The sequence below is a fragment of the Streptomyces xiaopingdaonensis genome, from assembly GCF_000262345.1.
In the GTDB taxonomy this organism is placed as follows: domain Bacteria; phylum Actinomycetota; class Actinomycetes; order Streptomycetales; family Streptomycetaceae; genus Streptomyces; species Streptomyces xiaopingdaonensis.
On record NZ_AJTQ01000063.1, the window covers coordinates 1 to 112,843 of the forward strand.

Genomic DNA, 112,843 nt, shown 5'->3' on the forward strand with positions numbered 1-112,843 from the left:
TGCGCCCGGCACCGGCGAATGCGGCCCCGCCCCGGAGGCGTACGCACCGGGCGCCTGCCCCTCCGGGACACCAGACGCCCCCGGCACGGACTGCCCCCCGACCGCACCCGGCGCAGGCCGCACACCGGGCGACTCGGGAGCTACCGGCGCAGGGCCGTCGGGCGCCGCGGAACGGGCGCCGGGCAACGGCTGCTGAGCATCAGGGACGGAACCCGGCGCGGCAGGGAACTGCTGCTCGCCGGAAGGGAGTTGCTGCCCGGGGGAGAGCGCGTTCTGTGCGGGCTCACCCGCGGAGGGGGCGTGTGGCTGTCGGCCGGTCACCTCCGGCTCCCCGTGCGCCGGCGCGGGCTGCCCGGATTGCGCGCCGGGCGCGGACTGCGCGTCGTCGGGCGCGTAGGGCCGCGCCGGTACGAGACCGGGCGAGGACTCCGTCTGCTGCGCGAGCGAGGGCTCCCCGGACACGGGGTAGCCGGTCGGCGCGAACGGCCCCGGCTCGGACGGCATGTCCGGCGCGGGCAGGGCCGGAGCTGCCGGGTCGGGAGCGGCGTGGCTCGGCGCCGGGCTCTCGCCGACGTGCGGGTCGGGGCCGTCTCCCGTACGGGCGGACGGCGAGGCGCCGCCCTGCGATGCGGGCGCCTCCGGCTGAGCCTGCTCGGAGGGCGCAGGGGGGAGCGCGAACGGGGCGTGCTGCGGGCCCTGTTCGGTCTGCGCCGCCTCGGCCCGTGCGCGGGCGGCCGCGAGCCTGCGGGCACGCCTACCGCCGCCCGTCGAGCCGGCGTCCGCCGCGTCGACGTCCGGAACCTGCCCGGACTCCCCCGGCCCGAGTGCCGGCAGCGCCCCCTGGGCCGGAGGCTGCGATTCCGCACCGGGACCGTGAGGTTCGGCGAGTGCACGCCGCGCCCGGCGCCCCGTGCCCTGCGGGGGCGTCCGGTCTTCGCCGGCGCGGGCTCCGGTGTCCGCGGGGCCCGCCTGCTCGTGCTGCTCCTCGGCCGGGCTCGGCCTCCCGCGCCTGCGCCCCGTCGGCCGCGGCGCAACCGCCGCGCCCGTACCGCCCGGCAGCTCGACGGCGTCCGCCCCGGCATGCGCCTCGCCCTGCCCGACGTACGCGCCGCCGGGCACGTCCACCTGGGCAGCTCCGGGCTCCGACGCCCCGCCGGCCGCCACGACCCCCTCGGCGGAACCGCCCGAAGCCGCCCCCGACCACGCCCCGGCCCCCGGCGCGGACTCGCCCCCCGCGGAGCCGCGCACCGGCCTGGCAGGCGCCGGCATCACGGTCGTCTCGTTCTCCTTCTCCTTGCCCACCCGCGCGCCCGCGGCCGGACGCGACGCCTCCGCAGCCCCGACCGTCGGCAGCTCCACGACGAAGGCGGACCCGCCGGCGCCCGGCACCTCGTGCGTCTGCAGGACACCGCCGTGCTTGCCGACGATCCCGCGCACCAGCGGCTGGTGCACCCGGTCGCCGCCGCTGTACGGACCCCGCACCTCGATCCGCACGGCCTCACCGCGCTGCGCCACCGCCACGACGATCGTGGGGTCGACGCCCGGCGGCAGCGGCGCCGCGTTCCCCGTCGAGTCGACGCCCGCGACGTCGGCGACGAGGTGCGCCAGCGCCGTCGCGAGCTGCTCGGCGTCGAGTTCGGCGTCGATCGGCGGCGTGTGGACGGCGAACTGCGCGCGGCCCGGACCGATCAGCTCGTCGGCGCCCTCGATGGCGGACTGCACCACCTCGTCGAGGCGCACGGTGCGCACCTTGAGGCGCTCGGCGCCCGAGTCGAGCCGCTGGTAGCGCAGCACGTTGTCGACGAGCGTGGTCATCCGCCCGTACCCGGCGGCGAGATGGCGCAGTATCTGGTTGGCCTCGGGCCACAGTTGACCGGCCGGATCGTCGGCGAGCCCGCTGAGCTCGGTACGCATCCGCTCCAGCGGCCCGCGCAGCCCCTCGCCGACGACCGCCTCCAACTGCTGGTGTCGTGCCGCGAGTTCGTCGTACGGCCGGCGATCGGTGAACGTGAGGACGGCGCCGACGAGTTGCTCGCCGTCGCGCACCGGCGCCGAGGTCATGTCGACGGGCACCGGCCGCCCGTCCTTCGCCCAGAGCACCTGGCCGACGCGCACGCGGTGCTTGCGCCCCGAACGCAGGGTGTCGGCGAGCGGCGTCTCCTCGAAGGGCAACGGCGTGCCGTCGGCCCTGGAATGGTGGACGAGCGGGTGCAGCTCCTGCCCGCCGAGGTCGCCGGCACGGTGACCGAGTATCTGCGCCGCCGCCGGGTTGACGAGGACGATCCGCCCCTGCGCGTCGACGCCCATCACGCCCTCGGAGGCGGCCCGGAGGATCATCTCCGTCTGCCGCTGCTGGCGCGAGAGTTCGGCCTCGGTGTCGAGCGTGCCCGTCAGGTCGCGGACGACGAGCATCAGCAGCTCGTCCCCCGTGTACCCGCCGCTGCCCGACGTCCCGTAGTCGGCGAACGCGGCCTCGACGGCCGACGCGTAGGGGGTGTGCGGGTCCTCCAGGTTGGCGCTGGTCACCTCGACGGCGAACGTGCTCCCGTCGGTACGCCGCGCCGTCATCCGCTGCGGCTTGGTGCGCCCCGCCGCCTCGTCGATCTCCTCGGGCCTGCGCATCGAGCCCGGGATGCGCTTGGAGTCGAACTCGGGGAGGAGGTCGAGGAGTCCGCGCCCGACGAGCGCCGTACCGGGGGACTCGAAGACCTCCAGCGCAATGGAGTTGGCGTTGACGACCGTGCCGTTGCAGTTGACGAGGATGAGGGCATCGGGCAGCGCGTCGAGTATGGCGGCGAGGCGAGCAGCGCCCCGGGACGGCCTGCTGCTCACAGCGGTCTTCCTCCCTGCTGACCACGTGCGGTGACCCGCGGCGCCGGCTTCCTGCTGACGTCCCCGCCGATCCTCCGCTTCTGCCGGACCGCCCGGCTGCCGGTCGGTCGCCCGGGCGCGTCACTAGGGGGAAGTGTACGGGCAGCCGGGAGGGAAGCGGCGAGGGATGCGGCAGCCACTGCGGAGAACCGGTGGAGAAGAAGCGGAAGTCGGGGAGACCGGGAGACGGGGCGGTGACGCGGGTACGCCGGCGCCGCCCGTCAGCTGCGCGGCAGTACGGGGACCAGCGCCGACCAGCGGTCGATCTCGCATCCGTCGGTGCGGTCGAAGCGCGCGTCGACGCGCGCGCCCCGCCAGGTCCCCCGGACCTTCGCCGTCGCGTCGCCACCGTGGACGAGCGTGCACAACTCCCCTTTGCCCACGGGCGCGAACGGGTCCCCACCGTCCGCGGTCGCCTCGCGGAGCTTGGCGCAGGCGGCGCGCGGGTGCGGGTGATCGCCGCCCGTCGGTCGGCAGCGGAGGGTGCGAGAACCGTTGTACGCCCCCGACTCGCTCCCGGAGACGGTGAGATGGAGGACGTCCGGCCTGCCCTCCGCCTTGGGGGCGTCGACCCCGGCGGGCGCGGCGCCGAGGGCGGCGCCCGCGAGGAGGAGCGCTGCGGTGGGCAGGACGAAGCGGCGCGGCATGAGTCTCTCCCTGGTTCGACGGGGAGCGGACGTCCCCGCTCCTGTTCCGTCAACGCCCAGGGCGACGCGGCGTTGCGCACTCCCGTCGGCCCGCGGACGGGACACGGGCGCGCCCCCACCTGCCGCGGACGGGATGCGCTTTGCCTGAGCCTTACCGGACCGAGTACGGTAGGGCCCGATTGGAGACAGCCCACGCGGCTGTGCCATCATCGTCCGCACACACCGCGCTTCCGAGTTCCCGGTGTGCCTGGAGGCTTCGCCTAGTCTGGTCTATGGCGCCGCACTGCTAATGCGGTTTGGGGTGATCCCCCATCCCGGGTTCAAATCCCGGAGCCTCCGCTCGATCTCCACGATCACGAAGCCCCGACCACTCCGGCCGGGGCTTCTTCGTGCGCGCGGCCGCTCTCGCCACACAGGGCGTTTACGCAGGTCAGAAGGGATAGACGGTAAGGATTTCGCCTCCGGCCGCAGGTCATGTAATGTTGTTCCCGCAACGCCGAGGGGGCGACCGACCCGAGGCACAAGCGCTCGTAGCTTAACGGATAGAGCATCTGACTACGGATCAGAAGGTTGCAGGTTCGAATCCTGCCGAGCGCGCAGCACGTGGAGTCCTGTTCCGATCACTCGGAACAGGACTCTTTTGGTTGTGCAAGCAACTCACATTCCTGGCGCCGAGCACAGGCCCACTCGCCCGCGGTACCGCGGCCTTGATCTTCCGTCCCTGCTCGTGACTGCCGTCAGTCCGTAGCCGTAGGCACTGTGTGCGGCGCACCAGCACGGCGACGTGTTCGTCGTCGTACTCGGTCGCCGTGGTTGGCAACCCGACGGGCAGCCGGGGAACTCGGAGGAGCAGCCGAGTTTCTGCGTCACCTGGAATCGCCCTTCGAGCGGGTGCGCCTCGCGGGCCGGTGCTTGGAAGGCCAGACGGGTCGAGGAGCTGCACACCGGTCAACGCGCCGCACTTCGGGAAGCCCGCGGGACTCGCAGCGCCGGTCGTGTTCGCCGTCGTGTCGGCCGCGGAGCCACGGCTGCTCCGGGACATCTCCTCGGCTCACGTCCGGGGCGGGACCCGTCCGGGATCTCCCAGCGACCGGAAGAGGGGGCTCTCACCCCGGGCTCACGGCAACGCGGTTCACCGCGCCCCCACCCCCCTCCTCGCAGCCGCCGCCTCGACGAGTGCCCGCATGACGCGGACGTCGTCGCCCTCCTCCGGGTGCCATTGGACGCCGAGTACGAACGCGGGGCCGGCCGGGGCCTCGATGGCCTCGACGGTGCCGTCGGCTGCGTGGGCCGAGGGGACGAGGCCGGTGCCGAGGGCTGCGAGGCACTGGTGGTGGTAGGTCGGTACGGAGAGGGGGTCGGGGAGTACCGAGGCGAGGCGGGTGCCGGGGACGGGGGTCACGGTGTGGCGGGCGAAGACGCCGGTGTCGCCGCGGTGTCCCTCCAGGTGCTGGACGAGGGTGCCGCCCGCGTGGACGTTGAGGAGTTGCATGCCTCGGCAGATGCCGAGTACCGGGAGGCCGCGGGCGAACGCGGCGTCGAGGAGGGCGAGTTCCCACTGGTCGCGCTCAGGGTCGGCCGGGCCGGCTTCGGGGGCGCGCTCGGCCCCGTAGCGGGCCGGGTCCACGTCGGGACCGCCCGAGACGACGAGGCCGTCGAGGCGGGCGACGACTGCGTGGGCGGCCTGGGTGGCGTCGGGCGGGAGGAGCGCTGCGAGTCCGCCGGCGCGCTGGACGAGGAGGTGGTAGCCGGCGGGGAGGAGCGCCGCCGACTGCTGCCACACGCCCCAGCGGACGCAGTTCTCCAGGTAGGTGCTGACGCCGATGAGCGGGGCCTCATCCATCGCCGCCTCCATCACGCTGCGGAACGTCGGCGCTGTCCGGCTCGCGGGCGGTGCCTGCGCCGGGGGCGTCGTCGGGGCCGTCTGCCGCGCTCGGCCCTGCGGGGTGCTCGTCGGAGGTGTCACGGGCCAACTCTGCCTCCGCGGCGGCGAGCGCGGCGAACTCCTCCTCCGGCGCGGCGGCCACGAGGCGGTGCCGGCTGTAGAGGGCGAAGTAGAGGACGGCCGCGGCGTAGAGGACGAGCGCGAGCCCTGCGGCCTTCGGGTCGACGAGGAACGTCGCGACGACCGCGGCGCAGGCGAGGACGAGCGCGACGGACGAGGTGACGAGCCCTCCCGGTGTCCGGTACGGGCGCGGGAGTTCGGGCTCGCGGACGCGGAGGACCACGTGCGAGAGGGACATCAACACGTAGCTGAGCGAGGCGCCGAAGACGGCGATGTTGAGCATCCGCGCGCCGTCCCCCGTGGCTGCCGCGAGCGTGAAGCTGAAGGCGCCGGCGACGAGGAGTCCGAGGTACGGGGCCTTCCTGCGGCTCGTCAACGAGAGGAAGCGGGGCAGGTAGCCGGCGCGGGAGAGGGCGAAGAGCTGTCGGGAGCCGGCGTATATGAGGGAGAAGAAGGAGGCGATCAGGCCGGCCAGGCCCGCGTAGTTGACGATCCGGCTGAGCGTCGTCGGATCGCCTCCGTTCGCCGCCTGGAGCGCCGCGACGAGGGGGTTGTCCGCGTCCTTGATCGCGGTCGAGCCGGCGGCGCCCGCGGCGGGGAGCAGCGTCAGGAGGGCGAGGACGACGAGGATGCCGATCGCGGTGGCCATGGCGCGCGGCATGCTGCGCACCGGGTCGCGCGCCTCCTCCGCGGCGAGCGGTACGCCCTCGACGCCGAGGAAGAACCACATGCCGAAGGGGAAGGCAGCCCAGATGCCCAACAGCCCCAGCGGCAGCCAGGAGTTGGAGCCGAGCGCGCCGGTGTCGACGGCGACGTCGTCGAGGGAGGCGGCGTCGAAGTGGGTGAGCGCGCCGAAGGCGAAGACGAGCAGCGCGGCGACGGCGATCCCGGTGACGACGAAGCTGAAGCGGAGCGCCTCGCCGACACCGAGGAGGTGGATGCCGATGAAGACGGCGAAGCACGCGAGGAAGACGGACCAGCCCGACTCGAGCCCGAAGAGCCCCAGCGACTCGACGTAGCCGCCGATGAAGACGGAGATCGCCGCGGGCGCGAGGACGTACTCGATGAGGATCGCCGTACCGGTGAGGAAGCCGCCCCAGGTGCCGAGTGCGCGGCGCGCGAAGCCGTAGCCGCCGCCCGCGGTCGGCAGGACGGAGGAGAGTTCGGCGAGGGAGAAGACGAGGCAGGTGTACATGGTGCCCATGAGCACGGTGGCGACGGCGAGGCCGCCGAAGCCGCCCTCGGCGAGGCCGAAGTTCCAGCCCGCGTAGTCGCCGGAGACGACGTACGCGACGCCGAGGCCGCTGAGGAGGAGCCATCCGGCGCTGCCGCGGCGGAGCGAGCGGTTGCTCAGGTAGGCCTCGTCGGCGCCCGGTGGTGCCGAACCCTGTTGCCGCGGTACGCCGCGCGAGCCGGTTGCATCGGTCATGGCCACTCCCGCCTGAGGCAATGGTGCGGGGGGATACCTTTGTGCCGCGGACAGGGGCTGCGCAACCCCCCGTGCCGGACGGCCCGCGGCGTAACCGCCGTACAACACCTTCTACTTGACGGCGCATCGGCACCAGCACGCCTGCACCCAGGGCGGCTTGTGCGCAGCTCAGGCGAGGAAACCGCGCAGGAGTGCGGCCGTCCCCTGGCAGTGCTCGCGCGCCGCACGCCGTGCGCGTTCGGGTTCGCCCGCGAGGACGGCATCCGTCAACTCCGCGTGCTGCGCCTGGGAATGCTCCAGGTTGCGTACGAGGAGCGGTATACGGCCCAGGAGTTCGTTGACGCGTGCGCGAACTGCTGTGTACTGCACGATGAGTGACGAGGAGCCGGCGAGCTCGACGAGGGTGAGATGGAAGAGCGTGTCCTGGCGTCTGTAGTCGGCGGGCTCGGCGTCGCCCGCGGCCTCCATCGCCGTCCGCAGGCGCTGCGCCAGGGCGTCCGACAAGCCCTGTACGGCGCAGAGTTCGGCTGCGCCCGACTCCAGGACTTCGCGGAACCTGAGCGCGTCCTCGACCTCGGCGGCCTCCGCCTCCAGGCGCGCGCCCTCCGCCGGCGGCTCCGGCGCGTGCACGAACGTTCCGCCGTACCGACCGCGGCGGCTGACCACGAGCCCCTGCTCGGCGAGGACCTTCAGCGCCTCGCGGAGCGTCACCCGGCTCACGCCCATCCTTCCGGCCAACTCCCGCTCGGAAGGCAGGCGTTCACCGTGCCTGACGAGTCCGAGCCGGATGGTCTGGAGGATCTGCTCCAGCGCCTCCTCGAAGCCGTTTCCCGCACGTACGGGGCGCAGCACCCTCGCCAACCGGTCCCGTCCTGCCCCGTTCTCCACCATCGCTCCCAGCCCGTCCCGCACACCGCTCGGCCGCTCCGTCCGGCGCGACACCGGCCGGCCGAAGCCCCTTCCTTAAAAAGGTCTCGACGAATACCTTATGGCCTCTGCCCACCGACAGGAGGACTCCCCGTGGCAGACCGTGCAGCGTCCGCGCCCCCACTCGCCGTCGAAGAGCTGCGCGCGCTGGTGGCGTCGGGCGAGATCGACACCGTGGTGCTCGCCTTCACCGACATGCAGGGGCGGCTCCAGGGCAAGCGGTTCGCCGCGCCCTTCTTCCTCGACCACGTGCTGGACGAGGGCACCGAGGGATGCAACTACCTGCTCGCGGTGGACGTCGAGCTCAACACCGTCGACGGCTACGAGATGGCCTCCTGGGAGCGCGGCTACGGCGACTTCGCGATGCACGGCGACCCGGGAACGCTGCGCCGCGTCCCGTGGAACCCTGGCACCGCGCTCCTCCTCGCCGACCTCGCCCACCACGACGGGACCCCCGTCCCCGCCTCGCCGCGGCAGGTGCTCAAGCGGCAGATCGAGCGGCTCGCCGCGCACGGCTGGAGCGCCCTGGCCGGCACCGAGCTGGAGTTCATCCTCTTCGACGACTCCTACGAGGACGCCTGGCGCAGCGGCTACCGGGAACTCACCCCCGCCAACCAGTACAACGTCGACTACTCGATCCTCGGCACCGGCCGCGTCGAGCCGCTCCTGCGGCGTATCCGCAACGAGATGGCGGCGGCCGGCATGGCCGTCGAGTCGGCGAAGGGCGAGTGCAACCTCGGCCAGCACGAGATCGTCTTCCGCTACGCCGACGCGCTCACCACCTGCGACCAGCACTCCGTCTACAAGACGGGCGCCAAGGAGATCGCGGCGCAGGAGGGCAGGGCGCTCACCTTCATGGCCAAGTACGACGAGCGCGAGGGCAGCTCCTGCCACATCCACCTCTCGCTCCGCGACGCATCGGGCGCCGCCGTCCTCGCCGACGGTTCCGCGCCGGACGGCATGTCCCCCACGATGCGGCACTTCCTCGCCGGACAGCTCGCCGTGCTGCGCGAGTTCACCCTGCTCTACGCGCCGAACATCAACTCCTACAAGCGCTTCAGGCCCGGCAGCTTCGCACCGACCACCGTCGCCTGGGGCCCGGACAACCGCACCTGCGCCGTACGCGTCGTGGGCCACGGCGCCGGCCACCGCCTGGAGAACCGCGTGCCGGGCGGCGACGTCAACCCGTACCTCGCCGTCGCCGGCATGATCGCGGCCGGACTCCACGGCGTCGAGCGCGGCCTGGAGCCGCCGGAACCGTGCACCGGCAGCGCGTACGCGGCCGACGCCGCGCAGGTGCCGGCGACGCTGCGGGAGGCGGCGCGGCTCTGGGAGGCGAGCGCGGCGGCGCGCGAAGCCTTCGGTGAGGACGTCGTCGCCCACTACGCCAACATGGCGCGGATCGAACAGGAGGCGTACGACGCCGCCGTCACCGACTGGGAGCGGTACCGCTCCTTCGAGCGGATGTGAGCCGGCGCGCAGCCGCCGGGACGCGCGCACCGCCACCCTGTGCCGGGGAACGCCCCGCCAACGCCCGTACGCAGCCGAGGGATCGAGGACCGTTGACGCAACCGCCCCACGAAGCACACCAGGAACGCGAGCTGCGCGTCGTCAACCCGGCGACGGAGGAGCTGGTCGACACGGTGCTCGCCGCAGGGCCCGAGCAGGTCGACGCGGCCGTCGCCGGCGGCGCCGCGGCGCAGCGCCGTTGGGCCGCGCTCGCGCCCGCCGACCGCGCGAGGACGCTGCGGAGGTTCGCCTCCCTCGTCGACGCGCACCGGGAGGACCTCGCCGAGCTGGAGGTCCGCGAGGCCGGGCACCCGATCACGGCGGCGCGCGGCGAGGCCGCCAACGTGCGCGACGTGCTGGAGTACGCGGCCGGTGGCGTCGAGCGGCTCACCGGGCGGCAGATCCCGGTCGCCGGCGGCCTCGACGTCACGTTCGCCGAGCCGCTCGGCGTCGTCGCGGTGATCGCCCCGTGGAACTTCCCCATGCCCGTGGCCGGTTGGGGCACGGCTCCGGCGCTCGCGGCCGGCAACGCGGTGCTCCTCAAGCCCGCCGAGACGACGCCGCTCACGGCGCTGCGCCTCGCCGAGCTCGGTCTCGACGCGGGGCTCCCCGAGGGGCTCTTCCAGGTGCTGCCGGGCGAGGGGCATCTCGTCGGGCGCGCGCTCGTCGAGCATCCGGGGACGGCGAAGGTCGTCTTCACGGGCTCGACGGAGGCCGGCAAGGACGTGATGGCGCGGGCCGCCGCGCAGGTGAAGCCGGTGACGCTGGAGCTCGGCGGCAAGAGTCCGAACATCGTCTTCGCCGACGCCGACCTCGCGGCTGCCGCCGCCGCGGCACCCGCCTCCTTCCTCGACAACACAGGGCAGGACTGCTGCGCCCGCAGCCGCCTCCTCGTCCAACGCTCCGTGCTCGACCGCTTCCTCGCGCTGCTGGAGCCCGCGGTGACGGCGTTCCGCGCCGGGGACCCGAGGGACGAGGCCACCGAGATGGGGCCGCTCGTCTCCGAGCGGCAGCGCTCCCGGGTGCGCGGGTTCGTCGAGGAGAGCGCGCCCGCGCTGATCCGCGGCAGCGTGCCCGAGGGCCCCGGCTACTGGTATCCGGCGACGGTCCTCGAGGGGCGTCCCGACGACCCCGCGGCGACGGAGGAGATCTTCGGACCCGTCGCCGTGGTCCTGCCGTTCGAGGACGAAGCGGAGGCGGTACGGCTCGCCAACGCGACCGAGTACGGCCTCGCGGGGTCGTTGTGGACCCGCGACGTCGGGCGCGCGCTGCGCGTCTCGCGGGCCGTGGCGGCGGGGAACCTCTCGGTCAACTCGCACAGCGCCGTGCGGTACGCGACGCCGTTCGGCGGCTTCCGGCAGTCGGGCGTGGGGCGGGAGTTGGGGCCCGACGCGCTCGCGGCCTTCACCGAGACCAAGAACGTCTTCATCAGCACCGAGAGCACCGAGGAGCCCGCGTGACCGCACCAGCCGAAGGCAACGCCCCCGTCTGCCGACGCCTCCCCGGCCGCACCGCGGTGATCACCGGGGCCGGCAGCGGCATCGGCCTCGCCGCCGCGCGCCGGCTCTCCTCGGAGGGCGCCCGCGTCGTCTGCGCCGACATCGACGCGGACGCCGGGCGCCGCGCCGCCGAGGAGGTCGGTGGGCTCTTCGTGGAGACGGACGTCACGGACCCCGAGCAGGTGGGCGCCGTCTTCGCGGCGGCGGACGAGGCGTACGGCAGCGTCGACATCGCCTTCAACAACGCCGGGATCTCGCCGTCCGACGACTCCTCGATCCTGGAGACGGGACTCGACGCGTGGCAGCGCGTGCAGCAGGTGAACCTCACTTCCGTGTACCTCTGCTGCCAGGCTGCGCTGCCGTACATGCGGCGTCAGAGTAAGGGGTCGATCATCAACACGGCCTCTTTTGTGGCGGTGTTGGGCGCCGCCACCTCGCAGATCAGCTACACGGCCTCGAAGGGCGGCGTGCTCGCGCTCTCCAGGGAGCTCGGTGTGGAGTTCGCGCGCGAGGGCATCCGCGTCAACGCGCTCTGCCCCGGGCCCGTCAACACGCCGCTGCTGAAGGAGCTCTTCGCGAAGGATCCGGAGCGCGCCCAGCGCCGTCTCGTCCATGTGCCGGTGGGGCGCTTCGCCGAGGCGGAGGAGATCGCGGCGGCCGTCGCCTTTCTCGCGAGCGACGACTCGACCTTCGTCAACGCGGCCGAGTTCCTCGTGGACGGCGGGATCGCCGGGGCGTACGTGACGCCGCTGTAGCCGCCCCGCGGCGTGCGGGCGCGGCGGAGCAGGCGGTTCGAGGCTCCCCCCTCGTGCCTCGAACCGCCCTCGTGCGGCGCGTGAAACAGCGCGCACACAAGGCTAGTTGACTCAGCGTCAGTGTCCAATCACGGTATCGACACAGACCTATCGGGATACTTATCGTTGCGGACACCGTCGGCGGCATAGGCGGCAACCCCGTCGAAACGCGCATCGGAGACGTGATGGACCTGGCCCTGCTGCGCACCTTCCTCGCTGTGCACCGGGCAGGCTCCTTCACGCGCGCCGCCGCGCTGCTCGGGCTCTCGCAGCCGGCCGTCACCCACCAGATCCGCGCCCTGGAGCGGCAGTTGGGACGCCCGCTCTTCGTACGCCAGTCCCGCGGGGTCACGGCGACGGGCGTCGGGGAAGAGCTCGCGCACCGGGTCGCACCGCACGTCGACGCGCTGGCGGAGATCACCGAGATCGACCCGGAGGAGCCGGCGGGGCGCGCCCTGCACCTGGCGGGGCCTCCCGAGCTGATGTCGCTGCGCGTGCTCCCCGCGCTCGCACCGCTGGTGGAGCGGGGATTGACGCTCCGCGCCGCGTTCGTCACCGGGCGGGCGGGGCTGGAGGGGCTCGCCGCGGGGCACTACGACCTCACCGTCGGCACCGCCCGCGCACACGGCGAACTCCTCTCGACGACGCCGCTCTGGGACGAGGAGCACGTCCTGGTGGCGGCCCCCGCCTGGGCGTCCCGGCTCGGCGGGCCCGGCGCCGTCCGCGCAGAGGGGGCACGGCTCCTCAAGGACGTCCCCGTGGTGGCGGTCCACGAATCGCTGCCGCTGCTCACCGGGTACTGGGAGTCGGTCTTCGCGGCCTCGCCGACGCACGTGGGCGCCGTCATAGTGCCCGATCTGCGCGCCGTGCTGGAGTGCGTGCGCACGGGGGCCGGCGTCTCGGTGCTGCCGCGGTACCTCTGCGCCGGAGCGCTCGCCGCCGGCGAGGTCGCCACCCTCCTCGACCCGGACGTACCCCCGCTGCGCACCTACTTCCTCACGGCACGCGCCGGCACCGCCGCGCTGCCGCACCTCGCGCGCGCTCAGGACCGGCTGCTGCGCACCGCCGCACACTGGTGAACGTCACGGCCGGGACCGGTTTCGGTGGGTTTGGACACAGTGCCGACCGGTGAAACACCGGAGATGGGCGACGAAACCCCCGTCGTGAAGCGCACCGCACGCGCCATCCTCCTCGACGGCGAAATCGCCTCGGGCGCGGTGGAGATGGTGCTGATCAAGCGGACGAAGCCGGGAGCGGAGCCGTACTGGATCACTCCGGGCGGCGGCGTGGAGCCGGGCATCGACGGCAGCGTCGTGGAGGCGCTCCACCGCGAGGTGGACGAGGAACTGGGCGCCAAGGTGACGGACGTGGTGCCGGCCTTCGTCGACACGGTCCTGCACCGCGCGCACCCGCCGGGCCTCAAGGTGCAGCACTTCTTCGTCTGCCGGCTCGCGTCGATGGATCTCTCGCAGCGGCACGGGCCCGAGGTCGAGGCGCCCCGCGGGAGCTACGAGGTGGTCCGCATCCCCTTCGGCCGGGCCGGGCTGGACTCGGTCGAGGTGGTGCCCGAGAGCCTCAGCGCCTATCTGCGCGCCAACATCGAGGGCGTACAGGCGCTGCTCGCGCACGACCTCGGCTGAGGGCGCGGCGCTTCCGTCAGCCGAACCACCCGTGGAACGAGTCGGGTTCGCGCGCGGAGCGCTCCCCTCGGCGGCGGGCCTCGGCGAGCGCCTGCTGGGCCTGGCGGAGGAGCAGGTCGGCCTCGGCGCTCGGGGACGGCTGCGGGGGTCCGGAGGGCAGCTCGGTCTGCCGGAGCGCCATGGTGGTGTCGGGGGTCGGCTCCTCGGGATGCGGCTCGACGCCGTCCGGGGGCGGCACCGACTGCGCCGATGCGACGGGCTGTGGGACGGAGCCGCCGATCGGAAGGGCGGCGGCCCCTTCGCTCCGCGGTGCGCGGACGACGTCGACGTGCCGTTCGGCCGCCACGGAGCGCTCGTCGGCGGAACGGGCGGCGCCGAAGAAGTCGCCGCCCTTGCGCTTGTAGTCGTCCGTGCCCCACTCGCGGGCCGGGCGTCCGGGGGCCTTCTGGAGGTGCGGTACGTGCTTGGCGCAGTGGATGAACGCCTCTTCCACGGAGACCCGGACCCACAGCTCGGCCTGGCGTCCCGGCACCGGGTCCACGGGAAGGGCGGGAAGTTCGGCGCGCACCTCGGCGTCCGGGACGACCTCGCCCCTGCCGTTGATGTGGAGGCCGATCCTCGCCCGGGTGAAGTCCACGAGGACCAGGCCGAGTTGCGGGTTCTCCAGCAGGTTCCCGAGGCTCGCGTGGACGCCGTTGCCGTGGTACTCCGGGTAGACGAGGGTGTACTCGTCGACGACGTGGACGAAGCCGGGCGGGCCCGCGCGGAAGCTGCAGTCGCAGGCACCGGCGGCGTCCGAGGTGGCGACGAAGAACATCTCCTGGTGCCGGGTGAACTCCTGCATCCGTGCGTTGAGATGGTCGAGCACCTGCTCCTGGTAGAACCGCTCGGCGCGAGCGGACGTGCCCATCCGGCGCTGGAGTTCGTGCTCGCCCTCGCTGCCCGGCAGACCGTCCCGCCGGCGCGGGCCGCCCCCGGTCCGCCGCTCTCCCTCCGCCACGGCTGCCTCCTCCTTCTCGGTATCCGCCGGACGCTCCGGGGTGTCGTGGTCTGCTCCGATGCGTGACGTCTGCTGTCGATCCTCCCTCGGCCGCCGCCGGACGGTGTGTGCAGGGTCAGCCGGCGCCCGTGAGTTCGGCGACGGCGTCGTGGCGTATACGGCCCTGGGGGATGCCGGACCAGAGGAGCGCCTCGGCGCCGCTTCGGATCAGTCCCGGCGGGCCCGCGAGGTAGCCGTCGAAGGCGTGCCAGGGGCCGAAGCGGCGTACGGCGTCGGGGAGGAGGCCCGGGAGCGCGCCGTTGGAGCCGGGGGGCGCCGCGATCACGGGGCGTACGGCGAGCCAGCCGAGGCGCTGCTCCCAGATGCGGAGTTCGGCGAGGTCGTACAGGTCGTCGCGGTTGTGCGCGCCGTAGAAGACCTCGACGGGGCGGCGTCCGCCGTGGACCGCGATTTCCTCTATCAGCGCGCGGATCGGGGCGATGCCCGTGCCGCCGCCGAGGCAGAGGAGGCCGCTTTCGTCCCCGTGGTCCACGGTCATGGTGCCGGAGGGCGCGCCGAGCCGCAGGACGTCGCCGACGTGGGCCCGCCGCACGAGCGAGGTGGAGACCCAGCCGCCGGCGACTGCCTTGACGTGGAAGGTGAGCAGGCCGTCGCCGCGCTGTGCCGAGGCGAAGGAGTAGTGCCGCCAGACTCTCGGCCACCAGGGGGTCTCGACGGGTGCGTACTGGCCCGCCCGGAAGGGGTAGCCGCGGTCGGTGCGCAGCGTGATCTCGGCAACGTCCGGTGTGCGGCGGCGGTGGTCGACGATCTCCGCGTGCCACCAGGCGGGGGCGTGCCTCGCCTCCTCGGCAGCCGCGTCGATCATCGTCTGCGAGATCGCGGTGTAGGCGCTGATCCATGCGGACTGCGTCGCCGCGTCCCAACTGAGCGGCGCCCAGCGGGAGACGGCCGCGAGGAGGCACTCGCCGAAGACGGGGTACTGGTCGGGCGAGGTCCCGTACTTGCGGTGCCCGCGGCCGAGCTGCGAGAGGAACCCGGTGAACCGGGCGGGGTGTTCGGCGAGCCCTGCGGCGGTGAGCAGCGCGTGGAAGAGGCGGTCGCGCTGGACGTCCATGGCGAGCGGGAAGAGGCTGCGCAGCTCCGGGTTGCGGACGAAGAGCAGCGAGTAGAAGTACCCGGTCGCCTCGGACGCGACGGGCGCGAGCTCGTCGAGCGAGCGGCGGAGGAGCGCGGCGTCCTGCGGGTGGAGCGCGGGGCGGTGGTACCGCGCGGGGGACGGCTCGGTCGGCTGCGCGTACGGCGGGCCTCCCCAGGGCGCGGACCGCTGCTCGACGCGCACGTGGGCGCCCTCGGTCGCCGACGGCCGCGCGTGCGCGTCCGGTTGGCGCCCTGCGCCGTTCGCTGAAGCGAACCACAGGTTGCCGTCCGGCGGCATGGTCGTCATCCGGGGCCTCGTCTCGCAGCTTCTGCGGCAGCGCCCCGCAGATCCGCCGACGGCGGCGGGGCAGCGGCCATTCCGGCACCGGGAGCGGAATCCTCCCCGGACCGCTACCGCGCGATGCCGTTCCGACAATACCCATTACGCCACTTCACACAACCCCGTTCACAATTCCCCCTCGAACCCCGTGGATGCGCCGTGGGCCCGATTTCCGCCGCGGCCCGGCGGATTCGGCCCCCGCCGTCCTTCAGCTCCCCGCGCCTGCCACGAGTGCGTACGCCTCGCGCAGGTCGCGGCCCGTGTAGTGGTGCGAGGCGAGGTCCCGCACGTGTGCGTCGGCGTTGACGGCCACCGACACGGGGACAGCCGCGAAGAGTTCGGCGTCGGAACGGGAATCGCCGTACGCGACGCAGTCCCGCGGCGCCACCCCGAAATCCGCGCAGAGTTCGCGCGCCAGCTCCACTTTGGCCGTCGGCGTGAGAATTCCCGACGGGTCGACGGGCTCGCTCGGATACCGCCCGCCGCCCGAGGGCGCGAGCGGCGGGAGCTTCGGCCAGCGGGAGGCGCGCGTCGCGTGCGCGCCCCAGTCGAGGAGGCGGCTGACGAAGAAGTCGGGGGAAAGGGAGATGACGGCGCAGCGGTCGCCGCGTGCGGTGATCTCGGACCAGACCTCGCGGATTCCCGAGAGCCAGGGCGCGCCGTCGAAGGCCGCGGCCACGTGGTGCTCCGTGAGCTCCGCCCACAGTTCGCAGGCGCGTATCGCGAACTCTCCGGGCGCCAACTCCTGCGCGGCGAAGGCCCGTTCGAGAGCGAGCACCTCCTGCTCGACACCCAGCCTCCTGGAGATCTCGACGGGCGCCGCCGTGCCGTGGAGCAGCGTGCCGTCGAGGTCGAAGACGTGCAGTCGGCGCCGGGTGGTCGTCGCGTCCATGACCGCAGGGTAGGCGGAGCGGCCAGGGCCGCGGTACTCCCCCACGAGTAGCCCCGGAGCCTCCCGCCGTGCGACGCGCCGCCAGGCCCCGCCGGGGCACCGTGTCCCCATGCCGCGTCCACCCCAGCTCCCTCGCCCCGCCCGGCGCACCATGACCGTGCTGCACGCCTGCTCCTCCGCCTCCTGGCTCGGGCTGAGCGTCGGGCTGCTCGCGCTCGGCCTCACCGGCGGCGCCACGGAATCGGCCGCGACGAAAGAGGCCGCGTACCGCGCAATGCACCTCTTCGGGGACTGGCTGCTCGTACCGCTCGCCCTGCTGACCCTGCTCACCGGGCTCGCGCTCGGCCTCGGTACCCACTGGGGCCTGCTCCGCCACTACTGGGTCCTCGTGAAGCTGACCCTCACCCTCGCCACCGCCACCGCCACGCTCTTCGCGCTCCGTCCGCGCGTCTCCGCCGCCGCCGAGGCGGCCGCCGCGGGCGAGGAGGTCGAGGCGGGCGACCTCATCGCGGCGCCCGTGGTCTCGCTCTCGCTCTACCTGTTCATGATGGCGCTCTCCCTGCTCAAGCCCTGGGGCCGCACGCGCATCGGCCGCCGCGCCCTCGCCGAGGAGCGCCTCGCCAGGACCCGTACGGCGGCGAGGCCCGCGGCCGACTCCCGTACGGCGGGCGCCGCTTCGGTCGAATAGCACCGCGGCCTCCCGCGGCGCCGCTCGGCGGCCTAGTCTCGGCGGCGTGCCCGAGCAACCACCGGCAGGCTGGACCGTACGCGCCGCGACGGCCGAGGACCTCCCGTCCCTCGTCGCGCTCCTCGCCGACGACGCGCTCGGCTCGTCCCGCGAGCGCCCCGACCGGCCCGCCCCCTACCGCGAGGCGTTCGACCGCATCGCGGCCGACCCCCACCAGCGCCTCGTCGTCGGCTGCCGCGAGCACGACGAGAAGCGCCCTCTCGGCACCCTCCAACTCACCCTCACGCCGGGGCTCGCACGGCAGGGCGCGACGCGCGGCACCATCGAGGCGGTACGCGTCGCACGCGAGGCGCGGGGCGGCGGCCTCGGCCGCGTCCTGGTGCGGTGGGCCGTCGACGAGGCGGCGCGGCAGGGGTGCACGCTCGTCCAACTCACCTCCGACGCCACGCGCGAGGACGCGCACCGCTTCTACGAGCGGCTCGGGTTCCGCGCCACGCACGTCGGCTACAAGCTGCCGCTGGACTGACCACCGAGAGGAGACCCCCGTGCGGACCGAGGAACCGAGGCGAGTGGCGGTAGTGGGACCCGGCGGGGTGGGCGGACTCCTCGCCGCCCTGCTGGCGCGCGCGGGGCACGGCGTCGTCTGCCTCGCCGGCGAACGGACGACCGGGGTCCTGCGGGAGCGCGGGCTCCGCGTATCCAGCGCGGCGCACGGGGAGTTCACGGCGCGCGTCGAGGCGCGGACGGAGCTGCACGAGCCCGTCGACGTCTGCTTCCTCGGCGTCAAGCACACGGCGCTCGCGGCCTCGCTCGCCCGCATACCGCGCGAGGCGCTCGGCGAGGCGCTGCTCGTACCGCTCCTCAACGGCCTGGAGCACCCGGGCCTGTTGCGGGCCCACCACGACGAGCGGCGCGTGGCACCGGGGGCGATCCGCGTGGAGTCGACCCGGGTGGAGCCGGGAGTGATCGCGCACACCAGCCCCTTCGCGGAGGTCACCCTCGCGGGCGACGGAGTACCGCACGAACTCCTCCAGGGCGCCGCGCGGTTGCTCGAAGGGGCCGGGGTGCCCACCTCGCTCGGCGGCAGCGAGGCCGCCGTCCTCTGGCAGAAGCTGTACTTCCTCGCGCCGGCCGCCCTGCTCACCACGCGCTACCGCACGACCCTCGGCGAGGTCCGCACCCGGCACCGCGCCGAGCTCGGCGCCGTCGTCGCCGAGGCCGTCTCGGCCGGCCGGGCCGACGGCGCCCCCGGTGACGCGGAGGCGGTACTCGCCCAGTACGACACCTTCCCCGCCCCGACGAAGTCCTCCATGCTCCGCGACGCCGAGGCCGGCCGCGCCCTCGAACTCGACGCGATCGGCGGCGCGTTGCTGCGCGCCGCCGCACGTGTGGGGGTGCCGGCGCCGACCGCGGAGCGCCTCGTCGCGGAGGTCGCGGAGCGCGAAGGCGCCCCGGTGAGCGGCTGACGCGCGTCACGCCCCGCGGTCGTCGTCCGACAGCAGCGGGAAGAGGCGGGCGACGAGCGCGACGGGCGCGGCCCGCTCCGGACGCAGCTCGGGGCGCGACTCGCGGGCGCGGTACGGGTCGAGGGCGCGGCGCAGCACCGCGGAGACCTCGGCCGTCTCCTCCGGCGTCAGGTAGGCGAGGGCACTGAACGCCTCGTCCTTCCGCCACTCCTCGGGCGCTTCCGCGCGCCGACTCCGCCAGCGGTGGAAGCTCTCGTCCTCCAGGCCGCGCTCGAACCCGTCGAGCGGGTCGGGAGCTCGGCCCGCGGGCGCGGGGGACGCCGCGCTGACGAGGCGCCAGGGGCGGGCGCGCCCGGAGGTGCTCGGTGCCTCCTCGATATGTCCGTACCGGGCGAGTTGCCGCAGGTGGAAGGAGCAGAGGCCGGAGCTGTGGCCGAGGCGGGCGGCCGCCTCCGTGGAGGTGAGGGTGCCCGACTCGACGAGCAGGGCGAGGAGTTCGTCGCGTATCGGGTGGGCGGGGAGGCCGGGTGAGGCGGCGGGTTGCTCGGCTGATTCCTCTTCGGTCACTTTGCAAAGTCTGCTACTTTGCAAAGCAGTTGGCAACAGCGCACCGTGCGCTGCCACCACGAGGCCCGTAAGGAGCACCCACGTTGGCCCTCTCACGCCCCAGGCCCGCAGACGGTCGGACCCGGCTCCAGGGTGAGCCGGTGGACGGCTACCCGCTCTTCCCGCCCGAGGCGGAGCGAGGTGCCCCGCGGCGGATCACCGAGGTCGGCGAGGAGGTGCTGCGGCGGCCGTGCCGCGAGGTGACCGAGTTCGGCACCCCGGAACTCGCCTCGCTCGTCGACGACATGTTCCTCATGCTCTACGTCGCCGACGGTGCCGGGCTCGCCGCCAACCAGGTCGGCCTCGACCTCGCGCTCTTCGTCTACGACTGCCTCGACGAGAACGGCACGCGCCACGTCGGCCACGTCGTCAACCCGGTACTGGAGCCGGTCGCGCCGAAGGACCGGCGCCTGCTGGAGGACGTCGAGGGCTGCCTCTCGGTGCCGGGGGCCGGGGCCGAGCTGCCCCGCGCCGACCGCGCCGTCGTGCACGGGTGCGACCGCGACGGCCGCCCGGTCACCGTCGAGGGCACCGGCTACTTCGCGCGGTGCCTCCAGCACGAGACCGACCACTTGCACGGGCGGCTGTACCTCGACCGCCTCGCCGCCCGCGCACGCAAGCAGGCCCTGCGCGAGATGGCGGAGCGCCGCGAGGAGGTCATGGCGCGTCGCGCCGCCAACGCACAGGAGTTGGGGCACACCGCGCCCTGACCGCCTGGGCGCGCGGAGGTCTGGTTCAGCTCTCTAATGGGTAAAGTTTTCTTACGCCGATTACCGTCCCTGGGGAGCAAGGTATGAAGACGCCCATGTCCGACTACGCGCTCGGCGCCGGACTCGCCACCGACCTGATCAACACCGCTCCCACGGGCAGAAGTTCGGGCGAGGCGCTCACCAGCCCGACGGCCCTCGGGCGCTTCCTCGTCGAGCACGGCGTCGAGCCGTACGCGATGCTCGCCGCACCCCGTCTCACCACGGACGACCTCGACGAGGTGCGCTTCCTCCGCAAGGAGTTGCGCGCCCTCGTCCTCGCCGGCGACGAGACCTCCGTCGTCACCGGCGCCACCGAGCTGCTCACCCGCGCCGGCACCGTCCCCACCCTCCTCCGCGACAGCGCCGGACGGTGGCAGTGGCACCTGTGCACCGCACGGGTCGCCCCGCTCGCCGACGAGTTGGGCGCGCTCGCCGCTGCCGGATTCCTCGGCGTCCTCCGCACCCTCGGCCACGCACGGTTCCGGAACTGCGCCTCGCCCGTGTGCGACGGCGTCTTCGTGGACACGAGCAAGGCCGGCCGCCGCAGATACTGCATGCCTGCGCTCTGCGGCAACCGCCTCAACGTCGCCAACCACCGCGCGCGGAAGGTCACGGGCGAGGAGCGCGCCTGACGGACTCGCCCCGGCGTCACACGCTGAGCGTCCCGAAGGCGAACCCGATGACCATCCCGAGGACGAGCCCCGCGATCGACACCCCGATCGCCGTGCCGGCGAGCCGCTCCCCCTTCGAGTTGCCGACGATGCCGCACACGAGCCCCGCGATGCCGAAGAGCGGCGGACAGAACAGGAACGCCACGCACCCCAGCACGATGCCGACGATGCTGAGCGTGTTGGAGTCACCCTTGGACGGGTACGGCTGCTGCGGATACGACACGACGCCCCCTCACGTATGTGGTCGTCACACGATAGGGCAAGTCTGTTCGATCAGCCCGTCACGGGTAAGTGGCCCTGCGCCTGCGCCGGTTGAGGACTACGCGCACGTCGAGCGGTCGGGCAGCCCCGTGGCCTCCCGCAGGCGTCTGAACTCCTGCGCCAGCGCCTCGGGCGGGTAGTGCGCGTTGAGTCCGCTCGGACTCGGCAGCACCCACACCCTGCTCCGCTCGATCGCCTCCCGCTGCGGGCCGACGCCGGCCCGCGGGGCCCCGAACGCCGCCCGGAACCCCGTCACCCCGAGGAAGGCGACCCAGCCGGGACGCCGCAGCCGCACCGTGCGCCGCAGCCGCCTTCCCCCCTCGACGAACTCCCGCTCCGTCAGCTCCGAGGCCCGGGCCGTGGGCCTGGCCACCAGGCTCGCGATGCCGAGCCCGCAGCCGAGCAACTCGCGCTCCTCGCCCGGTGCGAGGCGCCGCGGCGTGAACCCCGAACGGTGCAGGGCCGGCCACAGCCGCGACCCCGGCGTGGCGAAGTGGCGCCGGGAGGCCGCCGACGCGAGGCCCGGGTTGATCCCGACGAAGAGCACTGCGAGCCCGTCGGCGAGCAGGTCGGGCAGCCGCACGTCCCTCGCCGCCTCCAGCTCCTCCCGCGTGAACCGTCCCATCCGCCACCTCTCCGCGTCCGACCCCGTGCACCGTAGCGAGGCGCCGGGCTCCGGAACGTGCTCGCGCGGGCCGCGATGCGCCGGTCGGCCGTATGGTGGCCGTGTGCAGAGACACGTCACCTTCACGCACGTGCACAACTTCCGTGATCTGGGCGGCTATCGCTCCGTTGACGGGCGCCGGGTACGGTGGGGCCGCCTCTTCCGCTCGGACTCCCTCGGCAAACTCCGGGGCGCCGACTGGGACCTCTTCCTCTCCCTCGGCCCCCGCACCGTCGTGGACCTCCGCTACCCCTGGGAGATCACCCGCAGCGGACGCGTCCCCGAACATCCGAGCCTCGCCTACCACAACCTCAGCATCGAACACCGCCCCTACGACCAGGCCGGCCTCGACCCGGACGTCGACCCCGCGCGGTACCTCGCCGACAGGTACGCCGAGGTGGCCCACGACGGCACCGCCGAGCTCCGTGCGGCGCTGGAAGTCGTCGCCGCCGACACCGCGCCCCTCGTCTTCCACTGCCACTCGGGCAAGGACCGAACCGGCCTCCTCGCCATGCTCGTCCTCTCCCTCCTCGGCGTCGACGAGCAGGACGTGGTCGCCGACTTCGCCCTCACCGAGCAGGCCACGGCCCGCCTGGTCGCCGAATGGCACGCGGAACACCCGGAGTTGACCTTGCGCTGGCCCGCCTACGGCCGCGCCCCCGCCGAGGTCATGCAGCTCTTCCTCACCGACCTCAACCAGCGCTACGGCTCCGTACGCGGTTACGCCTCCCACCGACTCGACGTCGACGACGCGCTCGTGGCGGCCCTGCGCGAGCGGCTGCTGGAGGCCTGACCGCCCCCGCGGTCACGGAGAGCCGCCCGCCCGGCGACGGTCCCCGCCTCCTCGGTCAGGGTCGGCGAGCTGTCGGGAGCCGTACTCGCTCCGGACGTCGTTCACCTGACGTACCTCGCCGACCTCGTGGGACGCCGGACATGGCGAAGCTCCCTGTGGCGTCGGACGGACACGGGCCGGCGTATGTACTTCCACCAGGGCACACCGGCGAGCTGAACCAGGACGGGTCGGCGCCGGCGGGTGAACTCCGGCGCGCGCTGCCGGGCTCGGCGGACGGGGCCGCCCTCTCAGCGCGGACCCACGAGCAGCCGGCTCGCGGCATCGTGGAAGTCGCTGACGAGCGGACTGTGGTCGTCGGCGCGGGAGGCGACGACCACCTGGCAGGGTTCGATCCCGTCGACGGGGACGGTGGCGAGGTCGTCGCGGAGCGCCCAGCGCCGGTCGTACGCGGGGACGACAGCGACGGCTCGCCCGTCGGCGACGACTTCCAGCTTGTCCTCGTAGGTGTCCACCAGCAGCGGGCCGACGGGAGCGGCGTTGCCGTCCGGCCGGGGTTCGAGCTGCCAGAACCCGCTCCAGATCGCGGCCATACCGGCACAGGCCACGAGAGGTTCGGCGGCGATGTCGCGGTGGCTGACCGACTCCGTTCCGGCGAGGCGGTGGGACGCGGGTACGAGGAGCGCCCGGGGCTCGTCGTAGAGGACGGTCATCCTCAGGTCCTCGGTCGGGATCGGAAGCGGCGTGCGTGCGACGAGCGCGTCCACCCGGCGGTCGGGGAGGGCGCCGGTTCCGTCCCAGTCCAGGTGACGGGTGCGGACATGGGCGTCGGGACGGCGGCGCCGCAGTTCCCGCACCGCGGCCGTGACGACGAGGTCCTCGACGTATCCGACGGTGAGCGTGCGGGGCGGCGCCGCAGCGCGTGCGGTGTGCACCGCCTGCCGGGAGGCGTGCAGGAGCTCCCGGGCCCGCGGCAGAAACGCCGCGCCAGCCGCGCTGAGGCCGGTGCCCTGGGTGGTGCGCTCCAGCAGGCGCACGCCGAGAGCGTCCTCCAGCCGCTGGATCTGCCGGCTCAGGGAGGGCTGGGCGATGTGCAGCGCCTCCGCCGCCCTGGCGAAGTGCAGATGTTCGGCGACGACCAGGAAGTACCGCACCAGCCTCAAGTCGAGGTCCGGTTCCGGCCCGAGGGCCGGAGCAAGCAGGGGTTCGTCGGACATGCGGACACCTTACGCGTGATGACGATCCCGCATGACGGCGTACGAAACAGGACTTGGACGCCTCTGTTCGCACGGAGGTTGACTCGAAGTCGCACCCACCGGGCCGATCCGGCGGGTGCGATCTCCGAGACGAAAGGTGTCCGCCATGGGCAGGTACGAGGGCAGGAACGTCGTGATCACGGGAGGCAGCAGCGGGTTCGGCCTGGCCACCGCCCGGCTCCTCGTGGACGAGGGGGCACGGGTGCTGATCACCGGGCGCCACCGGGACACGCTCGACGCCGCCCGCAGCCGACTGGGCGACAACGCGACGGCGGTACGCAGCGACGCGTCGTCGCTCTCCGACATCCGCGCGCTGGCCGACCGCGTACAGGCCGAGTTCGGAACGATCGACGCCCTGTTCGCCAACGCCGGGGTCAACGGCTTCGCCCCGTTCGAGGAGACGAGCGAAGAGCTCTTCGACGAGCTGCAGACGATCAACGCCAAGGGCCCGTACTTCACGGTCCAGAAGCTCGCCCCGCTGCTCGCCGAGGGGAGCGGCGTCGTGCTCAGCACCTCGGTCGCGAACGTGCTGGGCCTTCCCGCGCTCAGCGCCTACGCGGCGAGCAAGGCGGCTCTGCGCTCGATGACCCGCAGCTTCGCCCGCGAACTGCTCCCGCGGAAGGTCCGCGTCAACGCGGTCAGCCCCGGCCCGATCGACTCCGGGATTCTGGAGAAGTCGATGCCCCTGGAGGCGGCGGAGCAGACCAAGAAGCAGATGGCTGCCGACAACCCCATGGTGCGCATGGGCACCCCCGCCGAGGTCGCGAAGGCAGTCGCCTTTCTCGCCTTCGACGCCACCTATACGACCGGCACCGAACTCGCTGTGGACGGCGGTGGCTCCCAACTCTGACCAGCGGCGGCTCACCACCGCGGGGGCGGCCACCTCGGCGCCGCCCCCGCGGCTCCGGGCCCCGCGGAGGCGGCGTCGGTAGCGGTGCGCTGCCTCGCGCCGGTCGGCCGTGCGCGGTCGTCCACCGTCACGAAGGGCTCGCCCGACGGTCGCCGGAATTCCACCGGTGAACGCCCTGATCTCCCGGTGCAGATGGAACTGACCGCAGTGGCCGCCGTCCACCGGCTCGGGCCGCGCCTTCACCCGCGACCACACGGTGCACGGCGCGGTCGGACCGCACCGGCTTCGCGGCGCTTTTCGGCCGGAGGCCGAGGTACGAGCGGACGCTCCCGGATCGGCTGACCGTCCTCGGCAAGCCGCTCCTGGTGGTCTTCGGCGACGAGGACCGCAGATGGCGCCCCTCTTCCGCGGCCGACCACCGCGTAGTTCCAGGCGCGACGGTCGAGTTGCTGCCCGGTGCCGGACACACGCCCGTCCTGGAGGCGCCACCGCAGACGGCCGCCGAGCCGGCGGTGGGTTGCCGACCGACGGATCGCCGGGGTCGTCGGCGACCGTCCGCGGCCGGAGTTCTCCAACGACCCGGCCTCCGCCGCCGGTTCGGGCGTCGCAATGCGGAAGCTGTGGCCGCGGTCGCCGGTCTCCGCTCGCGCTCGCCGTTCTCCCTGGTGCCGTGGAAAGCCCCGAACCCGCCCTCGCCGCCTCGGATCTGCACGTGGTGATGTGCCGTGCGCTGTGCACCTTTACCTGTACGCGGTGCTGAGCTGCGCTGTTGCTGGGGAGTCGAACCCCGGCGTTGCTCTTCACGCGCCAGGAGTGGGCCGGAAAACCGCCGACCCTCGGTGTGTGCACGCCTCCGAAGCTGCTACCTGCTCCACAGCGTCCCGACCGGCCGGACTGCTCAGTCCAGCAGATCGACCTCCCAGTTCGCACGCTGGATGCGCACGTCGACCTCGCGGATCTCCCGAGCGAGCACGTCCGCCTGACCGCGCAGTTCCGCGACCGGAAGCGCGGAAAGCATCTTCAGCTCGGACCGGAGCTGCCGGCCGTGGCCCCGTTCGCCCTTGCCCGCCGCCGCGTCTGCCGCTGCCGTGAGCACGGAATGACGCAGCCGCAGCACGTCCCGGCGGGCGAGGGCATCGGTGAGCGTGCCGTCCGGCCCCAACTCCACGGTGGCGTTGGTCCGGTTGATCCGCCGGATCAGCGACTCCAGGGTGCTCAGCACCTCACCGGCCTCGGCCAACAGCTCAGCGGCGTCCTCGGCGGGCGTCTCCCCTTCCTGGTACCGCGCACTGCCGACGACCCGCGCTCGCAGCTGCTCCACACGACGCGTCGCTGCCGCACGTTCCGCCAGTGCCTCAGCAAGCTTCACTGCCTCCCCCTCCCGAAACTCGCACGAGTATACGAGCGCATACCGGCTCGGCGCCCCGCTTCGCTCCACCGGAGCCCGGACCCGCCGTCTTCGCACCGGCATCCCGCTCCGGCTCCGCCGTTCGCCGTCTCACCAGCCCTCGGACGGCAACGCACGCATCGACGGGGCCTTCGCCGAATCGTGGCGGGCGAGACGTCCCGGACTCCCACGCAGGGTCCCCGTCGGGGAGTTGTTGACGACCCCGGCCGACGCGGCCGGCGCCCCGCTCACCCCAGCGCGGCGATCACGTCCTCGGCCATGCGGGCGCTGGACGCCGGGTTCTGCCCGGTGCACAGGTTGCCGTCGCGCACGTTGAACTGCTGGTAGGCCGGCCCCCCGGAGTGAACGGCGCCCCTCTCCCTCAGCCGGGCGGCGAGCAGCCACGGCGCGCCCTCCGCCGTGCCGAAGAGCCGCTCCTCCTCGTCGGTGAACGCGGCCATCTCACGACCGGCGAAGAGCCACCTCCCCTCCGCGTCAACGGCGCTGAGCAGCGCGGCAGGTCCGTGGCAGACGGCTCCGATGATCTTTCCGGCCGCGTCCGCGGCGGTCAGCAGCCGGCCGAGGTCGGCGTCCTGGCAGAGATCCACGACCGGGCCGTGGCCGCCGGGGAGCACCACCGCGGCGTAGTCGTCGATGTCCACCTCGTTCAACTTCAGCAGGGGGCCGAATGCGCGCAGCGCCTTCTCCGCCTGTGCCACGTGATGGGCGCAGTCGGCGCCGGCGAGCTCCGGGTCGGCGCTGTGCGCGTCGAGCGGCTGCAGTACTCCGCCGGGGGAAGCGAAGTCGACCGTGTAGCCGGCCTCGACGAACTTCTCGTACGGAGCGGCCAGTTCCTCGGCCCAGTAGCCGGTCGGATAGGCCGAGCCGTCGGTGCGCTCCCAGACGCCGGCGGCGGACATGACGATCAGGATCTTGCTCAATGGGTTTCCTCTCGATGAGACGGGCTCGGTCGACGCCGGGCGAGGTGGCCTCGGCCGCGGACCTTCGCGACCGCGCGGGGCGAGCGTCCGAACCGAGCAGACGCTGCGGCCCCCGACCGGGCTCCGCGTGACGACCCGGGACCCGGTTGCCCTCTGTGCGCAGTCGCGCAGGACAAGAGGGGGCTGCCGCGGTGGGCATCCGCTCGGCACGCATCCACTCTGGGCCGCGCCCGGCGCCGGTGGAGCCGCATACCACGCCCTGCACCGCAGCGGACCGGTGAACCTAGGACGCACAGGGCCGGCCGCGAGCCGTCGCGGTTTGGGACACTGGAGCGCGTGGCCAGCAAGAAACGCGAACTCGCCGACTTCCTCAAACGGGCCCGCAGCCAGGGCGACCCGTCCAGGACCGGCCTGCCGTCGGACGGCCGCGTACGCCGTGTCCCGGGCCTGCGCCGAGAAGAGGTGGCACGCCTGGCCGGGGTGTCGACCGACTACTACACCCGCCTCGAACAGGGCAGGAACATCACGCCCTCACCGACCGTGATCGAGACGCTCGGCAGCGCCCTCGCGCTCGACGAGGCAGGAAGGGTCCACCTGCGCGACCTCGTCGGAGCGACCGCTGCCCCGGCCCGCCGGCACCCCGTCAGCGCCCAGCGCGTACGCGCCGGCCTCCACCAGCTCCTCGACGCCCTCGACGGCGAACCCGCCCTCGTCCTCGGCCGCCGTACCGACATCCTCGCCGCCAACCGCATGGCACGCGCCCTGTTCGCCGACTTCGCACGACTCCCGCCCCGCGAGCGCAATTACGCGCGCTGGATGTTCCTCGACGACGACGCCCGTGCGCTCTTCGCGGACTGGGAGGTCCAAGCACGCGCAGCGGTCGAGAGTCTGCGTCTCGACGCCGGCCGCGACCCCGACGACCAGGCCACCGCCGCCCTCGTCGCCGAGCTGCGAGAACGCAGTCGCGCGTTCGACGAGTGGTGGGAGCAGCATCGCGTCCATCAACGCACGCACGGCTCCAAGCGCCTCCGCCATCCGATCGTCGGCGAACTCACCGTCGCATACGAGACGTTGACGCTTCCCGGAGACCCCGACACCGTCCTGTACGTCTACACCGCCGAGCCCGACTCCCCTTCGCAACGCGCCCTCGACCTCCTCGCGAGCTGGACTTGCACCACCGACCACCGGCCTTGAGCAGCCGGTGCACGACCGCGCGCCCGGCCCCGGACCCACCCACCGCTGCGTGAGCCGCGGTCGAGGCCGAAGACGTCCGAGCGACCGGAGCCCCGGCAACGGGTGCTCGTCCGGCCGCAGTGCGGCAGAGCCCGGCGGTGCACAGACAGGAGTCGGAGCGTCGACCTTTCCTCACGTCGTTGCGGCGGCCGCTTCTTGCAGGGCAGCCGACGCGCCGTCGGCGAGGGGATCGGCGTGCCCGAAGACCGCCGTGTCGACCTCCAGCGCGGCCAGCCGACGCAGCGACTCGACGGCTCGGGCGCGGTCGGTGTTGAAGACGCCCAGCATGGTCCGGCCGACGTTGGCGACCGCGTCACCGGTGAACAGCACGCCCGGCCCGGGCAGGTGGAGTGCGATCGACCCGTCGGTGTGCCCGGGCACCGCGACCACCACCGCGCCGCCGCCGAAATCCAGCACATCGCCGTCCTCCACCCGTCGGTCCACCAGGCACGGCGGTGCCGTCGGCAGCGGCGGTAGCGCCGCCCGGATCGGCAGCTCGAACTCCTCCAGCACCGGCGGCGCCCCGCCCGCCTCCCCCTGGATCACCGGCGCCTCCAACCGGTGCGCCAGCACCTCCGCCCCGTGCCGGGCGGCCAGTTCGGCTGCCGAGCCCGCATGGTCCTCGTTCCAGTGCGTCAGCACGATCCGCCGCAGCTCGCCGTCGAGGGCTTTCTCGATCTCCGCCGCGCACTCCGCCGTCCCGGTGTCGATCAGCGTCAGCTCGTCGCCGTCCCGCCACAGATAGGCAGCCCCCACCGGGAAGCGGAGCATACGCAGCTTCGGCAGTACCTCGATCGCATCCATTGCCCCAGACTGCGCGGCCGCCCCCGCAGCTGCGCGACAGTTCGCTGACGGCTCATCAGCGTCCGCGATGCGAGGGAAAATGCTCGGTCCGGTGTCGGTTCTGCTCCGGCTGGGACAACAACTCCGGGTTCCGACGGGCTGTGACGTGAGCTTTCCCCTCGGCCCAGGCCCATGCTGCTCGGCTGTCGTCTCAACCTCGGCGGGACGTGTGCCCCCGGCTAGCCGGCCCGACCGACGAGCACGGAGACGTCGACGTGCTCGGGGAAGAACTCCGCGTCCGGAAGTGCCTTCCGGATGCCGTCCTCGAACGCCGGTCGTCGGTCGGCTGACGGTAGTTGCTCTGCGGGGATGGCGGAGTAGAGGCCGCCGACGACTTGCTGGAAACTGAGCTGTTCCGTGTAGGAGACGGTCGTACTCCGCAGGTCCGAGAAGCCGGCGTCTTCGAGTGCCTGTGCGTACCGGCTCCGGTCCTGATCCGCCGTCCCGCAGGAGGCGGTCAGTTCGGTCTCGAAGTGCCGCTCCAGGCAGTGGCGCAGAGCACGGGACCAGGCGGTGTCCTGCAGCCACAACGGCGCCCCGTTCGCGACCACAGCGATGCCTCCACTGGCACGGAAAAGCGGGAGCAGTCCCCGGAACAGCTCCTCGTACCGCATCCAGTGAAGGGCCTGTCCGACGACGGCCATCGCGAGGGAAGGCGCCCGGCCCAAGAGTCCCGCGAGGGCGGGGACGTCGGTGTCGGCGCCGAGCACCCAGGTGATGTTGCGGGCTCCTCGCCCACTCGCCGCTTCCCGGGCGAGACGAAGCATGTCCGGCTCGGGGTCCGTCCCGATCACCGACCGGACGCGGTCGGCCAGCGGAAGGGCGAGCTGTCCCGTGCCGCATCCGAGGTCCAGGACGCTGTCCTCCCGTGTCAGGGAAAAGTAGTCCTGAAGGCGGTCGAGCACCCGCTCGGGATAGCCCCGCCGGAACTTCGCGTAGTACTCGGCCACTTCGCCACTGAACCCAACGGTCATGGGGACACTGTGGCGGCCGCCGGTGCGCCTGGACAGCCTCACGGTCGGACGATCGCTGCGAGCGGAAGCCGTCGTGGAGCGAGCCTTGGGAATCGGCTCGGTCAGGAAGTCGGGGCCCCGAACGAGCGCCCTCAGGTCTGCGCCATGTCCACGAAGCGCGAGTAGTGGCCCTGGAAGGCGACGGTGATCGTCGCGGTCGGTCCGTTGCGGTGCTTGGCGACGATGAGGTCCGCCTCGCCCGCTCGGGGGGACTCCTTCTCGTAGGCGTCCTCACGGTGGAGCAGGATGACCATGTCGGCGTCCTGCTCGATCGATCCCGATTCGCGGAGGTCGGACACCATCGGCTTCTTGTCCGTGCGTTGTTCCGGACCGCGGTTGAGCTGGCTGAGGGCGATCACCGGGACCTCCAGCTCCTTGGCGAGGAGCTTGAGGTTCCGCGACATCTCGGAGACCTCCTGCTGGCGGCTCTCGGGCCGCCGGGAGCCGCCCGTCTGCATGAGCTGGAGGTAGTCGATGACGACGAGTTGGAGGTCGTTCCGCTGCTTCAGGCGGCGGCACTTGGCGCGGATCTCCATCATCGACAGGTTCGGGGAGTCGTCGATGTAGAGCGGCGCCTCGCTGACGCCGGGCATCTGACGGGCGAGCCGCGTCCAGTCCTCGTCGGTCATCGACCCGGAGCGCATGTGGTGGAGCGCCACCCTCGCCTCCGCGGAGAGCAGCCGCATCGCGATCTCGTTGCGTCCCATCTCCAGCGAGAAGATGACGCTCGGCATGTTGTGCTTCACGGAGCAGGCGCGCGCGAAATCCAGGGCGAGGGTGGAGTTGTGGGTGGGGACCATCGAACGGGTCGCCAGATACAGGTGCGCGGGGTTGTCCACCTGGACGCACCGCACCGGAACCGGTGCGACCTGTTCCACCTTCTCGACGAATCGCTGCTTCAACCTCGGCGTCGCCCGGCGACGCCGGGCCAGGTGCGCCTGCCGCTTCCTCTCCAGCCGGAACACGTCGTCATCGGTGGTGAAAGTGACGACATAGCAGGTCGAGGAAGCCTGAGAGCGACCCTTGACCGGCTTCTTCCACATCCCGCACCGGTAGCCCAGGCCCAGCACCAACTCGCGGAAGCCCTGGGCAAGGGCGCGATTGGTAACAGCAAACTGGACCGAACCCGTGGCATTCACGGTCCCGTCGGTGTCGAGGAGACCGGCGAGCAGGGCCCTGCGCTGGCCGACAGAGGCACGCAGATACTCCTCGGGGATGTGCTTGTTGCCCAGCACTCCCATCCCCCGCAGGAGTACGAGAAGACTGCCGTGCTTCCTGGTGCAGGAGGCGCAACGGGGTTCGGCGAACGCCGAGAAACAACGGGCGCCGCAGTCGACACAGGCGGAGTGCGGAACCGGCGGGGAGAGGAAGCGTGCCCGTCCTCCGCAGGACCTTCCGCATGTACGCACATGCGCAAGCCTGGGGGTGAAGGCCGCACCGCACACCGCGCAGGACCGCTCGACGCGTTCCGGAGCGGCCACCGCCGAAGCCAGGGCGTAGGTCATCTCGGAGTTGCCGACCCGACGTGCTGTGAAACCCTCCTTCCGGAGGTGGTCCAACAACTCCGGGTCCGCGGTGGTGAGCCGCGCCGCGGCCCCCGTGCCGTCTCCGAGCCATGCACCGAGCGTGTACGGCGGCACCGGCAGCTCCCGCTCGGGGAGGTCGAGCGGCTCGGTGGTGCGTACGGAGTGGTTCAGGCGCTGATCGGCTGTGTCGCAGTACACCGTGCGGGCGATCTCCTCCGTGGTCTTCACCGAGGGGAAGCTCCGCCGATTGCGCTGGTGTCCGACGGTGGCCTCCTGCCCCGAACGGCGGGAGGCTCGGGTCTCAGTGAGCCACTGGTGCTGCGCGTCGGCAACGACGCTCGTCCCGTCGTCGAAGGTGATCCTGTAGCAGGGCCGCCCGTTCAGGACGTCCGTCGCGGCGACGACGCGCGTTGGCCTTCCGTCGGCGTCGAGCAGGAAGTCGCCCTGCTGCACGTCGCCCATGGTCGTCCAACCGTCAGGGGTCGGCAGCGGAGTGTCGAGAGCCAGAGCTTTGCCCATGGCAGGACGGGCCGCGATGACGACCATCTGTCCGGGGTGGAGGCCGTTGGTGAGGGAGTCGAGGTCGGTGATGCCGGTGGGGACGCCGGTCATCTGGCCGCTGCGGGAGCCGATCGCCTCGATCTCGTCGAGGGCGCCCTCCATGATGTCGCTGAGCGGGAGGTAGTCCTCCGAGGTGCGCTGCTCGGTGACGGCGTAGATCTCCGCCTGGGCCGTGTTGACGATGTCGTCGACGTCGCCGTCTGCCGCGTATCCCATCTGCGTGATCCGTGTGCCCGCCTCCACGAGCCGGCGCAGCACGGCCTGTTCGCGGACGATCTCCGCGTAGTACTCGGCGTTCGCCGCCGTCGGCACGACCTGGACGAGCGACTGCACATACCCCGGGCCGCCGACCCGTCCGATCTGGCCCCTCCGCGTCAACTCCGCGGTGACGGTGATGGGGTCGGCCGGCTCGCCCTTGGCGTAGAGGTCGAGGATCGCCGCGTAGACGGTCTCGTGCGCGGGGCGGTAGAAGTCCTGGCCCTGGAGGACCTCGACGACGTCCGCGATCGCGTCCTTGGAGAGGAGCATGCCGCCGAGAACCGACTGCTCCGCCTCGAGGTCCTGCGGCGGTACGCGCTCGAAGCCGCTGCGCGGTGCCTCGTCCGAGCGCTCGTGCTGCTCGGCGAGGGCGCCCGAACGCGGCCCGTCCGCGCGGCCGTTGGCGGACGTCCGGGCGACGGGAAGGTTCCGGCCGCCGCTCTCCTCCGCGGCCCAGGGGTCGTCGACGTGCTCCGGTTGCTGCGTCATCCCGCCCCTCCTCCCGTCTCTGCCGTCCCGGCTCGGGCGCCGCTCCCGCCCGAGCACGGCGCCCCCCTTTCCTACGGCACCGCGCTGACAAACCACGGCACCGACGTCGCCCGTCCTCGCCCGGTACCTGCCGGGCCGCGCGAGCCGGCGGTGGAAGGCATGGTGAAGCCGAGGTTGCCGGGGAGGTCGAGGGACCGACTCCCGGGCGGGCGACGCTCAACGCTATGCGGGACCCGGGGTTCAGCCAATCTTGTTATCCACAGGCCGGTGTGGATAGTGCACCGCTCCCTGTGGAGAACTCCGCCAAAGCTGTGCACGACACGGGGGACGATGCTGTGGAGAACTTCGACTCCCCACTCACGTACCGTGGTTGACCTGCAAGAATCCCATCCACCGCCTGTGCGGGGAAAAAACCCGCGAGGTTGCGTCACACTCGTCGGCACCCATGGCCACGGACGGTGGACGCAGTCGCTCCGCACAGCGATGCGTAACAGACCCAGCTACCTTGCACTCATTACCTGTGGATGCTTGTATCGCACGCATGAGTCGCCGGTCCCCCTCCTCGCCCCCGCCCTCTCCGGACTCCTCAGGGGGACGCCGCTCGGCCCGCGGGCACGACCGGGAGATCCTCGCACTGGCGCTCCCCGCCTTCGGCGCCCTCGTCGCCGAACCGCTCTTCCTCATGGCGGACAGCGCCGTCGTCGGACACCTCGGCACTCCCCAACTCGCCGGCCTCGGCGTCGCGTCGGCGCTCCTGCAGACCTTCGTCAACGTCTTCGTCTTCCTCGCCTACGCCACGACAGCGGCCGTCGCCCGCAGGCTCGGCGCGGGAGACCTCACCTCCGCACTCCGCCAGGGCATCGACGGCATCTGGCTGGCGATCGGCCTGGGCGTCGTCGTCGCGGGCGCCGCCCTCGTCGCGGCACCCGCGCTCATCGACCTCTTCGGCGCCTCGCCGACCGCGCACCCCTACGCCGTCACCTACCTCCGCGTCAGCGCCCTCGGCATCCCCGCCATGCTCGTCGTCCTCGCGGCCACGGGCGTGCTCCGCGGACTCCAGGACACCCGCACGCCGCTCTACGTCGCCGTCGGCGGCTTCTCCGCCAACCTCGTGCTCAACGTGGCGCTCGTCTACGGCGCCGGGTTCGGCATCGCCGGCTCCGCCTGGGGGACGGTGATCGCCCAGTACGCGATGGCGGCCGTCTACCTCCGCGTCGTCGTCAAGGGCGCCCGAAAGCACGGCTCTTCGCTCCGTCCCGAGCTCGCCGGCGTGCGCGCCAGCGCGCAGGCCGGCGCCCCGCTGCTGATCCGCACGCTCTCGCTCCGCGCCGTGCTCATGATCGCCACCGCCGTCGCAGCCCGGCTCGGCGACGCCGACATCGCCGCCCACCAGATCACGCTCACCCTCTGGTCGTTGCTCTCCTTCGCGCTCGACGCCATCGCCATCGCCGGCCAGGCGATCATCGGCCGCTACCTGGGCGCGGGGGACGAGGCAGGCGCACGCGCCGCCTGCCGGCGGATGGTCCAGTGGGGCGTGCTCTCCGGGGCGGTGCTCGGCGCGCTCGTGGCGCTCGTACGGCCGGTCTTCATGCCGCTCTTCACCACCGACCGGACCGTCATCGACCACCTGACGCCCGTGCTGCTGGTGGTGGCCGTCACGGCGCCCGTCGCGGGCGTCGTCTTCGTCCTCGACGGCGTCCTCATGGGCGCGGGCGACGGCCCCTACCTCGCCGGCGCCATGCTCGTGACGCTCGCCGTCTTCGCACCCGTCGCCGTGTTCGTCCCGGCGCTCGGCGGCGGGATCACCGCGCTCTGGTGGACGATCGCCGGCCTGATGATGTCGGTCCGGCTCGTCACCCTGTGGCTCCGGATGCGCTCCGGCCGCTGGATCGTGACGGGCGCCGTCCGCGGCTGAGTCCGGGCACGACGAAGGGCCGCACCCCGGAAGGGTGCGGCCCTCGCTGCGTCGGACCGCGGCCTGCGGCCGCGGTGCGTGGAGGCGCGGCTCAGGCCGCGGCGACCTCCACGTCGACGTCGGCCGCGACATCGGCGTGCAACTGGACCGAGACCTGGTGCGAACCCAGGGACTTGATCGGCTTGCCCACCGCGATACGGCGCTTGTCGACCTCGGGACCACCGGCCGCCTTGATCCCGCCGGCGATGTCGGCAGGGGTCACGGAGCCGAAGAGCCGGCCCTGGTCGCCGGCGCGCACCTGCAGGCGCACGGTGACGCCCTCGAGCTGCTCCTTGACCTGGTTGGCCTGCTCGATCGTGGCGATCTCGTGGATCTTGCGGGCCCGGCGGATCTGCTCGACGTCCTTCTCGCCACCCTTGGTCCAGCGGATCGCGAGCTTCCGCGGGACGAGGTAGTTGCGGGCGTACCCGTCCTTGACGTCGACGACGTCGCCGGCGGCGCCGAGACCCGACACCTCGTTGGTGAGGATGATCTTCATCTGACGGTCATCCTTCCTTTAGCGCGCGGTCGACGTGTAGGGCAGCAGCGCCATCTCACGGCTGTTCTTCACGGCCGTGGCGACGTCGCGCTGGTGCTGGGTGCAGTTGCCGGTGACCCGGCGGGCACGGATCTTGCCGCGGTCGGAGATGAACTTCCGCAGCAGGTTCGTGTCCTTGTAGTCGACGTAGGAGATCTTCTCCTTGCAGAACACGCAAACCTTCTTCTTTGGCTTGCGAGCAGGCGGCTTCGCCATCGTCTCTCTCCAATGAATCTCAAGAAGTGTGCAGCTGTCTCACGAGCTGCCCCTCGGCCTAGAAGGGAGGCTCGTCCGAGTAGCCACCGCCGGAGCCGCCGCCCCAGCCACCGCCGCCGCCCTGGCCACCGGCCGGAGCGCCGGTCGCCCACGGGTCGCCCGCGGGGCCGCCCTGCTGACCGCCCTGGCCGCCGGAGCCGCCGCCCCAGCCACCACCGCCGCCGCCCTGGCCGCCGCCGAAGCCGCCGCCCTGTCCACCGCGGCCGCTGGTCTTGGTGACCTTGGCCGTGGCGTTGCGGAGGCTGGCGCCGACCTCGTCGACGTCGAGCTCGTAGACCGTGCGCTTGATGCCCTCGCGGTCCTCGTAGGAACGCTGCTTCAGGCGTCCCTGCACGAGGACACGGGTCCCCTTGGTGAGGGACTCGGCGACGTTCTCCGCGGCCTGCCGCCAGACCGAGCAGGTGAGGAAGAGGCTCTCGCCGTCCTTCCACTCGCTCGTCTGCCGGTCGAAGATGCGCGGGGTGGACGCGACACGGAACTTCGCGACCGCCGCGCCTGAGGGCGTGAAGCGCAGCTCGGGGTCGTCGACGAGATTGCCGACGACCGTGATGACGGTCTCGCCTGCCATGGGTGAACCTCTCGGCGGGGTGCTGCTGGCTGTCGGCGCCCCCGGCGCGGCCTGCGGCCGCTGCGGGGTGCCGGTTGGTGGGTGCTACTCGGTTTCCCTGCCGTCGCTGAGCGCGGGGCTCAACGCCCGGTGGGGCGGAGGACCTTGGTCCGCAGAACCGACTCGTTCAGGTTCATCTGGCGGTCGAGCTCCTTGACGACCGCAGGCTCGGCCTGCAGGTCGAGGACCGAGTAGACGCCCTCGGGCTTCTTGTTGATCTCGTACGAGAGACGACGACGGCCCCAGGTGTCGACCTTCTCGACCTTCCCCTCGCCCTCGCGGACGACGGAAAGGAAGCTCTCGATCAGGGGGGAGACAGCGCGCTCCTCCAGATCGGGGTCGAGGATGACCATCACCTCATAGTGACGCATGTGGAACCCACCTCCTCTGGACTCGGCGGCCACGGTCGTTCCGTGGCAGGAGGGTCTATGCGTAGGGTCCGCACACCGACCGTCGTCCCGCCGTGGTGCGCCGGAGCGCGTGCGGGGCGGGTGGGTCGGAGCGCAGACCGTACAGCGTACCCAACGCGTGCCTTCCGGTTGAAATCCGGGCGGATCTCGGCGCAATCTGGACACCTCGGGTGTGAGCGGCGTCACCCAGCACCGCCGCACCACCACCCCGGAAACCCCGGGCGTCACGGCTGGAGGTGCCCCCATGGCACAGGCAGTACGGCGCAGGTCGCTCTCCCCGCTCGCCCTCCTCAACAGCGACGGGAAGGCGCATCCCAAGGAGAACAGCCTCGCCCTCGCGACGATCGTCCTCGGCCTCGTCGCCGCCCTCACCAACTTCTGGCCCGGCCTCCACATGATCAGCTCCTGGACGGGCCTCGTCGGCGTCCTCGTCGGCGGTGCGGGCCTGATGCTCTCGGTGACGACGGCGGAGCGTTTCCTCCTGGTGATCGGACTCGGCGCCGCGGGCGTGGGCTTCTTCCTCGGGGTGGCGCACGGCGGGCTGTGGGGCGGGCTCTGAGCGACGCCCCGCGGAACGGCCGAACTCCCCGCCGTAGCGCGGCTCAGCGGTCGAGGGCTGACCGGAACGGCGGCCACCGCCGGGCAGTAGGCTTCGCGGCGAGCCTCCCAGCGCCGCGCCTGGGGGCGCCCGAGCCGAGCCCCGCCGGAGGAGCCGTCCCACCATGAGTCTGACCCTGAGGACCATCAGCCGTGAGCAGCACCTGGCATACGTCCAGAGCCTCCCCTCGGCGAGCCACTGCCAGGTGCCCGCCTGGGCGGACGTGAAGAGCGAGTGGCGGTCGGAGAACCTCGGTTGGTTCGACGCCTCGGACGAGCTCGTCGGCGTCGGGCTCGTGCTCTACCGGCAGCTGCCCAAGGTGAAGCGGTACCTCGCGTACCTCCCCGAGGGCCCGGTGATCAACTGGTACTCGCCGCACCTCGAGGAGTGGCTCCAGCCGATGCTCGCGCACCTCAAGCACCAGGGCGCGTTCTCGGTGAAGATGGGCCCCCCGGTGGTGATCCGGCGCTGGGACGCCCCGGCGATCAAGAAGGGCATCCAGGACGACGAGGTCAAGCGGCTGCGGGACATCGAGGCGACGGAGATCGAGCCGCGCGCCTTCGAGGTCGCGGACCGGCTGCGCCGTATGGGATGGCAGCAGGGCGAGGACGGCGGGGCCGGCTTCGGCGACGTCCAGCCGAGGTACGTCTTCCAGGTGCCGCTGGAGGGACGCTCGCTGGAGGAGGTCCACAAGGGCTTCAACCAGCTCTGGCGGCGCAACATCAAGAAGGCCGACAAGGCCGGCGTCCGCGTGGTCCAGGGCGGGCTCGACGACCTCGACGAGTGGCAGCGGCTCTACGAGATCACCGCCGAGCGCGATCACTTCAGGCCCCGCCCCAAGGCGTACTTCGAGCGCATGTGGCGCGTCCTCAACGCCGAGGACCCCAACCGCATGCGCCTGTACTTCGCGGAGCACGAGGGCGAGCGGATCGCGGCGGCGACGATGCTCGTCGTCGGGGGGCACGTCTGGTACTCCTACGGCGCCTCGGCGAACCACAAGCGCGAGGTGCGCCCGTCCAACGCGATGCAGTGGCGGATGCTCCAGGACGCGTACGCGCTCGGCGCGAGCGTCTACGACCTCCGCGGCATCAGCGACGCGCTCGACGAGAGCGACCACCTCTTCGGCCTGATCCAGTTCAAGGTGGGCACCGGCGGGCAGGCTGCCGAGTACCTCGGCGAGTGGGACTTCCCGCTCAACAAGCTTCTCCACAAGGCGCTCGACCTCTACATGTCGCGGCGCTGAGGGCCCCGCAGTTCCGCGACCGATCCGACGCCTCACGCAGGCCCCCGCCCCCATCACCGGAAGAAGAAAGGTGCCGTACCGGCCATGGCGCTCACCCTCTACGTCGATACCGATCGCTGGCGGGCGCACCAGCAGTCGGTGATTCAGCAGTTCCCCGGCATCGTCCCGGTCTGCAAGGGCAACGGCTACGGGTTCGGGCACGAGCGCCTCGCGGAGGAGGCGCACCGCTTCGGTAGCGACATCCTCGCTGTCGGCACCACCTACGAGGCCGCGCGCACCAAGGACTTCTTCGGCGGCGACCTCCTCGTCCTCACGCCGTTCCGGAAGGACGAGGAGCCGGTTCCGCTGCCGGACCGGGCGATCCGCTCGGTCTCCTCGGTGGAGGGTGTCGGGCTCATGCGCGGCGCCCGCGTGGTGATCGAGGTGATGAGCAGCATGAAGCGGCACGGGGTCGCGGAGGAGGAACTCCCCCAGCTCCACGCCGCCATCGACGAGATCCGGCTGGAGGGCTTCGCGATCCACCTGCCGCTCGACCGCACCGACGGCTCCTCGGCCGTCGAGGAGGTCATCGGCTGGATGGACCGGCTGCGGGCCGCCCGGCTGCCGCTCGACACCATGTTCGTCAGCCACCTGAAGCCCGACGAGTTCGCCGTGCTCCAGCAGCAGTTCCCGCAGACCAACTTCCGCGCCCGGATCGGCACCCACCTCTGGCTCGGGGACGCGGACGCGACCGAGTACCGGGGCGCCATCCTCGACGTCACGCCCGTCGTCAAGGGCGACAGGTTCGGCTACCGGCAGCAGAAGGCCGCGGGGGACGGCTGGTTGGTGGTGGTCGCGGGCGGCACCTCGCACGGTGTGGGGCTGGAGTCGCCGAAGGCGCTCCACGGCATGACGTCGCGCGCGAAGGGCGTGGCGCGGGCCGGCCTCGCGACCGTCAACCGGAACCTGGCGCCGTTCCTGTGGGGCGGCAAGCAGCGGTGGTTCGCGGAGCCGCCGCACATGCAGGTCTCGATCCTCTTCGTCCCCTCGGAGGCGCCCGAACCGAAGGTGGGCGAGGAGCTCACGGCGATCCTGCGGCACACGACGACGACCGTGGACCGCACCGTGGACGCCTGACCGCCAGACGCCTCCGTCGCGACGCACGAGGGCGGCCCCGCATCGGCGCGGGGCCGCCCTCGTCCGTGGGGGCGAGCGTCAGCGCTCGACCTTGCCGTCGATGAAGTCCTGGACGTTCTGGCGGGCTTCGTCGTCGTAGTACTGCACGGGCGGGGACTTCATGAAGTACGAGGAGGCGGAGAGGATCGGGCCGCCGACGCCGCGGTCCTTCGCGATCTTCGCGGCGCGGAGCGCGTCGATGATGACGCCGGCCGAGTTCGGGGAGTCCCAGACCTCCAGCTTGTACTCGAGGTTGAGCGGGACGTCGCCGAACGCGCGCCCCTCCAGGCGGACATAGGCCCACTTGCGGTCGTCGAGCCAGGCGACGTAGTCCGACGGGCCGATGTGGACGTTGTCGCTGCCGAGCTCGCGGTCGCGGATCTGCGAGGTGACGGCCTGCGTCTTCGAGATCTTCTTCGACTCCAGCCGGTCGCGCTCGAGCATGTTCTTGAAGTCCATGTTGCCGCCGACGTTCAGCTGCATCGTGCGGTCGAGGATCACGCCGCGGTCCTCGAAGAGCTTCGCCATCACACGGTGCGTGATCGTGGCGCCCACTTGCGACTTGATGTCGTCGCCGACGATCGGCACCCCGGCCTCGGTGAACTTGTCGGCCCACTCCTTGGTGCCCGCGATGAAGACGGGCAGCGCGTTGACGAAGGCGACGCCCGCGTCGATGGCGCACTGCGCGTAGAACTCCACGGCCTCCTGCGCGCCGACCGGCAGGTAGCAGACGAGGACGTCGGCGCCGGACTCGCGGAGCGCCGCCACCACGTCGACCGGCTCCTGCTCGGACTCCTCGACCGTCTCGCGGTAGTACCGCCCGAAGCCGTCCAGGGTGCGGCCGCGCTGGACCGGAACGCCCGCCGAGGGGACGTCGCAGATCTTGATGGTGTTGTTCTCGCTGGCGCCGATCGCGTCGGCGAGGTCGAGACCCACCTTCTTCGCGTCCACGTCGAACGCGGCGACGAACTCGACGTCGCGCACGTGGTAGTCGCCGAACTGCACGTGCATCAGACCCGGCACCTTGCTGTCCGGATCAGCGTCCTTGTAGTACTCCACGCCCTGCACGAGCGACGCGGCGCAGTTGCCCACGCCGGCGATGGCTACTCGAACCGAACCCATTCCGGTTGCTCCCTGGTTTCTCGATGAGGCCCGCCCGGCGGGCCTTAGATGTCGTTCTCTTCGGATCGCTCCGGCCGGCCGCCCTCCCGGCGCCGGTCGGGACCGTCCGACTCCCGGGTGCGGCGCCGCCCGGACGCCGGGTCCTGCGCGGTGTCCGCCTCGGCCGCGCGGTGCGTGCCCTCGTCGCCGGCTGCGCGCTCGGACTCGATCAGCTCGTTGAGCCAGCGGACCTCGCGCTCGACGGACTCCATGCCGTGGCGCTGGAGTTCGAGGGTGTAGTCGTCGAGGCGCTCGCGGGTGCGGGCGAGCGAGGCGCGCATCCGCGCCAGCCGCTCCTCCAGCCGCGTACGACGCCCCTCCAGGACCCGCATGCGGACATCGCGCGAGGTCTGGCCGAAGAAGGCGAAGCGGACGCCGAAGTGCTCGTCCTCCCACGCGTCGGGGCCCGACTGCGTCAGCAGCTCCTCGAAGTGCTCCTTCCCCTCGGCGGTCAGCCGGTAGACGATCTTGGCGCGACGCCCGGAGATCGCCGCCGACTGCGGCCCCTCGGCCGCGGCCGGGGACTCCTCGGCGAGCCAGCCGCGTTGGACGAGCGCCTTGAGGCAGGGGTAGAGCGAGCCGTAGCTGAACGCCCGGAAGACGCCGAGCGAGGTGTTGAGCCGCTTGCGCAACTCGTAGCCGTGCATCGGTGCTTCGCGCAGCAGGCCGAGCACGGCGAACTCGAGGACGCCCGAGCGTCTGCTCATCCTCCGTCGTCCTCCCTGCTCCGGTCGATGCCTGCGGATGCGGTGCCGAACCGCCGAACGCCCTCAACGGCGCGTGCCGTTGCCGTCCGCGTCGAGCGATGGCGCCTGCGGACGCCGGGCGGGCCGCCGGTGCTGGTCGAGCACCGGCGGTGAGCGCTTCCTGTCGAGCCGCGCCCTCGCCGGGTGCGGTGCCTGCGAGGCGTGCTCGCCGCTGTGCCGCGTACCTGTCTCGGGCTGATGTATCGACTCGATACATCAAGACGATAGGCGGGGCGCACGCGTGCGACAAGTGGGGTCTGCGTGAAGGGACTCACATCGCTGATTCGGTGCCAGAGGTTTGTTTCGATTGAGGTGAATACCCGTTAAAGAGGGTTTTGGAGCTGCGTAGTCTGTCGGCTGTGCTGACAGCAGCTGGGAACCGTGTGACGCGCTTGTGCGTCCTCGTCCTGGGTGCAGTGCGGCTGTCTCCGAAGCGACGGAAGCCGTGGACGCCGACGCCGCACACGCTGTGTGCGGTCCGGCAGTCGCGCGGTCTACGGGCCTCGCGGGGGAGCGGCCGCACTCAGGGGGACCAGACGTCAACTGCCACCTTCAGGCGCGAGCGCCGCCTGCCCGAGGAGTAGCTGTTCCAATGAGCGAGCACCGTCGAAAGCCGCCGCAGGGGCGCGGCCGACGCGCGGCGCAGCCGTCGCCCGGCCGTCGCGCAGCGCCGCGCGGCGCCGATCCTTCTGCGTACGGCAGCCGCGCCGAGGCGAGGCGTGCAGCCCAGGGGGGCGGTGGGGGAAGGCGTCGTGCCGCCGCGTCCGGGATGGCCGCGGGGGGTGGCGGCCGGCGAGCGGCGCGTGCGTCGGAGAAGAAGCGCTTCATCGACTACCCGCGTTCCGACCGGGACGGGCTGCGCCGCTGGATTCCGTCGTGGAAGCAGATCCTCGGGGCGTGCGTCGGCTTCCTCGGGCTGCTCGTCGCCATGGCCGGTGTCGCGTACGCGATGGTCGAGGTCCCCGACCCGAACGCGCAGGCGCAGCAGGAGAAGAACGTCTACTACTGGGCCGACGGCAAGCAGATGGTCGTCGCGGGTGAGGGCGAACACAACCGGCAGATCGTGCCGTTGACCCAGATCCCCGAGTCCATGCAGTGGGCGGTCATCGCGGCGGAGAACGAGACGTTCTACGAGGACGCGGGCGTCGACCCGATGGGCATCGTCCGGGCGCTCGGCCGGATGGCGATGGGCGGGGACACCCAGTCGGGCTCGACGATCACGCAGCAGTACGTCAAGAACACCTACCTCGACCAGTCGCAGACGCTCTCACGGAAGTTCAAGGAGCTCTTCATCTCGGTCAAGGTCGGCGCCGAGAAGGACAAGGGCGAAATCCTCGAGGGCTACCTCAACACCGCGTACTACGGCCGCGGCGCCTACGGCATCCAGGCCGCCGCGCAGGCGTACTTCGGCAAGGACTCCAAGGACCTCGACGCGAGCGAGAGCGCCTATCTCGCCTCCACGCTCAACGGCCCCAACTTCTACGACACCGAGGGCGGCATCGGCGAGCAGGCCACCAAGGAGAAGAACATCAAGCGGGCCGAGGCGAGGTGGTCCTGGACCCTCGACCGCGAGGTGGCGATCGGCCGGATGACCAAGGCGGAGCGGGCGAAGTACAGCGAGTTCCCGATGCCCAAGCGGCCGAAGAAGTCGACCGAGCTCAAGGGCCAGATCGGCTACATGGTCAACCTCGCCAACAACTACATCACCAACGACCCGGACAGCGGCATCACCAAGCGCCAGCTCGAAAAGGGCGGCTACAAGATCTACACCACGTTCGATCGCAAGAAGACCGACCATCTCAAGGCGGCGATCGAGAAGGTCAAGAAGGCGAACATCGACCCGAAGAAGCGGAAGGTCGACAAGTACGTCCAGTTCGGCGGCGCCTCGGTGAAGCCCGGCGACGGCGCGATCCAGGCGATCTACGGCGGCGAGGACGCCACCAAGCACTTCACCAACAACGCCGACTACACCGGCGTCCAGGTCGGTTCCACCTTCAAGCCGTTCGTCCTCGCCGCCGCGATGCGCGACGGCGTACGCGACCCCGACGGCACACCCACCCAGGGCGCCGACAGTCGCACCCCCGTCTCACCCAAGTCGGTCTACAACGGCAACAACAAGGTCAAACTGCGCAACTACGACGGCTCGATCTGGAGAAACAAGGAGGGGAAGGAGTGGAACCAGCGCAACGACGGCAACCAGAGCTACGGCGATGTCGACCTGCGCACGGCCATGAAGGAGTCCATCAACACCCCCTTCATCCAGCTCGGCATGGACGTCGGCCTCGACAAGGTGCGGAAGTCGGCGCTCGACGCCGGCGTCAACGAGGAGTCGCTCCCGAAGAACCCCACGCCGACGTTCTCGCTCGGCGTCTCGGCACCGAGCGCGATCCGCATGGCGAACGCCTACGGCACCTTCGCCAAGAGCGGTGTCGAGGCCGAGCCGTACTCGGTGCGGAAGGTCGAGAAGGAGGGTGAGGTCGCCTTCCAGAACCGGAAGGAGACGACCAACGCCTTCGACGCCGCCGTCGCCGACAACGTCACCGACCTCCTGCGCACCGTGGTCGAGGACGGTACGGGCAGCGCGGCACAGGCGCTCGGCCGCCCGGCCGCAGGCAAGACCGGTACCACCGACGGCAACAAGTCCTCCTGGTTCACCGGCTACACACCGCAGTTGGCCACCTCGATCGGCATGTGGCGAGTGAACGACCAGGCGAAGCAGCAGAAGTTCCTCGAGATGTACGGCGTCGGCGGCCAGAAGCAGATCCACGGCGCCTCCTTCCCCGCCGAGATCTGGACGTCGTACATGAAGGCGGCGCTCGAGAACAGCCCCGTCAAGCAGTTCCCGACCCCCACTCCGCTCGGCGACAAGGTCTACGGGGACGGCGCCAGCCCGACGCCGACAGCGACGCCGAGCACCCCCTCGGAGGAGCCGTCCGAGGAGCCCACCGAGGAGGAGACGTCGGAGACGCCTTCGCATGAGCCCTCGGAGACCCCCTCCGACGACGAGAGCTGCCACCCGTTCGACCCGAGGTGCAAGGACGAGGGCGACGACGGCGGAAACGAGGGCGGTGGCGGAGACGACCAGGGCCAGGAGAACGGCGGAGGCGACAGCACCCCCCCGGGCGACGACGAGGGGCAGGGCGACGGGGGCATATTCGGCAACAACAGCGCCGCCTTCCGCAGGGAGTAAGCCCGGAACTTAAGGTTCCACAAGCCCGAAGGGGTCCGCACGCGGTGCGGGCCCCTTCGTCGTGGTGCCGCTGCGCCCCCGCAGGGGGCCGGCCGACCCGTACGGCAGGATGTCCCCCATGACGCGCGCCTCACCGACGGAACCCCCCACCGCCGTCCGCCCCACCGAGGAGGACCGGGTCTCGACAGCCGGCAGCGAACTCCTCGGAGGACCCGTGGGGCGACGCGGCGTCGGCGGGACGGGGTGGTGGAACCCGTTCCGCGTCGTCGCGCTCGTGGCGATCGGGATGTTCGCACTGGGGATGGTGCAGAAGCTCCCCTGCTACAACGGCGGTTGGTTCACCGGCGAGACGAGCCAGTACATCCACGCCTGCTACTCCGACGTCCCCCACCTCTTCAACGGCCGCGGGTTCGCGGACGGCCTCGTCCCCTACCTCGACCGCATCCCCGAACACCTCTCGGGCGGCATGGAGTACCTCGAATACCCCGTGCTCACCGGCGCGTTCATGCAGGTCGCCGCGTGGCTGACGGCACCGCTCCCGGGCGACGTCCAGGAGCGCGAGCAGTTCTACTGGCTGGTCAACGCGGGGATGCTCATGGTCTGCGCGGTGGTCACCGCCGTATGCGTCGCGCGCACGCACAGGCGGCGCCCGTGGGACGGCCTGCTCGTCGCCCTCGCGCCGGCCGCCGCGCTCACCGCGACGATCAACTGGGACCTGCTCGCCGTCGCCCTCACCGCCCTCGGCATGCTGCTGTGGGCCCGGAGCCGCCCGCTCGCGGCGGGGCTCCTCCTCGGACTCGCGACCGCGGCCAAGCTCTACCCCGCGCTGCTCCTCGGCCCGCTGCTGCTCCTGTGCTGGCGAGCCGGCCGGATGCGCCCCTTCGGCAGAGCGCTCTTCGGGGCCGGCGCCGCCTGGCTCTGCGTCAACATCCCCGTGATGCTCGCCTCTTGGGAGGGCTGGTCGAAGTTCTACACGTTCAGCCAGGAGCGCCCCGTCGACTTCGGCTCCGTCTGGCTCCTCCTCCAGCAGCGCACCGGGTGGGGCCTCGAGGACGCCAACGACTACGCGACGGGGCTGATGGCGCTGGGCTGCGCGGGGATCGCCGCGCTCGCCCTCGCCGCCCCGAGACGTCCGCGCTTCGCGGCCCTCGCCTTCCTGGTCGTCGCGCTCTTCATCCTCACCAACAAGGTCTACTCACCGCAGTACGTCCTCTGGTTGGTGCCGCTCGCCGTCCTCGCCCGGCCGCGGTGGCGCGACTTCCTGATCTGGCAGGCGTGCGAGTGCCTCTACTTCCTCGGCATCTGGATGTACCTCGCGTACACCGGCAGCGGTGACGACCACCACGGCCTGCCGCCCGGCGGGTACCAGGTGGTGATCCTCGTCCACCTGCTCGGCACGCTCTACCTCTGCGCCGTGCTCGTCCGCGACGCCCTCCGCCCGGACCACGACACGGTGCGCCGCGACGGTTCCGACGACCCCGGCGGCGGCATCCTCGACGGGGCCGCGGACGTGCGGGTCTTCGGCTCCCGCGCCCGGCACTCCGCGAAGGGGGCCGTCCACTGGGGCGCCGACGGCGCCAACTCCCTTGCGGCTGCCGGTCCTTCGGGGCCGGAGCCCCCTTCCCGCGCTCCCTGACTCCGGCCGATTGCTCGCCGTTCCGCACCGGGTCGCCGTTTCACGTGAAACGGCGGCCCGGTGTGTGAGGCTGTATCCATGGCTGTCGCGCGTGATCTGAGTACCCTGCTGCGCTTTCCAGGGTTCCGGCGGCTTCTCGCCGTCCGACTTCTCTCCCAACTCGCCGACGGTGTCTACCAGGTGGCCCTCGCCTCGTACGTCGTCTTCTCCCCGGAGAACGAGACATCACCGGCCGCGATCGCCTCGGCGATGGCGGTGCTCCTGCTGCCGTACTCCCTCCTCGGGCCGTTCGCCGGCGTTCTCCTCGACCGATGGCGACGGCGCCAAGTCCTGCTCTACGGCAATCTGTTGCGCGCCGTACTCGCCGGCGCGACCGGGTTCCTCATCCTCGACGGTGCACCGCTGTGGCTCTTCTACCTCAGCGCGCTCTCGGTGACCGCCGTCAACCGGTTCGTCCTCGCGGGGCTTTCGGCTGCGTTGCCCCGCGTCGTCGACGGCGAGCGGCTCGTCATCGCCAACTCCCTCTCGCCCACGGCCGGTACGGTCGCCGCGACCGCCGGCGGCGGGGTCGCCTTCATCGTCAGGCTCGCCCTCCCCGAGGGAGGCAGGGAAGCGGACGCACTCGTCGTCGCAGTGGGAGCCGCGCTCTATCTGCTCGGCTCGGCTGCCGCACTGCGCATCTCGCGCGACCTGCTGGGCCCTGAGCCAGGGCAGCTCCGCTCCCGCCTCACCACCGCGGCGGCCGGCACCGTACACGGACTCGTCAGCGGCGTCCGCCACCTCTCGCACCGCCGCCCGGCCGCCGGGGCCCTCGCAGCCTTCACCGTGATGCGCTTCAGCTACGGGGCTCTGACGGTGATGGTGCTGATGCTGTGCCGCTATGCATGGAGCGACGCGGACGACACGGCGGCCGGCCTCGGCCTCCTCGGCCTCGCCGTCGGGCTCTCCGGCGCCGGCTTCCTCGCCGCCGCCGTCCTCACGCCGTACGCGGTCGGGCGGGCGGGCGTCTTCGGGTGGATGGCCGTCTGCGCGGGGGCGGCGGCGGTGCTCGAACCGGCGCTGGGACTGCCTTTCGAGCCGGTGCCGATGCTGCTGGCGGCCTTCGTGCTCGGCGTCGTCACGCAGAGCTCAAAGATCGGCACGGACACCGCCGTCCAGACCACCGTCGACGACGCCTTCCGCGGACGCGTCTTCTCGCTCTACGACATGCTCGCCAACGTCTCCTTCGTGGGAGCCGCCGGAGCCGCCGCCCTGATCCTGCCCCCGGACGGTCGTTCGCCGGTACTGGTGGTCGGCGTCGCCGTGCTCTACGTCGCCACACTCATCGGGCTGCTCCGACTCCGCCGCAGGCTCGCGCTCGCCGGGCGTCCGATGCACCACGTCGTCCGCGGCGGGGCGGACGGCACGGCGAGCCCCGGTACCGGGGAAGCGGACAGCGCCAAGACCTGACGCGCGGTCCGCCGACGCTGTTTCACGTGAAACGCGACCTATCCCTGCTGCCGCTCCCACCACGCCCGCAGTGCGGCCACGGCCTCGTCGTGCTCCATCGGGCCCTGCTCCAGCCGGAGTTCCAGAAGGTAGCGGTACGCCTCGCCGACCACGGGGCCGGGCCGCAGGCCGAGGATGCTCATGATCTCGTTGCCGTCGAGCGCGGGGCGGATGGCGTCGAGTTCCTCCTGCTCCTGGAGGCGGGCGATGCGTTCCTCAAGGCTGTCGTACGCGCGGGAGAGGGCGTTCGCCTTCCGCTTGTTCCTCGTCGTGCAGTCGGAACGGGTCAGCTTGTGGAGCCTGTCGAGCAGCGGGCCCGCGTCGCGGACGTACCGCCGCACCGCGGAGTCCGTCCACTCGCCCGTGCCGTAGCCGTGGAAGCGCAGATGGAGCTCGACGAGGCGGGAGACGTCCTTGATCAGCTCCCCCGGGTACTTCAGCGCGGTGAGCCGCTTCTTCGTCAACTTGGCGCCGACGACCTCGTGGTGGTGGAACGAGACCCGACCGTCCTTCTCGAAGCGGCGGGTCTTCGGCTTGCCGATGTCGTGGAGGATCGCCGCGAGGCGCAGTGTGAGGTCCGGCCCCTCCTTTTCGAGGTCGATCGCCTGCTCCAGGACCGTGAGCGAATGCTCGTAGACGTCCTTGTGCCGGTGGTGCTCGTCGCTCTCCAGGCGCAGCGCCGGGATCTCGGGGACCACACGCTGCGCGAGCCCCGTCTCCACCAGCAGCCGCAGGCCGTTGCGCGGGTGGTCCGAGAGGATCAGCTTGCTGAACTCGTCCCGTACGCGCTCCGCCGAGACGATGTCGATGCGGTCGGCCATCTCCGTCATCGCCGCCACCACATCGTCCGCGACGCGGAAGTCGAGCTGCGCGGCGAAGCGGGCGGCGCGCAGCATCCGCAGCGGGTCGTCGGAGAAGGAGTCCTCCGGCGCTCCGGGCGTGCGCAGCGCCCGCCGGGCGAGGTCGTCGAGACCGCCGTAGGGGTCGACGAACGCCTTCTCCGGCAGGGCGACGGCCATCGCGTTGACGGTGAAGTCGCGGCGGGCGAGGTCGCCCTCGATCGAGTCGCCGTAGGAGACCTCGGGCTTGCGGGACGTGCGGTCGTACGCTTCGGAGCGGTACGTCGTGATTTCTACGGTGAACTCGCGCCCCGACGAGGGATCCCGCTTCTTGCAGCCCACCGTGCCGAAGGCGATACCGACCTCCCAGACGGCGTCGGCCCACGGGCGCACGAGGCGGAGGACCTCCTCGGGGCGAGCGTCCGTCGTGAAGTCGAGGTCGTTGCCGAGCCGTCCGAGCAGCGCGTCCCGTACCGAACCGCCCACCAACGCCAGGCTGGACCCCGCTTCCCGGAACCTTCGCGCGAGGTCGTCGGCGACGGGGGAGACCCGGAGCAGTTCGCTGACGGCTCGGCGCTGCGCCGAGCTGAGCTGCTCCGCTGCGGGATGCGTCGACGGGGACGTCACCGGTCGGGGCGGGTCGGAGGGGGTCGGCCGCCGGGTCGGCTGCTGGCTGTCGTTCTTGGCGTTCGGCACAACCAGAAAGGGTACGTTGCCGCTCCGGCCCCGAAACCCCGTACCCACCGGCCGATTCCCGCCGGGTCCCGGGGCACCGCGAGGCCCGAATTCCGGAGGAACTCGGCACTGCGCCCACGCCCGTGCCGTGCGGTCGAAGCCGCGGCACTTCCACTCTTCGACCCTCGTTACCATCAGGGTCCCGGAACCGACGAGACACCCGGACCAGGCCCACCAACCACGAGGGGACGGACGAGCGCGTGGCCGACGCGGCTGAGAAGCAGGTGCCCCCCGATCCCGGCGGCACGGGGCGCACGCCGCCCCGGACCGAGCCGGCACATCGCGGTCGGCGCCGCCTCCGCACGGCGGCCGCGGGATGCCTCGCCGCCGGCCTCGCTCTCGCCTGCACCGCGGCCGGCGTCACGCCCCAAGCGGCGGCGGCCCCCTCGGCGCGGAGCGAGACCGGGCGCGGCTCGGAGACCGCGCGGATCTCCGTGAACACCCTGACGCCCTCGGTTCCGAAGCAGAGCGACACCCTCACCCTCACCGGCACCGTGACCAACCGCGGCGACGCACCGATCACAGACGGCGAACTGAAACTGCGGGTCGGCCCGACACTCGACTCCCGCAGCGCCATCGAGCAGACGGCCGACCGCAAGGGCTACCTCTCCGGCGCCGACGGCACGGAGATCAACAAGCACACGGCGAAGACCGGAACCCTCAAACCCGGCATCAGCAGCGCCTTCACCCTGAAGGTCCCTGTCGACTCGCTCGGCCTGCAGTCCGACGGCGTCTACCAGCTCGGTGTCTCCCTCACGGGCCGCACGAAGCAGCAGCCGTACGACCAGGTCCTCGGGATAGAGCGCACCTTCCTCCCCTGGCAGCGCTCCGGCTCCGACACCACGAAGCTCACCTACGCCTGGCCGCTCGTCGCCGAGTCCGAGCTGACGGCGCGCACCGAGTCGGACGAGGAGCAGACCCCGGTCTTCCTCAACGACGACCTCGCCGACGAGCTCGCCCCCGGCGGCCGCCTCCAGCAGATGGTCTCGCTCGGCGACGAGCTCCCCATCACCTGGGTCGTCGACCCCGACCTGCTCGCGACCGTCGACATGATGACCAAGCCCTACCGAGTGCAGGAAGCGGAGGGGAAGACCCGGGCCGGGCGCGGGCAGGCGTACGCCAAGCAGTGGCTCAACGACCTGCAGAGCGCCGTCCAGGGCGAGGAGGTCGTGGCGCTGCCCTTCGCCGACCCGGACCTCGCCTCCCTCGCCCACCAGGGACGCCGCGTCCCCGACGCCCTCAACCAGCTCCAGCCGGCGACCGAACTCGGCGCGGAGACGGTGCGGGTCGTCCTGCACACCACCGCGCGGACCGACTTCGCGTGGCCCGTCAACGGCGCTCTCGACTCCTCGATCGTCGACGTCGCCACCTCGGCCGGCGCCCACAACGTCCTCGCGCGCAGCGACACCTTCCCCGACGGCGGCCTCAACTACACGGCCTCCGCACCGCGTCCCATCGGCGGCGGGAACACCGCGGTCGTCTCGGACGCCGGCCTGTCGAAGGCGTTCGAGGGCGACCTCACCGAGGCGTCCGCGACCACCGAAGCGGTCCAGCGCTTCCTCGCGCACAGCCTCTCGGTCTCCCGCCAGGTGCCGACGAAGAACCGCAGCATCGTCGTCGTACCGCAGCGCATGCCGACCGCCTCGCAGGCGCAGGCGATGGCTTCGGCGCTCAGCGCGCTGGAGAGCGACGGCACGTGGACGGAGGGGCAGAGCCTCTCCGAGGCCGCCGAGTCCAAGCCGGACCCGAACGCCGGCACCCGCTTGCCCGGAGCCGGTTCGTACCCCGGGGCGCTCAGCAAGAAGGAGCTCCCCACCTCCGCCTTCCGGCAGGTGTACGACACCAAGAAGCAGCTCGACGACTTCCAGCAGGTGCTCACCCGCTCCGACCGCGTCGTGACGCCGTTCGGCAACGCCATAGACCGCGCCGTCTCCGTCTCCTGGCGGGGGCGTCCGGGGCACGCCGCCGAGTTCAGGGACGGCGTCCAGGAGTACCTGGAGAGCCTCACGGGCGAGGTCCGGCTGATCGAGAAGTCCGACGTCACGCTCTCCGGCCGCAGCGCCACCGTTCCCGTCACCGTCCAGAACAACCTGCTGCAGCGGGTCGACGGCCTGGAGCTCGAGCTGAAGCCGAGCCGCCGGATCGGCCTCGACGTGGGTGAGCGGCAGCCGGTGCAGGTGGACGGCGGGCACAGCCAGTCGGTGAAGTTCTCCACTTCGGCCAAGGCGAACGGGCGGTCCTACGTCGAGGCGCAGCTCTACACCAAGGACGGCAAGCCCTACGGCAAGCCGATGGTCTTCCAGGTGCACGTCACCTCGATCACGTCGACCGTCCTCCTGGTGATCGCAGGCGGCGTGCTGCTCATGGTCCTCGCCGGCGTCCGGATGTACACCCAGCGCAAGCGCCGCGGCCCCGCGCCCGACCCGGATGCCCCGCTGGACACGAACGCGAACGGAGGAGAGTCTTCCTCGGACGACGAGCCGCAGCCCGACGCGACGACCGACGCCGAGGACACGAGCGCCGAGGCCGGTGAGGAACCGCAGGACGGTACGGAACGTGGGAGAGCTACGGGGACCGAGGACACCGGTCGGGGCGCGACCGACACCGGACGGGATGACGACGACCCCCCGTCCGCGGGTGAGAGAGTGGACCGTTGAGTCAGCCGCGTGAGCACCAGGGGCATGCACAGCAGGGGCAGGGGTAGCCAGCGATGAACGCGCCGTACGGCGGCGACCGGGACCGGACTCCCGGAGACGACTCCGAGCAGTCGCAGAACTCCCGGGTGCCCGGGCCCCCGCAGGCGGAACCGCCGCCCGCTCCGGAACCCCCCTACGACGAGCGCAGGTTGGAACCGGACACGCCCTTCGCGCCTCCCGCGGACCCGCGCGCCTGGGGCCCGCCGGCCGACGAGCAGCCGCACGCCGCCGACCCCACCTCCACCCTCGACTTCGGCCGCCCCACCCACCGGGGGACGCCCGAGGCGCCGGGCGGCCGACCCACCGTCGACCTCGGGCGCCCGACCGACGGGACGACACCGCGCCCCCAACAGGACGCCTTCGCCCACCTCTTCCGCGACCAGGGCCAGGACGGCAGCACCGGCGGCCCCCCGCCGGCACAGCCGCCCCTGCCCGGCTACGGCCCCCCGGCGCCCCCCGCGCCGCAGACGCCACCGGGACCGACCGCCGCGAGCCCGGCCGAGGGCCTCCCGGAGCCCGGCACCGCGGCCCCCGAACCCGTCGCCGAGCCCGGCGGGCCGGACGAGACCGCCGCCGTGGGCACACCGGCGAAGTCCGGCGGCGGCCTGCTGAAGTCGAGCGCCATCATGGCCGCGGGCACGATGGTCTCGCGGCTCACCGGCTTCGTCCGGAACGCGATGACGGTCATCGCGCTCGGCGTCGCGATGCTCGGCGACTCCTACCAACTCGCCATCACCATCCCGACGATGCTCTACACGCTCACCGTCGGCGGCGGCCTCAACTCGGTCTTCGTCCCCCAGCTCGTCCGGGCGATGAAGCGGGACGACGACGGGGGCGAGGCGTACGCCAACCGGCTGCTGACACTCGTCGCCTGCGTCCTCGGCGGACTGACCGGAGCGGCACTCCTCGCGGCACCGCTGCTCGTCCCCCTGATGTCCGGGTCGATCGCCAACAACCCGGAGGCCAACGGGGTCGCCGTCAGCTTCATCCAGTACTGCCTGCCCACGATCTTCTTCATGGGCATCCACGTGGTGATAGGGCAGATCCTCAACGCCCGCGGCCGCTTCGGCGCGATGATGTGGACGCCGGTCCTCAACAACGTCGTCATCATCTCGACGCTGGCGATGTTCCTCGCGGTCTACGGCCCCGCGGCCTCCTCGGAGATGACGGTCTCCGACATCCCGCCCGAAGCCGTCAGGCTGCTCGGCGTCGGGACGCTCCTCGGTCTCGTCGTCCAGGCGCTCGCGATGATCCCGTACCTGCGGGCCACCGGCTTCCGCCTCCGCCCACGGTTCGACTGGCGCGGCCACGGCCTCGGCAAGGCGGCGAAGCTCGCCAAGTGGACGATCTTCTTCGTCCTCGCCAACCAGGCCGGCGTCCTCGTCGTCAGCCAACTCTCCACCTGGGCCCAGGCATCCGCCGAGCGCGACGGCCATGCGGGCGTCGGCTTCTCCGCGTACTCGAACGCGCAGCTCATCTGGAACATGCCGCAGGCGATCATCACCGTCTCCGTGATGGCCGCGCTCCTCCCCCGCCTCTCGCGCTCCGCGAGCGACGGCGACAGCGGCGCCGTCCGCGACGACATCTCGCAGGGCCTGCGGAACTCGGCGGTCGCCATCGTCCCGATCGCCTTCGGGTTCGTCGCGCTCGGCATCCCGATGTGCACCCTGATCTACGGGTCCGCCGGGACCGCGTCGGCCCAGAACATCGGCTACATGCTGATGGCGTTCGGCGTCGGCCTGATCCCGTTCTCCGTGCAGTACGTGGTCCTCCGCGCCTTCTACGCCTACGAGGACACCCGGACGCCCTTCTACAACACCGTGATCGTCGCAGCGGTCAACGCGGCGGCCTCCGCGCTCTGCTTCCTCCTCCTCCCGGCCCGCTGGGCGGTCGTCGGCATGGCCGCGTCCTACGGACTCGCGTACATCATCGGCGTCGTCGTGGCGTGGCAACGGCTGCGCCGGAAGCTAGGCGGCAACCTCGACGGGCGCAACGTCGTGCGCACCTACGTACGGCTCGCCGGCGCCAGCATCCCGGCGACGCTCGTGGCCGGCGGAGTCGTCTACGTGCTCACCCAGGCGCTCGGCAGCGGGACGTTCGGCTCGATCGTCTCGCTGCTCCTCGGCGGGGTCGCCCTTCTCGCCGTCTTCGTACTCGCCGCGAAGCGAATGCGGATCGCCGAGATGACGACGCTGCTCGGCATGGTCCGCAGCCGCCTCGGCAGGTGACCCGATGCCGGCACACGGAGAGAACGGCACCGGATGGCACACCTGGCCGTACGCCCGCGATCCCGCCGACCTCCGCGCCGTTGCAGGCCAGAGCCGCGGGCGGGCGGCGATACAACCTTCACCGGCGGCTGTGTGTCGTGCATAGCGGTGGACCGTAGGCACAATTGCTGTGGGCCGATTCGAGTACCGGCCCCACTCGGCTGCAACGACTGGGGAGGCAGGAACGACGGTGGCGGAACGGAGCACGGCTGCCGTCGGCGTGGCAGACAGCGGCGAGTCCGAGGGCAAGACGCTCTCCGACCGGACGGATGCTACGAACGACGGCGCGACGCACGGGGACGGCCCGCAGGACACCGCGCCTGAGGCCGAAGAAGGCGGAGCAGAGGACTCGGCCACGCGTGCGGAAAGCTCCGACGCAGCGGAGCCGAAGGACGCTCCCGAAGCCGCCGAGTACCCCGACACCCCCGGGGAGGGTGACTCTCCCTCCGACAAGCAGGTGGAGAGCCCTCCCGAAGCGGTGGCAGAGGACGCGTCCATAGGAAGTGCGCAGCCGACCGGGGGAGAGCCCTCCGCTTCCCTCGATACCGAAGCCGACGTGCAGCCGGCCGCGTCCGGCCGAGCCGAAGCCCCGGAGGACGCCGCCTCGGAGCCCGAGCCGCCCGGTGCCGAAGAGGAGACAGTCGCTCCCGAGTTGCACAGCGGCCACAAGCTCGCCCGCAGGTACCGCCTGGAGGAGTGCGTCACCCGGCTCGACGGCTTCAGCAGTTGGCGTGCCGTGGACGAGAAGCTGCGCCGCGCCGTCGGCGTCCACGTCCTGCCCGCCGCGCATCCCCGCGCCCGCAAGGTCCTCGCGGCCGCCCGCTCCGCCGCGCTCCTCGGCGATCCGCGGTTCGTGCAGGTGCTGGACGCGGTCGAGGAGGGCGAGCTCGTCTACGTCGTCCACGAGTGGCTCGTCGACGCCGTTCCCCTCAACGACCTGCTGTTGACGGCGCCCTTGGAGCCGCACGAGGCGTACCAGCTCATCAGCCAGCTCTCGCAGGGGATGGCGGCCGCGCACCGCGAGGGTCTCGCGCACCTGCGGCTCAGCCCGTCCTGCGTGCTGCGCACCGGAGTCGGCCAGTACCGCATCCGCGGCCTCGCGGTGAACGCCGCGCTCCGCGGCGTCACCAGCGAGGAACCGTCGCGCACCGACACGGAGGCCGTCGGCGCCCTGCTCTACGCCGCCCTCACGCAGCGGTGGCCGTACGACGAGGACGCGTACGGCCTCTCCGGCGTGGGCGGCCTCGCCGGGGGCACGCTGATCGCGCCCGACCAGGTGCGCGCGGGCGTACACCGCGGCCTCTCGGCGCTTGCGATGCGCGCCCTCGTCAACGACGGGGCGACACCCTCCCGCCAGGACCAGCCCTGCGCCACCCCGGACGAGCTCGCCAAGGCGGTCGCCGAGCTTCCGCGCATCAGACCGCCCGAGCCCGCCTACCAGCCGCCCGCCGCTTACGCACGCCGCCAGAGCAGCGCCGTACCCCCCGGCGTCCCGCCCACCGGGACCGAGCCGCCGGCTCCGCCCGCGCTGCCGGGGCGTACGGGGAAGGCGCTGAAGTGGGGCGTCTCCGCGCTGCTCATCGCGGCGCTCGGGCTGGGGAGTTGGCAGGTCGCGGACGCGCTGCTGAAGGGCGACACCACCAACGAGAAGCCGGCCCCCGCCCCGACGAAGGAGGCGGACCCGACGGGCGAACCGATCAAGGTCGCCGGAGTCGAGGACTTCGACCCCGAGAGCGCCGACGGCCAGGAGAACCCGGAGGACGTCGACGACGCCGTCGACGACGACCCCACCACCTACTGGCCCACGAGCAAGTACTACGGCCAGCCCAACTTCGGCAACCTCAAGTCGGGCGTCGGCCTCATCCTCGACCTGGGCAAGCTCCAGCAGGTGAGCGAGGTCCAGGTGGACTTCCTCGGCACCACCCGGGCCGAGATCCATGCGGCCCCCCGCAGCGCGACGGGGATGCCCACCAGCCTCGGCGGCTTCGAGAAGGTCTCCGGCGGCACGGGCGAGAAGCTGAAACTCAAGGCGAAGAAGCCCGTGCGGACGCAGTACGTCCTGCTCTGGCTCACGAAGCTCCCGCTCTCGGAGGACGGCAACTACCGTGGTCGGGTCGCGGAGGTACGGGTCCTCAGCTGAGTCGGCGGCCGACGGGCGGCCCTGAACAGGTGGAGATCCGGGGAGGGGAGGCGCAGGCCGTGCACGAGGGACCGGAGCAGCCTGCACGGTCGGCCGAGCCCGCGCCACTCGCGCTCGCGGACGACCGTGAACTCCTGGCCCGCCATGTCGAGGGCGAGCACGAGGCGTTCGGCGAGCTGGTGCGCCGCCACCGGGACCGGCTCTGGGCCGTCGCGGTACGCACTCTCGGCGACCGTGAGGAGGCGGCCGACGCCGTGCAGGACGCGCTGATATCCGCGTACCGCGGTGCCCACACCTTCCGCGGGCGCTCCGCCGTCACGACGTGGCTGCACCGGATCACCGTCAATGCCTGCCTCGACCGCGCACGCAAGGCGGCCTCCCGCCGCGCCACGCTCACCGACGACACGGCCCACCTCGAGCAGCTTCTGGAGCCGGAGGAGTCGGCAGCCGCTCCGGCCGAACGGCAGGACCTCCACAGGCAACTCGTCGAGGCGCTCGCCGAACTCCCCGCCGAGCAGCGGGCGGCGCTCGTCCTCGTCGACATGCAGGGGTACCCCGTCGCCGAGGCGGCGGAGATACTCGACGTCGCGGTCGGCACGGTGAAGAGCCGCTGCGCTCGCGGAAGAGCCCGCCTGCTGCCCCTCGTCTCGTACCTGCGGCCGAACGGGCCGGAGGGGGATACTCCCGACCACGACCGGGGAAGGAACCGGACTCGGGGGACATCCGTCCCACCTTCGAGGGAGTCCTCGGAAGACAGCAGCGACTCGGCGGCGGTGAAAGGAGGGGGGCAGACGTGACGTCCACTCCTTTCCCCCCGGAGAATCCCTCGGACCTTCCGCCCTCGTCGACGGAGCGCGAGGGCAAGGAGCACCCGGAGGTCGAAGAGATCTCTGCCCTCGCGGAGAACCTCCTCCCGGTGGATCGCTGCGGCGAGGTGAAGCGCCACCTGGCGCGGTGCGCCCCTTGCCGGGAGACGGCCGACTCGCTCGCAGAGATCCGCGCCGCTCTCGGCACCCTCCCCGGACCGCCACGGATGCCGGCCGACGTCGCGGGGCGGATCGACGCCGCCCTCGCTGCCGAGCTGCTCCTCGACTCCACTCCCTCCCCGGAGTCCGCGCACAACGCGCGTGCGGAGGCGTGGGTTTCACGTGAAACGGACTCGCAGCCGGCTCCGTCCGCGTCCCCCAGGGCTGTCGCGCAGACCTCCGCACGGGTTTCACGTGAAACCCGGCCCGCGGACAACCGTCCCGACGGCCACACCTCGGCTTCCACGGGTGCCGGACGCACTCGCCGCCGCGGGGCTCGTCCGGCGAACCGGCGTCGGCGGCTACTCCTCGGCGCGGTCGGCGCGGTGGCGGCGCTCGGCGTCGGCTCGCTCGGCGCGCAGAGCCTCTTCTCCGACTCCGAGCCGGAGCAGACCGTGCTGGAGGCCGACTCTCCGCACAACACAGCCGAGGACCGCGCCCTCCACGCCCGCGTGCAGGGCCTCCTCGCCGCGCGGGAGGAGCAGCCCTCGCCCGAGTCCCCGAAGTTCTCCACCAAGGAGAGCCCCGGCGACAACCTCCTCCGCGAGAAGGGGGGCGGAGAGGGTTCCGACGCATACGTACCGTCGTGCGTGCGCCGCTCGCTCGAGCGCCCGGAGACGCCGCTCGCCGTGGACCGCGACGCCGCGTACGGCGGCACCTCCGGTTACCTCGTGGTGCTGCCGCACCCCGGAGGCGGGAGGACCGTCGACGCCTACCTGATAGACGACTCCTGCCTCAGCGAGGACCCGCCGACCACGGGGCGGGTCGTGGTCAAGAGGACGTTCTCCACGAAGTGACGCCGGGCCGTCGGGGCTGAGGACGGGAATGCCCGCCCCGTAGTATCCGTTGGACGGGGTGGCATCCTCGTGATCCTCGGTTAGTAGTCGGCAGACAAGGAAGACTCCCGTGAGCGACGTCCGCAACGTGATCATCATCGGCTCGGGCCCCGCAGGCTACACGGCGGCGCTCTACTCGGCCCGTGCCTCGCTGGAGCCGTTGGTCTTCGAAGGCTCCGTCACCGCGGGTGGTGCGCTGATGAACACCACCGAGGTGGAGAACTACCCGGGGTTCCAGGAAGGCATCATCGGCCCGGAGCTCATGGAGAACATGCGGGCCCAGGCAGAGAGGTTCGGCGCCGAACTCGTCGCGGACGACGCCTCGGCCGTCGACCTCAGCGGCGAGATCAAGACGGTCACCGACTCCAGGGGCACCGTGCACCGCGCCAGGACCGTGATCGTCGCCACCGGGTCCCAGCACCGCAAGCTCGGCCTGCCCATGGAGGACGAGCTCTCCGGCCGCGGCGTCTCGTACTGCGCGACCTGCGACGGCTTCTTCTTCCGCGAGCAGCACATCGCCGTGATCGGCGGTGGGGACACCGCCATGGAGGAGGCCACCTTCCTCTCGCGCTTCGCCAGCTCGGTGACGATCGTCCACCGCCGCGACAGCCTCCGCGCCTCCAAGGCGATGCAGGAGCGCGCCTTCGCCGACCCGAAGATCAACTTCGCGTGGGACAGCGAGGTCGCCAAGATCCAGCAGGCGGAGGGCAAGCTCTCGGGGCTGACGCTGCGCAACACGAAGACAGGTGAGACCTCCGAGCTCGCCGCGACAGGGCTCTTCGTCGCCATCGGCCACGATCCGCGCGTCGAGCTCTTCAAGGACGTCCTCACGCTCGACGACGAGGGCTACATCACGGTCGACGCCCCCTCGACCCGCACCAACGTCCCCGGCGTCTTCGCCGCGGGCGACGTCGTCGACCACACGTACCGCCAGGCGATCACCGCGGCGGGCACCGGATGCTCCGCCGCCCTCGACGCCGAGCGGTACCTCGCCTCGCTCGCCGACACCTCCTCCGCTTCCACCCACACCGCCTCCACCGAGGACGAGGACAAGCAGGCAGCAGCCGTCTGACGGCGGACGAGCCCAGCTGTCCACGGCGGCCCGCGCCGCCGACGCCCACACCACGTCACCGCACACAGAGGAGAACTGCCATGGCCGGTGCCACCGTGACCGCAACCGACGCCGACTTCGACGAGGTCGTCCTCAACAGCGACAAGCCCGTGCTCGTCGACTTCTGGGCCGCCTGGTGCGGTCCGTGCCGTCAGATCGCTCCGTCTCTGGAGGCGATCGCGGAGGAGAACGTCGACAAGCTCAAGATCGTCAAGCTCAACATCGACGAGAACCCGGGCGTCGCAGCCAAGTACGGCATCATGTCGATCCCGACGATGAACGTCTACCAGGGCGGCGAGGTCGCCAAGACCATCGTCGGTGCCAAGCCGAAGGCCGCGCTGGAGAAGGAGCTCGCCGAGTTCATCGGCTGATCTTCGCGTCCCGAAGGGCGGTGGCTGCGTTTCACGTGAAACGCAGCCACCGCCCTTTGCTGTGCCGCGGATGTGACCGCGGAGCTACAGCGGTCGCGGCATCGGTTCCTTGTGCACCGCACCGAGGAGTTGGTCGAGCGCCCGCTCCACGTCGAGCTTCCAGGAGACCGTCGACCTGAGATCGAGACGCATCCTGGGATACCGCGGATGCGATCGCACCGTCTTGAAGCCCACGGCCAACAGGTACTCGGCAGGGAGCACACACGCCGGGCGCCCCCACCTTCCGTCCCCGAAAGCCTCCACCGCGCGGAACCCGCGCCGCAGCACGTCCTTGGCGACGGTCTGCACCATGACCCGCCCGATCCCCTGCCCCTGGAACCGCGGCAGCAGGGAGGCAGTCATCAGCTGCACCGCGTCGGCCGAGACCGGGCTCGTGGGAAAGGCCGCCGCGCGCGGCACATACGCTGCCGGCGCGTAGAGGAAGAACCCTGCGGGCTCGCCGTCGACGAGGACGACGCGGCCGCACGAGCCCCACTCCAAGAGCACGGTGGAGATCCATGCTTCCTTCTCCGCAGCGCCGCGAGCGCAGCGAACGGCCTCCTCCCCACCGACCGGGTCAAGCTCCCAGAAGACGCACTGCCGGCAGCGCTCGGGGAGTTGGTGGAGGTTGTCCAAAGTGAGCGGAACGAGCTGTCGCCCCATGGAGCCATCGTATCCATGGGGCGACAGGTCGGAGGGAGAGCCGCGGGTCAGGAACCGTCCACGTCGTCCTCCTGCTGCCCGCCTTCGGTGAGTTGCTGCTCCAGCCTCTCGCCCTCGCCCGGGGCGAACTGCCCAAGGATGCGCTGCAAGTCGTCCATGGACGCGAACTCGACGACGAGCTTGCCCTTCTTCTGGCCGAGGTCGACCTTCACCCGGGTCTCGAAGCGGTCGGAGAGCCTGCCGGCGAGGTTGTCGAGTGCGGGGGAGACCCTCGCCCCGGCCCGGGGACCCTTCGACTTCGCCGTCTTCTTCGGCTTGCCGCCCATCAACGTGACGATCTCTTCGACCGCACGCACCGAGAGCCCTTCGGCGACGATGCGATGCGCCAGGCGGTCCTGCTCCTCGCCGTCCTCCACGGAGAGGAGCGCGCGGGCATGGCCGGCAGAGAGCACCCCCGCAGCGACACGACGCTGGACCGACGGCGAGAGGCGCAACAACCTGAGCGTGTTGGAGACCTGGGGGCGGGAGCGGCCGATTCGGTCCGCCAACTGGTCGTGCGTGCAGTCGAAGTCCTTCAGCAACTGGTCGTAGGCGGCTGCCTCCTCCAGCGGGTTGAGCTGGGCCCGGTGGAGGTTCTCCAGGAGAGCGTCGAGCAGCAGCTTCTCGTCGCCCGTGGCGCGCACGATCGCGGGGATGCGCTCCAGGCCGGCCTCCCGGCATGCCCGCCAACGGCGCTCGCCCATGATCAGCTCGTACCGATCGGGGCCCAACTGCCGTACGACGACGGGCTGGAGGAGGCCGACCTCCTTGATGGAGACGACGAGCTCGGCGAGGGCGTCCTCGTCGAAGACCTCCCGCGGTTGGCGGGGGTTGGGGGTGACGGCGTCGAGCGGCACCTCGGCGAAGTGCGCCCCCGGCACCTCCTCGGTTGCCCCCGCGGGCTCCGCCTCGACGGTTTCACGTGGAACGCTCTCGGACGGCGCTGCGTCGGGCAGCGCCGTCACCTTCGCCGCGGCGACCCCGCGCGCGCTGCGCTCCGGGCTGAGTACCGCCGCGCCCGAACCGCCCTCTCCGGATGCCTCGTTCTCCTCCGAGGCCGGAGCGGCCGGGATCAGCGCACCGAGGCCCCGGCCAAGTCCCCTACGACGATCACTCACTGGGTGCCCTCCGCGCTTGCACTCTGCTGCCCTTGCTGCGACTGCACGCTGGGATCGCGCAGCGCAATCTCCCGCGCCGCCTCCAGGTAGGAGAGCGAACCGCTGGAGCCTGGATCGTAGGTCAACACCGTCTGGCCGTAACTCGGAGCCTCCGAGATCCGCACCGAGCGCGGAATGTTGGTGCGCAGCACCTCGTCGCCGAAGTGCCCGCGCACCTCCTCGGCCACCTGCGAGGCGAGCCGGGTCCGGCCGTCGTACATCGTCAGGATGATCGTCGAGATGTGGAGGTGCGGGTTGAGGTGGCCTTTCACCAGGTCGACGTTGCGCAGGAGTTGACCCAGGCCCTCCAACGCGTAGTACTCGCACTGGATCGGGATGAGCACCTCGGCGCCGGCGACGAGGGCGTTGACCGTGAGCAGCCCGAGCGAAGGCGGGCAGTCGATGAGCACGTAGTCGAGGGGCTGCTCGTACGCATCGAAGGCACGCTGGAGTCGGCTCTCCCTCGCGACCAGCGAGACCAACTCGATCTCCGCACCGGCGAGATCGATGGTGGCCGGAGCGCAGAAGAGCCCCTCGACGTCGGGTACGGGCTGCACCACATCAGAGAGGGGCTTGCTCTCCACCAGGACGTCATAGACGGAGGGGACCTCGGAGTGATGGTCGACGCCGAGCGCCGTCGAGGCGTTGCCTTGGGGGTCAAGGTCGACAACCAGAACGCGGGCGCCATGGAGCGCAAGTGAGGCCGCAAGGTTGACCGTTGTGGTGGTCTTGCCTACACCGCCCTTCTGGTTGGCGACGACCATGACGCGCGTCCGCTCCGGCCTGGGGAGCGCTTCCCCGGTACGGTTCATCGCCTCCACGGCCTGCTGCGCGGCGCGCCCGATAGGGGTGTCGTCCATGGGCGGTGGCGTCTCCCGCCCCGCGTCGCCGCGGGTCCCGAGGCCCGCGCCCACGCTGGTGTCCCCGGGTTCTGACCGGGGACCGGGGACCGGATCGGCCATCGGTCCCGCGATATTTGCGTCGGACCGCAACGGTTCACTCTCCTCGACTTCAGGCTCTCTCTGAGCAGAGCCTGCCATGCCTTCTGTCCCACGAACCAGCGAGCCCCGGTCAGTTGTGGACGAATGGGAACCGGAGCGTGGCTCGTGATGGATCCGGCCGCGCGAACCTGCTGCTGCGCGGCCTCTGCTGATGATTCCTTGCAAGAGTGAGCGGCGTTTCACGTGAAACACGATGCACGCGCTCTACGACCGTACCTCTGCGACACTCCGTCAACCGCACCGCATGGGGCTGCTATGGAGTAAGGCGCCGCCATCGGCACAAAAAAGAAGCGGGGAACGGGACCGCACATCCCGTTCCCCGCACGCTCGAAGAGCGGCCCCTACCGTGCGTTCAGCGACGGCGTCGCCCTCCACGGCTGCGGCCCGAGCGCGCCGCCTTGGCCGCCTTGGCACGCTTAGCGGCGAACCGCACCCCGCCGGGGCTCTCGCCGACACCGACGCGCACGATCGTCGCCGGTGGGTCCACCAGGCCCTCGCCCGCGTGCTCGACGGAGCTCTCCACGACGTTCAGCTTGTGCAGAGCGTCCCTGGCACCGCGCAGCTCGTCCTCCGCCGTGTCCCCCTTCAGGGCGAGCATCTCTCCGTAGGGCCGCAGCAGAGGAACCCCCCAGCCCGCGAGACGGTCGAGGGGAGCCACCGCTCGCGCCGTGACGACGTGCACCGGCCGCAGCACCCCGAGTACCTCCTCGGCACGACCGCGAACGACAGTGACGTGGTCGAGCCCGAGAAGTTCGACGACCTCCTGGAGGAAGGTCGTACGCCGCAACAGCGGTTCGAGCAGCGTGATCTGGAGGTCCGACCGGACCAGCGCGAGCGGGATGCCGGGGAGCCCGGCACCGGAACCGACGTCGCACACCGAGACGCCCTCGGGGACGAGGTCGGAGAGGACGACGCAGTTGAGCAGGTGCCGCTCCCAGAGCCTCGGCACCTCCCGCGGACCGATGAGGCCGCGGCGGACTCCGGCGTCGGCGAGCACCTCGCCGTACCTGACGACGTCCGGGAGCCGGTCACCGAACGCCCGCTCGGCGGCCTCTGGCGGAGGCGGCAGCTCCGCCTCGGGGCCCTCGTCCGGTACACCGCCCCCGGAGAGGTCAGTCCTCGCGCCCGGGCTCACGGCAGCACGACCACACAGCGCTGCGGCTCCTCGCCCTCGGACTCGCTCCGCAGCCCCTCGGCCTTCACGGCGTCATGGACGACCTTGCGCTCGAAGGGAGTCATCGGCGGGAGCTTCACCGACTCCCCGGTGCTGCGTGCATCCTGCACCGCCTTCGACCCCAGTTCGGTGAGCTGCTCGCGCTTCTTGGCGCGGTAGCCCCCGACGTCGAGCATGAGGCGGCTGCGGTCGCCCGTTTCACGGTGAACGGCGAGACGGGTCAGCTCCTGGAGCGCCTCGAGCACCTCACCGTCCCGTCCGACGAGCTTCTGCACGTCCCGCCCGGAGCCTTCGCTGACGATCGAGACGGCCGCACGGTCGCCCTCGACGTCCATGTCGATGTCGCCGTCGAGGTCGGCGATGTCGAGCAGGCCCTCCAGGTAATCCGCTGCGATCTCGCCCTCCTGCTCCAGGCGGGTCAGAGCGTCGGCGCTCTCAGACGCAGTCGTGTCCGTCACGGCATGGACTCCTTCGTGCTCACTTCTTCGACGGGTGCTTGGGACGCTGCGAGCCGCCCTTGCCCTGCGGGCCACCGGACTTCTTCTGCCCGGACTTGCTCTGACCGCCCTTGCCCTGCTGGCCGCTCTTGCTCTGGCCGCCGGACTTCTGGGCGTCGGTCTTCTGGCCTCCGGCCTTCCCGGCGTCGTCGGCGGGCTTCGCGTTCGCCGCCGTGTCCGGCTCGGCCTCGCCCGCCTTCTTCGGCTGGGCGGTACCCGAGGTGCGCTGCGACTTCGTCTGCCGCTTCGGCTGCTGCCGCTTCGCACGGGCCTGCTCGGCGGCCTCGCGGGCCTTGACCTCGGTCGGGTCTTCCTTGATCTTGCCCTTGGCGCGCAGCTTCTCCTGGCGCTGCTTGAAGGCGAGCGAGCCCGGCGTCGGGTTGCGCTTGATGACGTACATCTGCTGGCCGAGCGTCCAGACGTTGGTGGTGAGCCAGTAGACGAGGACGCCGACGGGGAAGTTGATACCGAAGACGGCGAACATGAGGGGGAAGACGTACATCAGCAGCTTCTGCTGCTGCATGAACGGCGTCTTCACCGTCAGGTCGACGTTCTTGGTCATCAGCTGGCGCTGAGTGTAGAACTGCGACGCCGACATCATGATGATCATGATGACGGTGACGACGCGCACGTCCGTGAGCGAGGCACCGAGCTCGGCGAGCTTGTCTGCGCCGTCCATGAACTTCGCCGCGATCGGGGCGCCGAAGATCTGCGCGTTACGGGCGCTGTCCACCTGATCGGCGTTGAGTACGCCCACCGGGCTGTTCCGGGCGATGTGGTTGAGCACCTGGAAGAGTGCGATGAAGAACGGCGACTGCGCCAGGATCGGCAGGCAGCTGGAGAGCGGGTTGGTGCCCGTCTCCTTGTAGAGCTTCATCATCTCTTCGGACTGCCGCTGCTTGTCGCTCTTGTAGCGCTCCTGGATCGCCTTCATCTTCGGCTGGAGCGCCTGCATGTTCCGAGTCGACTTGATCTGCTTGACGAAGAGCGGGATCAGACAGATACGGATCAGGACGACGAGGAAGAAGATCGACAGGCCCCAGGCCCAGCCGCTGTCCTCGTCGAAGATCATGCTGAAGAACGTGTGGAACTGGACGATGATCCAGGAAACAGCGGTATAGAGAGGGCTCAGGATCGTGTCGAACACGAGTCAGGCTCCTTGGGCATTGGACTGGGTCCGGTGCTGCTGCCAGCGGTAGCGGAGACGCTGGTGCCATACCGGGTGCTTCCGGGCGGGGACATGGTCGACGCCTCCGGGCGACCACGGATTGCAGCGCAGGATGCGCCAAGCCGTCAGGGCAGTGCCCTTGACGGCGCCGTGCCGCTCGATGGCTGTGTAGCCGTAGTGCGAGCACGACGGGTAGTACCGGCACACCGGCCCGAGCAACGGACTGATGGTCCACTGGTACAGCTTGATCAACAACAGCAGCGGGTACTTCATCGCCGGGACCCTCCAAGCAGCCGCTGCAGTGCGGCGTCCAGATCACGCACCAGCTGGTCGTGACCGGCCTCGCCGGCACCTGGCAGCGCCCGTACGACAACCAGGCTACCCGGGGGCAGCCGGTCGAGGCGCTGACGTATCAGATGCCGAAGACGGCGCTTGACACGGTTCCGTACGACGGAGTTGCCGACGGCTTTGCTTACGACGAAACCCGCACGCGCCGGGGGAAGCTCTCCCCCCGCACCGTGCGGGTCCTCTGCGCGGCGCAGATGGACGACGAGCGACGGGCGGCCTGCCCGTCGCCCTCGTCGTACCGCGGCTGAGAAGTCCTCGCGCCGCCTCAGCCGGTTCTCGGTTGGCAGCACGTCATGGACCTGTGGTCAGTCTGCTCAGGCCGACAGGCGTGCGCGGCCCTTGCTGCGGCGGTTCGCGACGATCGCGCGGCCGGCGCGGGTCCGCATGCGCAGCCGGAAGCCGTGGGTCTTCGCGCGGCGGCGGTTGTTCGGCTGGAAGGTGCGCTTGCTCACTCGGGGGCTCCAGAGATGCTCCGTGTCCCGCTCTTCGCGGAACGATGGGTGGGGCGTCGACCGGCTGTCACCGTGCGCCCACGAGTAGCTCGCAACGCCCGAGTGTGCACCGCTTCTCGCTCCTCCGGTGAACCGCGGTCGGAAGGGAACCGTGCGGGCCACCTGGCGATCTTGCCCATCGGAGGCAGGCGGCAGCAGCCGTCGACGACTCGACCTGGTCACGGTACGCGGGCCCGCGTCATCCGGTCAAACCGCTCCCCAACGGCCTTCTCGGTACTGCACTCGTGCACAGCCTGTGGACAACGACTTGAACGGGGGACCGCGCCCTGTCTACCGTGGCTGAACTTCCCTTCCTTCCCGACCGTCCCCAGAACCACACATTCACGGAATCTGGTCCGCGGGGTTCTGTCGGTCTCCCCGGATGATCGCACCAGCGAATGAGAGAGCGTGCCCGTGGCTGACCTCCCCGCCGACCTCGCCGCGGTCTGGCCACGCGTGCTGGAACAGCTCCTCTCCGAGGAGCAGGGCGTCGAGCCGAAGGATCAACGCTGGCTGCGCGACTGCCAGCCCCTCGTCCTCGTCTCCGGCACCGCCCTGCTCGGCGTGCCCAACGAGTACGCGAAGGGGGTGCTGGAGCGGCGGCTGTCGCCCGTGATCAGCGAGGCGCTCAGCCGCGAATGCCAGCAGCAGGTCCGCCTCGCGATCACCGTCACGGGGCCCGTCACCGACGCGGTACTGCCCGGGACCGAGCCCGCGCGCCCGGAGCCGCCCCAGGGCCGGCCCTCGGCCCCGCACGCGCACCAGCCGCCGCAGGGCCAACAGCCCGGCCGGCAGGACGCGTTCGAGTACGAGCAGTACGACTCCGGTCGCCGCGACGGGTTCGCCGCCGAGCCGCAGGGACCGGCCGAGGGCACCGGATACGAGTACGACGCGTACGAGCCCGGACGCGAGGTGCCGGCGCCGCGCAACCCGTACCAGGAGTACCCGCACCCGCAGCACCGCGAGCCCGGCCCGCACTCCTGGCAGCCGCGGGACCCCTACGCAAGCCAGCAGCCGGTGTACGAGCAGTACGACCAGCGGTACGACCAGCACCCGCCCCGCGGTTACGAGGAGCGCCCGCCCGCCGGGTACGAGCGGTACGAGCAGCCCCACCCGCCTCGGCCGCGGCAGCCGTACGAGCAGTACGACCAGCAGCACCGCCCCCCGGTGCCGCCGCAGGGGCAGCCGCCCGCGCCGCCGTACGAGGGCCCTTCCCAACTCCCGGCTCCCAGCGGCGCTCCCGGGCCGCTCGCCGCGCAGCCGGCGCCGGCGACCGGCCCCGGCGAGCCGACCGCGCGGCTCAACCCGAAGTACCTCTTCGACACGTTCGTCATCGGGGCCTCCAACCGGTTCGCGCACGCGGCGGCCGTCGCGGTCGCCGAGGCGCCGGCGAAGGCGTACAACCCGCTCTTCATCTACGGGGAGTCGGGCCTGGGGAAGACGCACCTGCTGCATGCGATCGGCCACTACGCGCGCAGCCTCTACCCGGGGACGCGGGTGCGGTACGTCAGCTCGGAAGAGTTCACCAACGAGTTCATCAACTCGATCCGGGACGGCAAGGCGGACACCTTCCGCAAGCGGTACCGGGACATGGACATCCTGCTCGTCGACGACGTCCAGTTCCTCGCGGACAAGGAGTCGACGCAGGAGGAGTTCTTCCACACCTTCAACACCCTCCACAACGCCAACAAGCAGATCGTCCTCTCCAGCGACCGGCCGCCGAAGGCGCTGGAGACGCTGGAGGACCGGCTCCGCAACCGGTTCGAGTGGGGACTGATCACGGACGTCCAGCCGCCCGAGTTGGAGACGCGGATCGCGATCCTGCGGAAGAAGGCCGTCCAGGAGCAGCTCAACGCGCCGCCCGAGGTACTGGAGTTCATCGCCTCGCGGATCTCGCGGAACATCCGCGAGCTGGAGGGGGCGTTGATCCGGGTCACGGCGTTCGCGAGCCTCAACCGGCAGCCGGTGGACCTCGGACTCACGGAGATCGTGCTCAAGGACCTGATCCCGGGAGGCGAGGACGCCACCCCCGAGATCACCGCCTCGGCGATCATGGCGGCGACGGCGGACTACTTCGGACTCACCGTCGACGACCTCTGCGGCTCCTCGCGCAGCCGCGTCCTCGTCACCGCCCGGCAGATCGCCATGTACCTCTGCCGGGAGCTGACGGACCTCTCCCTGCCCAAGATCGGCGGGCAGTTCGGCGGCCGGGACCACACGACGGTCATGCACGCCGACCGGAAGATCCGCGCGCTCATGGCGGAGCGGCGCTCGATCTACAACCAGGTGACGGAGCTGACCAACCGCATCAAGAACGGCTGAGCCCCGGCGGTCGGCGCCGCCCGGCCCGTCTGCGCCTCCCTGCCCCCCGTACGTCTGGCGCGTACGGGGGGCAGTCGTCTGTGCGGACTCCCCGGGTGCGGCTCGGTACGGCCCCAGGGTCCAGGGCTGTGCACAACTCCGAGTCCTCTGCCGCCTGTTCGAATCGGTCCGCGTGGAGGACCGTGGTCCACAGGAAACGGGGCGAGGCGGAGTCCACACCCTGGGGAGCGCGTAGGTTGTCCAGAACGTGTCCACAACTGGCCCTGCGGGGAAGAGGTTTGCGGAGGTCACGGCCCTGGGGATTTGTGTGCGGCCGCCCTCCACAGCTTGTGGAGGACAACTTCCGTCACGATGGCCGGAGTCGGCTGTCCACCGGCTGCCCACAGGACAGGGCGGGTTGTCCCCAGCTTCTCCACAGCCCTGTCCACTGTTCGGCAACTCAACTCGCCTTCTCACCGGTGCGAGTGAAAGCCGTCACATCGAGGGCGGGGATTGGCTTGTGGGAAAGCCGGGTAACTCTGTGGGCGGTGCTGTGGGCAACTGGCCGTTGCCTGTGTACGAGTTGCGCGGAACGCCGCTCGCTCCACAGGCAACCCCTTGTCGTCCACCGGTCCGTGCACAACCGCGGTGGACAAAATCTCCGGCCTGACCTGCGCAGACGGGCTTATCCACGGTTTCCACAAGCCCTACTACTACGACGACACTTAGAGAGCCCGAGATCCGTTTAACCGTGGGGGCTGTGCACAACTCGCTGCCTGCGGCCCGCCGGTCGCTTCTGGCACTCTGCTGGAAGTTGACGGACTCGGGCTCCGGCTGTCAGTCGCGTACGTCAGACTGGACCCCGGTAACAAGCTGAGACGCGGCACCAGGGCGCCAAGGGCAGAACGAGAGCCAGGGGACCGCGTCGGCGACAGCAGGAGGCGGCTGAAGGTGAAGATCCGGGTAGAGCGCGACGTCCTCGCGGAGGCGGTGGCCTGGGCTGCCAAGAGTCTCCCGGCCCGTCCGCCGGTGCCGGTCCTCGCGGGCCTGCTGCTGAAGACGGAGGACGGCACCCTGAGCCTCTCCGGCTTCGACTACGAGGTCTCCGCGCGGGTCTCGGTCGAGGCGGAGGTCGAGGAGGAGGGCACCGTACTGGTCTCCGGGCGGCTGCTCGCCGACATCTGCCGAGCCCTCCCCAACCGCCCGGTGGAGATCTCCACAGACGGTGTACGCGCGACGGTCGTCTGCGGCTCGTCGCGGTTCACGCTCCACACCCTGCCGGTCGAGGAGTATCCGGCGCTGCCGGAGATGCCGACGGCCACGGGCACCGTCCAGGGCGAGGTGTTCGCCTCCGCCGTCCAGCAAGTGGCCATCGCGGCCGGGCGGGACGACACCCTCCCGGTGCTCACCGGCGTCCGGATCGAGATCGAGGGGGACACGGTCACCCTCGCCTCCACCGACCGCTACCGCTTCGCCGTACGCGAGTTCCTCTGGAAGCCGGAGGAGTCCGAGACCTCGGCCGTCGCGCTCGTGCCCGCGAAGACTCTGCTGGACACCGCCAAGTCGCTCAGCAGCGGCGACAACGTCACGCTGGCGCTCTCCGGTTCGGGGTCCGGCGAGGGGCTCATCGGTTTCGAGGGCGCGGGACGGCGCACCACCACCCGCCTGTTGGAGGGAGACCTCCCGAAGTACCGCACGCTCTTCCCCACCGAGTTCAACTCGGTCGCGGTGATCGAGACGGCGCCGTTCGTCGAGGCGGTCAAGCGCGTCGCCCTCGTCGCCGAGCGGAACACCCCCGTGCGGCTCAGCTTCGAGCAGGGGGTGCTGACGCTGGAGGCAGGCTCCAGCGACGACGCACAGGCTGTGGAGCGCGTCGACGCCGATCTGGAGGGGGACGACATCTCGATCGCCTTCAACCCCGGCTTCCTGCTGGAGGGGCTGAGCGCGATCGACTCCCCCGTCGCGCAGCTGGCGTTCACCACCTCCACGAAGCCGGCGCTCCTCAGCGGCCGGCCCGACAAGGAGGCCGAGGCGGACGACGCCTACAAGTACCTGATCATGCCTGTGCGCCTCTCCGGGTAAGCGCGGCTCTCGCCCTCCGGCAGGGAGCCGGAGGGCGAGGTGTGTCACACCCCGGCTGCGTACGGCGGTTCCTGACGCGAGGGTGCGGCTTCACCGTACGAACGCATGCACGCGTCCCGGTTAGGCTCGTATTCAGGTACGAAAGGCAACGACTCGCGACTCCTCGCCACGGCGCCGCGACTTCACGCACGAAGGGGCACTGATGGACCTCGGCCTGATCGGTCTCGGCAAGATGGGCGGCAACATGCGCGAGCGCATCCGCCGCGCCGGCCACAAGGTCGTCGGCTACGACCGCGACCCGGAACTCGCCGACGTCCACAGCCTGCAGGAGCTTGTGGAAGCGCTCGGGGACGGCCCGCGCGTCGTGTGGTCGATGGTCCCGGCCGGTGTCGCGACGCAGTCGACCGTCGACGAGCTCTCCCGGCTCCTGTCCCCCGGCGATGTCGTCGTCGACGGCGGCAACTCGCGCTGGAACGAGGACGAGAAGCACGCGGCGGAGCTCGCCGAGCACGGCATCGGCTTCGTCGACTGCGGTGTCTCCGGCGGCGTCTGGGGCCTGGAGAACGGCTACGCGCTCATGTACGGCGGCGAGGCCGAGCACGTGGCAGCCGTGCAGCCGATCTTCGACGCGCTCAAGCCCGAGGGCGAGTTCGGCTCCGTGCACGCGGGCCGTGTGGGCGCAGGGCACTTCGCGAAGATGGTCCACAACGGCATCGAGTACGCGATGATGCAGGCCTTCGCCGAGGGATGGGAGCTGCTGGAGGCGGCGGAGCCGGTCACCGACGTCCGCGAGGTCTTCCGCTCGTGGCAGGAGGGCACCGTGATCCGCTCCTGGCTCCTCGACCTCGCCGTGAACGCGCTCGACGGCGATGAGCACTTGGAGAAGCTCCGCGGTTACGCCGCCGACTCGGGCGAGGGCCGCTGGACCGTCGAGGCAGCCCTCGACAACCGCGTGCCGCTGCCGGCGATCACCGCTTCGCTCTTCGCGCGCTTCAGCTCGCGGCAGGACGACTCGCCGCAGATGAAGATGATCGCCGCGTTGCGCAACCAGTTCGGCGGCCACGCGGTCGAGAACATCGGCGGCGCCGGCAAGTAGCCTGCGTCGGGCGGGCGTTCGCGGCATCCGGGCGGCCCGCCCCGCGAGGGCGTCGGGGCAGAGCGAGGCAACGAAAGGTCGGCAGCGTGCACGTGACCCATCTCTCGCTCGCCGACTTCCGCTCCCACCGCGCCGTCGACGTCGAACTCGCCCCCGGCGTCACCGCGTTCGTCGGCCCGAACGGCCAGGGCAAGACCAACCTCGTCGAGGCGGTGGGCTACCTCGCGACCCTCGGCAGCCACCGTGTCGCGAGCGACGCGCCGCTGGTGCGCAGCGGGGCGCAGCGTGCCGTCGTCCGCGCCCTGGTGCGCCAGGGCGACCGGCAGCAGCAGGTCGAGTTGGAGATCAACCCGGGCAAGGCCAACCGCGCCCGGATCAACCGCTCTTCGCAGGTGCGGCCCCGCGACGCCCTCGGCATCCTGCGCACCGTCCTCTTCGCGCCCGAGGACCTCTCCCTCGTCAAGGGCGACCCGGGCGAGCGCCGCCGCTTCCTCGACGAGCTGGTCACGGCCCGCTCGCCCCGCATCGCAGGCGTCCGCGCCGACTACGACCGCGTGCTGAAGCAGCGGAACACCCTGCTCAAGTCCGCGGCGATGGCACGGCGGCACGGCGGCAAGGGCGCCGACCTCTCCACGCTCGACGTCTGGGACCAGCATGTGGCGCGCCACGGCGCGGAGTTGCTCGCGCAGCGGATGGAACTGATCGACGACCTCTCCCCGCTTGTCGCGAAGGCGTACGACGGCCTCGCGCCCGGCGGCGGCCCCGTCGGCCTCGAGTACCGGGGCTCGGTCTCGGGCGGCAGCAGGCAGGAGCTGTACGACGGCCTCCTCGCCGCCCTCGCCGAGGCGCGCAAGCAGGAGGTGGAGCGCGGCGTCACGCTCGTCGGTCCGCACCGCGACGATCTGCTGCTCGCGCTCGGCGAGTTGCCGGCGAAGGGGTACGCGAGCCACGGCGAGTCCTGGTCGTTCGCGCTGGCGCTGCGGCTCGCCTCGTACGAGCTGCTCAAGAGCGAGGGGAACGAGCCGGTGCTCGTCCTCGACGACGTCTTCGCCGAGCTCGACACCAAGCGCAGGAACCGCCTCGCCGAACTCGTCGCCGGCGGCGAGCAGGTGCTCGTGACGGCCGCCGTGGAGGAGGACGTGCCCGAGGTGCTCGACGGGCGGAGGTTCCGGGTGTCGGGCGACGGGGTGGAGCGCTGGTGAACCGCGGCCCGGACGTCCCCGTTTCCCGTGCGGCGCACGGTGGTTCGGCGTCGTGCGTGCGGTGGAGCGTGCTCGTAGGGTGTGCCGTCCGGTGCGGAACCGTCGGCGGAAGGTGGAGCGCGTGAGCTCCGAGGAGGAGGCGGCGTCCGACGGCGGGCGTGCGCCGGACCCGGAGGGCCGGCCCGTGCCGGAGCCGTCCGGCGTCGATCTCGCCAGGGTGGCGCTGCGTGCCGCGAAGGAGCGTGCGCGCGAACGGGGTGCGGCGGCGCAGCAGAAGAAGCAGGCGCGAAGGGGCGGCGGGTTGCGCTCCGGCGCGCGCCGCGACGGGCGCGACCCCCTGCCCCTCGGTGCGGCGGTGCAGCGCCTCGTCACCGAGCGCGGTTGGGAGACTCCGGCCGCGGTCGGCGGCGTCATGGGGCGGTGGCCGCAGATCGTCGGGGCCGAGATCGCGCAGCACTGCGAGCCGCAGCACTTCGACGAGGCGGAGCGCGTCCTCGGCGTCCGCTGCGACTCCACGGCGTGGGCGACCCAACTGCGGCTGCTTGCCCCGAGACTGGTGGCCCGACTCAACGAGGACCTCGGCCACGGCACCGTGCGCGTCCTGCGCGTACGCGGGCCCGAGGCTCCCCGGCGCAGCCCCGGCCCGCTGCGCGCACCGGGGAGCAAGGGCCCTGGTGACACCTACGGATGAGACCTGCCCGCGTCGCCGACTCGGCGCGGCCGTAGGGGAGTACGGGACGGGGGCGGCGGAGACGTTGTGTAAGTGCACGGCTGCACTCCGTGAGGCGAGAGTGACGCCGCTCACGTCGCACGGGCGTTGACGGAACGAAACCGGCTCGAAGCTCTGAGCGCCCGTGTGAGCCTCTCCGCCCCCCGGTCCGCATATAGGGAGTCGGCGCAAGGCAGTTGAGGGCGGCACATGCAGGCTCAGGTACCGGCAAACCCCCATTCACATCGTCGGCACCGGTACACTGGAGGGCAGCCGCCCCGTTGCGGAACATGTCGAACGACGCAGCCGCTCCGCCTTGTCCTGGTGACTCTCCTGGAGACGGCCTGTGCTGTGCCAGAAAGGGCGCTTCGTGGCCGATTCCGGCGATCTCAACGAAACAGAACAGAACCCGTCCGAGGGTGCCGAGGCGCCCCCGCAGCCGACCGAGCCGGTGCCTCCCGTCGATCGCGAGCACCCCGAATCGTCGTACGACGCAAGCGCGATCACGGTTCTCGAGGGCCTGGAGGCCGTCCGGAAGCGGCCGGGCATGTACATCGGGTCGACCGGCGAGCGTGGTCTTCATCACCTCGTACAGGAGGTCGTCGACAACTCCGTCGACGAGGCCCTCGCCGGGCATGCGACCACGATCGACGTGACGCTCCTCGCGGACGGCGGCGTCCGCGTCATCGACGACGGCCGCGGTATCCCCGTCGGCATCATCCCGTCGGAGAACAAGCCGGCCGTCGAGGTCGTGCTCACCGTCCTGCACGCGGGCGGCAAGTTCGGCGGCGGTGGGTACGCCGTCTCCGGCGGTCTGCACGGTGTCGGCGTCTCCGTGGTGAACGCCCTGTCGCAGCGGCTGTCCGTCGAGGTCAGGAGCGAGGGCTACCGCTGGACGCAGGACTACAAGCTCGGGACGCCGACGGCTCCGCTCCAACGGAACGAGGAGACCGAAAGCACGGGCACTTGTGTCTCGTTCTGGGCGGACCCGGACATCTTCGACACCACGGACTACTCCTTCGAGACGCTCGCGCGCCGGTTCCAGGAGATGGCCTTCCTCAACCGGGGGTTGACCATCACCCTCACCGACGAGCGCGAGGAGCGCGTCGACGAGGAGGGCAATCAGCTCTCGGTGACCTACCACTACGAGGGCGGCATCTCGGACTTCGTCCGCTACCTCAACTCCCGCAAGGGCGAGCTCGTCCACCCGTCGGTGATCGACTTCGAGGCCGAGGACCCGGAGCGGCTGCTCTCGGTCGAGGTCGCGATGCAGTGGAACAACCAGTTCAGCGAGGGCGTCTACTCCTTCGCCAACACCATCCACACGCACGAGGGCGGCACCCACGAGGAGGGCTTCAGAGCGGCGCTGACCGGGTTGATCAACCGGTACGCGCGCGACAAGAAGCTGCTCCGCGAGAAGGACGACAACCTCACGGGTGAGGACATCCGCGAGGGGCTCACCGCGATCGTCTCGGTGAAGCTCGGGGAGCCGCAGTTCGAGGGCCAGACCAAGACCAAGCTCGGCAACACCGAGGCGAAGACCTTCGTGCAGAAGGTGGTCCACGAGAACTTCGCCGACTGGCTCGACCGCAACCCCAACGAGGCGTCGGACATCATCCGCAAGGGCATCCAGGCCGCGACGGCCCGGGTCGCCGCGCGCAAGGCTCGTGATCTCACGCGCCGCAAGGGGCTGTTGGAGACGGCGTCGCTTCCCGGCAAGCTGTCGGACTGCCAGTCCAACGACCCCGCGAAGTGCGAGATCTTCATCGTCGAGGGCGACTCGGCGGGCGGCTCGGCGAAGTCCGGGCGCGACCCCGAGTACCAGGCGATCCTCCCGATCCGCGGCAAGATCCTCAACGTGGAGAAGGCCCGGATCGACAAGGTCCTCCAGAACGCCGAAGTCCAGGCGCTGATCTCCGCGTTCGGCACCGGTATCCACGAGGACTTCGACATCGAGCGGCTCAGGTACCACAAGATCATCTTGATGGCCGACGCCGACGTCGACGGCCAGCACATCAACACCCTGCTGCTGACGCTGCTGTTCCGCTTCATGCGCCCGCTCGTCGAGGCCGGCCACGTCTTCCTGTCGCAGCCGCCGCTGTACAAGATCAAGTGGTCCAGGGACGAGTACCAGTACGCCTACTCCGACCGCGAGCGCGACAGCCTGATCTCGCTCGGCCGCGAGCAGGGCAAGCGGATCAAGGACGACTCGGTCCAGCGGTTCAAGGGCCTCGGCGAGATGAACGCCGAGGAGCTCCGCGTCACGACGATGGACCTCGAGCACCGCGTCCTGCGCCAGGTCACGCTCGACGATGCCGCGGCCGCCGACGACCTGTTCTCCATCCTCATGGGCGAGGACGTGGAGGCACGGCGCTCGTTCATCCAACGCAACGCCAAGGACGTCCGGTTCCTCGACATCTGACGTCGGCCCGAACGACGCGACGTACACAGCAGAAGGACTTGATCTGAGCAATGGCCGACGAGACCCCCACACCCCCTGAGGACAACCCGGAGACCGCGCCGACCGACGTCGTCGTCGACACCGATGCGGGCGCCCGCGTCGATCCGGTGAGTCTCGAGACCGAGATGCAGCGCTCGTACCTCGACTACGCGATGAGCGTGATCGTGAGCCGTGCGCTTCCGGACATCCGCGACGGCCTCAAGCCGGTGCACCGCCGTGTGCTCTACGCGATGTACGACGGCGGCTACCGCCCCGAGAAGGGGTTCTACAAGTGCGCCCGCGTCGTCGGCGACGTCATGGGCAACTACCACCCGCACGGCGACTCCTCGATCTACGACGCACTCGTGCGGCTCGCGCAGCCCTGGTCGATGCGGATGCCGCTGGTCGACTCCAACGGCAACTTCGGCTCGCCCGGCAACGACCCGGCGGCCGCGATGCGGTACACCGAGTGCAAGATGGCCCCGCTCGCCATGGAGATGCTGCGGGACATCGACGAGGAAACCGTCGATTACCAGGACAACTACGACGGCCGCAGCCTGGAGCCGACCGTCCTGCCTTCGCGGTTCCCCAACCTCCTCGTCAACGGCTCTGCGGGCATCGCCGTCGGCATGGCGACGAACATCCCGCCGCACAACCTCCGCGAGGTCGCCGCCGGTGCGCAGTGGTTCCTCGACCACCCGGAAGCGAGCAACGAGGAGCTCCTCGACGCGCTGATCGAGCGCATCAAGGGCCCCGACTTCCCGACGGGCGCGCTCGTCGTCGGCCGCAGCGGGATCGAGGAGGCGTACCGCACCGGGCGCGGGTCGATCACCATGCGCGCCGTGGTGGAGGTCGAGGAGTTCCAAGGACGCCAGTGCCTCGTCGTCACCGAGCTCCCTTACCAGGTCAACCCGGACAACCTCGCGCTGAAGATCGCCGACCTGGTGAAGGACGGGCGGGTCGGCGGTATCGCGGACGTCCGCGACGAGACCAGCTCGCGGACGGGCCAGCGCCTGGTGATCGTGCTGAAGCGGGACGCCGTCGCCAAGGTGGTCCTCAACAACCTTTACAAGCACACCGATCTGCAGACCAACTTCGGCGCCAACATGCTCGCGCTCGTCGAGGGGGTCCCGCGGACGCTCTCGCTCGACGCCTTCATCCGGCACTGGGTGAGCCACCAGATCGACGTCGTCGTCCGCCGCACGCGCTACCGCCTGCGGAAGGCCGAGGAGCGGGCGCACATCCTGCGCGGCCTCCTCAAGGCGCTCGACGCGATCGACGAGGTGATCGCGCTCATCCGCCGCAGCGAGACGGTGGACGTCGCGCGCGAGGGCCTGATGGGTCTGCTGACGATCGACGAGATCCAGGCGAACGCGATCCTGGAGATGCAGCTGCGCCGCCTCGCCGCGCTGGAGCGTCAGAAGATCACTTCGGAGCACGACGACCTCCAGGCGAAGATCAACGAGTACAACTCGATCCTTGCCTCGCCGGAGCGGCAGCGCGAGATCATCGGCGCCGAGCTCACCGCGGTCGTCGACAAGTACGGCGACGACCGGCGCACCCAACTGATCCCCTTCGAGGGCGACATGTCCATCGAGGACCTGATCGCCGAGGAGGACATCGTCGTCACGATCACCCGTGGCGGCTATGTGAAGCGGACCAAGACCGACGACTACCGGGCGCAGAAGCGCGGCGGAAAGGGCGTACGCGGAACGAAGTTGAAGGAAGACGACATCGTCAACCACTTCTTCGTCTCCACCACGCACCACTGGCTCCTCTTCTTCACCAACAAGGGGCGCGTCTACCGGGCCAAGGCGTACGAACTCCCGGACGCCGGCCGCGAGGCACGCGGCCAGCACGTCGCCAACCTGCTCGCCTTCCAGCCCGACGAGGAGATCGCGCAGATCCTCGCCATCCGGGACTACGAGGCGGCGCCGTACCTGGTCCTGGCCACCAAGTCGGGCCTGGTGAAGAAGACTCCGCTCAAGGACTACGACTCACCGCGCTCGGGCGGCGTCATCGCGATCAACCTCCGACAGATGGAGGACGGCCGCGACGACGAGCTGATCGGCGCCGAACTCGTCTCGTCCGACGACGATCTGCTGCTGGTGAGCAGGAAGGCGCAGTCGATCAGGTTCACCGCGTCCGACGACTCGCTCCGGCCGATGGGCAGGGCGACTTCCGGCGTAAAGGGGATGAGTTTCCGCGAGGGGGACGAACTCCTCTCGATGAACGTCGTCCGGGCGGGTACGTTCGTCTTCACCGCCACCGACGGCGGTTACGCCAAGCGCACCGACGTGGACGACTACCGCGTTCAGGGGCGCGGTGGGCTCGGCATCAAGGCCGCGAAGATCGTGGAGGATCGGGGTTCGCTCGTGGGCGCGCTGGTGGTGGAGGAGACGGACGAGATCCTCGCCATCACGCTCGGCGGCGGCGTGATCCGTACGCGGGTCGACGAGGTCAGGGAAACCGGCCGTGACACCATGGGCGTCCAACTGATCAACCTGGGCAAGAAGGATGCGGTCGTAGGGGTTGCACGCAACGCCGAGGCCGGTCGCGAAGCCGAGGAAGTGGAGGCGGCCGGGTCCGGGGAGGAACCGGAGTCGCCGAGCGAGGACGAATAGGAGCAGGGCGTGAGTGGTGCTCAGCCTCAGCCGCAGGCCCAGCCTCAGCCCCCACCGCACCACCCGCCGCGGGCGTATCCCGCGCCGCCGGCCGGTGCGCCGCCCGTCGAGGGGCAGCACACCGGCGGCGGTCAGTCCGTCGGAGCCCAGGGCGGCGCCCCCGGTGCCCAGCCGCCGCAGCAGGAGAGCGGCGGAGGGCAGTCCGGCGGTCAGTCCGGCACCCAGGGGGTGCGCCGTCCGCGGACGGGCGCGCGGACGGTGCCGCGGACGCGCAAGGCCCGACTGCGGGTGGCGAAAGCCGACCCGTGGTCGGTGATGAAGGTCAGCTTCCTGCTCTCGATCGCGCTCGGCGTCTGCACCGTCGTCGCCGTCGCGGTGCTGTGGATGGTGATGGACGCGATGGGCGTCTTCTCCACCATCGGGAGCACGATCAGCCAGGCCACGGGTTCCGAGGGGAGCAGCGGCTTCGACCTGGAGTCCTTCCTCTCGCTGCCGCGGGTGCTCCTCTTCACCTCGCTGATCGCCGTCATCGACGTCGTCCTCGCGACGGCGCTGGCGACGCTGGGGGCGTTCATCTACAACCTCTCGGCCGGCTTCGTCGGCGGTGTCGAGCTGACGCTCGCCGAGGACGAGTAGTCCCCGCGTCCCGCCTGGTGGCGGGGCGCGGGGGTCGCAGCGGAAGCGATTTGGGGCACAGCCGCGAGTGCGCTAATCTTTCCGTGCGGCAAGGGGCTATAGCTCAGATGGTTAGAGCGCATCCCTGATAAGGATGAGGCCACAGGTTCAAGTCCTGTTAGCCCCACCAGCGCGAAAAGGTCCCAGTCGAGTTCGGCTGGGACCTTTTCGCATCCACGGCTGACATCTGCCGTACCAGCACGGGCAGTGCCGGGTCGCTTCTTCGAGCACAGGGCTCCGCGTTGTCCACTGGCACGGCGATGAGTTCTTCCGGTCCCGGTGGTCTACCTCTCACCGACCACACAGGAGGAGCCACGTGAACCAGCTGTTGAAGGTCCAGAACTTCACCGTCTCGAGCGACGGGTTCGGTGCCGGTGAAAACCAGAGCCTGGAAAGGCCGTTCGGCCACGCCGATCCAGCGGTCCTGATGGCCTGGGCCGGTGCCACGGCGAGCTTCCCCAACCGCACCGACCCCGGCGGCACCCGCGGACTCGACGACTACTTCACGCGGGACTTCACCCACAACATCGGAGCCGAAATCATGGGCCGCAACAAGTTCGGTCCTCAGCGCGGGCCCTGGCCGGACCACGAGTGGCAGGGCTGGTGGGGAGACGAGCCGCCGTTCCACACCCCGGTGTTCGTCATGACGCACCACCCGCGCCCGTCGTTCACGCTCTCCGACACCACGTTCCACTTCGTCGACGGCGACCCTGCCGCGGTCCTCGCACGGGCCCGGGAGGCGGCGGAGGGCAAAGACGTCCGACTCGGCGGCGGGGCCACCACCGTCCGGCAGTTCCTCGACGCGGACCTCGTCGACACCCTGCATGTGACGGTCACGCCGTTGAGGCTCGGGTCCGGGACGAAGCTTTGGGAATCCCCCGACGAACTGCGCGACCGCTTCCACCTCGACGTCGTGCCCAGTCCGAGCGGCGTGACGCACCACCTGTTCTGGCGCAAGTGAGGAGCCGTTCCGATGCGGCAGCCGCCGGAGCGACATCGCCACTCGACGTCAACCGCGGCCGGTCGAGCGCTCTCGCAAACCGGCCGGTGACGTTCGACTGATCCGCCGGGATCGCTCCCTCGGGACGACCGACCTGACAAGGATGGGGCCGCAGGTGCAAGCCGTGCCGGCCTCGCGGTCGCCGAGACTCCGACCGGCAGGTCGGGGCGTCCGTCGTACGCGGCTGGCGTACGTTCGGGCGGCTTGTGCGGTTCCCGTGAGGAGTGCGGGATTTCCGGCACTGCCGACCGCCCCTGCCGAGAACCTGTTTGGGTATCATCGGGCGGCAGTCAGGTCCCAACGTCTAGGAATGACGAGGTAGCGCGGTGAAGAAGCTTTTCCTGGTCGCACTGGCCGCGATCGGTGGCCTCCTCGTGTACAGGCAGATCCAGGCGGATCGCGCCGAGCAGGATCTGTGGACGGAGGCGACCGACTCCGTGTCCGCAGGTTCCGGCGTGTGACGCCGCGAGGTTTCCGACGGAGCCCCGACCGCCTCGGCGGTCGGGGCTCTCTCATGTCCGGGTCCGGTGGTGAGGGAGCTCAACTCTCCTGTTTTCGGGGCCTGTTGCAGTACCGTGACGCGCTCCCCTCTTGAAGTGTGCTACTGCAAAGTCTTACGGTCCTTGCGCAGTGCAGGACGAGTCGTGAGTGCAGGGGGAGACGGCGATGGACCGGTTGGGCAGACGCGCGTCGGGGGCCGTACTCGGCGCCCTTCTCGTGGTGGGGGCGACCGCGGGGCCGGGGACGGCGCAGACGGCGGGGCCCGGGGGCACGGCAGCCGCGACGAACGTCGCGGACGGAAAGGCGAGTTCACTCGTGATGGTGCTCGACTCCTCGGGGTCGATGGCCGACGACGACGGCTCGGGACAGAGCCGGATCACCTCGGCGCGGAAGGCGGTCGGCACCGTCGTCGACGCGCTGCCCGACGGGCACCCCACGGGGCTGCGCCTCTACGGCGCCGACCGCAACAAGGGGTGCACCGACACCCGCCTCGCCGAACCCGTCGCACCGCTCGACAGGGACGGGCTGAAGAAGGCGGTCGCCAAGGTCCGCCCGAAGGGCGACACTCCCATCGGGCTCTCGCTCCGCAAAGCCGCCCAGGACCTCCCCGAGGCGCCCTCCGGCACGATCGGGAAGCGCACCGTCCTGCTGATCTCCGACGGCGAGGACAACTGCAACGCGCCGCCGCCGTGCGAAGCCGCGGAGGAGCTCGCCGAGAACGGCGTCGACCTGCGGATCGACGTCATCGGCTTCCAGGTCGGCGGAACGGCGCGGAAGCAGCTGAGCTGCGTCGCGGAGAAGGGCAAGGGCAGCTACTACGACGCCCCCGACGCCGACGCGCTCGCCCGCCAGCTTCAGCGCGCGGCCCGCACCTCGGCCGACGCGTACCGGCTCGACGGGAAGCGCCTCACCGGCGGCCTCGACCGCGACAAGGCGGCCCGACTCGACGCCGGCAGCGGCCAGTACGTCGACACCATCGGGCCGCGCGAGACCCGCTGGTACCGCGTGGAGATGGACGAGAAGTCCACCAACTCGCTCAGCGTCACCGGGGTGCCCAACTCCGGCATGGACATCTCCAGAAGCGACGGCCTGCGGCTCCAGATCTACGGACCCGGCAAGAAGGCGCACTGCAAGCGCGTCACCAGGACCATGGGCCAGGACGAGGGCGCCGCGCCTCTCGTCGCCGCGGCCCACCGCGTCCCCGACGACGTGCAGACCTCCGGATCCTGCGACCGCGGCGCCGGCGAGTACCTGGTCTCCGTCGAGCGGCGGGCCGGGGTCCGGGTGGGCGGCGAGGGCCGGGACAGCGACTGGCCCATCGAGCTCGCCTACACCGTCGAGGCGCCCCTCGGCGACGGCGTGCAGCCGGCAGGCGCGCAGACGGAGCTGGGCGCCGCGGCGGGCCCGCAGGCGCGGCTCCCGCAGGCGCAGCCGAAGAAGGTGCGGGGCGGCACCGGGTTCAACGACGCGCGCAAGGTCACCAGCGGCGTCTGGCGCGACACCTTGGTTCCGGCGCAGACCCGTTGGTACCGCGTACCGGCCGGATGGGGTCAACAGGTGCGCTACGACGTCGAGTTCAGCAACGAGCCAACGGTCGAAGGCCACAGCAGCGAACGCAGCCGGATCGCCACCGACCTGTACTCGCCGAACCGCTTCCCGATCGACAACGACTCGGCGCTCGACGGGAGCGGACGGTACGACGGGCGCCCCGCTCGCCTCTCGGCCGGCACCGTGCCGGTCTCCTGGGCGAACAGGTACGAGAGCGACAAGCAGGTCCGCGCCGTCAACACCGACGGGGAGTACTACCTCGCCGTCACTCTCGGCCCGGACGCCGCGAAGATCGCCGAGAACCCGGAGATCGGCATCGTCCTCCGCCTCGACGTCAAGGGGAAGGCGAAGTCGGGGCCCCAACACGAGGCGGCAGCCGACACGTCGAACGCCGCCGGCGACGACTCGGCCGCGGACGACGGTGGTCGGGGACGCGGCACCGTCGCGGCCGTCGCGGGGGGCGCAGGTGCGGTGCTCCTCGGCGGACTCGGCGCCTGGTACCTGCTGGCCCGGAGGCGGACGAGGAACGTCGGCCCGACGAACGGAGACTTCCGATGAGGAACATACGCACGTGCGCCACCGCTTCCCTCACGCTCGGCGTCCTCGCGGCGACGGCGGGCCAGGCGACGGCGGACGGCGGTGCTGCGGGGTACGCGCTCGACGCGGCAGCCGAGCGCGTGACCGGCGCGAAGACCAGCGGGGACGGCCCCGCGCTCACGCCCGGCACCTATCGGGACGCCATCGAGCGCAACGAGCAGAGGTACTACACCGTCAACCTCGACGGCACCTCGCACGCTTACCTCTCGGTGACGGCGGCCCCGAAGCCCGGGCAGAAGATCAAGAAGCTGGAGGACGGGCTGGAGCTCCAGCTCACCACCGTCGACGGCGATCGGTGCGGTTCCGTGCTCCCCACGAAGGTCAACTTCACCGGCGACGGCACGACGCACCCGCTCACCGGCACCGTCAGCCGCATCGTCGGTGAGGACGACAAGTGCCAGCAGCGCGGCCCGTATCTCCTCTCCGTCGGGCGCAAGAGCAGCGCCCTCTCGGACCCGGGTGCGTGGCCGCTGGAGGTGCGCTACATGTCCGAGCCCGGCCTCAAGGGCGATCCGCCCTCCGGAGCCGACTCCGCGGACGCCGAGGAGAGCCCTGCCCCCGACGTCACGGGCGAGCCGCGGAAAGCCCGCGGCGGACTGGGCTTCGGCGCGGCGCGCAGCCTCGGCGACGGCGTGTGGAAGGACCGGCTGAAGCCCGCCGAGACGCGCTACTACCGCGTCCCCGTCGACTGGGGCCAACGGCTCAACGTCAGCGTGGAGTTGGCGAACGCCGAGGCCGGCGCCGACGCCGAGAAGCGGCTCCCCAGCACCGTCTTCGACGCGTTCGGCGTGCAGCTCTACAACCCGGCGCGGATGCGCATGGGGGACTCCGTCTGGGAGTCGTACCGTGGCGAGTCGGCCGCGATCCAGCGGCAGACGGCGAACGTCACCTACGCCAACCGCTTCGACGACGACGCGAAGGGCGCCCAGGTCGCCGGGTGGCACTACGTCGCCGTCACGGCCTCACCCGAGCTGGAGGAGTACTTCGACGGCGCCGCCGCGCCCGTGACCCTGCGCATGGAGGTCAAGGGGAAGCAGGCCGAGACGCCCTCCTACCGGGAGGACCCGCACGAGGCGGGGTTCGGCGTCGACGACTCGGACCGCGAGCAGGCGGCCAAGGGCCAGACGGCCGCGCAGGCCGAGGAGTCGGCCGACCGGTCGCTGCTCGGCTACGCGGGCATCGGCGTCGGAACCGCGCTGCTCGTGGGGCTCGGAGCCTGGGTGCTGGTCGCCCGCCGGCGCGCGGCGGGGAGTCGGAGCGCCGGGCCTCCGTACGGGTACGGGCCGAACGGCCCCTACCCGCCCCGGAGTTAGCCGTTCAGCCCGTCGCCAGCGCCCAGACGCCGACGGCGAGGCAGACGAGCGCGGCGAGGAACACCGGGATCGCGACCTTCGGGGGCGGTCCCGGGCGTCGTTCGCCGGCGGGGGCGACGGGTGGCCCTGCGGTTCCGAACGAGGCCTGTACGTAGGGCTGTTGCGGCACTGCAGGGGCGCCGCCCGGCGTGCCGAGCGGCGCGGCGTGGGAGGGCGGTGTGGGCGGGTGCGGTGGCGGTGAGGGCGTCGACTGGCCCTGCGGTGCGGCGGGTTGCTGCTCGGCGTGGCTGTTCGGCGGGGCGAGGTGGAAACTGCCCGTCTGCGACGGGTCCTCCGCGTCGGCGGCGCTGGGGCCCTGTGCGTCGAACCCCTCGGGGAGCTGGGGGAGTTGGTCGAAGACCTCGATCTCCTCCTGGTCCGGCGCCGTCTCCGGCGGAAGGAGTTCGGGGACGCCGGCGAGGGCCTTGCGGACGCCGGTGGCGGAGCGGAAGCGGCTGCGCGGGTCCGGGTGGAGCAGGTGGCCGAGGACCTGCCAGAGCGGCTCGGGGACGCCCTGCGGTGCGGGTGGGACGCCGTGCGTGTACTGCTCCGTCAGCGCCTGTGCGTCGGGCTTGGCGCCGGTGAGGAGGTAGAGGCCGACGAGGCCGGCGGCGTAGAGGTCGGCGGGGAAGTCGGGTTCCGCGCCCAGGAGTTGCTCGGGTGCGAAGTAGCCGGGGGTGCCGAGCACGAACTGCGTCTCGGTGAGGCGGGGCTCGCCCTTGCGCATCGCGATGCCGAAGTCGGAGAGGCGCAGGTGCGGGCGGCCCTTTCCGGTGGGTTCCAGGAGGATGTTCGCCGGCTTGATGTCGCGGTGCACGACGTCCTCGGCGTGGACGGCGTCGAGTCCGGCGAGGAGCTGGTCGAGGAGGGTGCAGACGTACCGCGGCGGCAACGGACCGTAGTCGGCGAGGAGATGGGCGAGCGAGCCGCCGCCGATCAGGTCCATCGTGAAGAGGACCTGGTCGTCGTCGGCGGCCCAGCTCGTCGGTGCGAGCACGTGCGGGTGGTCGATGCGGAGGGCCTGCTCGCGGACGAACCGCAGCAGCGTGCCCGCGTCGCTCTGCATCAGCACCTTTGCTGCGACGTACCGGCGGCGCCTGTGGTCCCACGTCCGCCACACGGCGCCGGCTCCGCCCCGGCCGATCGGATCCACCAGCTCGTACCGTCCGGCGAAGATCTCACCCATCGTTCTGCTGCCCGCTCCCCTGTCTCGTTGCTGCGGTGGCCCTCCGGCCGCCGGGCTCGCCGGCGCCCTGCGGTGCTCCGGGTTCGTACGGTGCCGAAGGGGGCGCCGGCGGCTCAGCTCTGGTGGGACTCGTAGTGCTTGACGGCGTCGGCGGTGCGGCCCGCGCCGTAGACCCGGAGGAACTCTGCCAGCTCCGGGTGCGTGGGCGCGAGTGCTGCGGAGGCGTCGAGGATGTCGGCGGCGTCGGAGACGGAGCGCAGCAGCGCCTGGATCTCCCGGACGACGCGCTTCACAGGGGTCTGCGAGGCGCCCGAAGAGGCCGTCTGCGCCGTGTGGTTGAGGACGCTGCCGCCCGCGGTGCGGCGGATCTCGTCCATCCGCCGTGTGGCGTCCGCCGCGGAGACCTCGCCCTGCGAGACCTCGGCCGCGAGGCTCTGGAGGGCCTGCACCCGCTGGACGACCGCCGGGTTGCCGATCTTTGCTCGCTGCCCGCTCATCAGCTGCGAAAGCATCGGTGCGGAGAGTCCGAGGACGGTGGCGAGGCGTGCCTGGTTGAGCCCGAGGTCGTCGATGAGCCTGCGGAAGAGAGTCCCCAACGGCTCCCCGTACCACTGGCTTTGAAGCTCCCGCGCCTTTGCGGTGGCTTCCTGCTGCGCTGCGTCCATCACGGCTCCCCTGGACTCCCCTACGTCACTTCGCTGACGCGAACTTGCGTGGCATCCTACGGAGCAGGAAAGGGCCGCGGCGATACCCGGTCGGAATTCGTTCCCCGGACCGGGTAAGGTTGCCGTCACGGGGCCTTAGCTCAGTTGGTAGAGCGCTGTCTTTGCATGGCAGATGTCAGGGGTTCGACTCCCCTAGGCTCCACGTCGGAAGAGCCCCTCGGGCTGCGGGAACGCAGCCCGAGGGGCTCTTCGTGCTCGTCGCGGCGCCGTGGTCCCGGGGTGCCGGATGCTTCCGCGACTCGGTGAACGGTACGGAGAGCAGCGGCCGCTCGGCTCTCCGCGACGGCGCCGGGCCCGCGGGATCAGCCGCCGAGGACCGCGCGGAGCGTCACGTACAGCAGCGACGGGCCGAGGAGGCAGCCGACGCCCGTGTAGAAGGTGGCCGTCATGGCGCCGTACGGGACGAGGCGCTTGTCGGTGGCCGCGAGGCCGCCGGCCACTCCCGAGGTGGTGCCCAGCAGGCCCCCGAAGGCCATCGCCGACTTCGGGTTGTTCAGGCCGATGAGCGGGGCGATGAGCGGGGTTCCGACCATCACCACCACGGACTTCACCAGCCCTGCGGCGACGGAGAGCGCTATCACGTCCGAGCTCGCCCCCACCGCCGTACCGGTCACGGGACCGACGATGTAGGTGGCGGCCCCGGAGCCGATCGTCGCCAGGGACGCGGCGTCCGTGTAGCCGAAGAAGGCGGCGATGACCACGCCGACCACGAACGAGAGCACCACGCCCAGCACGATCGACAGCGCACCGGAGAGCCCGGCCCGCTTGATCTCCTTGAGGTCGACGCCGTAGGCGGTGGAGACGATCGCGAAGTCCCGCAGCATCGCGCCGCCCATCAGACCGACCCCGGAGAAGACGGCGAAGTCGGCGATCCCCTTCTCGCCGCCCGTCACGGTGCCGCCCACGTAGGCGAGTACCAGGCCGAGCAGGATGGCGATGGCGGAGCCGTGCAGGCGACCGCGGCTCAGCTTCTTCGACAGCCAACCGGAGACCAGCATCAGGCCGCCGACGAGTGCGAAGGCCACGACCAGGTCGTTCTCCTCGAAGACGGAGACGAGCGCGTCCACTTCAGACCTCCTGCTTCTCGTCGGCGTCCTGCGGCGGCAGCGGCTCGGCAGGGCTGCCTATTCGCGCCAGTACCGGTACCAGCGCCGCTCCGACCGCGACGGCGCCGAGCCCGGCCAGGATCGCCATCGGCCCGCCGGCGATCGCACCCGCCACGTCCTGGGTGGCGGCCATGGCGACGACGATCGGGATGTACATCGCCGACCAGAAGAGCACCCCCTGCTCGGTCGGCTCGGGGAACTTGCCTTTGCCCCGGAGCCAGTGGGCGGCGAGCACCAGCATGATCATGGCGAAGCCGACTCCGCCCACGTTGGCGTCGACCCCGACGGCGATACCGAGCAGTTCGCCGACGAGCGTGCCCGCCAGCATGCACACCGCCAGCGCTGCCACTCCATAGAGAACCATCGTCTTCTCCACACTGAGAGACTTCAGAGGATGAGGGCCCAACAGGCCCTGTTCTGCGTGTTCTTCGCGTTGCTCGCGTCTCCCTCGTGGGGGCGTGAGCGATGTCCTGCCGTTCTGGGGAGGTCGCGTCCCCCGACGTCGCGCCGTTCCGCTCGCCGGGTCAGGCGTCCGCGGGGGACTCCGGGGGCGCGAACAGGGTTTCGTAGCGCTTGCGCAGCTCGGCCTTCTGCACCTTGCCCATGACGTTGCGCGGCAGCGCTTCGACGACGCGCACCGCCCGCGGATGCTTGAACCGCGCCAGGTCGCCGGCGACGAACTCGCGCAGCTCCTCGGCGGCGGGCTGCGCACCGGGCGTGGGGACGACGACGGCGACGACCGTCTCGCCGAAGTCCGGGTGGGGCACACCGATCACGGCGGACTCCACCACCCCGGGGTGGGCGTCGAGCAACTCCTCGATCTCCTTGGGGTAGACGTTGTACCCGCCGGTGATCACCAGGTCCTTGCCGCGGCCGACGAGGCACAGATAGCCGTCCTCGTCGACGCGGCCGAGGTCGCCGGTGACGAAGAAGCCGTCCGCGCGGAACTCGGCGGCGGTCTTCTCGGGGAGGCGCCAGTAACCGGTGAAGACGTTGGGGCCGCGGACCTCGATGCTGCCCACTTCGCCGTCGGGCAGCGGCTCTCCGCTTTCGGCGTCCACCACGCGGATCTCCGTGCCGGGGAGCGGCTTGCCGACGGTGCCGGGCTTGCGCGGCCCGCCCTCGTACGGGTTGGTGGTGTTCATGCCCGTCTCCGTCATGCCGTAGCGCTCGAGGATCGCGTGGCCGGTACGGGCCGCGAAGCTCTCGTGGTCGCTGGCGAGGAGGGGCGCGGAGCCGGAGACGAAGAGCCGCATTCCGGCGCAGGCCTCGGCGGTGAGTCCCGGGTGCCTGAGCAGGCGGGTGTAGAAGGTGGGCACCCCCATCAGCACCGTGGCCCGGGGCAACAGGTCGACGATCGCGTCGGCGTCGAACTTGGGCAAAAAGTACAGGGAGGCACCGGCCGTGAGAGCCATGTTCGCGGCGACGAAGAGTCCGTGGATGTGGAATATCGGCAGGGCGTGGATGAGCCGGTCGTCCGCGGTGAACTGCCAGGAGTCGAGCAGCGCACGGCAGTTGGAGGCGAGGTTGCCGTGGGTGAGTACGGCGCCCTTGGAGCGCCCGGTGGTGCCCGAGGTGTAGAGGATCGCGGCGGGGTCGTCGGCCGACGCCTCGTACGTCTCCGTGCGGCGGGCGGCGTCGCCGAGGAGGCTGCCGTCGCCGGAGACGCCCAGTGTCTCGATGACGAGGCCCTCTTGTGCACGCCGGGCGTGCTCCGCCTCGCGCTCCGGCGCGCACACCAGCACGCGCGGCTGGGCGTCGCCGAGGAAGTACTCCGTCTCGTTGCCGGTGTAGGCGGTGTTGAGGGGCAGGAAGACCCCGCCCACCTGCAGGGTCGCCAGATACAGCGCGATCGCCTCCGGCGACTTGTGCACCTGGGCCGCGACTCGGTCCCCCGGTGAGACGCCGTCGGCGACGAGGCGGGCCGCGACGCGCTGGACCGTCTCCGCGGTCTCGCGGTAGGTGATGCCCCGCCCGTCGGGCAGCTCGAAGAGCGCCTTGTCCGGCCGTTGTTCCGTCTGCTCGACGAAGGACCGGTGGATGGTGGTGAAGGGTGACATCAGGGTGTTCCTTTCTCGCTCCCCGGCTCCGTCGCGTGGGGCCGCGGGGGCTCGGTCTCCGGGAGGACGTCCTGCAACGGGCCGCCGACCGCGACCGTGCGGCGGCGGACGAATTCCTCGTGCTGACGCTCCAACCGGTCCGGTTCGTAGCGGTAGTTGACCATCGCGCCGTACGACTGTTCCCACGCCTCGGGGGAGGTGTTCGCCGGCCAGTTCAGCTCCCAGGCGGTGGCGCCGTTGCCGAGATGGAAACGGGCGACCGCGTCGACGGGGCGGCCGTCGTCGCGACGTTCGCGCGCGATGTACCGGGCGAGCACCGGCAGCAGCAGGGAGCGCATCCGTTCCAGGTCGGGCGGGGCGAGGGCGCAGGTGCCCGCTGACGTCTCCAACTCCGCGGCAAGTCGTTCGAGTTCCGGCTCGTGCGGGGCCTGCTCCAGCAGCCAGCGGCGGAACCCGGGGATCGGCGAGAGCGTGGCGAACTGGGTGAGGTGCGGGAGTTGCTCCCCCACCTGCTCGATGACCTGCTTGATGAGGAAGCTGCCGAAGGAGACGCCGGCGAGCCCGTCCAGCGCGTTGTTGATCGAGTACAGGGCCGCGGTGTCCGCGCTCGCGGGGTCGATCTCCGGGCCCGGGTCCAGCAACGGGGCGATGTGCCGGGGCAGTCCGCGTACCAGCGCGACCTCGACGAAGACCAGCGGCATGTCGCCGGTCGCCGGGTGGAAGAAGGCGAAGATGCGGCGGTCCGCCGGTTGCAGGCGGCGCCTGAGCTCCTCGTGGTCGGCCATCGGATGGACCCGCTCGTGCTGGAGCAGGTGCGTGTGGAGGTCGGGGGGCGAGTCGGGCGTGACCTCGGCCATGCGGAGGAAGCCGCGGTTGAACCACGAGGTGAGCAGGTGGAGGAAGTCGTGGTCGAGCGGGCGGAGTTCGGGGCGGTCGCGCATCAGCCGGCGCAGGTCGGCGCGCATGTCGACGAGTGCGGGCGTCGCACCGGGTGCGTGGTTCATGCGCCGGAGGAGCTGTTGGCGGGCGGGCTCGACGGCGTCGAAGAGGCGCACGAGTTCGGCCTCCCCGTGGGAGCCGGCCTGTCTGGCGGTCTCCCACCGGTGGAAGGCGGAGCGGACCTGGTCGGCGTCGACGTCGTAGGTGCGGGTGACGTGGGCGAAGAAGGCCCGCCGGCCGTCGTCGTCGAGCTCGCCGTAGGCGGCGAGGGCGCGCGCCGCCACCGCGCGCATCGACGCCTCGCCGACGTCGCTCATCAACACCTCGCAGGAGGCGATGAGTTGCTCCAGCGCGGAGTCCGGCTCGCCGGGCTCGGGTGCGCCGTCGCGCCGTCGTCCGAGAGCCTGGAACAGGTCGGCCAGCAGCCAACCGTCGTGCTGTTCCATGGACGGTCCTCTCCCTGTCCTCGACCGCACGGGTCTGTGCATACATCAGCGGTTGTGATGTATATAACTGCGGCACCGTAGAACACATGAGTCGGATCTTCTACCCCCGGGAGCCGGATAACCTGGGCGTTCGGAGGTGCACATGGCGCGAGTACCGGAAGCCGAACGTGTGCGGGACGCGCTCGAGAACGCCGTCATCAACGGCCGTTACCGTCCCGGTGAAAGGCTCGATCCCACCCTGCTGGAGCGGGAGTTCGGATGTTCCCGCACTCCGGTCCGGGAGGCGCTCCAGACCTTGCAGCGCTCCGGACTCGTCCAGATTCGTCCCAAGCAGGGCACCTACGTCACGGAGCTGAGCGTCTCCGAACTCGGGGAACGCTTCGAGGTGATGGCCGAGTTGGAGGGGATGGCGGCGCGGCTCTCCGCCCGACGCATCGCGCAGGAGGCCCTCGACGACCTCGCGCGCACGCTGCACGAGTGCGCCGAGCACGCGGCGGCCGGCGACGCGGACCGCTACTACTACGCCAACGCCCGGTTCCACGACGTCGTCTACGACTCCTGCGGCAACGAGTACCTGCGCCAGCAGACGCAGGCGCTCAAGCGAATACTCCAGCCTTACCGGCGGTTGCAGTTGCGCGTACCCGATCGGATGCGCCGCTCGCTCGGAGAGCACCGCGAGATCGCTGCGGCCATCACGGCAGGGGACGCGGAGGCTGCCGAGAACGCCGCTCGTGACCATGTGCTCGTCCAGGTCAAGGAGTTCAGCCAGCTCGTGCACACCTGGAAGCACCTCACCGAGCCGGCGGGGCGGGGGGAATGAGGAGCGTGTTCGCGCGGGGAGCCGTGGCGCCAGGGGGTGGGGTCGTCGGGTGGCTTTCTCGTTGCGCTTGGTCAGGGTGTCCTGTGCTGTGAGGGGTGCGGTACGACGGTTCGGGGAGCGCGTCTGCGGACTGGGGAGTCGTCGTTCAACGGGCGGGGTCGGTGAGTGTGTCGCTCGCCGCTTCGCCGGCGTGGTCGTGTGTTGGCTCAGCGGGCATGGTGGGTGCCGTGCTCTTCGTGTGCCCTGACGTATTCGGCGGGCTCGGGGTCGGCGGGGAACTGATTCGGTTGGCAGGCGGCTGTTGTCGTGTCAACGGTGCTGGGGACGGTGTGACGCTCACCGATTCGCCGGGCAGTCGGAGTGGTTGGCGACCGCGTCGGCTCGACGGCATGGTGTGAACGCCCTCTTCACGTGCCCTTTGCCCACCCGCGGACGTGGGGCTGACGCGGGAGTCGGCCGTTTGGCAGAAGTTCTTCGTTTGCCGACGGCCGCTCGTGCCCGGGGGCGAGGGGCGCGGACTGGGCGCCGGTCGGCGGGTTTCCGTCAACAGCGGGTGAGGATTGCGGTCCGCGGGGCCAGGGCTGGGTGGTGGGTGTGGTGGTGCTCACCGACTCGGTGGGCAATTGGGCTCGCCTGTTGGGCAGCGGGTATGTGGGGAAGTTCCTCGGCGTTGGTTTTTTGGGCATTGGACGTACGTAGGGCTACCGGGAAGCTGGCCCGTTCGGCGGGCGTTTTCCTTGAGCGTCAACGTTCGCTTGACTCGCCGCGTTGAGCACCGAAGAGCCGGCCGTCGCCGCGGCTTCGGCCGCCGGCTACCGCAGGCAGCGGGCGAGGGCCGCGGCTTCGCGGACCAAGAAGTGGGCGGCGAGTCCGGCCGCCTCCGCTGCGTCGAGGGACCGACGCAGGAGAGGGGCGTCGCGTGCCTGGACGCACAGGACCAGTGCGGACGGCAAGTACGCCTGGAGAGCGGCTGGTTCGCATGCGTGGCGAGCGTCGTCGAGCCATGACGCGAGGGCGTCCGGGGACGCGGGCGGTGGCGGACAGGGTGTCGACGTGCCGGTGCGCGGCTGCGGTGGGCGGGGGCGCTCCAGGAGGACGGCGGCAGCCAGGGCTGCTGCCAGCGTGGTGTGGTAGCAGGTGCCGAAGAGGTACGCGTCGGCACGGTCGTGCCGCAACTCCTGCCACCGGGAGTGCAGATGGACGGGGCTCGGCACTGCGCCGTCGGGGCGCTGAGCTGTGCGGAGGGTGTTCCACGCAAACCGAGAGGCGGCGGCCGGGTCGGGTGCCCCGCCGAGTACGGTCGCGCACAGAAGAAGCTCGGCGACGAGATCGAGGCTGCCGCGGGCGAGGTACACACCCAGCAGCGTGCGGACGCACTGGCGCAGTCGCGCCGGGTGGGGTTCCGCTGCGGGCGGGCCCGTCGTGGCGCCGAAGTCCGTTGTATAGAAGAGGACATGGGTGAGCGCGTACGTCTCGTCGTCACCGAGGTGGAGGACGTGCGGGCCCTGCGCTGCGAGGGTGTGCGCGTACAGCTCCGCCGGTGCAGGGAGGGACGGCGGGGCGGTGAAGCCGCCGCGGTCGAGGAAGTAGCGGAGCTCCAGGCGGTTGAGTGCGGGTTTGTACGGCAGGTGATGTCCGCCGGCGCCCGCCGTGACGAGCGACTGCGCCGCGGAGTGCAAGTCCGACAGGGGGCGACCGAGCGCGCCGAGGAGGCCCACGAGGTTGACGTGGTACGGCATCAGCGCGTCGGCGCGACGGAGACCGGCCGCGAAGTCGTCCTCGACGGCGACCTCTTCGGCCAGATCGAGCGCCCGACCGGCCAGCGTCTCTCCTCCGGGGAGAACACGGCTGCGCCGGAGGAGACGGACAAGACCGAGGAGTTCGAGGAGAGGCCCCGGCCGGAAGGGGCGAGCCGGCAGCAGCTCCTCCCACCGCTGTGGACGAAACCACTCCGCATACCGCTCCAACCAGCCCAGTGCCCCCGCCAGAACCTCGGCCGCGGCTTCCTGCTCCGTTCGCCGCGCCGAGAAGGAGCCCGCGTGATACGGGAGTTGCGGCCACGAGGCGCACGGTGGTGCCGTCACTTGCCGCTCCTCGCCCGCAACAGAAGGAGGACGCCGCAGAGGATCGCACCGAGCGCCGCGAGATCGGCCCACCACACGAGCAGGCCGTGCCCGCCGAGAAGAGTCTGCCGGGCGAGGTCGACGGCGTACGTCATCGGATTGAGGTGCATCACCGCCGCGAGCCAGACGGGTGCGTCCGCCGCGCTGAAGACCGAGCCCGAGAGGAACAGCATGGGAAACATGGCGAGTTGGACCGTCGCCTGGAGGGTCTGCATCCGTTTGATCACCGTGGCGAGGCAGAGGCCGATGACGCTGAAGACGGTCGCGGCGAGCGCGTAGCACCCCACCGCGGCGGCGTACCGCACCGGTGTCAGCTCCAGCCCCATCAGTGGCGCGAAGGCGAGCATCAGCGCGCTCTGCACCGTGACCATCCCTGCCCCGGCGACGACCTTGCCGAGCGGCAGGCAGATCCGTGGCACGGGCGCGACGAGGAGCTCCCTGAGCACGCCGAACTCCCGGTCCCAGGCATAGGTCTGGCCGGAGGCGACACCGATCGAGACGACCTGGATGGCGACGATGCCTGGGAAGACGTACGCGCTGAACGGCACGCCGCCGACGCTGCCGATCATGCCGTCGAAGCCGACCGCGTAGACGAGGACGAAGAAGAGGATCTGCACGCCCTGGCTGAGGAGCACCCCGGGGCGCTTGACCTGGCGCAGCAGGTCCCGGTGGGCGATCACGGCGACGGCCCGGAGGGAGACGGAGAGAACGGTCTCCTCGGCGGGCGCCGGTGCGGCGGTTGCGGTCATCGGGGGCTCGCACTCTCCTGTCCGGCAGCGGCGAGGTAGACGTCGTTGAGGGAGGGGTGGCGCACCGAGACGGTGAGCCCCGGGACGTCGAGGACGCGGACCACCTCGGCGATCCTCGTCTCCGGTTCCGCGCAGTGCACCGCGAGGCCGCCCGCCTCGCTGAGCGTGGAGAACCCGGCTGCGCGGAGCTGCTGTTCGGCGGTGCCGTGGTCGGCGGGGTCCGCGCAGGAGACGAGGATGCGGGAGGAGTCGAGGCCGTCCTTGAGCTCTTCGGGACTGCCGCGTCTCACGACGCTGCCCTGCTGGAGGATGACGATCTCGTCGGCGTACTCGGCCTCGTCCATGTAGTGCGTGGAGTAGAGCACGGTGACGCCGAGTTCGGTACGCAGCCTCAGCAGGTCCGTCCACACGGTGCTGCGGGCGCTGGGGTCGAGGCCGTTGGTGGGCTCGTCGAGGATGATCAGGCCGGGGCGGTGCAGCAGGGCGCGGGCGATCTCCAGCCGGCGGGAGAGGCCGCCCGAGAGCTGTTCGACCGGTTGGCGGCGGCGGTCCGCGAGATCGAAGAGACCGAGCAGGAGGGCGATCCTGGACCGGGCGTCGGAGCGCGTCATCCCGAAGAGGCGGGCGTGGAACCAGAGGTTGCGTTCGACCGAGAGTTCTTTGTCGAGCGTGCGCTCCTGGAAGACGAGGCCGAGCCGCCTCCGTGCGGCCATCGGCGCCGCGTCGACGTCGTGCCCGAAGATGCGGACCCGGCCCGCGTCGGGGCGGGAGGCTGTCGAGAGGACCCCGAGGAGACTGGACTTGCCCGCTCCGTTGGGCCCGAGGAGCGCGGTGATGCGCCCCGGCGGCGAATCGACGGAGACGCCGGCGACGGCCGTCACCTTCCCGTAGCGGACGACGAGGTCCACGACCTCGAACGCCGGTGCTGCCTCCACTGTTTCCTCCCTCTCGACGGTCGGAACGCCCGGCTCGGACACTGCTGCCCGTCCCCTCACGCCAGCCCCAGGCAGCGGTCCCAGGCGAGCGGGGACGTCTCCGGGGGAAGGAGAGCGAGCGCCACCCCTGCCGCGCCCTCCAGCAGCCCCGCCACGTTCAACGCGCGGTGCGGATCGGGGGATCGGGCCGCGGCCGGATAGCGCATGAGGTGCCGGAAGCCGAACGGGGCTGATTCGTCGGCGAGTTCGAGGACCCGGCGGCGTACGGGCTCGGCGTGGGCGGCGAGCTCCGCGCTGCCGGCTTCGTCCGCCACGCGCAGGACGATGCGGAGGAGACCCGCGTACCCGTGGCAGAGGGTCGGACCCTCGATCGCCCACCTCGACGGGTCGCGCCGCAGCGCCGTCTCCAACGCGGTGACCGCGGCACGGCACCACGGCTCCTCGCCGAGTGCGCAGCCGGCGCGGTGGAGCGCGGCGGCGACGCCCGGCGTGCCGTAGCACCAGGCGGTCCGGGTGAAGAGCGCCGAGGGGCGCTTCGAGCCGGATGCCGTCTCGTCCTCGCGGGGGACACGGGCCGGCCAGTAGGGGCCGGCGTCGTCGTGGAGCGTCCAGCCGATGAGCCACTCGGCGATGCGGCGCACGGCGTCGCGTGTGCCGGGAACCTCGCGCCCGGCGGTGCAGGACTCGGCGAGGACCGAGAGAGGGCCCGCAATGCCGTGTGCCATACCGAGGTTGAGGTCACCGCCCGGATAGGTCCTGCGGTCACGGTCGCTGACCTGGAGTTCGGCCGGAACCCACCAGCCGGGGAGCACGTCCGCGCCGACACGGACCGGCTCGGTGAGACGGACGAGGTGGCGCAGGGAGGCGTCGAGCGCCGACTCGACCTCCGGGCTCGTCTCCGCAGGGTCCGTCGCGGAGTCGAGGAGCAGCCGCGCCGTCCCCGAGAGGCCGTTGACGAGGTCGTAGGCGCCCCAGCCGACGCCGGGGGTGCGGGCGCGGGCGTCGAAGGCGCGCAGCCTCGTCGCCTGGTCGTCGGCGACCCAGCGGGCCAGCCGCGAACGCAGCGTGGCGTAATGGCCGTCGGGGCCTGCGCAGGTCTGGGCGGCGGCCAGCAACGAGGCAGGGCCGGAGAAGAGACCGTGACTCGGCGACGCCGCCATCGCACCGGCGGCGGCCTGGAGGTGGCGGTGTGCCACGGTGCGCCACCGCTCGTCGGTGCGGGCGAGCTCGCCGTAGAGGAGCGCGGTGCCGGGGAGTCCGTTGGCGAGGGTCGTCGGGCCCCACATGACGGCGTCGTAGATCGGGTCGCGGTTGTCGTCCCTGGAGGCCACGGCGGCGGTGTGCGCGGGGTCGGCGAGGCGCTCGGCGACGAGGGAGACCGCCTCCTCCGCGCTGACGGTGCAGGTCTGCTTCATGCGTGGTGCCTCCGCCGGTTGAGGTTGTCCTGGACGGCTCCGCGTGCGATGCCGAGCACTTTCGCCTCCTGCGCGCTGTCCCCGCCGAAGAGACGGTTGCAGGCCATGTGGAGGAGGCTGCCGACGACGCGGCCCCGCGGCGTCGACGACGCCTCGCGGACGCGCGCGGCGAGCCGCCGCACCGCCTCGTCGCGCGGCAGCAGGGCCTCGCGTATCCGCTGCCCCGTACCGTCGCCGGTGAGCGCGGGGAAGCCGGCGTACGGGTCGACCAGGCGTCGCCACCGTCCGGCGCCCGCCCGGTACTCCTGGGGAAGGTCCCGGCGCGAGCCCGTCATGGAGAGCCAGGCCGCAGCCGAGTCGTCCCCGAAGTCGCCCGCGAGGAGCGGGTCTTCGGGGCCCGGTGGGCCGAAGGCGTGGGCGAGGGAGGCGACGGAAACGGCGGCGAGGCTCTCCACGTCGTGGTCGTTCTCCGGCTCCTTGGCGAGGCGGAGCAGTTCCAGCGCCGCCTCGCTGTCGTACCGGAAGACCTGCTCGGCGAGGTGTTGTGCCGTGGGGCCTCCGTACCGTTCCGTCTCCGGGTCGTACTGCGCCAGCGTGTGGCTGCGGACGAGACCGGCGCGCTGCCACTCCCCGAGCAGGGCGCCGACGGCCGGTGCCACCCGCCCCCACAGGCGGTCGGCGGCTTCCGCGTGGAGGCGTACACGGAGGTGGTGCCCGGACGGGTCGGTGTAGCGGAGGAAGAACCAGCCGTCGGCTCCCTTCTCGCCGGCGAGGTTGACGAGCGCGGGCAGGTGGTCGCGGAGGAGCGCGTCCTGGCAGCGGGCCGGGCCGTGCAGTTTGAGGTAGATCCAGTTGCCGCCGAGCCCGTGCACGGTGCGCTCCGGCTGGTGGCGTCCCGCGTACCCGCGCCGCGGCGGGACGTCGGGGCGGCGGGTGAGCGGGACGACCAACTCCGTCGCGTGTCCGGCGAAGGGACTCTCCAGCCAACCCTCGTGCTCTCCCGGGACCTCCTGCGCGATCAGTTCCGGGTTGCGGCAGAGCTGGTCGCGGAGGAGCTCGCGGTGCCAGGCGTCGTCGAGATCGAGCGTGAGTCGCTGGTCGGCTGCGACGGCGAGGACGAGCCGCGGCACCTGCCACCACTCCCGCCACCGTGCGAGGGTCGCCTCCCAGCCCGCGCCCGACTCCTCGGCTGCCGCCCGCAGTTCGTCGAGCCGCCAGACGGCGCTGGCGAGGACGAACCGGCCGTGGCGGACGCGCGGCACGAAAGGCGCGTCCGCGAGCGGCCCCCAGTTCCACGGCTCCCACAGCCGCTGGCCCTCGAGTCCGATCTCCCACAGCAGCCGCACCGCGTTGGGCGCTTGGGCCGGCGCGCTGACCATGTTGCCCAGAACGGGGACGAGTTCGCGGCCGGTCGGCAGGTGGACCGCCGTCATCCGCTCCAAGGTCGCGCCGATACCGACCTCCTCGATCGGCAGCTCCTCGACGCCCACCGCGTCCGGCACGCCGACCGAGATCCGCCTGCCGGTGCCCGGGACCGTGTGCGCGAGGTTGGCGGCTCGACCACCGCGCGGCCGGAAGGCGAGGTCCACGGGGCCGGCGCCCGCCACGTGCGCGGGGACGTCCCGGTGGAGCGCGGAGAAGCGGGCCCGCCACTCCGTGTCGAGGTCCGCGAACCGTGCGAAAGTCGACCCGGCCCGGTGCGAGCCCGGCGAGGGAGAGAGGAAGACGCGGAACTCGCCCTCGCCGAGCGCGTCGGCGCCCGGTGCCGTCACCTGGACGGTGACCTCGCACGAGGCAGGCAGGTCGGCAGGGTCCGCCGAGCCGCGCACGAATTCCGCCAACTCCGCGTCGCTCAGGACCACTTCGCGGCGTCCGGCCCGTTGGGCGCGGGCGACGAGGCGGGCCATCGCACGGTCCCTGCCCACCGAGCGCGCGTCCTCGGGCGGCACCTCGGGGGCCTCGCTGTTCGGCCAGCCGTACCCGGCAGGGGCACCGAGGCCCGTCGCCTCGTCGAGGAGCTCCAGCACAGGGACGAGACGGTCGGCGCCGTAGACGTCGAGGAAGCGGCGGTGGTACTCGCGGAGGGCGAAGAGACCGAGCTTGGGGCGGGAGAGGCGCCACATCACCTCGGCGGCGCGCTCGACCTCGGAGCGGACGACGTGCGGGAGCCGCAGCTCGGTGTCGAGCCGCGTGTCGATGTGGAGCGGAGTGTCGTCCGGCTCCGCTGCGCGAGCGGTGTCGAGGAGGTGCCGGAGCCGCCCCGCGCCGGCGCCGACGGGGAGCGCGTCGTACGCGTGCCGCGCGTTGTCGAGTCGGTGCAGGGCCCGCCGCAGCTCCTCCGTCTCCCCCGACGTCCCGTCCCCACATGCCGCTCGGTCGAGGACGTCGAGCACGTGCCGGAGCGGGTCGCCGCCGTCGAGCGGCGGGCGGACCTCGGTGATCAGCAACTCCTCCCGGACCAGCGCGGCGAGGAGCGTACGCACGCGCTCCACCGCTACCTCGGGGAACGCTGCGGAGAGATCCCCGACGAGCTTTCCGTACGGCACGGGGCACCGCGCCTTCGCCACGGCCTCGGCGACGAGAGGTGTGCGCCGCACGGAGACCGTCGACCTGTCGGGCCCGTCGCCGCGCGGCGGGAGGCCGCGGGTGGACGGGTAGGCGAGCACGAGGCGGTCGCCTCGCACGCGGAGCCCCTGATGTGCCTGGACGTTGAGGGACGAGAGGACCGCTGCGTCGGCTTCCAGCCGGTTCCCCACTCTGGTGAGCCACTGCATGTCGACGTGGGTGCGCGTTCGGTGCGCCGGGCCGCGTTCCGCCTTCGCCGTCGAGTCGAACGTCCCGACCGCGACGCCCGCGAAGAGGCCGAACGGCGTCGGACGGGTGCGCCTGCGCACGTCGTACCTGAGCACGGCCAGCGACGCGCGGCGCAGGCGCGCGTCGGTGATCCCCTCCGCTCCGTGCTCGCGGACCCTGTCGACGAGCGAGGCGAGGCTGGGGGAGGCGAGGAGCAGCGCCTCGTGGAGCTCGGCGTCCTCCCCGGCGGACGCCAGCACCGCGGCGCACGCCTCCCGCTGGCGCGGTTCGCCCGCATGCCCGGTGGGCAGCCCGGGCGCCCGCGGGTTCAGTGGGGACCTGCACAGGAAGAGGTCGGCCGCCCTGAAAAGCGGCACGCCGTCCCTGCGGTGCGTGTCCGAGATGCTCGGCTCCCGCATGTCTCCCCCTGGTCGTCTGCTTCCGGTGCCCGGCCGCGGGCGGGTCGTGCCGGGGAGGGACGCGCGGTCCCTCCCCGGCACGGGTGTCAGCAGCAGTGGCTGCAGCCGGAGCCGCCGCCCTCACTGGTGCAGCCCGGGGTGCAGTAGGAGATGCTGGTGACGGCCGGGCCGGCCACCGACTTCTCCACACCGATCTCCAGGTCGAGGTCGAGCAGCCCCTCGTCGTTCCTCACGTCAGCGGGAGAGTTGATACCCACATCGGCCTCCTTCGTCGAGAACAGACAGGTGTGCACCGGATCGATCCGAGTTATACGCAAGCACGTCTGTGCCTCCCGACTCACCGGGTAGCTGGGGAAATGGCAGTGATGGCAGGTTCGTGGCAGGGGCGCACCCGAGGGGCGCGCGGCGGAGGCCGTGCCGCAACCTTCTTGGGGAATTGCGCAGACAACCGTGAACCGCGTCCGTCAGCAGCGCTACACACAAGATGTGTGTTCCGACGAGACTCTGCTGACCGCTGCCGCGCACGGCGACCAGTCGGCCCTGCGGGACCTGTACGAGAGACACGCTGCCGCCATGCTGCGCCTCATCCGCAGGCTCACTTCGGACCAGGGCGTAGCCGAGGAGATCCTCCAGGAGTCATGGCTGGCCGTCTGGCGCTCCGCTACGGGCTTCCGAGGCGAATCCTCCGTGCGCAGCTGGCTGTTGGGCGTCGCACGGCGGCAGGCACACAACCAGCTGCGCCGCTCCCGTCCCCGCTTCGCCGACCTCGCCGAGGCGTACGAGGTCCCCGACCCCGCCCCCGGCGTCGAGGAACAGGTCGTCGTCGCAGCCGAGCGCGACGCACTGCGCACGGCCGTCAGGGCCCTGCCGGAACACCTGCGCGAAGTCCTCGCGCTCGTGCTCGTCGAAGACCTGGCCTACCCGGAGGTGGCGGAGGTGCTGGAGATCCCCGTCGGTACCGTCAAAAGCCGCATGTCGCACGCCCGCAAGCGGCTCGGCAACATGCTCGCCGCCACGCGGCTGGAAGGAACGGCGCGACGATGAAGCAACCACCCCACCTGGAGGACGACGCCCTCGCAGCCCTCGCCACATCGACCGCGGACGAGGCGCGCCCCGCGCACCTCGCAGAATGCGCCGCCTGCCGCAGCCGCCTCGCCTGGTGGCAGGGCATCACCGACGCCGTCCGCACCGACGAAGCGGCGCGCACCGCAGCCGCGCCCTCCTTCGACGCCCTCGTCGCTCCGGCCCTCACCCCGCCGACCGCCCCGCAACCGCAGCCCGTCCTGTCGACGGCGCCCCACCGTCCGTCACCCGCGCGCACGCTCCGCCTCGCCGGACAACTCGTCCAGCGCCAGGCGAAGCTGCTCCCCCGAGCCTGGGCGCCGCTCAGCGCGGCCGGCCTCCTCGCCGCCGCTCTGCTCGCACCGCTCCTCGGCGACCCGAGCACGACGCTCCGCGCCTTCTCCGCCGCCGCGGTCCTCGTCCTCCTGCTCGGCGCCCTCCTCGTCAGCTCCCCCAGAACCGACCCAAGACACGAGCTGATGCACACCCTCCCGACCTCGCCGACGAGCGTCTTCCTCGCCCGCACCACAGCCGTGCTCACCCTCGACCTGCTGCTCGCGCTCGGCTGCTCCGCGCTCCTCGGCGACCTCGGCTGGTGGACGGCCGTCTCCGGCTGGCTCGGACAGGGCCTCCTCGCCTCCACCGCTGCCCTCGCCCTCTCCCTCCGGCTCGGCGCCGCCACCGGGGCCTCGGCCGGTGCGGCGATCTGGCTGCTGAGCGTCCTGACCGGACCCGACGGCCTCCTCACCAGCCCGCTCGCCGTCGTCCTCGACCCGCTCCTGACGACCTCCTGGTGGACGCTCGCCCTCTCCGCGCTCCTCCTCGCCTGGGCCGTGCGCCAGGTCCGCCGCTCTTCCGACACCCCCGCCGAACCCGCGTGAACCGCCCGCCGCCCAGCCGCTACGTACACGCACGTACCGCCTCCCGTGCCCGGCTCCCCCCGTTACCGGCAGGGGAGGCGGTACCTCCCACCAGACACCGACCACGCCGAGAGGGGGCCACAGACATGCGCACCGCATCCAACACCGCGTCGCCGCAGGCCTCTTGGGCCCAGGAAGCCCGTCGCTGCGGGAGAACCGCGCTCCTGCTGCCCGTGCTCGCCGCCGTCGCCGCGTTCGCCGCGTTCTCGGCGGGCCCACCGGAAGGGACCCTCCTCGGACGCCTCGTGCTCGAGTGCGCCCTGCCCGTCGCGACAGCACTCGCCTGCGCCACCGTGGTCGTACGCGAGCCCATGGCCGAGCTCCACATGACGCTGCCCACCGGCTACCCCCGTACCGTCACCCGCCGCCTGACCCTCGTCGGCGAAGCTTCGGCCGTCTCCGCGCTCCTCCTCGTCGCAGCCCTCCTGGCCACGGGGAGTTCCCCGGCGCCCGCCGCGACCCTCGTCGAACTCCTCGCCCACACCGTCCTGTTGAGCGGAACCGCCGTCTGGTCCGCCGTACGCTTCGGCTCGGGCGCTGCCGCCACCGGAACGGTCGCCGCCGTCGTCGTCGCCAAGGTCCTCCTCCTCGATCAGGCCGTCCCGCAGGCCACCGTCCAAGCGCCCTGGGCGCTTCTCGTAGGCGGCGCTCTCTTCCTGCTCGCCCTGCGCACCCTCGCCGACGCCGAGCGCTTCGCCCTGCGCCTGCAGGAGGTCTGATGAACGCGCTGCTGTGCACCGTGCGTTACGAGGCGCTCATGGCGGTACGACGCAAGGCGGTCCTCGGCACCGTCGTCCCGCTCACCGCGCTCAGCCTGCTCCTCGCCGTCACCTCGCCCGTCGTCACCGGCCACACCGACCCGACGGCCCGCGTCGGCGCCGTCGTGGTGCTGGTCAACACCTTCTGTGCCCTCGGTGTCGGCATCGCCCTCGCCGACCGGCTCCGCAGAGGCATGGAGACACGCGGCCTCGCCGACGTACTGGAGGCAACCCCCACCGCCGCCCTCTCGCGCAGCCTCGGCGCCTCGCTCGGGCCGCTGCTCACCGCGCTCACGCCCGTCGCCGTACCTCTCCTGCTCTACGGCGCCGTCGTCGCTGCTGCCGCCGCCTCGATCGTGCCGTTGGCCACCACGCTCACCGCTCTCGTCACCGCCGTACTCCCCGCTGCGCTCCTTGCCGCCTCGCTCGGCGGGCTGCTCGGCGCGCTGATGCCGGTAGCGGCCGCGCGCGGTGTCCTCGTCGCCGCGTGGCTGTGGGCCGTCCAGTTCCCGCCCGCGCTCTCGCCCGTCCCCACACCCACGGGCACCGTGTTCAGCCCGCTCGGCGGATACCCGCTCGTGGCCTGGGCCCACGCTCCGGAGGTCTGGGCACGCCGCGAGAGCACCGGCTTCGCACGCCCCGAAGTGACCGACGCGACAGCCCTGTTGAACCTGGCCCTCGTGGTGGCGCTCGCCCTCGCCTGCTACGCCCTCGGCCACCTCGCCACCCGACTGCGACGACACGGAGCGCCATGAACATCACCACCCGCCGACTCGCCAAGGTCTACCGCGGCGGCCACCGCGCGCTCGACGACGTCGGCCTCCACGTCGAAGGCGGCACCGTCGGGCTCCTCGGTGCCAACGGAGCGGGCAAGACCACACTCCTGCGCGTCCTCACCGGCATCCTGCGCCCGACCTCCGGCACCGTCGAGGTCGCCGGGCACGATCTCGCGACGGCCGCGGGCCGTACCGCGGTGAAACGCACACTCGGTTACCTTCCGCAGGAGCTCTCCCTCTACCCGGACCTGACGGCACGTGAGTTCCTCGACTACATCGGCGTCCTCAAGGGGCTCGACGACAAGCGCGAGCGTCGCAGACAGGTCGAGGAACACCTCGGTGACGTCGGCCTGGAGGACGCCGCGGAACGCCGCCTCTCCGGTTACTCCGGCGGCATGAAACGCAGAGTCGGCATCGCCCAGGCGCTCATGGGCGAGCCGACCGTACTCGTCGTCGACGAACCGACCACGGGCCTCGACCCGCACGAGCGCATGCGGTTCCGCAGGCTGCTCGCCGGACTCGGACGGGGGCGCACCGTGCTGCTCTCCACCCACATCCTCGACGACGTCGCACAGACTTGCCGCGAGGTCGCCGTACTCGACTCGGGGAAGCTCCTCTTCCACGACACCACGGCCGCGCTCGTCAGCCAGGCTGCCGGGCGCACTTGGGCCGTCACCGCGACAGAGGTCGGCGGCGGTCCGCCCCCGGAAGCAGACGTCGTCAGCGCGGCCACGACGTCAGCAGGTGCCGAGTACCGGATGGTTGCCGACGCCGCCCCGGCCGGCGGTCGACCAGCCGAACCCACTCTGGAGGACGGCTACGCCGCTCTCCTCCGCGACCACGCCCCCACCCGAGCTCACGCCACGGCAGGCCACAGCACGGCCCGGTCCACAGCAGAACCGCATCCACACGAGAGGAAGTAACCACGATGAGCCCCGCGGCCCCCCCACCCGCTGCAGCTCCGCGCGCCGAATCGCGCAGGCACACCAGGCGCCACGGCGCATTTCTCGGCGCGGCTCTCGCCGTGCTGGCGCTCGCCGGCACCGCCGGCTGCAAGGGCGAAGGGCGCGCCGACCCAGCCACCACCGATCCGGCACCGTTGCCGAGCCCCACGAGCACAAAACAGGAGATCGGCGAAGAGAACTTCGCCTACACCTGGCCGTTCACCGTCTCCCGTGGCACAGCCGAGTGCCGCAACGGTGACAAGGCCGTCTTCACCGTGCAGGGAGGCACGACCTATGCGCTCAACGACCGTGCGCGCCAAGCCGGTTACCCGGATGTCGCGCCCATCCGCGCATCGGGGAGCGGTGGCGGGGATATCAGCCTCGGCACCGTGTTGAGCCGCACCTTGAAGCTCTGCAACTCGTAGCGAAGGGGACGGCGCGGGCTCTCCGGGTCTCGCGCCGGCTCCCCAGCACGGTTTCATCCCACCGGTAGAGGCCGCGGGACAAACCCCAGGGAGAACCGTAAGCACAACGGGGGAGATCCAACTTGTTCGAGCAAGCGGGCCCCACGACGGGGCCCGGGCGTCAGGTCATCGCCCACCACGCACTCCGCGAGCTACTCGACTCGCCCCACACACCGCTCGGCAGACTCCGGGCCCAGCTGCCCCACATCCGTTTCGTCGCCTATCGGGACCTCGCCTCAGAGACGACAGTCCTCACCGCGCCGTTGCTGATGCCGTCGACGACCGAGTTCCAGAACGAGGAGTTGCGTGCCGTCCGTCTCAACCAGGCCACCGCTCTGATCGTCGCCGTCACGCATGATGTCTCCGGGCATCAGGCCTACCACGCCATACGTTCGGGCGCCGACCTCGTCTTCAACCTCGCCAATCCCAGCCGGGAGCAGCTCGACGCCGTCTGCGCACGGTGCATGAGCCACAGTTCCGCCGTGGTCGGTCTGAGTCAGCACAGCCGTTCTTCCTTCGTTGAAGCTGCAGGTGAGACGCGACCCGACGGCCATCCCGGTCCGTACGACGAGGAGTTGTTGAGACTGCTGGGCACTACGCTGACGGTCTCCGAGATCGCTCGGCGCTTCTACTGTTCCGAGCGCACCATGTACCGCCGCATCCGTCATCTCTACGACGCCTTCGGTGTCTCCCGCAGATCGGAGCTGATGGCGGCGGTCGCCAGGAACAACGGACGACCGAACGTCGTCGCCAGGCGCAATCTCTCGTCCAGCGACGCCAGTTGACGAGGTACTCGGCCGTGCCGGCCCCCGGGCGCTCGACTCCGGGGGCTCGTGCACGGCCGTCAGCGGATGCGTGCGTCCGCTGACTCCACAAGGCGGAAGAACCCCTGCTCGAGGTCCCCGTCCGGTGCGAGTCCGGCCAACGCTCCCTCGTACCGCGTACGGCCTTCGACGAGGACCTGGACCCGGTCGCATACCTGAGCAACCTCCGCGAGCTGGTGGCTGGCGAGGAGAATGGCCACGCCCTCGTCGGCGAGGGCCCGAATGATGCCGCGCATCTCCTTGATTCCTACGGGGTCCAGGCCGTTCGTCGGCTCGTCGAGGAGGAGAAGCCGAGGGCGGGCGAGAAGAGCCACGGCGATCCCGAGACGCCAGCGCATACCGAGCGAGTACGCTCCGACGCGCCTGCCGCCCACCCCGTCCATCTTCACCGTCTGCAGTGCGGGGGCGATCCATTCCTCAGGGACGCCGCGCAGCCGAGCGTGCACCTTCATCGTCTCGGCAGCCGTCAACGTGGGCCACAGACCGGGTACTTCGATGAGTGCTCCGACCTGCGCAAGGGACTCCCGGCCCACAGGACGGCCGAAGATATCGATCGTCCCCGACGTGGGCCGCTGAAGGCCCAGCATGGCTTTCATCAGGGTTGTCTTGCCGGCGCCGTTGGGGCCGAGGAGGCCGTAGACCTCCCCTGTCTCCACCGACAGATCGACACCGTCGAGGGCACGGTGCGAGCCGTAGTGCTTGTGGAGGCCACGGATGGTGAGCGCCGTACTCTCGGTCGGCGTCGAGGGCGCAGTGTCTGTCTGTTGTGCTCCGGGCATCTCAGATCTCCTTCCGGCTCATGTGGATTCGTCCGATGACGATCAGGACCGCCGTCAGCGCAGCCGCGAGCCCGAGTGCGAGGGGAATGGCTGACGGGTCTCTCACCGGGCTGTCTTCGGGAAGGGGCACGCCGTTCGGGCCGATGCCGGCGAGCGGCAGCACGACGCGCATCGGCCAGGCGAAGGGGACTGCGAACCAGAAGACCTTGTCGGAGACGAGCGCACCGCAGAGCAGCCCGGCCACACCGACCCCGATGCTCGGTCCCATGCCCCAGACGACCGCGCAGAGCACGGCGAGGGCCGTCATGGAGAGCCCGACCAGCCACGGCAGGTACACCGCGGGCAGGACCGTCCCCATCGCTTCGGGGAACGCACCGGCGAGGGCGGCGCCGAGCGCCAGCATGAGCAGCAGGACCGTCGAGGAGACGAAGCCGAGGACGCCGAGGGCTGCGACCTTGCCGACGAAGTAGCGGCCGCGCGGGACGCCGTAGGAGAGCAGCAGACGCCAGGCGTCCTGGTCGGCCCGGACGGAGAGGGCGGCGGCCAGGCCGGCAGTCATCGGGACGAGAACGCCCCAGAACTCCAGGGTCACGTTCTGGAAGACCTCGAACGTTCGCCCTGCCTTCGCCTCGGAGGAGCCGAGCGAGCCGAGGAACAGCGGCACCGTGATGATCACGGGGGCGAGGAGGTGGTACCAGAGGAGGAAGCCGCGGCGATGGCGGATGAGCTCCGTGCCGACGACCGTCACCAGCGACGGTGCGTCGCGACCGCGCGCGAGCGGCGGGGCCGACGTTTCGACTGTCATGCGATCTCCCAGAGGGACCGGTTCGGTGGACGGGGGGTACGTAGCGCTCCGGAGGATTGCGGTTCACGCCCGATGTGCGTGAAAGATCCGCTTCCCTGTGCGAGGCGTCGGCAGGACTGCCAGGCGACTGCCAAAAGGGCTGCCATCGCAGGACATGGGGGCAGCGGGGGTGCGAGCGTCAGAACGGCGTCGTTGGCCGAGTACAGGTCGGATGCCGTCGTGCCCACCTACCGGGAGGAATCCGTGAAGACGCTTCGCAGGGGAATCGCAGCAACCACCGTCGTACTCGCTCTCGGCGGCTTCGTCGCGCCCGCGGCGGCGGCCGCCGAGCAGGCAGCGGGCGCGCCGTCCAGCAGCGTGGCGGTGATGAGGACCTGGCACGCGACGGTGCAGTGCCAGATCGTCCGGATCAGCGACAACAACGCCATCAGGTACGAGCGGGCGGACGGGAGCGGCAACACCAAGGAGAAGGCGAAGAAGGCGGCCGAGCGCAACATCCACGTGCCCAAGGGGCACTACAAGCGGCACTGCGACGTCAAGCGGTACTGGTGAGCTGAGGGAGTTCGCCTCCCCGTTCGGCGTGAGGGGTCGGCCCGCGATGGCGGGCCGGCCCCTCACTGCGGCGGGTTGCCGTTGCGCGCTACGAGGAACGCGATGAGGCTCCGCCCGAGCGGCCAGGCACGGCATCACGCTGCACTGCTCGCTACCGCACCTCCTCAGCGGGAGTCGCTTCGCCAGGCGCTGCTTCGCCGATCGCCGTCGGGTGCCTCCAATCCGCCTCGCGCCGGCCCGTTCCACTTGACACCGCTTGGAAGGATTCCTCCCGGCCGCTGACGATTCACACGCTCCGGGCTCATCGACCGGTCCTTCCTTCGCCCGCCCTCGAACGAGCCCCGTTCCCCTGCTCCGCGGGTTGCGTTTCTTCACTCGACGGTCTGCGGCGCTGGAAGGTTCGTCCCGCGATACCCGCAGCACTGCCGTCTGCTGCGACTCGCAGAAGAGTCTGGCCAACGGGTTGCCCACGGGCGCGGTGCCTCCGGCCCGCAGGCGGGCCTCGCGATTCTGCCGCTGACGGTCTCCGCGGTGATGGCCCAGAGCTGGGCCCGTATCGAGCAGTCGACCGGAAGGGACGGCGCCGAGCCTCTGCCATCCGCCGAGGCGGATGGGCGCTCGCGGAAGCCGGCCTCCTGCCCCCGTCCGCTTCCCAGCGGGCGTGTGGTCCTGGCGCCGTCACAGGAGCCCCGCAAAGTGTTCCCTGAGCCGGAGGCCCGAGACGGCACCCACGAGGGAGGTGACCGGCTCCCCGTCCCGGAAGCCGATCAGTGTCGGCATGGCGAGCACCGAGTAGTCGGACTGCGTACGAGGGTTGGACTCCACGTCCATGGTCAGAACCTTCAAGGCTCCTGCTCGTTCAGCTGCGAGCCGGGTGAGCACCGGGAGCATCATCCGGCACGGAGGACACCACGAAGCGGTGAATTCGACGAGGACGGGGACGGGGGAATCGATCACTTCCTTCTCGAAGTCGGCGTCGGTGACGGCGAGCAGGTCGGCTGTGGCTGTCATCGCTTCTCCTTGTGGGGAACCGGGAGTCGGGGCGGCGGGGTCGCTTGCGCGGAACGGTCCGGTGAGGACGGGGAAAGAGGAAGGCCGGTGCCGGTCAACATGCAGGCAGGAACGTTGCCTTCCGGCTCGGACGGTGCTGGATGTTCCTCGGCACGGCGGAGACGGTCCTCGATCTCCTGGCGCACGGCATCCAACCGAGCGGTGAGTGAGTCGAGTTCGGCGAGCTTGCTCCGGTAGGCGTCGAGCGAGGCCGAGCAGGCGTCTCCCTCGGTGTGCCCGGCCTGCAGGCAGTCGAGAAACGGCTTCGTCTCCTCCAGGCCGAAGCCGACCTCCCGCAGCACGCGGATCTGGAGGAGTTGGAGCACCGCAACCGGGTCGTAGGTGCGGTGGCCCAGTGCGTCGCGGCGGGAAGTGAGGAGTCCTCGGGACTCGTAGTAGCGCAGGGCGCGCGGGGTGGTCTCGGCGAGGTGTGCCAGTTGTCCGATGCGCATCGGTCCTCCAGCGGGCGGGACGTAGTGAGGTCTTCGACGCTAGGGCTTGACGTCCACGTCAGGGCCAAAGCCTGTGGATAACTGGCGAGTTGTGGGTAAGCCGCTCACCTCGAGGGGTGGTCCATCGGCTCAGCTTGTGGATAACTGCCGTCGAGTCGCCGGGCCCTTCTAGGGTCGACGGCATGGAACCCAGAGCGACTGCTGCGGTGCTCTCGGTGAGCACACGAACCAAGGCGATCGAGCACGGCAAACCACCGGAAGGCCGCGGGACTTGCCTGCTCGCCCGGAGCCCCGGTGCGACGCGCACGCCGGCGCATGAGTACGGCGTCCCGTCCGCTCGCGCGGCCGGGCAATCCCCGATCCGGGTGGCCGGCCACGCCAGGGTGAATCGCACAGCTCGGCCGCCGCCCTCTGCCGCCTCGTCTTGGGACAGCCGAGGCCTTACTCGAGCCGATCGAACTTTCACTCGACGATCCACTCCCGTCGAGCCGTGACGCCACCCCTGGGAGCGTCGTTTTTCCGAGCATCCGTCCGAACGGGCAGCTTTTCAGGAGGAGTTGTGCGTACACGCCAAGTCGTTGTCGACTCTCATCTGCTATTCGAACGAGGCGAGCGGGTGCTGTTGGGCAGGCGCTCCCGGTACGCCGCTCGACAACCAGGGGTGTGGCAACTGCCCTCGAGCGTCGTCGTCGGATAGAGCGCACGCAGCAGTGCCGTGCGTCGAGCCGCAGAGGGCATCGGAGTCTCCGTGCAGGCGGAGGAGTTGGAGCTCGTCCACCTGCTGCATGTCGCAGGAACCGAGTCGGCGCACGGTCGCGTCGAGTGCGTTTTCCGCGTACATCACTGGAGCGGGGAACCCTCGCTGCGTCCCGGCGACGGTCGGCGAAACGGCACACCGTCGGAGGGGGACGGTGTGCCCTGTGCAGAACTCGCCTGGTGGCACAGGTTGTCGCTGCCCGGGCAGTTGACGTGGTCCGCCGGAGCAGCACTGGAGGGCATCGCCTCCGGTTGGAGCTACACGGACCTCGGATGGACGGCATGAGTGCCGCACTCGTGCCGGGGAGAGAAGCAGAGCACGTCCGGTCGTTGCCCGCGTCCGCGCTCTCGGTCGGAGAGGCAGCTTCGCGCCCGATCGGCCTCTCTGTCCTGCTGCAACGCGACGACGGCCGCGTGCTGCTCCTCCGGGCGGTCGACGGCATGGACGGCGGCGGTCGGTTGGCACCTTCGGCTGTCCGGGGAGCGAGGCGCGTCCGGCCCTCAGGGACGTGTCGCTCACCATCCCGGCGGGGAAGGCGGTGGTGCTCGCAGGTGAGAACGGCTCGGGGAAGACGACGCTGGTGAAGCTGCTCGCCGGTCTGTACACACCGCAGCCCGGGCGCATCCTCGGGGGCGGAGTGGACGGGCGGAGGCCGATCGCTCGTCGCTCGTCACCCAAGTCGCCACAGTCAACCAGGACTTCTACCGCTGGCCGTCCGCGGCAAGGGCCAACATCGCCCTGGGCCGTCCCGAGGCAGAACCGACCGAGCGGCGCCTCCGGCAGGCCGCGGTGCACGGCGGCGCGGCCTTGTCCATCTACGGGTTGCCCCCCGCGGGTGGACACGCTCCTCGTTCGAGGCTTCCGAGGCGGTCAACAGGTATCGGGAGGCGTGTGCCAGAAGATCGGAATCGCACGGGCTCGTTGTCGGGAGGCGCAGCTGCTCATCGTGGACGAGCCGACCGCGGCCCTCGACGCTCGCGCCGAGCTCCGCGTCTTCGACCAGATCCGCCGCCTCGTCGACCGAGGGCAGACCGTGGTTCTGATCGCCCGCAGGCTCGCCTCGTACGCATGGACGACCTGGTGTACGTCTTCGCCGAGGGAGGCATCTACCGACGGCTGTACGACCTCCGGGCCGCCCGGTTCGCGAGCCCGGCGGAGCAGCCAACGGCGGAGGCCGAGACGGTGACGGGCGACGCGACGATACTCACGCCGACGAACCGGATCTCGGCCAGGGCGACTCCCGGCGACAAGTGCCCTGCCGTCCCACGCCAGGACCCGGCCGGGAGAGGGAAGCGCTCACAACTGCGTCTGTTCCGGAGCGGGCACGCCATGATCCTGCCGCCCGAGCCCGGACAGCCGAGGCGCGTGCGGGCGCCGCGCGCCCGCACGCGGTGCCTCGTCGCGCTCACGTGTGCCCGTAAGGCGAGGGACTCCTCGAGCCTTCGGCGGCCTCCGTGCGTTTCTCAGCCGACAAAAGAGGGGTCATCAAATACCGGTGGTCACAAGGAAGTTGGAAGAACAGGCCGGCTACACGCCTTCGCGCGTCGCGGCCGACCAAGACGAAAACCCGTTCCGGCAAGCCAGATGTACAAGCCTCACTCAATGGAGTGAGCAATACGGAAGGACACCCCTGAGCCGGTGTCAGTGCTGCCTATGCTTGCGGGCCGCACATACCCGTATACCCGCGTATACGGCTCGGCCCCACCCAGTAGCCGGTGCGCTGTGCGCCCGGGCGTGCCCCACTCCAAGGTCCCTCATGGCATCCAAGGCATCCCCCGCCGACCGCGGGGGCCCGTTCCCGCTCAGCCCGCCGCCCGTCGTGCCCGGCGGCGCCGCGGGCGCCGTGCGCGTGGTGACCTCCGGGCGTCGGGTCCTCGCCGAATTCCTCGGTGAGATCGACCTGTTGGCGGTGGTCGACGCCGCTCCCAGGCTCGCCGACGCGCTCAGGACCGAGCGGCCTTACCTCACCGTCGATCTCCGCCCCGTCACGTTCATCGACGGCAGCGGCCTGACGCTCGTCGAGGAGCTCCACGCCCGGGTGACCCAGGAGCAGGGCGAGTACGTGCTCGTCTGCGACGACCCGAAGGTGCTGCGGCTGCTGGAGATCCTGGGCCTGCGTTCCCTCCTCGCGCCGGTTTCCGCCCCGAGGCTTCCGGAGGCCCGCCCACCGCACCCGTGAGACGGGAACCGGCGCCGCGGACGCAGGCCAGAAGGCGGCCCGGCACCGGATCGGGCCGGCATCGCGGAACGCAGCAGGCAGAGGCGGCAAACGCTGCGGGGCGGGACGGGCCTCAGACCCGTCCCGCCCCGCCGCAG

The 112,843-nt window shown here is 71.3% G+C and carries 100 protein-coding genes, 4 tRNA genes and 2 pseudogenes; 57 read left to right on the plus strand and 49 right to left on the minus strand.

All coding sequences use genetic code 11. The features are described from left to right. Together UWG_RS33555 and UWG_RS0104975 are read right to left on the minus strand one after the other, a co-directional pair. On the minus strand, nt 1-2,832 hold a 2,832-nt coding region (locus UWG_RS33555; protein WP_016906100.1), incomplete at its 3' end, for a PAS domain-containing protein. Between the two features lie 260 nt (nt 2,833-3,092). Beyond that, nucleotides 3,093-3,518: an SSI family serine proteinase inhibitor gene (locus tag UWG_RS0104975; protein ID WP_016906101.1), complete on the minus strand. Its 426-nt coding sequence runs from the start codon at nt 3,516-3,518 to the stop codon at nt 3,093-3,095. 249 nt (nt 3,519-3,767) lie between these two features. Between UWG_RS0104975 and UWG_RS0104980 the strand changes: the two genes are divergently transcribed. Further along, nucleotides 3,768-3,857: transfer RNA gene (locus UWG_RS0104980), tRNA-Ser, on the plus strand. Nucleotides 3,858-4,042: 185 nt separating this feature from the next. After that, nucleotides 4,043-4,115: transfer RNA gene (locus UWG_RS0104985), tRNA-Arg, on the plus strand. 535 nt (nt 4,116-4,650) lie between these two features. Here UWG_RS0104985 and UWG_RS0104990 read toward each other — a convergent pair. From UWG_RS0104990 to UWG_RS0105000, 3 genes are all read right to left on the minus strand, one after another. Next, nucleotides 4,651-5,361, minus strand: a complete 711-nt coding sequence (locus UWG_RS0104990) for a gamma-glutamyl-gamma-aminobutyrate hydrolase family protein (RefSeq protein WP_016906102.1) — start codon at nt 5,359-5,361, stop codon at nt 4,651-4,653. Further along, entirely contained in the window at nt 5,354-6,952 is a 1,599-nt protein-coding gene (gene eat, locus UWG_RS0104995; protein WP_016906103.1) for an ethanolamine permease, read from the minus strand. The genes UWG_RS0104990 and eat overlap by 8 nt, the downstream gene beginning before the upstream one ends. 168 nt (nt 6,953-7,120) lie before the next feature. Beyond that, nucleotides 7,121-7,843, minus strand: a complete 723-nt coding sequence (locus tag UWG_RS0105000; RefSeq protein WP_016906104.1) for a FadR/GntR family transcriptional regulator — start codon at nt 7,841-7,843, stop codon at nt 7,121-7,123. Between the two features lie 129 nt (nt 7,844-7,972). Between UWG_RS0105000 and UWG_RS0105005 the strand changes: the two genes are divergently transcribed. The 5 genes from UWG_RS0105005 to UWG_RS0105025 all read left to right on the plus strand — a co-directional run bounded on the left by UWG_RS0105005 (nt 7,973) and on the right by UWG_RS0105025 (nt 13,321). Further along, nucleotides 7,973-9,349 (plus strand): glutamine synthetase family protein, encoded by a 1,377-nt coding sequence (locus UWG_RS0105005; RefSeq protein ID WP_016906105.1) that lies wholly within the window; start codon nt 7,973-7,975, stop codon nt 9,347-9,349. A 92-nt stretch (nt 9,350-9,441) separates the two neighbouring features. Beyond that, nucleotides 9,442-10,848 (plus strand): aldehyde dehydrogenase family protein, encoded by a 1,407-nt coding sequence (locus tag UWG_RS0105010; RefSeq protein WP_016906106.1) that lies wholly within the window; start codon nt 9,442-9,444, stop codon nt 10,846-10,848. After that, nucleotides 10,845-11,642: a 3-oxoacyl-ACP reductase gene (locus UWG_RS0105015; RefSeq protein WP_016906107.1), complete on the plus strand. Its 798-nt coding sequence runs from the start codon at nt 10,845-10,847 to the stop codon at nt 11,640-11,642. Before UWG_RS0105010 ends, UWG_RS0105015 begins: the two co-directional genes overlap by 4 nt. A 224-nt stretch (nt 11,643-11,866) precedes the next feature. Next, nucleotides 11,867-12,760 carry a LysR family transcriptional regulator gene (locus UWG_RS0105020; protein WP_016906108.1) on the plus strand — a complete coding sequence of 298 codons (894 nt, stop codon included), beginning with the start codon at nt 11,867-11,869 and terminating at the stop codon, nt 12,758-12,760. 63 nt (nt 12,761-12,823) lie between these two features. Continuing rightward, entirely contained in the window at nt 12,824-13,321 is a 498-nt protein-coding gene (locus tag UWG_RS0105025; RefSeq protein ID WP_016906109.1) for an NUDIX domain-containing protein, read from the plus strand. A 16-nt stretch (nt 13,322-13,337) separates the two neighbouring features. Here UWG_RS0105025 and UWG_RS0105030 read toward each other — a convergent pair whose 3' ends face one another. From UWG_RS0105030 to UWG_RS0105040, 3 genes are all read right to left on the minus strand, one after another. Continuing rightward, on the minus strand, nt 13,338-14,321 hold the full coding sequence (locus UWG_RS0105030) for a pyridoxamine 5'-phosphate oxidase family protein (protein WP_016906110.1): 984 nt from the start codon (nt 14,319-14,321) through the stop codon (nt 13,338-13,340). Nucleotides 14,322-14,436: 115 nt separating this feature from the next. Continuing rightward, on the minus strand, nt 14,437-15,765 hold the full coding sequence (locus UWG_RS0105035) for a globin domain-containing protein (protein WP_016906111.1): 1,329 nt from the start codon (nt 15,763-15,765) through the stop codon (nt 14,437-14,439). Nucleotides 15,766-16,006: 241 nt separating this feature from the next. Next, on the minus strand, nt 16,007-16,690 hold the full coding sequence (locus UWG_RS0105040) for an HAD family hydrolase (protein ID WP_033195973.1): 684 nt from the start codon (nt 16,688-16,690) through the stop codon (nt 16,007-16,009). Nucleotides 16,691-16,841: 151 nt separating this feature from the next. Here UWG_RS0105040 and UWG_RS29505 point away from each other — a divergent pair, with 151 nt between their 5' ends. Genes UWG_RS29505 through UWG_RS0105055 form a run of 3 tightly spaced genes read left to right on the plus strand, consistent with a single transcriptional unit; the run spans nt 16,842 to nt 18,844 of the window. After that, nucleotides 16,842-17,378, plus strand: a complete 537-nt coding sequence (locus UWG_RS29505; protein ID WP_016906113.1) for a hypothetical protein — start codon at nt 16,842-16,844, stop codon at nt 17,376-17,378. A gap of 46 nt (nt 17,379-17,424) precedes the next feature. Beyond that, nucleotides 17,425-17,904, plus strand: coding sequence for a GNAT family N-acetyltransferase (locus UWG_RS0105050; RefSeq protein ID WP_016906114.1), 480 nt, complete (start codon nt 17,425-17,427; stop codon nt 17,902-17,904). 43 nt (nt 17,905-17,947) lie between these two features. Continuing rightward, nucleotides 17,948-18,844: a ketopantoate reductase family protein gene (locus UWG_RS0105055; RefSeq protein WP_029391180.1), complete on the plus strand. Its 897-nt coding sequence runs from the start codon at nt 17,948-17,950 to the stop codon at nt 18,842-18,844. 6 nt (nt 18,845-18,850) lie between these two features. On the opposite strand, the gene UWG_RS0105060 is transcribed toward UWG_RS0105055, so the two are convergent. After that, complete coding sequence (locus UWG_RS0105060; protein ID WP_016906116.1) at nt 18,851-19,411, minus strand: helix-turn-helix domain-containing protein; 561 nt, start codon at nt 19,409-19,411, stop codon at nt 18,851-18,853. 140 nt (nt 19,412-19,551) lie between these two features. Here UWG_RS0105060 and def point away from each other — a divergent pair, with 140 nt between their 5' ends. After that, complete coding sequence (gene def, locus UWG_RS0105065) at nt 19,552-20,160, plus strand: peptide deformylase (protein WP_016906117.1); 609 nt, start codon at nt 19,552-19,554, stop codon at nt 20,158-20,160. Nucleotides 20,161-20,243: 83 nt separating this feature from the next. Then, nucleotides 20,244-20,831, plus strand: a complete 588-nt coding sequence (locus tag UWG_RS0105070; protein WP_016906118.1) for a CGNR zinc finger domain-containing protein — start codon at nt 20,244-20,246, stop codon at nt 20,829-20,831. Between the two features lie 16 nt (nt 20,832-20,847). Here the strand turns inward: UWG_RS0105070 and UWG_RS0105075 are convergent, their stop codons facing one another. Then, nucleotides 20,848-21,093 (minus strand): hypothetical protein, encoded by a 246-nt coding sequence (locus tag UWG_RS0105075; RefSeq protein ID WP_016906119.1) that lies wholly within the window; start codon nt 21,091-21,093, stop codon nt 20,848-20,850. 96 nt (nt 21,094-21,189) lie between these two features. Next, nucleotides 21,190-21,756 (minus strand): mismatch-specific DNA-glycosylase, encoded by a 567-nt coding sequence (locus tag UWG_RS0105080; RefSeq protein ID WP_016906120.1) that lies wholly within the window; start codon nt 21,754-21,756, stop codon nt 21,190-21,192. Nucleotides 21,757-21,859: 103 nt separating this feature from the next. Between UWG_RS0105080 and UWG_RS0105085 the strand changes: the two genes are divergently transcribed. Further along, a complete protein-coding gene (locus tag UWG_RS0105085; RefSeq protein WP_016906121.1) occupies nt 21,860-22,588 on the plus strand; it encodes a tyrosine-protein phosphatase in 729 nt (242 codons plus the stop codon). A 66-nt stretch (nt 22,589-22,654) separates the two neighbouring features. Then, a pseudogene (locus tag UWG_RS33560) lies at nt 22,655-22,804 on the plus strand (DUF4440 domain-containing protein); the annotation flags it as partial. A gap of 71 nt (nt 22,805-22,875) precedes the next feature. Here UWG_RS33560 and UWG_RS0105090 read toward each other — a convergent pair. After that, nucleotides 22,876-23,802 (minus strand): LysR family transcriptional regulator, encoded by a 927-nt coding sequence (locus tag UWG_RS0105090; RefSeq protein WP_016906122.1) that lies wholly within the window; start codon nt 23,800-23,802, stop codon nt 22,876-22,878. A gap of 145 nt (nt 23,803-23,947) precedes the next feature. Between UWG_RS0105090 and UWG_RS0105095 the strand changes: the two genes are divergently transcribed. Further along, entirely contained in the window at nt 23,948-24,691 is a 744-nt protein-coding gene (locus UWG_RS0105095) for an SDR family oxidoreductase (protein WP_016906123.1), read from the plus strand. 317 nt (nt 24,692-25,008) lie between these two features. Then, nucleotides 25,009-25,191 (plus strand): annotated as a pseudogene (locus UWG_RS31960) (alpha/beta fold hydrolase); the annotation flags it as partial. Nucleotides 25,192-25,589: 398 nt separating this feature from the next. On the opposite strand, the gene UWG_RS0105100 reads toward UWG_RS31960, so the two are convergent. Together UWG_RS0105100 and UWG_RS0105105 are read right to left on the minus strand one after the other, a co-directional pair. Then, a complete protein-coding gene (locus UWG_RS0105100) occupies nt 25,590-26,060 on the minus strand; it encodes a DIP1984 family protein (protein ID WP_029391181.1) in 471 nt (156 codons plus the stop codon). 266 nt (nt 26,061-26,326) lie between these two features. Then, a complete protein-coding gene (locus UWG_RS0105105; RefSeq protein ID WP_016906125.1) occupies nt 26,327-27,019 on the minus strand; it encodes a type 1 glutamine amidotransferase domain-containing protein in 693 nt (230 codons plus the stop codon). A gap of 336 nt (nt 27,020-27,355) precedes the next feature. On the opposite strand from UWG_RS0105105, the gene UWG_RS0105110 reads away from it, so the two are divergent. Then, nucleotides 27,356-28,213 (plus strand): helix-turn-helix domain-containing protein, encoded by an 858-nt coding sequence (locus UWG_RS0105110; protein ID WP_016906126.1) that lies wholly within the window; start codon nt 27,356-27,358, stop codon nt 28,211-28,213. Between the two features lie 171 nt (nt 28,214-28,384). Here the strand turns inward: UWG_RS0105110 and UWG_RS0105115 are convergent, their stop codons facing one another. The 3 genes from UWG_RS0105115 to dnaB all read right to left on the minus strand — a co-directional run bounded on the left by UWG_RS0105115 (nt 28,385) and on the right by dnaB (nt 32,942). Beyond that, nucleotides 28,385-29,056 (minus strand): MBL fold metallo-hydrolase, encoded by a 672-nt coding sequence (locus tag UWG_RS0105115; protein WP_016906127.1) that lies wholly within the window; start codon nt 29,054-29,056, stop codon nt 28,385-28,387. Between the two features lie 218 nt (nt 29,057-29,274). Beyond that, nucleotides 29,275-30,069, minus strand: coding sequence for a class I SAM-dependent methyltransferase (locus tag UWG_RS0105120; protein ID WP_033195971.1), 795 nt, complete (start codon nt 30,067-30,069; stop codon nt 29,275-29,277). 131 nt (nt 30,070-30,200) lie between these two features. Next, a complete protein-coding gene (dnaB, locus tag UWG_RS0105125) occupies nt 30,201-32,942 on the minus strand; it encodes a replicative DNA helicase (RefSeq protein ID WP_016906129.1) in 2,742 nt (913 codons plus the stop codon). Nucleotides 32,943-33,483: 541 nt separating this feature from the next. Here dnaB and UWG_RS0105130 point away from each other — a divergent pair. After that, nucleotides 33,484-34,857 carry an MATE family efflux transporter gene (locus UWG_RS0105130; protein ID WP_016906130.1) on the plus strand — a complete coding sequence of 458 codons (1,374 nt, stop codon included), beginning with the start codon at nt 33,484-33,486 and terminating at the stop codon, nt 34,855-34,857. A gap of 91 nt (nt 34,858-34,948) precedes the next feature. On the opposite strand, the gene rplI is transcribed toward UWG_RS0105130, so the two are convergent. The 4 genes from rplI to rpsF form a co-directional block, all read right to left on the minus strand. Beyond that, nucleotides 34,949-35,395, minus strand: coding sequence for a 50S ribosomal protein L9 (gene rplI / locus UWG_RS0105135; protein WP_016906131.1), 447 nt, complete (start codon nt 35,393-35,395; stop codon nt 34,949-34,951). An 18-nt stretch (nt 35,396-35,413) separates the two neighbouring features. Next, nucleotides 35,414-35,650 carry a 30S ribosomal protein S18 gene (gene rpsR, locus UWG_RS0105140; RefSeq protein ID WP_003978893.1) on the minus strand — a complete coding sequence of 79 codons (237 nt, stop codon included), beginning with the start codon at nt 35,648-35,650 and terminating at the stop codon, nt 35,414-35,416. Between the two features lie 58 nt (nt 35,651-35,708). After that, nucleotides 35,709-36,278: a single-stranded DNA-binding protein gene (locus UWG_RS0105145; RefSeq protein ID WP_016906132.1), complete on the minus strand. Its 570-nt coding sequence runs from the start codon at nt 36,276-36,278 to the stop codon at nt 35,709-35,711. A 119-nt stretch (nt 36,279-36,397) separates the two neighbouring features. Next, nucleotides 36,398-36,688, minus strand: a complete 291-nt coding sequence (gene rpsF / locus UWG_RS0105150) for a 30S ribosomal protein S6 (protein WP_029391182.1) — start codon at nt 36,686-36,688, stop codon at nt 36,398-36,400. A gap of 283 nt (nt 36,689-36,971) precedes the next feature. Between rpsF and UWG_RS0105155 the strand changes: the two genes are divergently transcribed. The 3 genes from UWG_RS0105155 to UWG_RS0105165 all read left to right on the plus strand — a co-directional run bounded on the left by UWG_RS0105155 (nt 36,972) and on the right by UWG_RS0105165 (nt 39,684). After that, nucleotides 36,972-37,286 (plus strand): hypothetical protein, encoded by a 315-nt coding sequence (locus UWG_RS0105155; RefSeq protein WP_016906134.1) that lies wholly within the window; start codon nt 36,972-36,974, stop codon nt 37,284-37,286. Nucleotides 37,287-37,449: 163 nt separating this feature from the next. Further along, the gene (locus tag UWG_RS0105160) at nt 37,450-38,568 is read left to right on the plus strand and encodes a lipid II:glycine glycyltransferase FemX (RefSeq protein WP_016906135.1); all 1,119 of its coding nucleotides are present in this window, start codon (nt 37,450-37,452) and stop codon (nt 38,566-38,568) included. Between the two features lie 84 nt (nt 38,569-38,652). Next, nucleotides 38,653-39,684, plus strand: coding sequence for an alanine racemase (locus UWG_RS0105165; RefSeq protein WP_016906136.1), 1,032 nt, complete (start codon nt 38,653-38,655; stop codon nt 39,682-39,684). 78 nt (nt 39,685-39,762) lie between these two features. Here the strand turns inward: UWG_RS0105165 and UWG_RS0105170 are convergent, their stop codons facing one another. Next, on the minus strand, nt 39,763-40,845 hold the full coding sequence (locus UWG_RS0105170; protein ID WP_029391183.1) for an inositol-3-phosphate synthase: 1,083 nt from the start codon (nt 40,843-40,845) through the stop codon (nt 39,763-39,765). A 44-nt stretch (nt 40,846-40,889) separates the two neighbouring features. Beyond that, on the minus strand, nt 40,890-41,591 hold the full coding sequence (locus tag UWG_RS0105175; RefSeq protein WP_016906138.1) for a PadR family transcriptional regulator: 702 nt from the start codon (nt 41,589-41,591) through the stop codon (nt 40,890-40,892). A gap of 631 nt (nt 41,592-42,222) precedes the next feature. Between UWG_RS0105175 and UWG_RS0105180 the strand changes: the two genes are divergently transcribed. The 3 genes from UWG_RS0105180 (at nt 42,223) to UWG_RS0105190 (ending at nt 47,905) form a co-directional block, all read left to right on the plus strand. Further along, a complete protein-coding gene (locus UWG_RS0105180; RefSeq protein ID WP_029391184.1) occupies nt 42,223-44,820 on the plus strand; it encodes a transglycosylase domain-containing protein in 2,598 nt (865 codons plus the stop codon). A 118-nt stretch (nt 44,821-44,938) separates the two neighbouring features. Next, nucleotides 44,939-46,456, plus strand: coding sequence for a glycosyltransferase family 87 protein (locus UWG_RS0105185; protein ID WP_016906140.1), 1,518 nt, complete (start codon nt 44,939-44,941; stop codon nt 46,454-46,456). Between the two features lie 78 nt (nt 46,457-46,534). Next, nucleotides 46,535-47,905 (plus strand): MFS transporter, encoded by a 1,371-nt coding sequence (locus UWG_RS0105190; protein WP_029391185.1) that lies wholly within the window; start codon nt 46,535-46,537, stop codon nt 47,903-47,905. Nucleotides 47,906-47,943: 38 nt separating this feature from the next. Here UWG_RS0105190 and UWG_RS0105195 read toward each other — a convergent pair whose 3' ends face one another. Beyond that, nucleotides 47,944-49,410: a CCA tRNA nucleotidyltransferase gene (locus tag UWG_RS0105195; RefSeq protein ID WP_050988509.1), complete on the minus strand. Its 1,467-nt coding sequence runs from the start codon at nt 49,408-49,410 to the stop codon at nt 47,944-47,946. Nucleotides 49,411-49,718: 308 nt separating this feature from the next. On the opposite strand from UWG_RS0105195, the gene UWG_RS0105200 reads away from it, so the two are divergent. The 7 genes from UWG_RS0105200 (at nt 49,719) to trxA (ending at nt 59,964) form a co-directional block, all read left to right on the plus strand. After that, complete coding sequence (locus UWG_RS0105200; protein ID WP_016906143.1) at nt 49,719-52,175, plus strand: DUF6049 family protein; 2,457 nt, start codon at nt 49,719-49,721, stop codon at nt 52,173-52,175. A 53-nt stretch (nt 52,176-52,228) separates the two neighbouring features. After that, on the plus strand, nt 52,229-54,442 hold the full coding sequence (gene murJ, locus UWG_RS0105205; RefSeq protein ID WP_016906144.1) for a murein biosynthesis integral membrane protein MurJ: 2,214 nt from the start codon (nt 52,229-52,231) through the stop codon (nt 54,440-54,442). 229 nt (nt 54,443-54,671) lie between these two features. Then, nucleotides 54,672-56,621 carry a hypothetical protein gene (locus UWG_RS0105210; protein ID WP_016906145.1) on the plus strand — a complete coding sequence of 650 codons (1,950 nt, stop codon included), beginning with the start codon at nt 54,672-54,674 and terminating at the stop codon, nt 56,619-56,621. A gap of 59 nt (nt 56,622-56,680) precedes the next feature. Further along, complete coding sequence (sigM, locus tag UWG_RS0105215) at nt 56,681-57,418, plus strand: RNA polymerase sigma factor SigM (RefSeq protein WP_078495589.1); 738 nt, start codon at nt 56,681-56,683, stop codon at nt 57,416-57,418. Continuing rightward, complete coding sequence (locus UWG_RS0105220) at nt 57,415-58,443, plus strand: anti-sigma factor family protein (protein WP_016906147.1); 1,029 nt, start codon at nt 57,415-57,417, stop codon at nt 58,441-58,443. Before sigM ends, UWG_RS0105220 begins: the two co-directional genes overlap by 4 nt. A gap of 109 nt (nt 58,444-58,552) precedes the next feature. After that, nucleotides 58,553-59,554: a thioredoxin-disulfide reductase gene (trxB, locus tag UWG_RS0105225; RefSeq protein WP_016906148.1), complete on the plus strand. Its 1,002-nt coding sequence runs from the start codon at nt 58,553-58,555 to the stop codon at nt 59,552-59,554. Between the two features lie 80 nt (nt 59,555-59,634). Then, the gene (gene trxA / locus UWG_RS0105230) at nt 59,635-59,964 is read left to right on the plus strand and encodes a thioredoxin (RefSeq protein WP_016906149.1); all 330 of its coding nucleotides are present in this window, start codon (nt 59,635-59,637) and stop codon (nt 59,962-59,964) included. An 84-nt stretch (nt 59,965-60,048) separates the two neighbouring features. Here trxA and UWG_RS0105235 read toward each other — a convergent pair whose 3' ends face one another. The 9 genes from UWG_RS0105235 to rpmH all read right to left on the minus strand — a co-directional run bounded on the left by UWG_RS0105235 (nt 60,049) and on the right by rpmH (nt 66,502). Continuing rightward, entirely contained in the window at nt 60,049-60,666 is a 618-nt protein-coding gene (locus tag UWG_RS0105235) for a GNAT family N-acetyltransferase (RefSeq protein WP_016906150.1), read from the minus strand. A gap of 47 nt (nt 60,667-60,713) precedes the next feature. Continuing rightward, nucleotides 60,714-61,823, minus strand: a complete 1,110-nt coding sequence (locus UWG_RS0105240) for a ParB/RepB/Spo0J family partition protein (RefSeq protein WP_016906151.1) — start codon at nt 61,821-61,823, stop codon at nt 60,714-60,716. Continuing rightward, on the minus strand, nt 61,820-62,902 hold the full coding sequence (locus tag UWG_RS0105245) for a ParA family protein (RefSeq protein ID WP_078495586.1): 1,083 nt from the start codon (nt 62,900-62,902) through the stop codon (nt 61,820-61,822). The genes UWG_RS0105240 and UWG_RS0105245 overlap by 4 nt, the downstream gene beginning before the upstream one ends. Before the next feature lie 313 nt (nt 62,903-63,215). Next, nucleotides 63,216-63,998, minus strand: coding sequence for a 16S rRNA (guanine(527)-N(7))-methyltransferase RsmG (gene rsmG, locus UWG_RS0105250; protein WP_016906153.1), 783 nt, complete (start codon nt 63,996-63,998; stop codon nt 63,216-63,218). Beyond that, complete coding sequence (locus tag UWG_RS0105255) at nt 63,995-64,495, minus strand: Jag family protein (protein ID WP_016906154.1); 501 nt, start codon at nt 64,493-64,495, stop codon at nt 63,995-63,997. Before UWG_RS0105255 ends, rsmG begins: the two co-directional genes overlap by 4 nt. Before the next feature lie 19 nt (nt 64,496-64,514). Further along, complete coding sequence (yidC, locus tag UWG_RS0105260) at nt 64,515-65,681, minus strand: membrane protein insertase YidC (RefSeq protein WP_016906155.1); 1,167 nt, start codon at nt 65,679-65,681, stop codon at nt 64,515-64,517. Between the two features lie 3 nt (nt 65,682-65,684). Beyond that, nucleotides 65,685-65,975 carry a membrane protein insertion efficiency factor YidD gene (gene yidD, locus UWG_RS0105265; protein ID WP_016906156.1) on the minus strand — a complete coding sequence of 97 codons (291 nt, stop codon included), beginning with the start codon at nt 65,973-65,975 and terminating at the stop codon, nt 65,685-65,687. After that, a complete protein-coding gene (gene rnpA / locus UWG_RS31965) occupies nt 65,972-66,340 on the minus strand; it encodes a ribonuclease P protein component (RefSeq protein ID WP_078495587.1) in 369 nt (122 codons plus the stop codon). The genes yidD and rnpA overlap by 4 nt, the downstream gene beginning before the upstream one ends. Nucleotides 66,341-66,364: 24 nt before the next feature. Continuing rightward, entirely contained in the window at nt 66,365-66,502 is a 138-nt protein-coding gene (gene rpmH / locus UWG_RS0105275) for a 50S ribosomal protein L34 (protein WP_016906158.1), read from the minus strand. Between the two features lie 453 nt (nt 66,503-66,955). On the opposite strand from rpmH, the gene dnaA reads away from it, so the two are divergent. The 13 genes from dnaA to UWG_RS0105340 all read left to right on the plus strand — a co-directional run bounded on the left by dnaA (nt 66,956) and on the right by UWG_RS0105340 (nt 84,629). Next, nucleotides 66,956-68,863, plus strand: coding sequence for a chromosomal replication initiator protein DnaA (dnaA, locus tag UWG_RS0105280; RefSeq protein WP_016906159.1), 1,908 nt, complete (start codon nt 66,956-66,958; stop codon nt 68,861-68,863). Nucleotides 68,864-69,793: 930 nt separating this feature from the next. Next, the gene (gene dnaN, locus UWG_RS0105285; protein ID WP_016906160.1) at nt 69,794-70,924 is read left to right on the plus strand and encodes a DNA polymerase III subunit beta; all 1,131 of its coding nucleotides are present in this window, start codon (nt 69,794-69,796) and stop codon (nt 70,922-70,924) included. A 202-nt stretch (nt 70,925-71,126) separates the two neighbouring features. Further along, nucleotides 71,127-72,020, plus strand: a complete 894-nt coding sequence (gnd, locus tag UWG_RS0105290; RefSeq protein WP_016906161.1) for a phosphogluconate dehydrogenase (NAD(+)-dependent, decarboxylating) — start codon at nt 71,127-71,129, stop codon at nt 72,018-72,020. Nucleotides 72,021-72,106: 86 nt separating this feature from the next. Further along, nucleotides 72,107-73,222: a DNA replication/repair protein RecF gene (recF, locus tag UWG_RS0105295; RefSeq protein WP_016906162.1), complete on the plus strand. Its 1,116-nt coding sequence runs from the start codon at nt 72,107-72,109 to the stop codon at nt 73,220-73,222. A gap of 121 nt (nt 73,223-73,343) precedes the next feature. Next, complete coding sequence (locus UWG_RS0105300; protein WP_016906163.1) at nt 73,344-73,913, plus strand: DciA family protein; 570 nt, start codon at nt 73,344-73,346, stop codon at nt 73,911-73,913. Between the two features lie 364 nt (nt 73,914-74,277). Beyond that, entirely contained in the window at nt 74,278-76,353 is a 2,076-nt protein-coding gene (gene gyrB, locus UWG_RS0105305; protein ID WP_016906164.1) for a DNA topoisomerase (ATP-hydrolyzing) subunit B, read from the plus strand. A gap of 50 nt (nt 76,354-76,403) precedes the next feature. Further along, entirely contained in the window at nt 76,404-78,995 is a 2,592-nt protein-coding gene (gene gyrA, locus UWG_RS0105310; RefSeq protein WP_016906165.1) for a DNA gyrase subunit A, read from the plus strand. Between the two features lie 9 nt (nt 78,996-79,004). Continuing rightward, nucleotides 79,005-79,631: a DUF3566 domain-containing protein gene (locus UWG_RS0105315; RefSeq protein WP_029391188.1), complete on the plus strand. Its 627-nt coding sequence runs from the start codon at nt 79,005-79,007 to the stop codon at nt 79,629-79,631. A gap of 92 nt (nt 79,632-79,723) precedes the next feature. Continuing rightward, nucleotides 79,724-79,800, plus strand: a tRNA-Ile gene (locus tag UWG_RS0105320). A 186-nt stretch (nt 79,801-79,986) separates the two neighbouring features. Further along, on the plus strand, nt 79,987-80,631 hold the full coding sequence (locus tag UWG_RS0105325; protein WP_016906167.1) for a dihydrofolate reductase family protein: 645 nt from the start codon (nt 79,987-79,989) through the stop codon (nt 80,629-80,631). A gap of 365 nt (nt 80,632-80,996) precedes the next feature. Further along, nucleotides 80,997-81,131, plus strand: coding sequence for a DLW-39 family protein (locus UWG_RS33570; RefSeq protein ID WP_016906168.1), 135 nt, complete (start codon nt 80,997-80,999; stop codon nt 81,129-81,131). A 205-nt stretch (nt 81,132-81,336) separates the two neighbouring features. Further along, on the plus strand, nt 81,337-83,277 hold the full coding sequence (locus UWG_RS0105335) for a vWA domain-containing protein (protein WP_016906169.1): 1,941 nt from the start codon (nt 81,337-81,339) through the stop codon (nt 83,275-83,277). Beyond that, nucleotides 83,274-84,629 (plus strand): hypothetical protein, encoded by a 1,356-nt coding sequence (locus tag UWG_RS0105340; RefSeq protein ID WP_016906170.1) that lies wholly within the window; start codon nt 83,274-83,276, stop codon nt 84,627-84,629. Before UWG_RS0105335 ends, UWG_RS0105340 begins: the two co-directional genes overlap by 4 nt. A 4-nt stretch (nt 84,630-84,633) precedes the next feature. Here UWG_RS0105340 and UWG_RS0105345 read toward each other — a convergent pair whose 3' ends face one another. Together UWG_RS0105345 and UWG_RS0105350 are read right to left on the minus strand one after the other, a co-directional pair. Beyond that, complete coding sequence (locus tag UWG_RS0105345; protein ID WP_016906171.1) at nt 84,634-85,854, minus strand: serine/threonine-protein kinase; 1,221 nt, start codon at nt 85,852-85,854, stop codon at nt 84,634-84,636. Nucleotides 85,855-85,967: 113 nt separating this feature from the next. Then, nucleotides 85,968-86,519: a helix-turn-helix domain-containing protein gene (locus tag UWG_RS0105350; protein ID WP_016906172.1), complete on the minus strand. Its 552-nt coding sequence runs from the start codon at nt 86,517-86,519 to the stop codon at nt 85,968-85,970. Between the two features lie 129 nt (nt 86,520-86,648). On the opposite strand from UWG_RS0105350, the gene UWG_RS0105355 reads away from it, so the two are divergent. Further along, nucleotides 86,649-86,721, plus strand: a tRNA-Ala gene (locus UWG_RS0105355). 160 nt (nt 86,722-86,881) lie between these two features. On the opposite strand, the gene madM is transcribed toward UWG_RS0105355, so the two are convergent. The 4 genes from madM to UWG_RS0105375 form a co-directional block, all read right to left on the minus strand. Beyond that, nucleotides 86,882-87,646: a malonate transporter subunit MadM gene (madM, locus tag UWG_RS0105360; RefSeq protein WP_016906173.1), complete on the minus strand. Its 765-nt coding sequence runs from the start codon at nt 87,644-87,646 to the stop codon at nt 86,882-86,884. Between the two features lies 1 nt (nt 87,647). Further along, on the minus strand, nt 87,648-88,049 hold the full coding sequence (gene madL / locus UWG_RS0105365) for a malonate transporter subunit MadL (RefSeq protein ID WP_029391189.1): 402 nt from the start codon (nt 88,047-88,049) through the stop codon (nt 87,648-87,650). 160 nt (nt 88,050-88,209) lie between these two features. Then, entirely contained in the window at nt 88,210-89,745 is a 1,536-nt protein-coding gene (locus UWG_RS0105370; protein ID WP_016906175.1) for an AMP-binding protein, read from the minus strand. Then, a complete protein-coding gene (locus tag UWG_RS0105375; protein ID WP_016906176.1) occupies nt 89,745-91,130 on the minus strand; it encodes a malonyl-CoA decarboxylase domain-containing protein in 1,386 nt (461 codons plus the stop codon). Before UWG_RS0105375 ends, UWG_RS0105370 begins: the two co-directional genes overlap by 1 nt. A 142-nt stretch (nt 91,131-91,272) precedes the next feature. Between UWG_RS0105375 and UWG_RS0105380 the strand changes: the two genes are divergently transcribed. Further along, nucleotides 91,273-91,950, plus strand: coding sequence for a GntR family transcriptional regulator (locus tag UWG_RS0105380; protein ID WP_016906177.1), 678 nt, complete (start codon nt 91,273-91,275; stop codon nt 91,948-91,950). A gap of 812 nt (nt 91,951-92,762) precedes the next feature. Here the strand turns inward: UWG_RS0105380 and UWG_RS0105385 are convergent. The 6 genes from UWG_RS0105385 to UWG_RS32695 all read right to left on the minus strand — a co-directional run bounded on the left by UWG_RS0105385 (nt 92,763) and on the right by UWG_RS32695 (nt 100,641). Continuing rightward, nucleotides 92,763-94,034, minus strand: coding sequence for a DUF6895 family protein (locus UWG_RS0105385; RefSeq protein WP_016906178.1), 1,272 nt, complete (start codon nt 94,032-94,034; stop codon nt 92,763-92,765). Continuing rightward, nucleotides 94,031-94,822 carry an ABC transporter permease gene (locus UWG_RS0105390; protein WP_016906179.1) on the minus strand — a complete coding sequence of 264 codons (792 nt, stop codon included), beginning with the start codon at nt 94,820-94,822 and terminating at the stop codon, nt 94,031-94,033. Before UWG_RS0105390 ends, UWG_RS0105385 begins: the two co-directional genes overlap by 4 nt. Continuing rightward, the gene (locus UWG_RS0105395; RefSeq protein ID WP_016906180.1) at nt 94,819-95,757 is read right to left on the minus strand and encodes an ABC transporter ATP-binding protein; all 939 of its coding nucleotides are present in this window, start codon (nt 95,755-95,757) and stop codon (nt 94,819-94,821) included. The genes UWG_RS0105390 and UWG_RS0105395 overlap by 4 nt, the downstream gene beginning before the upstream one ends. Before the next feature lie 56 nt (nt 95,758-95,813). Next, nucleotides 95,814-97,172 (minus strand): lanthionine synthetase C family protein, encoded by a 1,359-nt coding sequence (locus UWG_RS0105400; protein ID WP_016906181.1) that lies wholly within the window; start codon nt 97,170-97,172, stop codon nt 95,814-95,816. Continuing rightward, nucleotides 97,169-100,384 (minus strand): lantibiotic dehydratase, encoded by a 3,216-nt coding sequence (locus UWG_RS0105405; protein WP_016906182.1) that lies wholly within the window; start codon nt 100,382-100,384, stop codon nt 97,169-97,171. The genes UWG_RS0105400 and UWG_RS0105405 overlap by 4 nt, the downstream gene beginning before the upstream one ends. An 86-nt stretch (nt 100,385-100,470) precedes the next feature. Next, on the minus strand, nt 100,471-100,641 hold the full coding sequence (locus UWG_RS32695; protein ID WP_019547644.1) for a gallidermin/nisin family lantibiotic: 171 nt from the start codon (nt 100,639-100,641) through the stop codon (nt 100,471-100,473). Between the two features lie 229 nt (nt 100,642-100,870). Here UWG_RS32695 and UWG_RS0105415 point away from each other — a divergent pair, with 229 nt between their 5' ends. The 7 genes from UWG_RS0105415 to UWG_RS0105445 all read left to right on the plus strand — a co-directional run bounded on the left by UWG_RS0105415 (nt 100,871) and on the right by UWG_RS0105445 (nt 106,093). Further along, the gene (locus UWG_RS0105415) at nt 100,871-101,428 is read left to right on the plus strand and encodes an RNA polymerase sigma factor (protein WP_016906184.1); all 558 of its coding nucleotides are present in this window, start codon (nt 100,871-100,873) and stop codon (nt 101,426-101,428) included. Beyond that, on the plus strand, nt 101,425-102,327 hold the full coding sequence (locus UWG_RS0105420) for an anti-sigma factor (RefSeq protein WP_016906185.1): 903 nt from the start codon (nt 101,425-101,427) through the stop codon (nt 102,325-102,327). Before UWG_RS0105415 ends, UWG_RS0105420 begins: the two co-directional genes overlap by 4 nt. Nucleotides 102,328-102,452: 125 nt before the next feature. Further along, on the plus strand, nt 102,453-103,085 hold the full coding sequence (locus UWG_RS0105425; RefSeq protein WP_016906186.1) for a hypothetical protein: 633 nt from the start codon (nt 102,453-102,455) through the stop codon (nt 103,083-103,085). After that, entirely contained in the window at nt 103,085-103,879 is a 795-nt protein-coding gene (locus UWG_RS0105430; protein WP_016906187.1) for a hypothetical protein, read from the plus strand. The genes UWG_RS0105425 and UWG_RS0105430 overlap by 1 nt, the downstream gene beginning before the upstream one ends. Beyond that, the gene (locus UWG_RS0105435) at nt 103,876-104,823 is read left to right on the plus strand and encodes an ABC transporter ATP-binding protein (protein WP_016906188.1); all 948 of its coding nucleotides are present in this window, start codon (nt 103,876-103,878) and stop codon (nt 104,821-104,823) included. The genes UWG_RS0105430 and UWG_RS0105435 overlap by 4 nt, the downstream gene beginning before the upstream one ends. Nucleotides 104,824-104,924: 101 nt before the next feature. Further along, nucleotides 104,925-105,269 (plus strand): DUF2511 domain-containing protein, encoded by a 345-nt coding sequence (locus tag UWG_RS29515; RefSeq protein WP_016906189.1) that lies wholly within the window; start codon nt 104,925-104,927, stop codon nt 105,267-105,269. Between the two features lie 122 nt (nt 105,270-105,391). Beyond that, on the plus strand, nt 105,392-106,093 hold the full coding sequence (locus UWG_RS0105445) for a helix-turn-helix domain-containing protein (RefSeq protein WP_016906190.1): 702 nt from the start codon (nt 105,392-105,394) through the stop codon (nt 106,091-106,093). A gap of 59 nt (nt 106,094-106,152) precedes the next feature. Here the strand turns inward: UWG_RS0105445 and UWG_RS0105450 are convergent, their stop codons facing one another. Next, complete coding sequence (locus UWG_RS0105450; protein WP_016906191.1) at nt 106,153-106,911, minus strand: ABC transporter ATP-binding protein; 759 nt, start codon at nt 106,909-106,911, stop codon at nt 106,153-106,155. 1 nt (nt 106,912) lies between these two features. Then, nucleotides 106,913-107,716, minus strand: coding sequence for a lantibiotic immunity ABC transporter MutE/EpiE family permease subunit (locus UWG_RS0105455; RefSeq protein WP_016906192.1), 804 nt, complete (start codon nt 107,714-107,716; stop codon nt 106,913-106,915). A gap of 219 nt (nt 107,717-107,935) precedes the next feature. On the opposite strand from UWG_RS0105455, the gene UWG_RS0105460 reads away from it, so the two are divergent. Further along, the gene (locus UWG_RS0105460) at nt 107,936-108,268 is read left to right on the plus strand and encodes a hypothetical protein (protein ID WP_016906193.1); all 333 of its coding nucleotides are present in this window, start codon (nt 107,936-107,938) and stop codon (nt 108,266-108,268) included. Nucleotides 108,269-108,946: 678 nt separating this feature from the next. On the opposite strand, the gene UWG_RS0105465 is transcribed toward UWG_RS0105460, so the two are convergent. Further along, nucleotides 108,947-109,279: a thioredoxin family protein gene (locus UWG_RS0105465; RefSeq protein WP_016906194.1), complete on the minus strand. Its 333-nt coding sequence runs from the start codon at nt 109,277-109,279 to the stop codon at nt 108,947-108,949. Further along, complete coding sequence (locus UWG_RS0105470; protein WP_016906195.1) at nt 109,276-109,770, minus strand: MerR family transcriptional regulator; 495 nt, start codon at nt 109,768-109,770, stop codon at nt 109,276-109,278. Before UWG_RS0105470 ends, UWG_RS0105465 begins: the two co-directional genes overlap by 4 nt. 715 nt (nt 109,771-110,485) lie before the next feature. Here UWG_RS0105470 and UWG_RS32960 point away from each other — a divergent pair. The 3 genes from UWG_RS32960 to UWG_RS0105475 all read left to right on the plus strand — a co-directional run bounded on the left by UWG_RS32960 (nt 110,486) and on the right by UWG_RS0105475 (nt 112,706). Next, nucleotides 110,486-110,812: an NUDIX hydrolase gene (locus tag UWG_RS32960; protein WP_157838534.1), complete on the plus strand. Its 327-nt coding sequence runs from the start codon at nt 110,486-110,488 to the stop codon at nt 110,810-110,812. 256 nt (nt 110,813-111,068) lie between these two features. Further along, complete coding sequence (locus tag UWG_RS34225) at nt 111,069-111,713, plus strand: ATP-binding cassette domain-containing protein (RefSeq protein ID WP_420235612.1); 645 nt, start codon at nt 111,069-111,071, stop codon at nt 111,711-111,713. 570 nt (nt 111,714-112,283) lie between these two features. After that, complete coding sequence (locus UWG_RS0105475) at nt 112,284-112,706, plus strand: STAS domain-containing protein (protein ID WP_016906196.1); 423 nt, start codon at nt 112,284-112,286, stop codon at nt 112,704-112,706. Nucleotides 112,707-112,843 lie beyond the last annotated feature (137 nt).

Excerpts from the sequence above, each read along its gene's own strand:
- UWG_RS0104975 (WP_016906101.1), bottom strand. The coding sequence starts at position 3,518 with ATGCCGCGCCGCTTCGTCCTGCCCACCGCAGCGCTCCTCCTCGCGGGC.
- UWG_RS0104990 (WP_016906102.1), bottom strand. The coding sequence starts at position 5,361 with ATGGATGAGGCCCCGCTCATCGGCGTCAGCACCTACCTGGAGAACTGC.
- eat (WP_016906103.1), bottom strand. The coding sequence starts at position 6,952 with ATGACCGATGCAACCGGCTCGCGCGGCGTACCGCGGCAACAGGGTTCG.
- UWG_RS0105000 (WP_016906104.1), bottom strand. The coding sequence starts at position 7,843 with ATGGTGGAGAACGGGGCAGGACGGGACCGGTTGGCGAGGGTGCTGCGC.
- UWG_RS0105020 (WP_016906108.1), top strand. The coding sequence starts at position 11,867 with ATGGACCTGGCCCTGCTGCGCACCTTCCTCGCTGTGCACCGGGCAGGC.
- UWG_RS0105025 (WP_016906109.1), top strand. The coding sequence starts at position 12,824 with ATGGGCGACGAAACCCCCGTCGTGAAGCGCACCGCACGCGCCATCCTC.
- UWG_RS0105035 (WP_016906111.1), bottom strand. The coding sequence starts at position 15,765 with ATGACGACCATGCCGCCGGACGGCAACCTGTGGTTCGCTTCAGCGAAC.
- UWG_RS0105040 (WP_033195973.1), bottom strand. The coding sequence starts at position 16,690 with ATGGACGCGACGACCACCCGGCGCCGACTGCACGTCTTCGACCTCGAC.
- UWG_RS29505 (WP_016906113.1), top strand. The coding sequence starts at position 16,842 with ATGACCGTGCTGCACGCCTGCTCCTCCGCCTCCTGGCTCGGGCTGAGC.
- UWG_RS0105070 (WP_016906118.1), top strand. The coding sequence starts at position 20,244 with ATGAAGACGCCCATGTCCGACTACGCGCTCGGCGCCGGACTCGCCACC.
- UWG_RS0105080 (WP_016906120.1), bottom strand. The coding sequence starts at position 21,756 with ATGGGACGGTTCACGCGGGAGGAGCTGGAGGCGGCGAGGGACGTGCGG.
- UWG_RS0105090 (WP_016906122.1), bottom strand. The coding sequence starts at position 23,802 with ATGTCCGACGAACCCCTGCTTGCTCCGGCCCTCGGGCCGGAACCGGAC.
- UWG_RS0105095 (WP_016906123.1), top strand. The coding sequence starts at position 23,948 with ATGGGCAGGTACGAGGGCAGGAACGTCGTGATCACGGGAGGCAGCAGC.
- UWG_RS0105115 (WP_016906127.1), bottom strand. The coding sequence starts at position 29,056 with ATGGATGCGATCGAGGTACTGCCGAAGCTGCGTATGCTCCGCTTCCCG.
- UWG_RS0105120 (WP_033195971.1), bottom strand. The coding sequence starts at position 30,069 with ATGACCGTTGGGTTCAGTGGCGAAGTGGCCGAGTACTACGCGAAGTTC.
- dnaB (WP_016906129.1), bottom strand. The coding sequence starts at position 32,942 with ATGACGCAGCAACCGGAGCACGTCGACGACCCCTGGGCCGCGGAGGAG.
- UWG_RS0105130 (WP_016906130.1), top strand. The coding sequence starts at position 33,484 with ATGAGTCGCCGGTCCCCCTCCTCGCCCCCGCCCTCTCCGGACTCCTCA.
- rplI (WP_016906131.1), bottom strand. The coding sequence starts at position 35,395 with ATGAAGATCATCCTCACCAACGAGGTGTCGGGTCTCGGCGCCGCCGGC.
- rpsR (WP_003978893.1), bottom strand. The coding sequence starts at position 35,650 with ATGGCGAAGCCGCCTGCTCGCAAGCCAAAGAAGAAGGTTTGCGTGTTC.
- UWG_RS0105145 (WP_016906132.1), bottom strand. The coding sequence starts at position 36,278 with ATGGCAGGCGAGACCGTCATCACGGTCGTCGGCAATCTCGTCGACGAC.
- rpsF (WP_029391182.1), bottom strand. The coding sequence starts at position 36,688 with ATGCGTCACTATGAGGTGATGGTCATCCTCGACCCCGATCTGGAGGAG.
- UWG_RS0105155 (WP_016906134.1), top strand. The coding sequence starts at position 36,972 with ATGGCACAGGCAGTACGGCGCAGGTCGCTCTCCCCGCTCGCCCTCCTC.
- UWG_RS0105160 (WP_016906135.1), top strand. The coding sequence starts at position 37,450 with ATGAGTCTGACCCTGAGGACCATCAGCCGTGAGCAGCACCTGGCATAC.
- UWG_RS0105165 (WP_016906136.1), top strand. The coding sequence starts at position 38,653 with ATGGCGCTCACCCTCTACGTCGATACCGATCGCTGGCGGGCGCACCAG.
- UWG_RS0105170 (WP_029391183.1), bottom strand. The coding sequence starts at position 40,845 with ATGGGTTCGGTTCGAGTAGCCATCGCCGGCGTGGGCAACTGCGCCGCG.
- UWG_RS0105175 (WP_016906138.1), bottom strand. The coding sequence starts at position 41,591 with ATGAGCAGACGCTCGGGCGTCCTCGAGTTCGCCGTGCTCGGCCTGCTG.
- UWG_RS0105180 (WP_029391184.1), top strand. The coding sequence starts at position 42,223 with ATGAGCGAGCACCGTCGAAAGCCGCCGCAGGGGCGCGGCCGACGCGCG.
- UWG_RS0105185 (WP_016906140.1), top strand. The coding sequence starts at position 44,939 with ATGACGCGCGCCTCACCGACGGAACCCCCCACCGCCGTCCGCCCCACC.
- UWG_RS0105190 (WP_029391185.1), top strand. The coding sequence starts at position 46,535 with ATGGCTGTCGCGCGTGATCTGAGTACCCTGCTGCGCTTTCCAGGGTTC.
- murJ (WP_016906144.1), top strand. The coding sequence starts at position 52,229 with ATGAACGCGCCGTACGGCGGCGACCGGGACCGGACTCCCGGAGACGAC.
- trxA (WP_016906149.1), top strand. The coding sequence starts at position 59,635 with ATGGCCGGTGCCACCGTGACCGCAACCGACGCCGACTTCGACGAGGTC.
- UWG_RS0105235 (WP_016906150.1), bottom strand. The coding sequence starts at position 60,666 with ATGGGGCGACAGCTCGTTCCGCTCACTTTGGACAACCTCCACCAACTC.
- UWG_RS0105245 (WP_078495586.1), bottom strand. The coding sequence starts at position 62,902 with ATGGCAGGCTCTGCTCAGAGAGAGCCTGAAGTCGAGGAGAGTGAACCG.
- yidD (WP_016906156.1), bottom strand. The coding sequence starts at position 65,975 with ATGAAGTACCCGCTGCTGTTGTTGATCAAGCTGTACCAGTGGACCATC.
- gnd (WP_016906161.1), top strand. The coding sequence starts at position 71,127 with ATGGACCTCGGCCTGATCGGTCTCGGCAAGATGGGCGGCAACATGCGC.
- gyrA (WP_016906165.1), top strand. The coding sequence starts at position 76,404 with ATGGCCGACGAGACCCCCACACCCCCTGAGGACAACCCGGAGACCGCG.
- UWG_RS0105335 (WP_016906169.1), top strand. The coding sequence starts at position 81,337 with ATGGACCGGTTGGGCAGACGCGCGTCGGGGGCCGTACTCGGCGCCCTT.
- UWG_RS0105340 (WP_016906170.1), top strand. The coding sequence starts at position 83,274 with ATGAGGAACATACGCACGTGCGCCACCGCTTCCCTCACGCTCGGCGTC.
- UWG_RS0105345 (WP_016906171.1), bottom strand. The coding sequence starts at position 85,854 with ATGGGTGAGATCTTCGCCGGACGGTACGAGCTGGTGGATCCGATCGGC.
- UWG_RS0105350 (WP_016906172.1), bottom strand. The coding sequence starts at position 86,519 with ATGGACGCAGCGCAGCAGGAAGCCACCGCAAAGGCGCGGGAGCTTCAA.
- madL (WP_029391189.1), bottom strand. The coding sequence starts at position 88,049 with ATGGTTCTCTATGGAGTGGCAGCGCTGGCGGTGTGCATGCTGGCGGGC.
- UWG_RS0105370 (WP_016906175.1), bottom strand. The coding sequence starts at position 89,745 with ATGTCACCCTTCACCACCATCCACCGGTCCTTCGTCGAGCAGACGGAA.
- UWG_RS0105375 (WP_016906176.1), bottom strand. The coding sequence starts at position 91,130 with ATGGAACAGCACGACGGTTGGCTGCTGGCCGACCTGTTCCAGGCTCTC.
- UWG_RS0105380 (WP_016906177.1), top strand. The coding sequence starts at position 91,273 with ATGGCGCGAGTACCGGAAGCCGAACGTGTGCGGGACGCGCTCGAGAAC.
- UWG_RS0105390 (WP_016906179.1), bottom strand. The coding sequence starts at position 94,822 with ATGACCGCAACCGCCGCACCGGCGCCCGCCGAGGAGACCGTTCTCTCC.
- UWG_RS0105400 (WP_016906181.1), bottom strand. The coding sequence starts at position 97,172 with ATGAAGCAGACCTGCACCGTCAGCGCGGAGGAGGCGGTCTCCCTCGTC.
- UWG_RS0105405 (WP_016906182.1), bottom strand. The coding sequence starts at position 100,384 with ATGCGGGAGCCGAGCATCTCGGACACGCACCGCAGGGACGGCGTGCCG.
- UWG_RS0105420 (WP_016906185.1), top strand. The coding sequence starts at position 101,425 with ATGAAGCAACCACCCCACCTGGAGGACGACGCCCTCGCAGCCCTCGCC.
- UWG_RS0105425 (WP_016906186.1), top strand. The coding sequence starts at position 102,453 with ATGCGCACCGCATCCAACACCGCGTCGCCGCAGGCCTCTTGGGCCCAG.
- UWG_RS0105430 (WP_016906187.1), top strand. The coding sequence starts at position 103,085 with ATGAACGCGCTGCTGTGCACCGTGCGTTACGAGGCGCTCATGGCGGTA.
- UWG_RS0105435 (WP_016906188.1), top strand. The coding sequence starts at position 103,876 with ATGAACATCACCACCCGCCGACTCGCCAAGGTCTACCGCGGCGGCCAC.
- UWG_RS0105450 (WP_016906191.1), bottom strand. The coding sequence starts at position 106,911 with ATGCCCGGAGCACAACAGACAGACACTGCGCCCTCGACGCCGACCGAG.
- UWG_RS0105455 (WP_016906192.1), bottom strand. The coding sequence starts at position 107,716 with ATGACAGTCGAAACGTCGGCCCCGCCGCTCGCGCGCGGTCGCGACGCA.
- UWG_RS0105465 (WP_016906194.1), bottom strand. The coding sequence starts at position 109,279 with ATGACAGCCACAGCCGACCTGCTCGCCGTCACCGACGCCGACTTCGAG.
- UWG_RS0105470 (WP_016906195.1), bottom strand. The coding sequence starts at position 109,770 with ATGCGCATCGGACAACTGGCACACCTCGCCGAGACCACCCCGCGCGCC.
- UWG_RS0105475 (WP_016906196.1), top strand. The coding sequence starts at position 112,284 with ATGGCATCCAAGGCATCCCCCGCCGACCGCGGGGGCCCGTTCCCGCTC.